Source organism: Arthrobacter sp. D5-1 (assembly GCF_017357425.1).
In the GTDB taxonomy this organism is placed as follows: Bacteria; Actinomycetota; Actinomycetes; order Actinomycetales; family Micrococcaceae; genus Arthrobacter.
The window spans coordinates 4,058,212-4,170,487 of the sequence record NZ_CP014571.1; the positions used below are offsets into that span (position 1 = coordinate 4,058,212).

At 63.0% G+C, this 112,276-nt stretch carries 111 protein-coding genes and 1 riboswitch (2 of these 112 running past the window's edge); of the genes, 56 read left to right on the forward strand and 55 right to left on the reverse strand.

Going from position 1 to position 112,276, the window contains the following annotated elements:
* A protein-coding gene (locus AYX22_RS18675; protein ID WP_207594891.1) for a hypothetical protein crosses the window boundary here: on the forward strand, positions 1-215 show its 3' portion. 184 nt of this gene lie to the left of the window's left edge; the window shows 215 of its 399 coding nt (coding positions 185-399); the start codon falls outside the window, past its left edge; its stop codon occupies positions 213-215.
* 128 nt (positions 216-343) lie between these two features.
* Positions 344-2,179: a gamma-glutamyltransferase gene (ggt, locus tag AYX22_RS18680; protein ID WP_207594893.1), complete on the forward strand. Its 1,836-nt coding sequence runs from the start codon at positions 344-346 to the stop codon at positions 2,177-2,179.
* A 105-nt stretch (positions 2,180-2,284) separates the two neighbouring features.
* Here ggt and AYX22_RS18685 read toward each other — a convergent pair whose 3' ends face one another.
* From AYX22_RS18685 to AYX22_RS18745, 14 genes are all read right to left on the reverse strand, one after another.
* A complete protein-coding gene (locus AYX22_RS18685; protein WP_207594894.1) occupies positions 2,285-2,470 on the reverse strand; it encodes a hypothetical protein in 186 nt (61 codons plus the stop codon).
* Positions 2,471-2,500: 30 nt separating this feature from the next.
* Positions 2,501-3,184, reverse strand: coding sequence for a hypothetical protein (locus AYX22_RS18690; RefSeq protein ID WP_207594897.1), 684 nt, complete (start codon positions 3,182-3,184; stop codon positions 2,501-2,503).
* 1 nt (position 3,185) lies between these two features.
* Complete coding sequence (locus AYX22_RS18695) at positions 3,186-3,935, reverse strand: hypothetical protein (RefSeq protein ID WP_207594899.1); 750 nt, start codon at positions 3,933-3,935, stop codon at positions 3,186-3,188.
* On the reverse strand, positions 3,935-4,642 hold the full coding sequence (locus AYX22_RS18700) for an ATP-binding cassette domain-containing protein (protein ID WP_207594901.1): 708 nt from the start codon (positions 4,640-4,642) through the stop codon (positions 3,935-3,937). Before AYX22_RS18700 ends, AYX22_RS18695 begins: the two co-directional genes overlap by 1 nt.
* Positions 4,639-6,312 carry a daptide biosynthesis intramembrane metalloprotease gene (gene mpaP / locus AYX22_RS18705; RefSeq protein WP_207594903.1) on the reverse strand — a complete coding sequence of 558 codons (1,674 nt, stop codon included), beginning with the start codon at positions 6,310-6,312 and terminating at the stop codon, positions 4,639-4,641. Before mpaP ends, AYX22_RS18700 begins: the two co-directional genes overlap by 4 nt.
* Entirely contained in the window at positions 6,309-7,499 is a 1,191-nt protein-coding gene (locus tag AYX22_RS18710; RefSeq protein ID WP_207594905.1) for a YcaO-like family protein, read from the reverse strand. The genes mpaP and AYX22_RS18710 overlap by 4 nt, the downstream gene beginning before the upstream one ends.
* Complete coding sequence (mpaM, locus tag AYX22_RS18715) at positions 7,496-8,314, reverse strand: daptide-type RiPP biosynthesis methyltransferase (protein ID WP_207594907.1); 819 nt, start codon at positions 8,312-8,314, stop codon at positions 7,496-7,498. The genes AYX22_RS18710 and mpaM overlap by 4 nt, the downstream gene beginning before the upstream one ends.
* An 83-nt stretch (positions 8,315-8,397) precedes the next feature.
* Positions 8,398-8,535 carry a daptide-type RiPP gene (locus AYX22_RS18720; protein ID WP_157731903.1) on the reverse strand — a complete coding sequence of 46 codons (138 nt, stop codon included), beginning with the start codon at positions 8,533-8,535 and terminating at the stop codon, positions 8,398-8,400.
* Positions 8,536-8,577: 42 nt separating this feature from the next.
* Positions 8,578-8,703, reverse strand: coding sequence for a daptide-type RiPP (locus AYX22_RS24345; RefSeq protein ID WP_278251939.1), 126 nt, complete (start codon positions 8,701-8,703; stop codon positions 8,578-8,580).
* A gap of 49 nt (positions 8,704-8,752) precedes the next feature.
* Entirely contained in the window at positions 8,753-8,896 is a 144-nt protein-coding gene (locus AYX22_RS18725) for a daptide-type RiPP (RefSeq protein ID WP_207594909.1), read from the reverse strand.
* 4 nt (positions 8,897-8,900) lie between these two features.
* Positions 8,901-10,115, reverse strand: a complete 1,215-nt coding sequence (gene mpaC / locus AYX22_RS18730; RefSeq protein ID WP_242703403.1) for a daptide-type RiPP biosynthesis dehydogenase — start codon at positions 10,113-10,115, stop codon at positions 8,901-8,903.
* Positions 10,112-11,401: a daptide-type RiPP biosynthesis aminotransferase gene (gene mpaD, locus AYX22_RS18735; protein WP_207594911.1), complete on the reverse strand. Its 1,290-nt coding sequence runs from the start codon at positions 11,399-11,401 to the stop codon at positions 10,112-10,114. The genes mpaC and mpaD overlap by 4 nt, the downstream gene beginning before the upstream one ends.
* Positions 11,401-12,423 (reverse strand): daptide biosynthesis RiPP recognition protein, encoded by a 1,023-nt coding sequence (mpaB, locus tag AYX22_RS18740; protein WP_207594913.1) that lies wholly within the window; start codon positions 12,421-12,423, stop codon positions 11,401-11,403. The genes mpaD and mpaB overlap by 1 nt, the downstream gene beginning before the upstream one ends.
* Positions 12,424-12,651: 228 nt before the next feature.
* On the reverse strand, positions 12,652-13,032 hold the full coding sequence (locus AYX22_RS18745) for a hypothetical protein (protein ID WP_207594915.1): 381 nt from the start codon (positions 13,030-13,032) through the stop codon (positions 12,652-12,654).
* A gap of 239 nt (positions 13,033-13,271) precedes the next feature.
* Between AYX22_RS18745 and AYX22_RS18750 the strand changes: the two genes are divergently transcribed.
* Complete coding sequence (locus AYX22_RS18750; protein ID WP_242703404.1) at positions 13,272-13,847, forward strand: hypothetical protein; 576 nt, start codon at positions 13,272-13,274, stop codon at positions 13,845-13,847.
* 83 nt (positions 13,848-13,930) lie between these two features.
* Here the strand turns inward: AYX22_RS18750 and AYX22_RS18755 are convergent, their stop codons facing one another.
* Genes AYX22_RS18755 through AYX22_RS18765 form a run of 3 tightly spaced genes read right to left on the reverse strand, consistent with a single transcriptional unit; the run spans position 13,931 to position 17,624 of the window.
* Positions 13,931-15,253: an MFS transporter gene (locus tag AYX22_RS18755; protein ID WP_207594916.1), complete on the reverse strand. Its 1,323-nt coding sequence runs from the start codon at positions 15,251-15,253 to the stop codon at positions 13,931-13,933.
* A complete protein-coding gene (locus AYX22_RS18760; protein WP_207594918.1) occupies positions 15,250-16,842 on the reverse strand; it encodes an AMP-binding protein in 1,593 nt (530 codons plus the stop codon). The genes AYX22_RS18755 and AYX22_RS18760 overlap by 4 nt, the downstream gene beginning before the upstream one ends.
* 17 nt (positions 16,843-16,859) lie before the next feature.
* A complete protein-coding gene (locus tag AYX22_RS18765) occupies positions 16,860-17,624 on the reverse strand; it encodes an enoyl-CoA hydratase/isomerase family protein (protein WP_207594920.1) in 765 nt (254 codons plus the stop codon).
* A gap of 116 nt (positions 17,625-17,740) precedes the next feature.
* Here AYX22_RS18765 and AYX22_RS18770 point away from each other — a divergent pair, with 116 nt between their 5' ends.
* The 3 genes from AYX22_RS18770 to AYX22_RS18780 all read left to right on the forward strand — a co-directional run bounded on the left by AYX22_RS18770 (position 17,741) and on the right by AYX22_RS18780 (position 20,117).
* Positions 17,741-18,634 carry a LysR substrate-binding domain-containing protein gene (locus tag AYX22_RS18770; RefSeq protein ID WP_207594922.1) on the forward strand — a complete coding sequence of 298 codons (894 nt, stop codon included), beginning with the start codon at positions 17,741-17,743 and terminating at the stop codon, positions 18,632-18,634.
* 211 nt (positions 18,635-18,845) lie between these two features.
* Positions 18,846-19,229, forward strand: a complete 384-nt coding sequence (locus AYX22_RS18775; RefSeq protein ID WP_207594924.1) for a DUF1304 family protein — start codon at positions 18,846-18,848, stop codon at positions 19,227-19,229.
* 195 nt (positions 19,230-19,424) lie between these two features.
* Complete coding sequence (locus AYX22_RS18780; protein ID WP_207594926.1) at positions 19,425-20,117, forward strand: HAD family hydrolase; 693 nt, start codon at positions 19,425-19,427, stop codon at positions 20,115-20,117.
* 725 nt (positions 20,118-20,842) lie between these two features.
* Here the strand turns inward: AYX22_RS18780 and AYX22_RS18785 are convergent.
* The 8 genes from AYX22_RS18785 to AYX22_RS18820 form a co-directional block, all read right to left on the reverse strand.
* The gene (locus AYX22_RS18785; protein ID WP_242703405.1) at positions 20,843-21,259 is read right to left on the reverse strand and encodes a hypothetical protein; all 417 of its coding nucleotides are present in this window, start codon (positions 21,257-21,259) and stop codon (positions 20,843-20,845) included.
* Between the two features lie 95 nt (positions 21,260-21,354).
* Entirely contained in the window at positions 21,355-21,768 is a 414-nt protein-coding gene (locus AYX22_RS18790; RefSeq protein WP_207594928.1) for a hypothetical protein, read from the reverse strand.
* 723 nt (positions 21,769-22,491) lie between these two features.
* Entirely contained in the window at positions 22,492-23,241 is a 750-nt protein-coding gene (locus tag AYX22_RS18795; RefSeq protein WP_207594930.1) for a ThuA domain-containing protein, read from the reverse strand.
* A gap of 1 nt (position 23,242) precedes the next feature.
* Positions 23,243-24,346 (reverse strand): Gfo/Idh/MocA family oxidoreductase, encoded by a 1,104-nt coding sequence (locus AYX22_RS18800; RefSeq protein WP_039242955.1) that lies wholly within the window; start codon positions 24,344-24,346, stop codon positions 23,243-23,245.
* Positions 24,347-24,411: 65 nt separating this feature from the next.
* Positions 24,412-25,311, reverse strand: coding sequence for a carbohydrate ABC transporter permease (locus AYX22_RS18805; protein ID WP_207594932.1), 900 nt, complete (start codon positions 25,309-25,311; stop codon positions 24,412-24,414).
* Complete coding sequence (locus tag AYX22_RS18810; protein WP_207594934.1) at positions 25,308-26,249, reverse strand: sugar ABC transporter permease; 942 nt, start codon at positions 26,247-26,249, stop codon at positions 25,308-25,310. Before AYX22_RS18810 ends, AYX22_RS18805 begins: the two co-directional genes overlap by 4 nt.
* 2 nt (positions 26,250-26,251) lie before the next feature.
* Positions 26,252-27,559, reverse strand: coding sequence for an ABC transporter substrate-binding protein (locus tag AYX22_RS18815; RefSeq protein WP_207594936.1), 1,308 nt, complete (start codon positions 27,557-27,559; stop codon positions 26,252-26,254).
* A 199-nt stretch (positions 27,560-27,758) separates the two neighbouring features.
* Positions 27,759-28,754, reverse strand: coding sequence for a LacI family DNA-binding transcriptional regulator (locus AYX22_RS18820; RefSeq protein WP_207594938.1), 996 nt, complete (start codon positions 28,752-28,754; stop codon positions 27,759-27,761).
* A gap of 820 nt (positions 28,755-29,574) precedes the next feature.
* On the opposite strand from AYX22_RS18820, the gene AYX22_RS18825 reads away from it, so the two are divergent.
* The 4 genes from AYX22_RS18825 (at position 29,575) to AYX22_RS18840 (ending at position 32,791) form a co-directional block, all read left to right on the forward strand.
* Positions 29,575-29,898, forward strand: a complete 324-nt coding sequence (locus AYX22_RS18825) for a hypothetical protein (protein WP_207594940.1) — start codon at positions 29,575-29,577, stop codon at positions 29,896-29,898.
* Positions 29,898-30,275 carry a hypothetical protein gene (locus tag AYX22_RS18830; RefSeq protein WP_207594942.1) on the forward strand — a complete coding sequence of 126 codons (378 nt, stop codon included), beginning with the start codon at positions 29,898-29,900 and terminating at the stop codon, positions 30,273-30,275. Before AYX22_RS18825 ends, AYX22_RS18830 begins: the two co-directional genes overlap by 1 nt.
* 586 nt (positions 30,276-30,861) lie before the next feature.
* A complete protein-coding gene (locus AYX22_RS18835; protein ID WP_207594944.1) occupies positions 30,862-31,848 on the forward strand; it encodes a thymidylate synthase in 987 nt (328 codons plus the stop codon).
* Complete coding sequence (locus AYX22_RS18840) at positions 31,838-32,791, forward strand: hypothetical protein (RefSeq protein WP_207594946.1); 954 nt, start codon at positions 31,838-31,840, stop codon at positions 32,789-32,791. Before AYX22_RS18835 ends, AYX22_RS18840 begins: the two co-directional genes overlap by 11 nt.
* Positions 32,792-32,796: 5 nt before the next feature.
* Here the strand turns inward: AYX22_RS18840 and AYX22_RS18845 are convergent, their stop codons facing one another.
* Positions 32,797-33,897, reverse strand: a complete 1,101-nt coding sequence (locus AYX22_RS18845; protein ID WP_207594948.1) for an ImmA/IrrE family metallo-endopeptidase — start codon at positions 33,895-33,897, stop codon at positions 32,797-32,799.
* On the reverse strand, positions 33,894-34,277 hold the full coding sequence (locus tag AYX22_RS18850; protein WP_207594950.1) for a hypothetical protein: 384 nt from the start codon (positions 34,275-34,277) through the stop codon (positions 33,894-33,896). The genes AYX22_RS18845 and AYX22_RS18850 overlap by 4 nt, the downstream gene beginning before the upstream one ends.
* Before the next feature lie 408 nt (positions 34,278-34,685).
* Here AYX22_RS18850 and AYX22_RS18855 point away from each other — a divergent pair, with 408 nt between their 5' ends.
* The 14 genes from AYX22_RS18855 (at position 34,686) to AYX22_RS18920 (ending at position 48,419) form a co-directional block, all read left to right on the forward strand.
* Positions 34,686-35,489, forward strand: coding sequence for a TIM barrel protein (locus tag AYX22_RS18855; protein ID WP_089596273.1), 804 nt, complete (start codon positions 34,686-34,688; stop codon positions 35,487-35,489).
* 127 nt (positions 35,490-35,616) lie between these two features.
* Positions 35,617-36,495, forward strand: a complete 879-nt coding sequence (locus AYX22_RS18860; RefSeq protein WP_207594952.1) for a 2-hydroxy-3-oxopropionate reductase — start codon at positions 35,617-35,619, stop codon at positions 36,493-36,495.
* A gap of 132 nt (positions 36,496-36,627) precedes the next feature.
* Positions 36,628-38,403: a glyoxylate carboligase gene (gene gcl / locus AYX22_RS18865; protein WP_207594954.1), complete on the forward strand. Its 1,776-nt coding sequence runs from the start codon at positions 36,628-36,630 to the stop codon at positions 38,401-38,403.
* 28 nt (positions 38,404-38,431) lie between these two features.
* Positions 38,432-39,598 carry a glycerate kinase gene (locus tag AYX22_RS18870; RefSeq protein ID WP_207594956.1) on the forward strand — a complete coding sequence of 389 codons (1,167 nt, stop codon included), beginning with the start codon at positions 38,432-38,434 and terminating at the stop codon, positions 39,596-39,598.
* Positions 39,591-40,940: an allantoinase AllB gene (allB, locus tag AYX22_RS18875; RefSeq protein ID WP_144649355.1), complete on the forward strand. Its 1,350-nt coding sequence runs from the start codon at positions 39,591-39,593 to the stop codon at positions 40,938-40,940. The genes AYX22_RS18870 and allB overlap by 8 nt, the downstream gene beginning before the upstream one ends.
* Before the next feature lie 10 nt (positions 40,941-40,950).
* The gene (locus AYX22_RS18880) at positions 40,951-41,688 is read left to right on the forward strand and encodes a winged helix-turn-helix domain-containing protein (RefSeq protein ID WP_207594958.1); all 738 of its coding nucleotides are present in this window, start codon (positions 40,951-40,953) and stop codon (positions 41,686-41,688) included.
* Positions 41,689-41,782: 94 nt separating this feature from the next.
* Positions 41,783-42,250, forward strand: coding sequence for a thioredoxin-dependent thiol peroxidase (gene bcp, locus AYX22_RS18885; protein WP_089596279.1), 468 nt, complete (start codon positions 41,783-41,785; stop codon positions 42,248-42,250).
* Positions 42,251-42,428: 178 nt separating this feature from the next.
* Positions 42,429-43,547 carry a SpoIIE family protein phosphatase gene (locus tag AYX22_RS18890; protein ID WP_207594960.1) on the forward strand — a complete coding sequence of 373 codons (1,119 nt, stop codon included), beginning with the start codon at positions 42,429-42,431 and terminating at the stop codon, positions 43,545-43,547.
* Between the two features lie 23 nt (positions 43,548-43,570).
* Positions 43,571-45,553, forward strand: a complete 1,983-nt coding sequence (locus tag AYX22_RS18895; RefSeq protein WP_207594961.1) for a glycosyltransferase family 2 protein — start codon at positions 43,571-43,573, stop codon at positions 45,551-45,553.
* Positions 45,537-45,869, forward strand: coding sequence for an STAS domain-containing protein (locus AYX22_RS18900; protein WP_089596282.1), 333 nt, complete (start codon positions 45,537-45,539; stop codon positions 45,867-45,869). Before AYX22_RS18895 ends, AYX22_RS18900 begins: the two co-directional genes overlap by 17 nt.
* Positions 45,862-46,281 (forward strand): ATP-binding protein, encoded by a 420-nt coding sequence (locus AYX22_RS18905; RefSeq protein ID WP_207594964.1) that lies wholly within the window; start codon positions 45,862-45,864, stop codon positions 46,279-46,281. The genes AYX22_RS18900 and AYX22_RS18905 overlap by 8 nt, the downstream gene beginning before the upstream one ends.
* Positions 46,282-46,483: 202 nt before the next feature.
* Complete coding sequence (locus tag AYX22_RS18910; RefSeq protein ID WP_207594966.1) at positions 46,484-47,044, forward strand: hypothetical protein; 561 nt, start codon at positions 46,484-46,486, stop codon at positions 47,042-47,044.
* Positions 47,044-48,138: a C2 family cysteine protease gene (locus tag AYX22_RS18915; RefSeq protein ID WP_207594968.1), complete on the forward strand. Its 1,095-nt coding sequence runs from the start codon at positions 47,044-47,046 to the stop codon at positions 48,136-48,138. Before AYX22_RS18910 ends, AYX22_RS18915 begins: the two co-directional genes overlap by 1 nt.
* A gap of 8 nt (positions 48,139-48,146) precedes the next feature.
* The gene (locus AYX22_RS18920) at positions 48,147-48,419 is read left to right on the forward strand and encodes a hypothetical protein (protein WP_207594970.1); all 273 of its coding nucleotides are present in this window, start codon (positions 48,147-48,149) and stop codon (positions 48,417-48,419) included.
* Positions 48,420-48,517: 98 nt separating this feature from the next.
* Here the strand turns inward: AYX22_RS18920 and AYX22_RS18925 are convergent, their stop codons facing one another.
* On the reverse strand, positions 48,518-49,612 hold the full coding sequence (locus tag AYX22_RS18925; RefSeq protein WP_207594972.1) for an alanine--glyoxylate aminotransferase family protein: 1,095 nt from the start codon (positions 49,610-49,612) through the stop codon (positions 48,518-48,520).
* A gap of 26 nt (positions 49,613-49,638) precedes the next feature.
* Positions 49,639-50,883 (reverse strand): MFS transporter, encoded by a 1,245-nt coding sequence (locus tag AYX22_RS18930; RefSeq protein ID WP_242703406.1) that lies wholly within the window; start codon positions 50,881-50,883, stop codon positions 49,639-49,641.
* Positions 50,884-50,941: 58 nt separating this feature from the next.
* On the opposite strand from AYX22_RS18930, the gene AYX22_RS18935 reads away from it, so the two are divergent.
* The 7 genes from AYX22_RS18935 (at position 50,942) to purM (ending at position 56,711) form a co-directional block, all read left to right on the forward strand.
* Positions 50,942-51,415 carry a helix-turn-helix domain-containing protein gene (locus AYX22_RS18935; RefSeq protein ID WP_207594976.1) on the forward strand — a complete coding sequence of 158 codons (474 nt, stop codon included), beginning with the start codon at positions 50,942-50,944 and terminating at the stop codon, positions 51,413-51,415.
* Between the two features lie 106 nt (positions 51,416-51,521).
* Positions 51,522-52,352 (forward strand): phosphatase PAP2 family protein, encoded by an 831-nt coding sequence (locus tag AYX22_RS18940; protein WP_207594978.1) that lies wholly within the window; start codon positions 51,522-51,524, stop codon positions 52,350-52,352.
* Positions 52,353-52,506: 154 nt separating this feature from the next.
* A complete protein-coding gene (uraD, locus tag AYX22_RS18945; RefSeq protein WP_207594980.1) occupies positions 52,507-53,016 on the forward strand; it encodes a 2-oxo-4-hydroxy-4-carboxy-5-ureidoimidazoline decarboxylase in 510 nt (169 codons plus the stop codon).
* Positions 53,013-53,354 carry a hydroxyisourate hydrolase gene (gene uraH / locus AYX22_RS18950; protein WP_207594982.1) on the forward strand — a complete coding sequence of 114 codons (342 nt, stop codon included), beginning with the start codon at positions 53,013-53,015 and terminating at the stop codon, positions 53,352-53,354. The genes uraD and uraH overlap by 4 nt, the downstream gene beginning before the upstream one ends.
* Before the next feature lie 91 nt (positions 53,355-53,445).
* Positions 53,446-53,778 (forward strand): hypothetical protein, encoded by a 333-nt coding sequence (locus tag AYX22_RS18955; RefSeq protein WP_207594984.1) that lies wholly within the window; start codon positions 53,446-53,448, stop codon positions 53,776-53,778.
* A 147-nt stretch (positions 53,779-53,925) separates the two neighbouring features.
* Complete coding sequence (gene purF, locus AYX22_RS18960; protein WP_207594986.1) at positions 53,926-55,557, forward strand: amidophosphoribosyltransferase; 1,632 nt, start codon at positions 53,926-53,928, stop codon at positions 55,555-55,557.
* Complete coding sequence (gene purM, locus AYX22_RS18965) at positions 55,554-56,711, forward strand: phosphoribosylformylglycinamidine cyclo-ligase (RefSeq protein ID WP_207594988.1); 1,158 nt, start codon at positions 55,554-55,556, stop codon at positions 56,709-56,711. The genes purF and purM overlap by 4 nt, the downstream gene beginning before the upstream one ends.
* Positions 56,712-56,778: 67 nt before the next feature.
* On the opposite strand, the gene AYX22_RS18970 is transcribed toward purM, so the two are convergent.
* From AYX22_RS18970 to AYX22_RS18980, 3 genes are all read right to left on the reverse strand, one after another.
* Complete coding sequence (locus AYX22_RS18970) at positions 56,779-57,549, reverse strand: VOC family protein (RefSeq protein WP_207594990.1); 771 nt, start codon at positions 57,547-57,549, stop codon at positions 56,779-56,781.
* A complete protein-coding gene (locus AYX22_RS18975) occupies positions 57,546-58,328 on the reverse strand; it encodes a VOC family protein (protein ID WP_207594992.1) in 783 nt (260 codons plus the stop codon). Before AYX22_RS18975 ends, AYX22_RS18970 begins: the two co-directional genes overlap by 4 nt.
* Positions 58,329-58,512: 184 nt before the next feature.
* Positions 58,513-58,737 (reverse strand): DUF3073 domain-containing protein, encoded by a 225-nt coding sequence (locus AYX22_RS18980; RefSeq protein WP_011776148.1) that lies wholly within the window; start codon positions 58,735-58,737, stop codon positions 58,513-58,515.
* A gap of 671 nt (positions 58,738-59,408) precedes the next feature.
* Here AYX22_RS18980 and AYX22_RS24165 point away from each other — a divergent pair.
* The gene (locus tag AYX22_RS24165) at positions 59,409-59,879 is read left to right on the forward strand and encodes a septum formation family protein (protein WP_242703407.1); all 471 of its coding nucleotides are present in this window, start codon (positions 59,409-59,411) and stop codon (positions 59,877-59,879) included.
* A 44-nt stretch (positions 59,880-59,923) separates the two neighbouring features.
* On the opposite strand, the gene clpB is transcribed toward AYX22_RS24165, so the two are convergent.
* Positions 59,924-62,581, reverse strand: a complete 2,658-nt coding sequence (gene clpB, locus AYX22_RS18990) for an ATP-dependent chaperone ClpB (protein WP_207594994.1) — start codon at positions 62,579-62,581, stop codon at positions 59,924-59,926.
* Positions 62,582-62,751: 170 nt separating this feature from the next.
* Between clpB and AYX22_RS18995 the strand changes: the two genes are divergently transcribed.
* Positions 62,752-63,369, forward strand: coding sequence for a pyridoxamine 5'-phosphate oxidase family protein (locus AYX22_RS18995; RefSeq protein WP_207594996.1), 618 nt, complete (start codon positions 62,752-62,754; stop codon positions 63,367-63,369).
* 3 nt (positions 63,370-63,372) lie between these two features.
* On the opposite strand, the gene AYX22_RS19000 is transcribed toward AYX22_RS18995, so the two are convergent.
* The 4 genes from AYX22_RS19000 to AYX22_RS19015 are packed head-to-tail and all read right to left on the reverse strand — an operon-like array spanning position 63,373 to position 66,497.
* Positions 63,373-64,461: an ATP-binding cassette domain-containing protein gene (locus tag AYX22_RS19000; protein ID WP_207594998.1), complete on the reverse strand. Its 1,089-nt coding sequence runs from the start codon at positions 64,459-64,461 to the stop codon at positions 63,373-63,375.
* Positions 64,458-65,276, reverse strand: coding sequence for an ABC transporter permease (locus AYX22_RS19005; RefSeq protein WP_207597653.1), 819 nt, complete (start codon positions 65,274-65,276; stop codon positions 64,458-64,460). Before AYX22_RS19005 ends, AYX22_RS19000 begins: the two co-directional genes overlap by 4 nt.
* A gap of 13 nt (positions 65,277-65,289) precedes the next feature.
* Positions 65,290-66,090: a molybdate ABC transporter substrate-binding protein gene (gene modA, locus AYX22_RS19010; RefSeq protein ID WP_207595000.1), complete on the reverse strand. Its 801-nt coding sequence runs from the start codon at positions 66,088-66,090 to the stop codon at positions 65,290-65,292.
* Entirely contained in the window at positions 66,087-66,497 is a 411-nt protein-coding gene (locus tag AYX22_RS19015; RefSeq protein WP_207595002.1) for a TOBE domain-containing protein, read from the reverse strand. The genes modA and AYX22_RS19015 overlap by 4 nt, the downstream gene beginning before the upstream one ends.
* 208 nt (positions 66,498-66,705) lie before the next feature.
* Here AYX22_RS19015 and AYX22_RS19020 point away from each other — a divergent pair, with 208 nt between their 5' ends.
* The 7 genes from AYX22_RS19020 to AYX22_RS19050 all read left to right on the forward strand — a co-directional run bounded on the left by AYX22_RS19020 (position 66,706) and on the right by AYX22_RS19050 (position 74,391).
* Entirely contained in the window at positions 66,706-67,881 is a 1,176-nt protein-coding gene (locus AYX22_RS19020; RefSeq protein ID WP_207595004.1) for a histidine kinase, read from the forward strand.
* Entirely contained in the window at positions 67,878-68,528 is a 651-nt protein-coding gene (locus AYX22_RS19025) for a response regulator transcription factor (RefSeq protein ID WP_207595006.1), read from the forward strand. The genes AYX22_RS19020 and AYX22_RS19025 overlap by 4 nt, the downstream gene beginning before the upstream one ends.
* A 90-nt stretch (positions 68,529-68,618) precedes the next feature.
* Positions 68,619-69,497 (forward strand): hypothetical protein, encoded by an 879-nt coding sequence (locus AYX22_RS19030; RefSeq protein ID WP_207595008.1) that lies wholly within the window; start codon positions 68,619-68,621, stop codon positions 69,495-69,497.
* A 64-nt stretch (positions 69,498-69,561) separates the two neighbouring features.
* Positions 69,562-70,896, forward strand: coding sequence for an FAD-binding oxidoreductase (locus AYX22_RS19035; protein ID WP_207595010.1), 1,335 nt, complete (start codon positions 69,562-69,564; stop codon positions 70,894-70,896).
* Between the two features lie 134 nt (positions 70,897-71,030).
* On the forward strand, positions 71,031-71,900 hold the full coding sequence (locus AYX22_RS19040; protein WP_207595012.1) for a DUF4031 domain-containing protein: 870 nt from the start codon (positions 71,031-71,033) through the stop codon (positions 71,898-71,900).
* Positions 71,897-72,661, forward strand: a complete 765-nt coding sequence (locus AYX22_RS19045; protein ID WP_207595013.1) for a 2-phosphosulfolactate phosphatase — start codon at positions 71,897-71,899, stop codon at positions 72,659-72,661. Before AYX22_RS19040 ends, AYX22_RS19045 begins: the two co-directional genes overlap by 4 nt.
* A gap of 59 nt (positions 72,662-72,720) precedes the next feature.
* Positions 72,721-74,391 (forward strand): sialidase family protein, encoded by a 1,671-nt coding sequence (locus AYX22_RS19050; RefSeq protein WP_207595015.1) that lies wholly within the window; start codon positions 72,721-72,723, stop codon positions 74,389-74,391.
* A gap of 12 nt (positions 74,392-74,403) precedes the next feature.
* On the opposite strand, the gene AYX22_RS19055 is transcribed toward AYX22_RS19050, so the two are convergent.
* The 3 genes from AYX22_RS19055 to AYX22_RS19065 all read right to left on the reverse strand — a co-directional run bounded on the left by AYX22_RS19055 (position 74,404) and on the right by AYX22_RS19065 (position 76,059).
* The gene (locus AYX22_RS19055; RefSeq protein ID WP_011776159.1) at positions 74,404-74,805 is read right to left on the reverse strand and encodes a YccF domain-containing protein; all 402 of its coding nucleotides are present in this window, start codon (positions 74,803-74,805) and stop codon (positions 74,404-74,406) included.
* A gap of 87 nt (positions 74,806-74,892) precedes the next feature.
* The gene (locus AYX22_RS19060; protein ID WP_207595017.1) at positions 74,893-75,342 is read right to left on the reverse strand and encodes an SRPBCC domain-containing protein; all 450 of its coding nucleotides are present in this window, start codon (positions 75,340-75,342) and stop codon (positions 74,893-74,895) included.
* 120 nt (positions 75,343-75,462) lie between these two features.
* Positions 75,463-76,059: a phosphoribosylanthranilate isomerase gene (locus AYX22_RS19065; RefSeq protein WP_207595019.1), complete on the reverse strand. Its 597-nt coding sequence runs from the start codon at positions 76,057-76,059 to the stop codon at positions 75,463-75,465.
* Positions 76,060-76,156: 97 nt separating this feature from the next.
* Here AYX22_RS19065 and AYX22_RS19070 point away from each other — a divergent pair, with 97 nt between their 5' ends.
* The 5 genes from AYX22_RS19070 (at position 76,157) to AYX22_RS19090 (ending at position 79,503) form a co-directional block, all read left to right on the forward strand.
* A complete protein-coding gene (locus AYX22_RS19070) occupies positions 76,157-76,798 on the forward strand; it encodes a HutD family protein (protein WP_207595021.1) in 642 nt (213 codons plus the stop codon).
* 57 nt (positions 76,799-76,855) lie between these two features.
* A riboswitch (guanidine-III (ykkC-III) riboswitch) is annotated at positions 76,856-76,921 on the forward strand.
* A gap of 9 nt (positions 76,922-76,930) precedes the next feature.
* Positions 76,931-77,245 carry a multidrug efflux SMR transporter gene (locus AYX22_RS19075; protein ID WP_207595023.1) on the forward strand — a complete coding sequence of 105 codons (315 nt, stop codon included), beginning with the start codon at positions 76,931-76,933 and terminating at the stop codon, positions 77,243-77,245.
* A 2-nt stretch (positions 77,246-77,247) separates the two neighbouring features.
* A complete protein-coding gene (locus tag AYX22_RS19080; RefSeq protein WP_278251940.1) occupies positions 77,248-77,622 on the forward strand; it encodes a multidrug efflux SMR transporter in 375 nt (124 codons plus the stop codon).
* Positions 77,623-77,835: 213 nt separating this feature from the next.
* On the forward strand, positions 77,836-78,843 hold the full coding sequence (locus AYX22_RS19085; RefSeq protein ID WP_207595025.1) for an aldo/keto reductase: 1,008 nt from the start codon (positions 77,836-77,838) through the stop codon (positions 78,841-78,843).
* 9 nt (positions 78,844-78,852) lie between these two features.
* Positions 78,853-79,503 (forward strand): MBL fold metallo-hydrolase, encoded by a 651-nt coding sequence (locus AYX22_RS19090; RefSeq protein WP_207595027.1) that lies wholly within the window; start codon positions 78,853-78,855, stop codon positions 79,501-79,503.
* Positions 79,504-79,644: 141 nt separating this feature from the next.
* Here the strand turns inward: AYX22_RS19090 and AYX22_RS19095 are convergent, their stop codons facing one another.
* Together AYX22_RS19095 and AYX22_RS19100 are read right to left on the reverse strand one after the other, a co-directional pair.
* Complete coding sequence (locus AYX22_RS19095) at positions 79,645-81,366, reverse strand: DEAD/DEAH box helicase (RefSeq protein ID WP_207595029.1); 1,722 nt, start codon at positions 81,364-81,366, stop codon at positions 79,645-79,647.
* 424 nt (positions 81,367-81,790) lie between these two features.
* On the reverse strand, positions 81,791-83,197 hold the full coding sequence (locus AYX22_RS19100) for an MFS transporter (RefSeq protein WP_207595031.1): 1,407 nt from the start codon (positions 83,195-83,197) through the stop codon (positions 81,791-81,793).
* Positions 83,198-83,263: 66 nt separating this feature from the next.
* On the opposite strand from AYX22_RS19100, the gene soxR reads away from it, so the two are divergent.
* Both soxR and AYX22_RS19110 read left to right on the forward strand, forming a co-directional pair.
* Entirely contained in the window at positions 83,264-83,749 is a 486-nt protein-coding gene (gene soxR / locus AYX22_RS19105) for a redox-sensitive transcriptional activator SoxR (protein WP_207595033.1), read from the forward strand.
* A gap of 24 nt (positions 83,750-83,773) precedes the next feature.
* Positions 83,774-84,508, forward strand: a complete 735-nt coding sequence (locus AYX22_RS19110; protein WP_242703648.1) for a class I SAM-dependent methyltransferase — start codon at positions 83,774-83,776, stop codon at positions 84,506-84,508.
* Here the strand turns inward: AYX22_RS19110 and AYX22_RS19115 are convergent.
* Entirely contained in the window at positions 84,505-85,542 is a 1,038-nt protein-coding gene (locus AYX22_RS19115) for an AsnC family transcriptional regulator (protein ID WP_207595036.1), read from the reverse strand. The two genes, AYX22_RS19110 and AYX22_RS19115, sit on opposite strands and share 4 nt — an antisense overlap.
* 140 nt (positions 85,543-85,682) lie before the next feature.
* Here AYX22_RS19115 and AYX22_RS19120 point away from each other — a divergent pair, with 140 nt between their 5' ends.
* Both AYX22_RS19120 and AYX22_RS19125 read left to right on the forward strand, forming a co-directional pair.
* Entirely contained in the window at positions 85,683-86,900 is a 1,218-nt protein-coding gene (locus AYX22_RS19120; protein ID WP_207595038.1) for a M20 family metallopeptidase, read from the forward strand.
* A 37-nt stretch (positions 86,901-86,937) separates the two neighbouring features.
* Positions 86,938-88,230 (forward strand): MFS transporter, encoded by a 1,293-nt coding sequence (locus AYX22_RS19125; RefSeq protein WP_207595040.1) that lies wholly within the window; start codon positions 86,938-86,940, stop codon positions 88,228-88,230.
* Between the two features lie 71 nt (positions 88,231-88,301).
* Here AYX22_RS19125 and AYX22_RS19130 read toward each other — a convergent pair whose 3' ends face one another.
* Both AYX22_RS19130 and AYX22_RS19135 read right to left on the reverse strand, forming a co-directional pair.
* Positions 88,302-89,579 carry a CynX/NimT family MFS transporter gene (locus tag AYX22_RS19130; protein ID WP_207595042.1) on the reverse strand — a complete coding sequence of 426 codons (1,278 nt, stop codon included), beginning with the start codon at positions 89,577-89,579 and terminating at the stop codon, positions 88,302-88,304.
* Between the two features lie 81 nt (positions 89,580-89,660).
* A complete protein-coding gene (locus AYX22_RS19135; RefSeq protein ID WP_207595044.1) occupies positions 89,661-90,227 on the reverse strand; it encodes a pyridoxamine 5'-phosphate oxidase family protein in 567 nt (188 codons plus the stop codon).
* A 154-nt stretch (positions 90,228-90,381) separates the two neighbouring features.
* On the opposite strand from AYX22_RS19135, the gene trmB reads away from it, so the two are divergent.
* From trmB to AYX22_RS19150, 3 genes are read left to right on the forward strand one after another with little or no spacing between them, the layout of a single operon-like run.
* Positions 90,382-91,287: a tRNA (guanosine(46)-N7)-methyltransferase TrmB gene (gene trmB / locus AYX22_RS19140; RefSeq protein WP_207595046.1), complete on the forward strand. Its 906-nt coding sequence runs from the start codon at positions 90,382-90,384 to the stop codon at positions 91,285-91,287.
* A 22-nt stretch (positions 91,288-91,309) separates the two neighbouring features.
* A complete protein-coding gene (locus tag AYX22_RS19145; protein WP_207595048.1) occupies positions 91,310-91,702 on the forward strand; it encodes a hypothetical protein in 393 nt (130 codons plus the stop codon).
* Positions 91,702-92,196, forward strand: coding sequence for an SRPBCC family protein (locus AYX22_RS19150; protein ID WP_207595050.1), 495 nt, complete (start codon positions 91,702-91,704; stop codon positions 92,194-92,196). The genes AYX22_RS19145 and AYX22_RS19150 overlap by 1 nt, the downstream gene beginning before the upstream one ends.
* 3 nt (positions 92,197-92,199) lie before the next feature.
* On the opposite strand, the gene AYX22_RS19155 is transcribed toward AYX22_RS19150, so the two are convergent.
* From AYX22_RS19155 to AYX22_RS19165, 3 genes are all read right to left on the reverse strand, one after another.
* Positions 92,200-92,868, reverse strand: coding sequence for a zf-HC2 domain-containing protein (locus AYX22_RS19155; RefSeq protein ID WP_207595052.1), 669 nt, complete (start codon positions 92,866-92,868; stop codon positions 92,200-92,202).
* Complete coding sequence (locus AYX22_RS19160) at positions 92,865-93,362, reverse strand: sigma-70 family RNA polymerase sigma factor (protein ID WP_207595054.1); 498 nt, start codon at positions 93,360-93,362, stop codon at positions 92,865-92,867. The genes AYX22_RS19155 and AYX22_RS19160 overlap by 4 nt, the downstream gene beginning before the upstream one ends.
* Positions 93,363-93,554: 192 nt before the next feature.
* Positions 93,555-94,439 carry a type IV toxin-antitoxin system AbiEi family antitoxin domain-containing protein gene (locus AYX22_RS19165; protein ID WP_242703408.1) on the reverse strand — a complete coding sequence of 295 codons (885 nt, stop codon included), beginning with the start codon at positions 94,437-94,439 and terminating at the stop codon, positions 93,555-93,557.
* 271 nt (positions 94,440-94,710) lie between these two features.
* Between AYX22_RS19165 and AYX22_RS19170 the strand changes: the two genes are divergently transcribed.
* Complete coding sequence (locus AYX22_RS19170; protein ID WP_207595058.1) at positions 94,711-94,914, forward strand: hypothetical protein; 204 nt, start codon at positions 94,711-94,713, stop codon at positions 94,912-94,914.
* Between the two features lie 86 nt (positions 94,915-95,000).
* On the opposite strand, the gene AYX22_RS19175 is transcribed toward AYX22_RS19170, so the two are convergent.
* Positions 95,001-95,849: a hypothetical protein gene (locus tag AYX22_RS19175; protein ID WP_207595059.1), complete on the reverse strand. Its 849-nt coding sequence runs from the start codon at positions 95,847-95,849 to the stop codon at positions 95,001-95,003.
* A gap of 165 nt (positions 95,850-96,014) precedes the next feature.
* On the opposite strand from AYX22_RS19175, the gene AYX22_RS19180 reads away from it, so the two are divergent.
* Positions 96,015-99,467 (forward strand): DEAD/DEAH box helicase, encoded by a 3,453-nt coding sequence (locus tag AYX22_RS19180; protein ID WP_207595061.1) that lies wholly within the window; start codon positions 96,015-96,017, stop codon positions 99,465-99,467.
* Positions 99,468-99,475: 8 nt separating this feature from the next.
* Here the strand turns inward: AYX22_RS19180 and AYX22_RS19185 are convergent, their stop codons facing one another.
* Positions 99,476-100,651, reverse strand: a complete 1,176-nt coding sequence (locus AYX22_RS19185; protein WP_207595064.1) for an MFS transporter — start codon at positions 100,649-100,651, stop codon at positions 99,476-99,478.
* The gene (locus AYX22_RS19190; RefSeq protein ID WP_207595066.1) at positions 100,648-101,310 is read right to left on the reverse strand and encodes a GntR family transcriptional regulator; all 663 of its coding nucleotides are present in this window, start codon (positions 101,308-101,310) and stop codon (positions 100,648-100,650) included. The genes AYX22_RS19185 and AYX22_RS19190 overlap by 4 nt, the downstream gene beginning before the upstream one ends.
* A 215-nt stretch (positions 101,311-101,525) precedes the next feature.
* On the opposite strand from AYX22_RS19190, the gene AYX22_RS19195 reads away from it, so the two are divergent.
* Positions 101,526-105,044: an Ig-like domain-containing protein gene (locus tag AYX22_RS19195; protein WP_207595068.1), complete on the forward strand. Its 3,519-nt coding sequence runs from the start codon at positions 101,526-101,528 to the stop codon at positions 105,042-105,044.
* Positions 105,045-105,188: 144 nt separating this feature from the next.
* Here the strand turns inward: AYX22_RS19195 and AYX22_RS19200 are convergent, their stop codons facing one another.
* The 4 genes from AYX22_RS19200 to AYX22_RS19215 all read right to left on the reverse strand — a co-directional run bounded on the left by AYX22_RS19200 (position 105,189) and on the right by AYX22_RS19215 (position 111,114).
* Positions 105,189-105,989, reverse strand: coding sequence for a GNAT family N-acetyltransferase (locus AYX22_RS19200; RefSeq protein WP_207595070.1), 801 nt, complete (start codon positions 105,987-105,989; stop codon positions 105,189-105,191).
* Positions 105,990-106,070: 81 nt separating this feature from the next.
* Complete coding sequence (locus AYX22_RS19205; RefSeq protein ID WP_207595072.1) at positions 106,071-107,990, reverse strand: DUF2264 domain-containing protein; 1,920 nt, start codon at positions 107,988-107,990, stop codon at positions 106,071-106,073.
* Entirely contained in the window at positions 107,990-109,141 is a 1,152-nt protein-coding gene (locus AYX22_RS19210) for a LacI family DNA-binding transcriptional regulator (protein ID WP_207595074.1), read from the reverse strand. The genes AYX22_RS19205 and AYX22_RS19210 overlap by 1 nt, the downstream gene beginning before the upstream one ends.
* Complete coding sequence (locus AYX22_RS19215) at positions 109,138-111,114, reverse strand: heparinase II/III family protein (protein WP_242703409.1); 1,977 nt, start codon at positions 111,112-111,114, stop codon at positions 109,138-109,140. Before AYX22_RS19215 ends, AYX22_RS19210 begins: the two co-directional genes overlap by 4 nt.
* 163 nt (positions 111,115-111,277) lie before the next feature.
* Here AYX22_RS19215 and AYX22_RS19220 point away from each other — a divergent pair, with 163 nt between their 5' ends.
* On the forward strand, positions 111,278-112,276 hold the 5' portion of the coding sequence (locus AYX22_RS19220; RefSeq protein WP_207595076.1) for a hydroxyacid dehydrogenase. The gene runs 15 nt beyond the window's last position; only the first 999 of its 1,014 coding nucleotides appear in the window; it begins with the start codon at positions 111,278-111,280; its stop codon lies off the right edge, out of view.

Here is a 112,276-nt window from a genome sequence, read left to right on the forward strand (position 1 = left end):
CCGAGCAGTTGGTATCACTAGCGGACCAGGTCCAGGAATGGGTTATCGAAGAAAACGGCCCCACCAACAGCAATTGGCCCCAGTGTCCTTGGCATCCCAACAATCACCCCATGGCCGCTCAACTGGTGGGCGACCAAGGCGTTTGGGCCTGCCCCGTTCTCCGAACCCCCGCAGCCATCATCGGTGATCTCCGTGTAAAGGGAGCCGACGAATAGGTTCCCTCGAGCCCCGCCTTACCCCCAAACCCACCCGAATGACAACCGTTGTCCCCTGGCAGAGCCACGGGGTAGGGTGACCGGACCGTCCACCCACATCACCGTCTGGAACAACTCTGGGAGGAACCATGACACATGTGAGACGTCAACTGGCTGCTGTGACGGCAGCCTTGGCCCTAACGGCGACGAGCGGGGCGATGGCCAGTCCCGCCTTCGCCGATCCCCGCGCAACCGATAAGAACGCAACGGCCACCGGCTACGGAGGTGCCGTGAGCACCGTGGATCCCGAGGCATCCGCGGCCGCCATTGAAGTACTGAAGAGGGGCGGCAACGCAGCAGATGCCGCGGTTGCAGCTGCAGCCACCCTCGGCGTTACCGAGCCCTACAGCGCCGGCATTGGAGGCGGCGGCTACTTCGTGTTCTACGACGCAAAGACCAAACAAGTGGGCACCATCGACGGCCGTGAAACCGCTCCGGCCGGCATGCCCAACGACGCTTTCATTGACCCTGCCACCAAGCAGCCCTACAAGTTCACGCCCGATCTGGTCACCAGCGGCGTCTCCGTCGGCGTCCCCGGCACTCCTGCCACCTGGGAGCGCGCGCTGGAACGCTGGGGAACCCTGGACTTGGGTGAAGCCTTGAAGCCCGCCATCAAGGTAGCCAACCGCGGTTTTGTCGTGGATGAGACGTTCCGCCAGCAGACCCTGGACAACAAGGTCCGCTTCGATGCGTTCACTCCAACCCGGGACCTGTTCCTGCCCGGCGGTGACGCTCCCGCCGTCGGAAGTGTCTTCCAGAACCACGACCTCGCCGCGACCTACCGGCTGCTCGCCAAGGAGGGCACCGACGCCTTCTACGGAGGTCCGCTCGCAGAGGAGATCGCCAAGACCGTGCAGGCGCCGCCGAAGACCGCGGAAACCAAGCTTCCCGTCCCGGTGGGGTTCATGACCACCCAGGATCTTGCCAACTACAAGGCGCTGGACCAGGACGCCACCAAAGTGGAGTACCGCGGCTATGACGTCTACGGCATGGCTCCCTCCAGCAGCGGCGGCACCACGGTGGGCGAGGCGCTGAACATCCTGGAAAACTACGACCTCAAGGGCATGAAACCGGCCGATGCCCTGCACCACTACTTCGAGGCCAGCTCCTTGGCCTTCGCGGACCGCGGCGCCTATGTGGGTGATCCCGCCTTCGTGAATGTCCCCACCGGTACTTTGCTGAACGATGTGTTCGCCAAGGAACGCTCCTGCGAAATCGATCCGACGGCGGCCGCTCCCAAGCCTGTCGCCCCCGGCAATATAGAAACGTACGACGGCGCGTGCCCGGCTGCCGTGGCGCCCCTCGCCAAGGAGACGGATACGGAGAACATCTCCACGACGAACCTGACGGTCGCCGACAAGTGGGGCAACGTGGTGGAGTACACGCTGACGATCGAGCAGACCGGCGGTTCGGGAATTGTTGTTCCTGGCCGGGGTTTCCTCCTGAACAATGAGCTGACTGACTTCAGCACGGTCTACGATCCGAAGGATCCCAATCGGATTGAACCGAACAAGAGGCCGCGTTCCTCAATGTCGCCCACCATCATTTTGAAGGACCAGAAGCCGTTCCTGGCACTGGGATCCCCCGGTGGATCGACCATTATCACCACGGTGCTGCAGACCATCCTGAACCGCGTCGATCTGGGGATGACAGTCTCCGAGGCCCTTGCTGCGCCACGGGCTGCACCTCGAAATGGAGCGACTGTCAGTTCCGAGCCCGCCTTCATTGACGCCTATGGTCCTGCACTGGAGTCGTTGGGCCATGACCTGGTTCCGGCGGGTGATGCCTTTACGTCGGCGGCGGAGATCGGGGCAGCGACGGCCATCGAATTTGGCAAGGACGGACAGATGACCGCAGCTGCCGAGCCGACCAGGCGCGGTGGTGGTTCGGCGCTAGTGGTAAAACCGGTCAAACCCGCCAGATAACTCCTTCGTCTGAAGCCAGTTGGAAGGCCTCCAACCGTCGCCTGCAAGCCCGCCTCCGAGACGCCCCGCTTGGGCCGCCGACGAGGCGGGCTTCATCCGGCTCGGTCACGACGGGCGGTTGTTCCTGATCTCCCAGCTGTATCTCCACACCATGACTACCGATGCGGCCGACATGATGATTCCGGTGATCATGGACCACGGCGATTGCCCTGGGTTGGAGACGAAGATCGAGACAGCATAGGCGGCGAGCACCAAGGCCAGCAGCAGCCATAACAAGGGTTTGCGATTCATCGTTGTACTCCTTAGGAAGGGGTTGAACAGTCAGGCGAGGTCGCGCTTCAGGAAAACTCCGAAGGCTAGTGCTGTGACAACTACAAGCCAGCCCGCTGCTCCCATAAAAGAGCCCCAAGCCGGTATGTTGACAGCTGATTGGTGTGCCCAGTCGGCGGCGAGGACCGGGAAGAAAGTGGTATCCGGGCCTATCAGCATCTCCGGGAGCAGAAGGGAAAGGGGTACGGCGAACAGGCTCACCAGGTGGTTGCGGATGAGGGAACCTGCAGCGAACCCCCACACCGATCCCATGGCGGCAAGCCCCGCGAAGGCCGGTACAACGGTCAAGCTCACGTGCCACGATTCATCCACCAGTTTCCCGGATAGGACAAAGGTCAGGCCAACTACTGCGCCGCTGATCAGCGCGCCCAATGATGTAGTGGCTGCCCGGCCCAGAAACGCCGGGATCCGCCGAAACAGCAGGACCCGGCGGCTGAAACAACCAGTGCGGTAATCGGCGGTGAAAGCGAAGGAGCCCACCACCGCGGCCGCAGTGAGCGTGAGCGTCAGGCCTGCATCCACCAAAGACTCGTCGAAGCCCTCCATGGACGGACCGGGTCCAAGCGCTGCGGCAACAGAAACCAAGGCCATGAAGCCCAGCACCAACGCGGCGCCAACACCCGAGCCCTTCCACAGCCAGGGACGGCGCAGGTCCGAGAGAAAAGCGGACACCACGTCAAAGCTCCTTCCGGCGAAGGGACCACACGGCGCCAAAGCCTGCGAACAGCAGCCATCCCAGAGATACGCAAAACGCCGCACTGGGTTCGAGCAGGCCCTCAAAGGGAACAGAAGCGAGCCCCGCCAAAGCGCCGGACGGAAGCCAACGGGCCACATCCGGGGCGTTCGCGAGCAGCGGCAGTTCGACGGCGAGTGGGATCACCAACGTGAGGATCGTCGTCGCGTAGTAGTGCTGAAAGATCCACCCAAGCGAGCATCCCCAGACAGCAGCGAGAGCCGAGGCCACCAGCACCCCCGGCAACAGTCCCAGCGATTCCGGGGCCACGAGCTGCGAGGCAACATCCTGTGGCAGCGAGAAGACTACGGTTCCGCCCCACACCACGATGCCTGTGACGACGGAGCCGAGTCCCACCATCACCGCGGCAACGTATTTACTCACCAGCACATTCGTCATTCCGGCTGCCACCACAGAGCGGCGGAGCGTCCCGTAATAGGCTTCGCGGGTGACCAGATAGCTTCCTGCGAACGTGGCTACCGGCGCAATACTTGCGGCCACTGACCAGAAGATCCTGATGTTGTCCGAAACCGACAGACCACCCGAGCTGTCCGGCCATCCAAGGAAGTTGGCCACGAACCACGGCACCAGCGCACTGAACGCCACGATACCCAGGCTGGAATATCCGCTGACGTACCTGAGGAGCTCCGATCGGATCCCGCTTGTCACTGCCGCCACAGCGCCACCGGTCATTAGGCACCTGCCAGGATCTTGAAGTACGCAGCTTCAAGGCTGCCCCCGCCAAGAGCTTTGGCTTCCCCGAGGGTTCCGCTGAAAAGGACCTTCTGTTTGAGGATGACAACCTGGTCCGCCACTTGCTCCAATTCCATCAGTTGGTGGCTCGAAACCAGCGCACTGCCACCAGCGGCGGCGAATTCGCGCAAGAAGCGTCGCAGCCATTGAATGCCCTCGGGGTCCAGTCCGTTGGCGGGCTCGTCGAGGACAAGTAACTGGGGATTACCAACCAACGCGGAGGCAATCCCCAGGCGTTGCTTCATGCCCAACGAGTAGTCCCGGACCTTTTTGTTGGCTTCGACCGCCAGATCCACCTGCTCCAGTGCCCGCTCCACGTTGTCGCTGTCTGCTCCGGCGGCGAGCTGGCAGATCTGCAGGTGCCGACGCCCCGTCAGCCCAGGCTCAACGTCCATCCCGTCCAAGTTCACACCCACCCTGCCGGCGGGCCTGCGCAGGGATCGGTAGTCCACACCGAACACAGTTGCGCGGCCGGACGTCGCCTCCACCAGACCTGTGAGGCCGGCGAGCGCGGTACTTTTCCCTGCTCCGTTAGGGCCGATCAGTCCCACCACCTTCCCCGCGGGAACATCGAATGTCAGCCCCTCGACGGCGAAACGTCCGCCCCTCTTCTTGCTGAACTGCTCAAAACTGGCGTGAATTGTCATGGCTGCCCTTTCGTGGAGTCTGCAGTTGGTCCTGCTTGCCATGGCCACAGGGGCGAACTGGTGATGGACTCCCAGAGCCATTCCCCCAAGCTCGTCTCGTGGTGGCTGGCTACTTCGGCCCGCCCGGAGGACGAAAGGTTCGTTCCTGATTCCAAGCGGCCGGAGAAGGCAATCACCGGCAGGGTGTCGCCTGCGAGGGCTACGGGGACCAAGGTGTCCAGCGGTGCCATGGAGTTCGACGGCGGTTGGTCACCGATGGTTGCCCGTCCCAGGTTTTCGTGAAGGATCATTCCCTGCGATTGCAGCGTGACTGCGTCTCCCGGGGATAGTGCCTGGGACGGGCCTTGGACCGGCATTACGATCTTCAGCTGACCACCTTGGTAGGTGTAGCCAGCAATGGTTACCGCCCTGACAGGGATGATCGCCAGGAGCACGCCGATGGTCGCCAGCCCCAGCGTCACCACCAAGAGCCGACGCCAACTCGGACTCCCCTTGGCGGCCGCAGCCTGGAAGAACCGGATTACACCCCTGAGTGCCAAGACAAGCAGCAGGCACAGGACCGCGAGGACCACCAAGTGGCCCACAAAGCCCAGCTGAAGGAAAATCGGCACCAAGCGTTGGTAACCGATCAGCATGAAGGCTATTCCGGCAACAAAACTGGCGAGCCCAAACCATGGAAGCAGGCCGCCGGGGCCCAGTGCGCGTCGGGATCCGAGGACCCGGAAGCTGACGACATCGGCCAAGGAATCCAAGGACTTTTTCCGGAGGTGTGGAATGTCCACCGCAGACATCAGGGCCACATAGCCGTCCAGCTTGATGAAGGGGAACAAGTTGAGCACGGCCACGGCGTAGCAAATGACGCCATAAAGGACAGCGGCATCCTTCACCGATGACTCAGGAAGCAGCGCTTGGCCGGCCAGAACCATGCTGCCCAGAGCAACGTGGACCAAAGGCCCTGCCAAGGCAACCAGGACGCGTTGCTTTCTGGAGCTCAGCCGCCACCCATCCGTCACATCGCAGAAGAACGCAGGCGAAAGATAGAACAGCATGATCCCAAGGCGACGCGGTGTCCCGCCAAAGTACGTGAGTGCCATGCCGTGGCCCAGTTCGTGCAGAAGCGTGGACACGAACATCGCCGCCACGACGTACAGGTAGGCCTCCACCGGCAGTGGTGTAGCCAGGACCCGCCACATGCTGGGCCCCGCAATGAAAGCGCCCACCAATCCGCCGAGAAGAAGAAGCAGGGCCACCCCAGCCATGCCGGGCCGCGCCATGGCCGCCACCATGGGTCGGAAGAACTGCAGCAAGGGCGCGGGATTGAACAGGGTGAACTGCACTGTCAGTGGCGGCCTGAACTGGACCCGTCGTACCGCAACGGGCGCCGCACCGCCGTCGAATATTCCTGTGTGCGCCAACTGGCCGACGATCCCCGCGACATCCTGGGCTGTCCACGGAGATCCGAGAAGATGCGCCACTTGGGCCGCGTCCTTCTTCCCGTCCACAGCTTTGAGGACGTTCGCGACGTCGGCGGAGACTCTGGCTTTCGGCACACCGTTAATGGCCACGATCCAGGGCCCGGCAGCCGCAAGCGGGGCATCGATGGACCCCGACGGGGAAAGCTGCACGGGCCACTCGACCGCCCGGTCTGCGCGCACTTTGAGCCTGCTCATATCAGCGGGTGCGGGGTTGAGATATGGCCGGGCAGAAACAGTCGTTTGGTTTCGTCCATGGTGAGGGGGACTGTGCCGGGGCAGATCGCTTTTCCGGCCACCCAACCCATGTCCTGGATCGCTTCGGGCAGCCTGTGGGTGAGGCTCACCCAGTGTGTTTGGATGTCCCTTTCCGCGAGGTATCGCACCAAGGTTTCAACGTCCGGCGTGGGTTGGATGTCGGGGAGACCCACCGGCTGGAAGGACTGGACCCACCGGAGCAACCCGCCAATGGGGGCCGGCGTCGTCCAGAAGTCGGCCCGGGAATCGTCATCCGTCACCGCCTCGGGAGACCGCGGACGGGAACGGGTTTGAAACAGCTCCCGGATTTGGAGGCCTTCCTGAAGTGCTCCACGCAACGCGGACACAGGATGGGCGGCCGCTTTGAGCCCTACCGCACCAAAGTGCGCCTCGTCGGCAATCACGCACACCGCCGTAACCAGCGGGCTGCCCTGCTGCGGGATGAAAGCCAACAACGGTTCGACGCCGGCAGACCTCGCCGCGTCAAGGAGCAACAGGAAGCTCCGCACCTCCTGGGTGGACCGCACAGCGTCGGGCAGGGACGCCACATCGAAGCTGAACAAGGGTGTCCGCTGGTGCCATGCGGCCAGGAACGCATCCCGTTCCAGCACTTCCCCGATGCCCGCAATCTGCGCAAAGACCTCCGATGGACCCGATGCTGCACCATTGGGAGACGGATCGAAGAAGCGGTCCCACGGATTCGCCTCCATGTGTCCGGGGCAGTAATCCACTACCGGCGCCGGAACATGCGAGGCCTTTCCGGTGAGCAGGTTGGTGGCCCGGTACCAAGGAAATTCGTAGGCGAGCGCTGATGGTCTCCCAAGCGCCGCCGAGATGAAGTCGATCCGCGGGTCCGCACCCCCTGTCCGGACAAGAAGGTGCTCGGAATCCGCGGGCGCGGGAGCCAGCGCAAACCGTTCCACAGCTTCTCCCGCACCCCGGGTGATTGAGTCGCGTTTCCTCACATCAAAAGCGCCGACGGCGGAGGCGAACCCTGCTTGCGATGCCCGCCCATGTGCCAACACACCGGCGGTTCGCCACAGCCCAACCTCGTTGGGCACGTACACCCCCGATTCCGACACCAGGCCCAGCGACGGATCGAGGGTCCGTACAGGATCGATGCTCATACGCCGCACACCCACAACTCAATGTCGTCCAGGCCAGGGGTGCGTGTGGCGATGCGGACCGGCCTGCGTTCCAGGATGGTCAAGCCCTCAGCAGTGATTTCCTCTTCGATGAGGCTGTTGCTGACGAACGCGATGTCGCTGGCGTACGCCGAAGACCGGTACGTGCCGCCCTCACCGAAACTGACGTGGATCATGGTGACGTGGCGGGCACCGTTGGCTGGGTCGCGGCTTTCCGTGGTGATGAGGAATGAGTCCTTGCCCAACGGCGAAACTGTTGTGCCGCCGTCGTTGTCTTCTGACGCATGGTGGCTGTCCGCGTTCAGGACCGTGAGAAGGAAACGACCCTCCGGCGCCAGACAGCCGCGGACCCTGCGGAACAACGCACGCCTGCCAACCGGGTCAAGGAGGGTGATGGAACTGGCACCGAGAACCACGCAGCCGTATCCGTCGCCGAGCTCAAAGCCGGACATGTCAGCCTCCACCATGTCCACCGCCACACTGCGCGGGTTGAAGGCCTGCATTTCCACCTTGGTCTTGAGCAAGGCCAGCATTTCCCGGGAAGAGTCGACCGCGGTCAGCGGACGTCCCAAAGTGAGGAGGGGACGGGTAATCCGTCCGGAACCGGCAGCCAACTCAAGGATGGGCCCCGCGGTTTTGCGCGCCGCGGTGAGGATCTCGGGCAGTTCCGTCAGGTCGTTGGCGGTGACAAGGTCATAGAGGCGGGAACCTGAAACGCTGTACAGATCCTCCGGCGGATCCACATGGCCCAGGATCCGCAGAACGGCGTCGGCGGTCTTATCTTTTGCGGTGTTCATCAGCTCGTGTTCTCCGGGAGGTTGAGAGTGGTCCGGGGATGCACGCGGGTGGGACGGAACGTGGCACCACCCGCGTGCACCGGCTATGTGGCGGCGATTCCGACGACGATGCCGGCGATGATGATGACGTCACCAACCCGGATGTACCACGGCGTATCGTCCGGGGTGTCGAGGTTCTCCAGCTCTTCGATGGACAGCTGGAGCGTCGAGTTTGCGATCATTGGTTCCTCCTTCCTTGTTGTTGTGAATGCTGCAGACGGGCACTACGTGATGCTGACGGCGATGATGCCGATGGCGACTCCCTGGGAGACCCCGATGAACCAGTTCTGGAAGTCGGGGGTGTCCAGCGACTCGATCTCCTGGATGTAGATGTTGAGCTGTTTTTGCATTCGCGTTCACCTCCCTTCGCTGCTGCTGTGGTGGCGGACAGGCGGGAGATCAGGTGATGGCGACGGCAATTCCTACCAATGCCAGTCCCGCTGAAATGCCCTTGATTCGTTCGTCCCAGTCATCCGGAACGTCCATGGGCTCCAGCTCCTGGATGTGGAGGTCCAGGCTCTCGAGCGTGTTGGTGCTGTTCATGTGTTCACCCCCTCTCCCCTGCCTCTGGTAGATTGCCCGTGGGGCCTGGCAAGATGTGGGATCCTCCCGCAGCGGCGCTGAGGATGTGCTGGATCTGTGCGGCGTCGATGCCTCGAAGCATCGGAAGCCCGCCGCCCCAGTTGCGGATGCAGGCGTCTGTGGTGCGGACCAGGATTTCCTCGGTGATGGATGGGAGCCCCGTGACGCCCCACTGCCACATCAACTCGTCAATACCCCGCCCAGGATCGGGATCCAGTGAAGGTTCCGTTGCCGTCACCATGTTCCAGAGGTGCTTGAGCCGTGTGGAATCGCCCCACCCTGCGGCGCCCTCACCGATTTCCCTCCAGATGGGGCCAATCACCGAGGCCGTTGCCGTCATTTTCCGCGCGCCCGTGACGTAGGAGAGCTCGTTCGCCACGTACCAGTGCTTGGCGCCGTAAGGGTTGCGCCCCATCAGTGCCCAGCCGGTGTGCGTTTCCATGCTCAGGCGGGCGGCGGCCAGCCTCAGCTCCGGAGCATCCTGGCAGGACAGTTGCTGCCCCAGCTGCACTATCCGTTGGATGAGTGCATGGCCGTCGTCGTCGAAGATGCTGTGGTGGCTGCCAATCATGGTCCCGGCCACGCGCAGGAACGCTTCAAGCAGCCCCTCGTAAACCAGCCGTTTGGACAGGGTGGCGAGGTGTCCGGCGTCGAGCAGTGCAGCGTCACCTGTCAGGTGCCGCGAGACAATCAAACGGCGTCCGACGGCGGTGTCCAGGCACGCTACGGCGCTGACTTCGGCGCCGGTCCCCACGGTGGACGGCATCAGAATGGTCTTGGGACGTTCCTTGGGGTTGGTCACCGGCGGGAGGACCAGGAGGCCTGAGCGTTTGGCATGGCGTTCGGCGAAGATGGCCAGGCTCGGATCCGCAGTGAACAGCGCGGCGAGCTTGACCGCGTCCAGGACTGAGCCTCCGCCGAGCCCCGCAACGGTCTGAAGTCCGTTTTCGCGGATGAAGCTACCCACCGTCCGGACGGTTTCCACGGTCACTGGCGTCGCGTGCAGGTCCAGGACCGGTGCACCGTTGAGGTGGCCGGCCAACAGCTTGTCCCGGTGTCCTCCCAGGTGGCTGTCCACCACCAATCCCGTCCGTCCGCGGGTCAGGCCGCCGATGTACTTGGAGGCCGTGCCGTCGTCGAGGATGACACAGCGGGTCCGCCACATGTGGTCCGCGATCATGCGAAGACCCCATCTTTTTCGGCAGCGGCCAGGCCAGTGCGGATGGCCTGGCGCAGTTCCTCGAAGTTCTCCTCCGTATAGATGAGTGCGGGCAGGAGTTGGATTCGTCCCGGCCCGGCTTGCACGATTGCCCCGGCGTCGTGGATGCGCCGTACTACGGCAAGGACGCCGTTTGATGAAAGGGGTGTTCCGTTGCGGGACAGCATTTTGATGGCCCTTATGCAGCCGCGGCCCGTGGAATTGCCTATGCCTCGAGTGTTTTGCAGGTCCTCGATGAGGTCGCTGAGGCCAGAGGCCACCTGCTTGGTCAGGGTGTTGTGGTCCAGTCTTTTCATCTCGGCGATGGTGCTGATGATCGCCGCGCACGTTGCCGGGGTGCCTGCCTGTGTTTCCCCGTGAACGAAGACGGATTCGTTCTTATCGAAAGCTTCTGTCACCCGCTGTGCGATCAGGAGGGCGGCGCAGGCGCTGGTGCCGTTGGTCAGTCCCTTGGACGTAACGATGACGTCTGGTTGCTGAGGCCACGCGTCGGAGGCGAACCAGCCATTTACCCTCCCGAAGCCGGTGGCTACCTCGTCGGCCACCACGAGAAAGCCGTGCCGGTCCCGGTATTTGATGACCGCTTCGATGAAAGCGTCAGGGACCGCTTCCGCGCCTGATCCAAGGACGGGCTCCATGATGACCGCTGCAATCCTGGGGCCTTCTCTGCGCATGAGCTGCGCCAGTTCCGCACCGTCGTCGTCAAAGCTGATGTGCCGGATACTCCGCCGGTCTACTCCGTACACGACTTGTCCCAGTTCATCGCCGCTCAGGGCCTGGCTTCCATACGTCAGCCCGTGATAACTGCCCTTCAGCCCGACGACAAGTTTCCGTTCAGGCTGCCCGTCCAGGACGAAGTACTGGCGTGCCAGCTTCATCACGGCATCGTTGGCAGCGCCTCCGGAGGTAGAGAAGAGGACGCGGTGGAAGCTGTGGGACGGCAGGTTCAACAAGGCTTTGGAAGCTTCAATGGCCGCGCGGTGAGCCGTGCGAAAGAGCGGAAGGTAGGACGCCTTGTGGAGTTCCTTGGCTACGGCCCCAGCGATGTTCCCGTTTCCGTAGCCCAGGTTGGTGTTCCAGAGCCCGCTCTTGGCGCAGAGGCGTTGCCGTCCGTCGTCGAAGGTGACATGGACTCCGTTGGCACTGACGGCTGTATGGCTTTCCCCTGCGAAGTCGTGCTGGGAGACGAGTGGGACCCACAGCGGGAGTTGTGTCCTGGGGGTGGGAAGGATCGGCACAACGGTCATCAGCGTGCACCAACAATGTCGATACCGAGTTGCCCAAACCGGTCCAGGACAGCATGGGCGGCTTCCTCGGCGAGCGCAGCTGAAACTTTGATGGCCGGCGCCGCTGCGATGGCAGCCACCCTGACGTCGCGAAGGTTGGAAACGGCTTCGATAATGGCGGCGGCGTCCGGACCGATCTTGAAGAGACGCCCGGTCTGGGCGTCCAGAAGGGTATGGTCATTCCCCCGCTTCAGGATGAAGGGAGCATGCGCTGACGGCAAACCGTCCCTCAGCGCTGCGCCGTAGAGGCTGGCTCCGAATCCCACCAGCCTGGTGGCGGCACGGTCCTCGCGGGCTACGAACTTCCAGGCGTCCAACGCGGCCAGGTAGCGGGCAATCCACGGTTTGGCGGCCAGCGACTCGTAGATGTCCCAGGGGTAGTAGGCCGCGGCAACGGCGGACTCCGGCCGGAGGGCGATGGACCTGATCCGCAGGTCAGCGAGAGCGTCCCCAACCGTGCCGATCTTGGTTCCGTAGGGTCCGCTGAGAACGGATCCACCCCACGTGATGTGGAGCCTGGCCAGAAGGAGATTGTCCTTTGGCGCCCCGCTCAGCAGTCCCCGCTCAGCCAGCACCGCATTGACCTCGGTAAGTTGCTGGACGAAGTGGCCTGTTCGGCAGGCTTCCTCGGCGTCGTCGAAGAAGGCCTGCCAGTCCTCTTTGGTGGTGATCCTGACTACCGTCACACCCACAAGATTCACGAACGGGATTGCCACATAGTCCTGGATTTCCAGACTCAGCCTGCCGTCCACCAGGAGTTCTTCTCCTGCGACGTCGAAGGATCCCGTGACGGGCACGATGCCCGGGTCCGTGTTGTCCCCGTTGAGGACCAGGATGGTGGAGTCCTCGCCGGCCAGCGTCTTCGCGTAGCCGGTGTGGTCAGGATTCTCGACAAAAATGACGTGGCCCGGGATACGCCCCGGAATGCCGGTGATCCACTGATCCACAGCGGCGGCAATGCTCTGTTGCTGACTCAGCTTCAATGACCCAACCCCCAATAGTTGTGCACTCTTCTCCGGAGCAGTCCCGGCATCATTTCCGGGTGCTCGTTATGAGAAGGACACTATGGGCGGGCCGAAGGGCCACAGGGCGGAAAGCGGAAACTAGGTGGTGAATCGGCCGAAATTAGGGGTTATTTGGGAGCGTCTAGGTGGTGGTTGGGGGTGGCCTAGGTGGTGGAAGAAACAGGGCCGGATCCCAAGAGATGGGGCTCAGTGCCCGGGCATCTCCAGGCAGCCGCCGTCCATAATGCTGCCGCCGGTAGAAATGTCAACCTTGCCGTCGAAAGCCACATATCCGAAGAGGCATCCGCCTTGCGGCGACGCTGCCCCAAACCGCACACCATTTCCGTTGTCATCCGTCTGCACCGCGTCCGTAAGTCCAACGGAGCCGAACGCTTCCACTACTGCAGTTGCGGTGGTGGGCTCGCTGAGTGATTCAAGTGCCTTTCGAGCGGGTTCAAGATAGGAATTGAGATGTTCCCGCATGTCCGGCGTCAGGACTCTTCGCTGGCGGTACAGCTCGTTCGCCGCCATGGCCGCTTCAGGATCCACGACCACACAGTCCTCCGTCACCACCGGGATTCCCTCCACAGAGCGACACACTTGCGGGGGCGTGCTTGGGGTCGGAGCATCAGTCGGCGCCGTGCTCACCCCTCCCGGAATCGCACAGCTGGTGGTCCCCAGGATGGCTGCCGGGATCAAACAAGACAGAAGTGTTTTGGATAATTTTTTCCCCATCCAAGGACCCTACGGGACTGCCACTGTTCGGACCAGTTAATTCATCCATCGATTTTAGGTTGTCACCAACCAGTCGCGCAGTACCATGCCTTATGGAATCTTTCACCTGGGCAAAAGCCTCCACTGATCACCCCGAGAAAACCAAGGTCGCCGTTCTGCTTCCCGGTTCCGGATATCCAGTGGAGGGCCCGGTCCTCTTCTGGATTGGTGAAATGCTGGGAGCCCTGGGCTGGCATGTTCAGGCTGCCCGGTGGACTCCTGATGATTCGCCCAGTGCTGCCCCTCACGAATTTGCGGCCGCTGCTGCCACGCAGGCTTTTGCTGCCGCCCCCGACGCCGATCAGCGATTGATTGTCGCCAAATCATTTAGCACTTTGTGTATCCCGTGGGCCGAGGAAGCTCGCATCCCCGGCATCTGGCTGACACCACTGCTCACCGATGAGCGGGTCAGAAGCACCATCGGTGCATCGTCAAAGGACGACCTGTTCATCGGAGGTTCGCAGGACAAACTGTGGGACGGCGGTCGTAAATCAGAGAGTGCAGGAACGTTCTTTGAGGTGCCCGGAGCCGACCACTCTTTGCAGATCCCTGGAGATTGGCGCGCCTCCCAACAAGCCCAAGCTGAAGTGTTCACACGGGTTGAGGAGTTTGCCCTCGGGCTGGCCTAAACGCCAATATTCAGCGGGAATAAAAGAGGTTGGGCTGGGCGCTGACGAGCGCCCAGCCCAACCCAGTTTCAAGCTGAACGCCTCTACAGAACCGTGGTCCGAGTCAGCGACAGGTCCTTCGTCTCGCGGAAGAACAAGACCACCACCACGCCGGATGCCAGTGCCATGCCCATCAGGTAGAAGGCCGGAGCCAGCGGGGTTCCGAAGCCGGCCACCAGGCCGGTGGCCACGAAGGGCGCAGTTCCACCGAACAGCACGTAGGCCAGGGTGTAGCCAATAGCTGAGCCGGAGGCCCGGACCGAGGAAGGGAACATCTCCACCAGCGCCGGAACGTTGGAGGTTCCGATCACGGCTACCAACGCACCCAGGACGCTCGTTCCAAGGATCGCGAAGCCGAGACCCAGCGGCATGATGGAGAACGCGGGGATGGTCATCACCACGAAGCCAACGCACGCCACCAGCAGCATCTTCTTACGACCAAAGCGGTCGCTCCCACGCGCAGCCAGAGGACAAACTGCCGTGTACACCAGCATGGTGATCACGCTGGTGATCATCGATTCGGCAGAGGAGTAGCCAAGGCTTGAGGTCATGTACGCGATCATGTAGCTGCTCATCAGGTAGTAAGCGATGGCGTTGGTGATGCTGTATCCGAAGAGCGTGAAGATCTGGCGGGAGCACATTCGGATGGCATCACCCAGGGGCCGCTTTGCCACTTCGCCAGTCTTTTCCAAACCGCGGAACACGGGAGTGTCGTCCACCTTGGACCGGATATACAGGCCAATCAAACCAAGAGGTGCCGCGAGCAGGAACGGAATCCGCCAGCCCCAGGCTTGAAGGTCTTCCGTGCTCAAGGTGGCAGTAATGGCGGCACCCAGCAACGCGCCGGCAACCGAGGCCAGCCCAACGGTGGCCGGGATGATGCTGGCGTACGTTGCCCGCTTTCCTTCCGGGGCGTACTCAACAATGAAGGCCGAGGAACCCGTGTATTCGCCGCCCGTTGTGAAGCCCTGCACCGCACGGAACAGGAACAGCAGGATCGGAGCCCACACGCCGATCACCGCGAACGTCGGCAGGATACCGATGCAGAACGTCGCCGCACTCATGATCAGCACACACAGGCCGAGCATCTTGTTACGGCCAATCCGGTCGCCGTAGCGTCCAAAGAAAGCCGCCCCCAGCGGCCTGGCGATGAAGCCGCCGGCGAAGATCGCCCACACGGCCAGAAGTGACGCCGTCGTGGAGTAATCAGGGAAGAAGAGCTTCGCGATGGTGACGGACATGACCGCATAGGCCGCGGAGTCGAACCATTCGACGAAATTTCCGACGGCGGCCGCTGCGGCGACGCGCTTCAGGCTGCGCCGGGGGGAGGACTCGGTGTCAGCGACTTTCTGGGTCATCGTATTCATGATTGTTGTCCTTCGGGGCGGGGAGAGGCTACAACGTGTGGGAGTTCGCGGAGCTGGGCGCGCTGGACTTTGCCGGTGGCAGACTTCGGGAGCGCGGTGACGTATTCAATGAATCGTGGGTAGGCGAAGCGGGAGAAGTTCTCCTTCACATGCGCCACGATGGTTTCTCTCAGTTCCGCTCCCCCAGCGTGACCGGGCATTAGTTCGATCCATGCCTTGATGGACTGGCCGCGTAGCTCGTCAGGCACACCTGTCACAGACACGTCCCTGACGGGATCGAGCTCGCGAATGACTGCCTCCAGCTCATAGGGTCCAACGCGGTATCCGGACGTTTTGATGACGTCGTCGGTCCTCCCCAGGAACCAGAAATAGCCGTCATCGTCCGTGTAGGCCTGGTCCTTGGTGTGGTACCAACCGCCCCCGAATGCAGTGGCGGACGCCTCCGGCATGTTCCAGTATCCCAAGGGAAATTGCGGGTTGGAGCGCGCACGGAGGCAGATCTCGCCGGTCTCGCCGACCGGGACTTCCTGCTCGTTTTCGTCCAGCAACCGGACGTCCCATCCAGGAAGTGGACGGCCCATGGACCCCGGCTTCACTGGCACATCGGGGTAGTTGCCCAGCAGCGGGTAGGACTCGGTGGAACCGTAATAGTCCAGCAGCGTCACCCCGTACTGCGACTCGAACCAGGTGATCAGGTCCGGCGTCAGCGGCTCGTTGGACGAGCAAACCGTCCGCAGGGACAGCGGGAAACGAGTACCGGCGTCGGGCACCTCTTCGCGCATCTTGCGCAGGAACGTCGGATTGACGAGGGCACTGGTGACGCGGTGGCGGCTCATGCTGTCCAGGAGGGCTGCGGGGTTGAAGCCGCCGCTGGGCCGGAAGACCAAATGCGTGGCACCGAGTCGCAGCGGGCCCATGAGCTTGGCGAGCGACCACGCCCAGTCCCCCGCGCCGTAAAACACGTCGCCGTCGCCGATCTGGTGGCAGTATTCGAACTCGTTGTGGCCCAACAGGGTCCGGTGTGCGTGCACGATTCCCTTCGCGCGGCCGGTAGTTCCCGAGGTGTAGAAGATGAGTGCGGGGTCGTCGGCTGCGGTTTCGACGTCCTGGAACTCTGTGGGTTCCTCTTTGATGGCCGGGCTGTCGATGTCGATGAAGGTGCCCTCGTAGTCCTGGAACAGGTGTTTCGCTGACTCCTCGGCGATGATCACCGACGCGCCGCTGTCTTCCAGCCGGAAGCGGATGGGCTCCGCGGCCCAGAGCAGGGACATGGTGACCAGGATGGCACCGGTCCGCAGCACACCGAGGTACGCGGCCGGGGTGTCGGAGCGCTGGGGCAACAAGACGGCGACGCGGTCACCTTTCTTGATGCCGGCCTTTTGCAGCGTGCTCGCGATCTGGCGGGAACGGTCCTGGATTTCGCCCCAGCTCACCTCTCGTTGACCTTCGACGGCGGACTCCAGGATGAGTGCCCGCTTGTCCCTTGGGTGGTGGTCGGCGACGTCGACGGCCATGTTGTAGAGCTCCGGAATCTCCCAGCGGTGGCTGTTCCGTAGTTCGATGTAGCGGTCTTGGGTGGCTGTTTTCACTTTGGTGTCCCGTCCCTTCAGCGGCGGCCGGCGAGGAAGCGGGCCATCTCGCGCTGCGGTTCGCCGGTGCCGTATGCCTCGCGGTGAACACGCTTGGCTTCTGCCATCGCGTCGCTGAGGTCGTCGTCTTCCAGGCTGCGCAGGCGGTTCTTGGTCAAGCGGACCGCGCCCGGAGGAAGCAGGCTCAAGCGGGCGGCGAGGTCCTTCGCGTAAGCCAGCACGCCGCCGTCGTCCGCCAAGTAGTTAAGGAGGCCGAGCCGCTGAGCCTCGGCAGCATCCACCAGCTCGCCGGTGAGGACGAATTGGGAGGTCTTGGACTTGCCGAGGATGCTCCACATGGCCCAGATGCCGGTGATGCTGGGGATGCCGGAGAGGACTTCGGGCTGGCCCATGCGGACTTTGGAGTCGCCGACGCGCAGGTCCGCGAGGAGCGAGTACTGGAAACCGGAGCCGGCGGCGACGCCGTTGACCGCGGCGATGGTGATCTGGTCGAGGTTGCGCACGGCGCGGTAGAGGCGGTCGAAGCCGTCGATCCAGGCCTCGGCGGACCCGTGGTCCTCGGGGTTCATGGATGCGGTCTCGGCGAGGTCCTGCCCCGCGCAGAAAGCACGGCCGCTGCCGGTGAGGATGACTGTGCGGACCTCGTCGTTGCCTTTGAGGCTTTCCAGATAGTCGATGAGTTCGTTGCGCATGGCCTCGGTCCAGGCGTTGAGCTTGTCCGGGCGGTTGAGGGTGATGATGGCGGTGGGGCCGGTCTGTTCGAAGAGGACATCCTGGGACATTAGGGAGTTTCCTTTGGTTCGTTGGGGCTTCTTGATTCCCATCTGACCATCGGCGAATGTGACCCGTCTAACATCAACATCTACTCGCCTTGATATCAAACTGATATGGTGCGGCGATGGACCTCCACCATCTCAAGTACTTTGTGGTGCTCTCCGAAGAGCTTCATTTCGGCCGTGCTGCGCAGCGTCTGCATATGGCCCAGCCGCCACTTTCGCAGCGGATCAAGGATCTGGAGAAGGAGCTCGGAGTGCTGCTGTTCCACCGCCGACGCACCGGTGTGGAGCTCTCCGAAGCAGGAGCCTTGCTGTTGGAGCACGCGCGTGGGGTGCTGGATCACGTGGCTATGGCGCAGGAGTCGATGCGTCGGATCCGGCCTGGCGCTTCGGGAATCCTGCAGGTGGCCGTGCCGCCTGACACGAACCCGGTTGCCCTGTCCACGATGGTTTCTACGTTTGCTGCGTCTGCGCCTGATGTTCTGTTGAACCTGCACGAGCTCACCACCGTTGAGCAGGTTGAGCGACTGCGCGACGGCGAACTGGACGTTGCCGTGGTGCGTCACCCTTTGAGCAGCGTGGGTTTCGAGTCGGGTGCTTTGTATTCGCGGGCTCTAGGTGTGGTGCTCAATGCTTCGCACCCGCTGGCCGCGCTTGAGTCTGTGCGGCTTGGCGATCTTGCCGGGAGCCCGTTGATCATCTTCCCGCGGCACATGGCGCCCACTCTGTACGACTCGTTTCTGCACACGTGCCGGGATTTTGGCTATCTTCCTGCGGCTATTGTTCATGCGCGGAATCAGCACTTCACGCACGGGCTGATCCTGGCCGGCCGCGGGGTGCACTTCAACGAGGAGCCGTGGACGCCTCTTCCTTCGGGGATAGTGTGGCGTCCTTTGGTTGGTGATCCGTTGGCATGGCGGACCTCGGCGCTGTGGCTGAAGAGTCGACGGTCAGCGGAGACGGATGCGTTCGCTGCGGCAGTTGGGGCCGGGCTGGAAGCGGGTGGGCACGGTTGATTGAGAGCGTTTGCAGAACCCCTTGAAGGTCTTGGCGCCTGAAGCGTAACCTGCACGCAAGAATGCGTTCGCTGCGGCAGTTGGGGCCGGGCTGGAAGCGGGTGGGCACGGTTGATTGAGAGCGTTTGCAGAACCCCTTGAAGGTCTTGGCGCCTGAAGCGTAACCTGCACGCAAGAAGCGGAGATTGCAAGATCGGCCTAGGAGCGCGGCATGAATGTGCTGAGCCAGATACTCGCCGGATCCACCAGCCTGGCGCTGATAAGCGTTGGCATCCTGGAGATCTTCTTCCATGGCGATCAACGGTTCCACCGGATCTTCCTCATTAGGCCGGAAGACGTGCGCGCAGTGCGGATGTGGGCGATGAATGTTGGCGCCTACAACATCACCTTCGGCCTGGGCATCGCAGTGGGCCTGTGGCTGGTGAACTTCTCAAGCAGTCCCGCCAGCGGGTCGGCGATAATCATCTTCTGCTGCTCGTGCCACGTCTTCCTTGGTTTCTGGCTCTGGGTCACAGAGAAGCGCCTTCTGGTCAGCGCCATCGGTCAGTCTCTCTTTCCCGCGCTGGTGATTGTTTTCTACGTTCTTCTTCACTAGTGGGGCAGCAGTGAATGACCGACAGGACTTCGATTGAGTTGCTCGACTACGCCGCGGCGATCTGGTCGGCAACACCGTATCCGGCTGCCACCGCCGCTCCGGCTGGACGTGATGACTGGGGGCCCTTGGTGCCGGCCATCGCGCGGCAGAACAGGTCCGTCGGCAATATGAGGAACAGCGGGCTACGCTTGGCGGGTGCAAATTCGAGCCGTCCTGTTCGATCTAGACAACACTCTGTTCGATCATCCGTCATCCGCCCGTGCCGGTGTGGATGCTTTTCTTCAACATCTTGGAACGGAGGGTTCCAACGAACTTACACGTTGCTGGTTTCAAATCGAGGAAGTCATTTACAACCGGTTCCTCGCGAACGAACTCACATTCCAGGAACAGCGCCGTGAGCGACTCCGCCAGTTCCTCCCGTTAGCCGGGCTTTCAGTTCCCCAAACGAGCGCCCGAATCGATGAGCTATTCAACAAATACCTCGAGAACTACGAGGACGCCTGGATGGCCTTTCCAGACGCGGCGCCGGCATTGAAGAACCTCCGGGCCATCGGCATGCCGGTGGGCATCATCACCAACGGGAACCACGACCAGCAAACGTCCAAGGTCAACAGAATCGGGCTCGAACCCCTCCTCGACCGGGTATTCAGCTCCGAACACATAAACCACGCCAAACCGGCACAAGAGGCGTTCTTACAGCCCTGCAGAAGCATGAATGTGTCGCCGGCGGCGACCCTTTATATCGGAGACAACTACCGAGTCGATGTCGAAGGAGCCCGGAACGCGGGGCTACAAGCCTTACATCTCAACCGCGAAGGCTCGATGCGGGAGGGAACCATCCAAAGCCTTGCGGAATTGCCTCTTCGCCTCGTCGAAGGATCCCTTTAGGTTCGTCGGTTGTACGCGAAAAACCCCACGGAGCACTATTTTGGACTCTCCTTTGTCGACCGAATGTCTCCCCTCGGAACGCGCCCGTTAACCGATCCCTACCGGGTACTCGGCCGAGCATGCGAAATGCTCAAGCGTCGCTCGCTTCGACGAGTAACGGGACATCCCGGGCTGCGCTGGGACGAGGATTCTAGGAGTCGAGTCCAGGCACCGACGCCTTCAAAAGTGTGATCACTTCAGGATCGATTTGGGGCTCCCGGACGAGGCTCACTATCGGTTCGTACCACCGCAATACACAATCGGAATTAAGCCTCCCGAATGCAATCAGGTCTTCGTCCGAAAGGTTATCCCCGTCGATGAGCCGGCGAAGGGAAGCAAGTGACTCTGACGCAAGAATGATCAATTCTGCGTCAACCGGAGCGATCGGCTCGCCGCTAGTCCACGATCGGAGAGGCTCGCCGGGCCTGTAGTTGGAAGATTCCCGGGGCACTTCTGGTGTGCTACTCATTGTGTGCAGCCTACCGGCAGTCGTGCAGGGCAGAACTGAGCTGGAGGCCTATACGCTATCCGCAGCCATGGACCAAGCGGAGCACCGCCCGCAAGCCGGTCCCCACCGCTCGCTATGAGAGATCCAGCTGCACGCCCTAACAAGCCCGCCGTTCCAGCTACTGGCAATTCCCGTCAGACCCGCCCGCAAGACTGCGGTGTAGGCGCCCTATACCGCTTCATGGTTTTCGCTCCTCTTCCCCGGAATCACGACCTTTTGATTCGCTGTCCACTTCGTACGGGACGACGACGACTTGAACGTCGTCTTCATAAATGACGGTGCCGGGATCGGTTGAGTAGAACACGCGGCAGGGGACGTCATGCCGGCGCAGAAGATCGATGTAGAAATCCGTTTTCTCCAACAAGTGAGTGGCCGACACTTTGAACCAAGCCTGTGCGCCCGGGGCTGCGTAGATCGACGCCTCAGGCGTTACGTAAGCCGCGTCGTAAAATTCGTTGGTACTGCGCCAACGGCCCCAATCTTCGGTGCTGAGGCTGCCCTCCTTCGCCAATCGGTTCGCCAGGGCGAAGATCCCAAGGTGTCGCCCTTTTGCATCAGGTGTACTCGATTGGTAGCGCACAAAGCGTTGTTCCATAACGCCTAGCCAACCAGCTGGGTTATCGGATCACAGGGATTGACGACGCGGCGTCCGTATCAGCCCTTCGTGCTGACGGACGGGTCGAGTCTCGACTAGCCGCCAGCCAGCCGCCCCTCCGAACGTCGTCGCAGTGACATTAAAGCGAGCGCGTACAACAGGCCGCGGGCCACGCCGAACAACCAAGGGAATGGCAGGTCGAAGCCTATCCAGAACACTGCTTCCACAGGCAGGAGGACTAGCCCAAGAACCAGCCCGGACTTGCGCCCCCTCCACGCCAGCCAAGCCGCCCACGACGCAACCAGCACTACACCAAGGAAAGCAATGAGCAGCGCCACGAAGGTCCAGCTTTGCAGGCCGTCCCATGGACCCGCGTACATCGGGAACAGGTCCATGAACATCGGCAGGTACCCGTTCTTTAGGAGGTAGATGCCGACTGGAATAGCCGGGATCCCGAATGCTGCAGCGTAGATCCACGTCAGCACGGCCGCTACACGCGCTTTCCGCATCGTCTTCCTCGTTTCGGCCCGCCCCAAGCATTTCCGGCTGCCAGAGGAGCCGGTTACAACCAGTGTGGAGCAGGGCGTTCCTCGACGGAAGCGGCCAGCGATTTCGATCTTAGGAACACTCCTGGCTCCAAAGGATTCCTACAGATATCAAGTTCTGACCGGTGCACCAGGGCAAAGTCCTGTATGTCCACTGATTGATGTCGGATTATGGGTTTCAGGGCGCCCAAACTGGCTCGGAGTCGAGGGATAGGAAAAGTGTTCGCATGAGAGAAAGCCGGTCCAGCCGAGCCACGGAGGATATCGCTTTCGCCCAATTTGCCGGCTCATTCACTGCCTATGCTCTTATGCTGTTGGCGTTCCTTGTCCTCCTCATATTCCGACCCAGTGCCTACGACCCGAGTACCTACTGGGCCATGGCACTCATGGCGTTCCTCTTCGTTACCGCATTATTCATCGTTATAGTACGAGGCGTCCGAGGCCTGAAACGCCTCAACGCATCGGTGAAGGAGGACCGCAGACGCAGCGCCGCGGGTCTCATACAAGAGCGGGAAGACCCTCAACTACCAGAAACACCGTCCGGCCCCGGGACGGAATAGTTATACCGACGCTCGATCCCCCGGGGTCTGGGCACGTCCATCGAAAGACGGAACCGCCGTCACGATGCTCCTGTTCCTTGCTGGCTCTTCGACGGCAGCCAGCGAGATGAATGGAAGCCCTCGCGTCCTACGCTTCCTCGAACCACCCCCGCGCTGGATTGGAGACCTCCGGCGTCTCCCGGAACACGCCAGGCTGCGCAACCCAGCCGACACCGTTGGCGATCACCTTCTGGATCTGCGGCTGGTGGTACACCGGGTATTCCTGGTCGCCGGGGCTGAAGTAGAAGATCCGGCCCTTGCCACGGGAGAAGGTCACGCCGGAGCGGAACACCTCGCCACCTTCAAAGGAGCTGATGAAGATGAGGTCATCGGGCTCTGGGATGTCGAACAGTTCGCCGTACATTTCCTGCTGCGGAATCACGATCGGGCTCTCGATACCTGCCGCGATGGGGTGAGACGGCTTGACCGTCCACACGAGCTCACGTTCGCCCTCGTTGCGCCACTTCAGCGAGCAGGTGGTCCCCAGCAACCGGGTAAAGATCTTAGCGAAATGCCCCGAGTGCAGCACCACCAAGCCCATGCCGCCGAGCACGTGGCGCTGCACGCGCTCCACTACCTCATTAGCAACCTCCCCATGCGCAATGTGCCCCCACCACAGCAGCACGTCGGTCTGCTCCAGCACCTCTTCAGAAAGTCCGTGCTCGGGATCGGCGAGTGTCGCCGTCGAGATTTCGGAGTCCGGGTAGAAGCCGCGGAGCCCGGCGGCGATGGCGCCATGGATCCCTTCGGGGTACATCTCGCCGATCGTGGCGGGCTCGTTGCGGGCCTCGTGGACGGCCTCGTTCCAGACGACAATCTTCAATTTCGAATCAGACATTTCAGAGCACCACTTCACGTTGTTCAAGGGCGGATTTGTAGCAAGCGTCGAGCACCAGGGCGCGGCTCAAGGCAAGGGACCCGTCATGGCTTCCCCACACAGTCTCGCCGCCGCGCACAGCGGCGATGAAGTCGTCGACGACGGCCTGGTGGGCCCGTCCGGGCTCGGCCACCACCTCGAAGTCGGCGTTTTCGCCGTCCTTCTCGGTGAAGACATGAACGTCCGCCACCGGGTTCTCGGAGGCGCCGACCGAGCGCAAGTCCGCGCCGCCGTCGGTCCCGTAAACGGTGAAGTCCATCAGGTCCCGCTCGTCGCGGTAGGTGGCCCAGCCCGCTTCCAAGATCAAAGTACCGCCCCCTTCCAGCCGGATGAACGCCGAAGCGAAGTCTTCCACTTCAAACTTATGACTCGAGTTCGAAGCTGTGTAGCGGGCGTTGCCGCCGAGGCCGCGCGGGCCAAGTTCGGAGTGGGTCGACGCGGAAACGGCCAGCACCTTGGGCTCGCCGAGGAGGTGCAGCGAGTAGTCCAGGACGTGCACGCCGATGTCAGCAAGCGGTCCGCCGCCGGCGAGTTCCGGGTTGGTGAACCAGCTGCCCAGCATCGGAATGCCCTGCCTGCGCAGCCAGGATGCCTTGGCGTAGTACGGGCGACCCAGCGTCCCGGCGTCGATCACTTCCTTGAGCGCCTGGATGTCGCCGCGGCGGCGGTGGTTGAACGCGACGTCCAGCACGCGGCCGGCCTTGCGGGCGGCGTCCACCATCTGTTGACCTTCGACGGCGTTACGCGCCAACGGCTTTTCGCTCAGCACATGCAGTCCGCGCTCGAGCGACGCAATGGCGATCGGTGCGTGCAGGAACGTCGGCACGGCGACGCTGACGGCGTCGAGGCCTTCGAGCTCGATCATGTCCTCCCACCGGGCGAACGCGTGGGGAATGCTGTACTCCTCCTTCAGCTGGGCAAGGAGGTCGGCTTCCATGCCCGCGACGGCGACAATTTCGACGCCGTCGATGTTGCTGTACGCCTTGAGGTGCTGCTGGCCGGCCCAACCGATGCCCACAACTCCTACTTTGAGGGTTGCGGACGGGGCCTGCTGCTGAATGCTCACGTTGTTCCTGTTCTTTCTGGGGTTTCTTAGAGTCTGTGAGGGGTTTGGGGACTTCGTGACGGGGCCTAGCCCTTGACCGCTCCGGCCGTCATGCCGGAAACGATGCGCTTCTGGCACACGAGCACCAGGATCACGAGTGGGACGGTGATGATCACCGAGGCGGCGCTGATGGTGCCGAGGGGTTGGTCGAACTCGCTGGTGCCGCTGAAGAACGCAATCGCGACAGGTACCGGCCGGGCTTCGGGCGAGGTGGTCAGCGTGACGGCCAGGAGGAATTCATTCCAGACCGAGATGAATACCAGGATCGCCGTCGTCGCCAGGCCGGGGACCGCGAGCGGCAGGATCACCTTCCGGAAGGCCACAAACGGCGTGGCGCCATCCATGTACGCGGATTCCTCCAGCTCACGCGGGATCTCCTTGAAGAAGGACGTCAGCGTGTAGATCGCCAGCGGCAACGCGAACGTCAGCTTCGGAATGATGAGGCCCAGCAGAGTGTCATACAACCCGATCTCGCGCCAGATGGAGAACATTGGGGCCGCGATGGCGATGGCCGGGAACGTGGTGACCGAGAGGATCAGCGTCAGGATCATCGCCTTGCGGCGCATCTTCAGCCGGGCCAGCGCATACGCGGCGAAGGACGCGAACACCAGCGCCACGGTTGTAGTCACGACGGCGATAATCACCGAATTGCGCAAAGCCAGGAGGAACTCGGGGTTATGGAAGACCACCAGATAGTTCTCGAGGGTCGGTTGGCTCGGGAAGAGCTCGCCTTGGGACAGGCTCGCGCCCTTCTTGAGCGAGGTGTTGACCAGCCAGTAGAACGGGATGAGCGAGAAAGCCATGACAGCCACCACGAACACCCAGACCAGGGGATGCAGTTTCGATTCCCCACGCAACCGACGCTTTGGCGCCTTGGGGCGCGTGGCGAGTTCCGCCGTCGGGCGTTCTGCAGTCAGCGTGCTCATTGTTCCTCCTTCGCGACGTCGCGGATGTTGCCGCCGGCGAAGCGGACGTAGATGACCGAGACCACCATGACGGTGAGGAAGGTCAGGATGGAAAGCGCCGAGCCTTCGCCCACCAGCCGGTTTTCGCGCAACTGGGTGTAGGCGAGCATGGACATGGATTCGGTACCGTTGGCGCCGCGGGTGAGGACGAACGGCAGGTCGAAGACGCGGAGGGCATCCATGGTGCGGAAGATCGCGGCGAGGACGATTGCCGGGCGCAGGAGCGGCAGGGTGATGTTGACGAAGGTCTGCCATTTGCTGGCGCCGTCGAGTTCCGCGGCCTCGTACGTTTCGGCGGAGATGACCTGCAGGCCGGCCAGGATGATGAGCGCCGCGAACGGGGTGGTCTTCCAGACGTCGGCCATGACGATCACGGCCATCGCGTAGCCGTGTTCACCGAGCCACACGACGTCGCCGCCCGGCAGCCCCAGCGTGGAAAGGACGTTGGTGACCAGGCCCATGTTGGGCTGGAACATCGTTTGCCAGGTGATGGCGCTGACCACGGTGATGATCGCGTACGGCAGCAGAACCACGGTGCGCAGGACGGCGCGGCCCTTGAACGCGAGGTTGAGCAGGAGCGCCATGGCCGTACCGAGGACGAGTTCCAGGCTGACCGAGAGGCCTGCGAAGAGGAAGGTTTGGCCGAACGCAGCCCACCACTCTTGGCTTGCCAGGGCGTTGATGTAGTTTTCCAGGCCCACGAAGCGGGACAGGCCTGCGGTGCGGACGCTGTACTGGTTCAGCGAGAGCCAGATTGCGTAGCCGATGGGGACCGCCGCAACCAGCGCCATGATGACCAGCGACGGCGCGGTCATGCGGAACGCGAGCTTGCGCTCGGCGCGGTCGCGGCCGCTTGTCTTCGCTGGGCCGCGGCTTGGCGAGATCGTTTTGGTGACCATGATCAGAAGCTCGCCTTGGCGGCAGTGATTTCCTCGGCCATCTTCTGCACGGCGTCCTCGGTGGAGGCGGTGCCGGAAAGGACGGCGTAGACGTTCTTGTAGATCGCCTGCGAGATCTGCGGGTAGACCGGCGAGATGGGGCGCGGCTTGGCACCCTTCACCGAGGCGAGGAGTTCGGTGGCGAACGGCATCTTCTGGAGAACCGCCGGGTCAGAGTAGGCAGCTTCGTTTACGGGTGCCTGGGAGTAGTCCATGGCCACGTGCTTCTGCCAGTCCGGGGTGGTGGCGAAGTCGATGAATGCGACAGCCCCGGCCTGGTTGGTGGAGTGCGCCGAGATGGCGAGGTTCCAGCCGCCCAGCACGCCGGAGGCCTTGCCGCCTTCCCATGCGGGCAGCGGCGCGACCGCGAAGCTGGACGCCAGCGGTGTCGCGTTGAGCAGGCGGTAAACGTGCGGCCAGTTGCGCTGGTATCCAAAGTCGCCGGACTCGTAGGCGAGGCGGGCCGGGTCTTCGTTGTAGGTGAGGACTGCGCGGTCGGCTGAGCCGTTCTTGAGTCCGTCGCTCATGAAGTTGAGGACGTCGCGGGTTTCCTTGGAGTCGATTTTTACGTCGCCCTGGTCGTTGAGGACTTCGCCGCCTGCGCTGTAGAGCATTTCGAGGAAGTTCACTGTGAGGCCTTCGTACTGCTTGCCCTGGTAGACGTAGCCGTTGCCGGGAGCCTTGGCGGCTTCTGCGTAGAGCTGCTGCCAGGACTCGGGCTTGGCTACCTTGTCCTTCTGGTAGTAGATCAGCCCGGCGTTGGTGAAGAACGGCGAGCCCCAGTACTTGTCCTGGTACTTGGTGGTTTCCACAGTGGAGGGGATGAGTCGGTCCTTGTTGGCCTCCACCAGTTTGGTCTGGTCCAGCAGCCAACCCTGGGAGGCGAACTCGGAGGTCCAGATGACGTCCGTGACGAAGAGGTCGCACTCAGTGGACTTGCCTTCGAGCCGCTGCACGATTTGCGTGCGCGCCTCATCCGTGGTGGCACCGATCTCGGTGTACTTGGCCGTGACCTTGCCGTTCGCCATGGTGAACGCCTCTGCCGTGCCCTTGTAGATGCCGCTTGCGTCCTTGACGCCGCAGATGTTCACGGCACCGCTGGCATTAGCGCCCGACGCCGGATCGGCAGCTGCCGCTTGCTCGGCACCTTGGGGTGCCGCTCCCCCGCCGCACGCGCTGAGCAGGAGGGCCGCTGCTATTGCGGTCGCGGCTAGGGCTGTGCGTTTTGCGGCTTTGTTCTGGAGCGGAGAGGCAGGTCGGTTCAAGTCCACAAGTGGCTCCTTTGGTGGCTGTGGGCGGTGGCGTTCAGTGCGCGTTTTGGCTGTCCCGCGTCCTGATGGTGGCTTCTTTGCCGGTGGTTCTGTTGTTTCGTGGAATCGATTCTAAATGTGTTCAAAAGAATCGGCCTTACGGCCGTGGAATCGATTCCAAAGTAGTGTGACAGGGACCACTGAAGGCTGTCAACCCTCTTTATTTCGTGGAGTCTCGGATGACGAGTTCGTGCGGGAGGAAAGTTCTCCCCTTGCGATGTGAACCCTCGACTGTCATTCGTTCGAGGAGTTCAGCGAAGGCTACACGGCCCATTTGATAGGCCGGCTGGCGGACCGTGGTTAGCTCCGGGACGCACATTTCTGCCTGGGCAGAGTCATCGAAACCTGCCACGGCGATGTCTTGTGGAACGCGGACTCCGGCATCCGTGAGTTCCCGAACGCACCCGGCAGCGACTACGTCGGTGCCGCAGAAGACGGCGTCCGGGAGGTCTTTGGATTCCAGGAGCTTCTTTGTGAGGTTGCGACCGGCGTGGAACCCGAAGTTGCCCTCTCCGAGCAGAATCTGGTCCGATGCCAAGCCCGACTCAGTGAGCGCCTGACGGAAGCCTTCCTCGCGCAGCCGGCCCGAGCGGGCGCCCCTATGCGCGAGCATAGCCAGCCTCTTGGCACCCGTGTCGATCAGATGTTTCGTGATGTCGTAGGCGGCCCGACGGTCATCGATGGACACTCCGAAGGCTGCCTCGGCGTCGACGATTTCACAGACCTGAACGACGCTCATTTGCGCGGCAACGGTGTTTACGTCGTCGTCCGGCATCGTTGGGGAAAAGATGACCAGCCCGTCCACGGAGCCATTCCGCAGCATGTCCACGAGCTGCTGTTCGCGGTCGAGGTCTCCGTCGGTAGCTGCGATGAGGCTGACGTAGCCGGAGTCTGCGGCTGCATCGCCGACACCACGGAAGACTTCGCTGATCACGAGGGAATCCAGATTCTTGGCCAAGGCGAGGACGCGCATTGTGCGGTCTCTTCGAAGGTCTCTTGCTGAAGCGAGAGGACGATAGCTGAGCTGGCGGATGGCGGTGTTGACCTTCTCCTTGGCCGCCTCACTGACAGCCAAGCTTCCGTTCAAGACGCGCGACACCGTTCCTACGGACACACCTGCCGTTTTGGCGACGTCCTGAACTGTCGGCCGAGCCATTCATTGTCCTTCCGCGAGCAGTGACAGTGATCCTTGCCGCCATGCCCCTGCGGTGCCCACTCTAGCGAGATTCTTATGGCAAAGGCTCTTGGCAGGTGGCCATACACTTCATGGCTGTCGACATGATCAATCATTTGGCCCTTTGAACCGACCTATTGGGTGGTGCCTGAAGTGCCCAGACCACAGTCTCCCATCAGCGCGATGCAGCTCACGCTTCTGTTAGATGACGACGCGTGGAACACCTAGTCACTCTTTCTGGACACTCATTTTCGCCCAAATCACCACCTAATTTCCCCAAATCCACACCTAGATTCGGCTTTTCGGCACTAGGGGGTGAAATTCTCGGGCTAGGTTCGCCGTGTACTAGCGCAGTCCAGGGTTACCACAGAACAAAGAGCGCGCGTCGTTCTTTCCTTTCTGCGCCCAGCCCTGCGCAGATAGCGCAGAACCGTCGGACAAACTGTCCGAGGAAAATCTATTTGGGGATCGCATGCATATTTTTAGAAGTTCTAGGAAAAGCATATTTCGCATAACCACAATGATCGTGGCCGTCCTGGCAATACTCTCAGCATCGGTGGGCCCTGCAAACGCTGCCGCTTCGCGCACTGTCTCACTCGACGGGACGGGTGTTACGTTGTTGGAACCGACTCAGGCCCAGCGGAAGGAGGCGCTGATCCGTCTGGAGCAAGCGCGTCTGCAGGACCCAACGGGCTTCCGCCAGCGCGTAAAACTGATCCAGAGTTCGAAAGCGCTAAAGAAGTACTTGTCGGCAGACCGTCGTTTCGACGCTCGTCAGCAACAAGAGTTCTTGGCAGCTTCAATGCCCACGGACGCTCTCAAGTCGCTCGTATCGCTGACAGATTCCGGGTATCTGACTCTTGAACTGACGGATGGCCCGAACAACACGAAGGTCGCCAAGCTCGTCAAAGCTAAGCCTGTGATGGTTGGTGGCGGCAAAGGGTCCACGGCAATGATGCCCATGTTTCCTCAGTGCCCGTCCGCTTGGGCAGCTCTCTGGGCTTGGTGGGGAACGAACATGGCGTTCTGTGGCGCTATGGGATTCTTCGGGCCCATGGCCATGATCGGCTGCTCAGCAGTAATGACCGCAGCAGGAAGCCTCATCGACTTCAACAGAGGCTGCTGATGAACGCCACGACTGACAGCCTTGAACGGAACTACTGGCTGGGCTTGTCCGGGATGTACGGACTGACCTTGAGCGTCGTAGCCATGGCGGCCTGGCCATGGCCACTGATCATGGTGGCCTCATTTCTTCTGTTCGCCGTCATGCAAGCAGTCCGCTACCGGCAGCTCGGTCGCCAAATTCAAGGCAAGCTCGCAACGGCAAACCCAGGGGGCGCCGCCTTGGCTGGCACTTTTGGGCTAGGCGCCATCCTCCTGCAGGGCACTCCGATGGCACTGTGGGCGGGCCCTGTCCTGGGGCTTGGAACATTTGTGGGAATGTACCTGTATCTGCGCAAGTTCGGGCGCTTCCATGGGGAATCGCCCACGGCCGCTACCTGATCAGTTACAGCGATAACCTGCGAGGCCGCGCAGTCTGGTGCGATTACGCCGAACTGCGCGGCCCTGCCACGGCCGCCTCGGTTCTGCCCCGCACGCGCTACTGCGGGTCGGGTTGCAGCGTCGCCGCCCGTAGGAAGACTAAACTGACCACGAAAGAGTCCAAATTCTTGGCGAGCGTTAGAACGCGCATCTTTCGATGATGGCCAAAGTCCCGGCCTGAGGCAAGCGGCCCGAAACCGGGTTGGCGGATGGCGGCGCTGAGCTTTTCCTTGCTCGCTTTGCTGGCCGCCAGACTTCTGCTCAAAGTCGCGGGACACCGACTCTACAGACACTCCCGCCGATTTGACGTCGTCCTGACCTATCGGCCGAGCCAGCCGTTGTCCTTCAGAGGCCAATGAGGCGGGCCCTTGCAGCCACGACACTGCCCCGTTAGTGGCGCTTCTCAGCAAAGCCGCAGGTGAAATGGCATAGCCCCTCAGGAAAAGGGCGGAACATCTAGGGGGGCCTCGACACATAGCAAGGAATTTCCCGATCAAGCACGTAACAGAGCAACAGAGACCATACACTGTCTGGAAACACTTGGGGGGTGAGGGAACTGCGGAATCATTTGTTGGCCGAGACGATTGACGACCTCATGCAGGAGGCCTACGAACTCGTACTGAACGATGGCCTGGAAATAAGACCCTCTAAGGGGCCGGCCAAAGAACTATTTGGTGTACTACTCGAGCTTGAGAATCCGCGGGCCAGGGTAAGCCGAAGCCAACGCCGCGAAAAAATCTTCAGTGCCCTAGGAGAATTGCTCTGGTACCTGTCGGGATCCGACGACTCCACCCAGATTAGCCACTACGTTCGGTACTACGAAGACCCAGGTCTTTCCATTGACGGCCACGTTACAGGGGCTTATGGCCCTAGGCTCATGAGTTTCGATGGTGTGAACCAAATCGATCGAGTTATTCAAACACTACGCCAGAAGCCTGATTCGCGGAATGCTCTGATTCAACTCTTCGACCATGAGGACACCGACAACGCGCCGTGTACTTTGGCAATACAGTTTGTGGTACGTGAGGGTCACCTCACCGTAATGACAAGCATGCGGTCCAACGATCTTTATCTGGGCCTTCCTCACGATATTTTCGCTTTCACTATGATCCAGGAAATAGTTGCCCGCTCCTTGAGCGTCAAAGTTGGAAGATATTTCCACTCAGTAGGCAGCCTTCATCTATACGAGAAGCACTACCGTGCTGCTCGTGAGTATCAGGATGAAGGTTGGCACCTGAATGTTGACATGCCCTCAATGCCCGCTGGAGACCCCTGGCCAGCGATACGGCACCTTATTCGAACCGAGGAAGAGATTCGCACAGCATCCCATGTTGAGATTGATAGCATCGATCTCCCACCCGAACCCTATTGGCGTGATCTATCCCTGCTCTTGTATGCGCATAAACTCATCCTTGAGAAACGCCTTGGCGATTTGGTACCTATCAAGGAAGCCCTCGACAGTCCCTACTTCCGCACAATCATCCAAGATCGAATAGACATGCGCACCAACGGAATGAGTCACAATGTCAACTAGCGGCAAGGCTGAGCGCCCATATTACCAACCACGGTTTGATAAGATCAGTGAACGCATACGACTATTCGAAAAAAATATTGCACAACTACCAGGTATCGAGGATGATCAGGAGCGCGAGGTACTTGTCAATCAACTGATAGATAGCGAACGGAGAAATGAGCATTTTGACCGCTTGCTTAACCGAAAATTCTCGCAATCAGTCACAGATCCTCATGACGAACTTTTCGATCCACTCAAAGCAGCCATATATCATTGGGGACAGGGCAATGAGGATGAAGCTTGCTGGCTCGTCTTCCAATTTGTACACTTTGGCAAGCATCCGATCGCAGGATGGCGCTTCGTAAGAGAAGTCTATGGCCGCCTAGGCGGTAACCCACTTTGGTCTTGGGATGAGATCACGGGCGCGACGCCCGAGTTTAGAATTTGGCTTGGCGAAAATCAGAAGGAGCTTCTGCGCAAGGACCAAAGGCGCGGTTTTGGAAACCATAGAAAATATTCGAGTCTCAGTCATGAGAGTGCACGTGGTACTGCATCCGTCTTTGAGAGCTATGTAGAATGGATAATGACTCACGGAAGTCACCGCGCACTTATAGAAAACCATTCAGTTGGCCACTCGCCAACGGAAACCTTCGAATCTTTGTATCGGGCCATGTCGGTGGTCATGGACTTTGGCCGGATTGCGAAGTTTGATTACCTCATGACGATGTCTAGGCTGAGATTCTTCGATCTTCGACCAGGTCATTCATACCTCAAGGGTGCCACAGGACCCCTGCGTGGAGCGCGCCTACTCACAGGCGGCCCGGGAGCATCAACTCGGGCCCAGGAATTGGAAGATCTCCTTGCACAATTCTCGTCCGTGGTAGGCGTTACTCCAGATGTAGTCGAAGACGCCGTGTGTAACTGGCAGAAGAGTCCTGCAAAGTTCAGGAAATTCGTATTATAAGTGGTTTATCTCTTCAACAGGAGGCAAGAACCATCGCGAACATACCGCCGTTTGAGATTGTTAAATTCGGAGTAATGCAGGACGCCACTACTCTGAAGCTGACCAAGAACCACACCAGGGCTGGTTCCAAGGCGTGACGCTAAACGCACTATGTCGCGCCTCGACGGCCTGTCGCCAAGTTCGGCATCAGAGCGCTCAGCGAAGGGCCAAAGTACGTTCGCAGCAAAAGAATTAGCTTCCCTCTCCATTTCGTCTTGTTCAAAGTCCCCTGGATCACCATCTATATGCAGCGGTGCTTCATTATGCAGCAAAAGATGGCCAATTTCGTGGAATAGTGAAAACCAAAACTGATCATCGGACAGAAATCTTCCGCTGAGTTGGATTAGAGCCGAACCGTCTTGCAGGACACGGCTGGCACCACTAGCCGCGCATCCTTCAGGTGTGGGTACAACGATGCAGGAAACACCACTGCGATGAAGTATTGCTTGGATTGCCGGCAAAAAAATCTCAGGATCGGGGCATCGAGTCAATTCTCGCAGATCAGGAATTGAGTTCGATAGGCTGACCCTATCCAAAGGGCCACCGTTGAATCCGACGTTTGCGAGCTCTCCCGCCCGAAGCCATGTCGATACAGAAGGGACCTGGTTCTGGAAGCTCGTAGAAGTTCTGAACTTAACTGTTTGGAGTTGATCAGAGTACGATTGGCGCCAAGCATCCAGTGTATCAGTACCAAAAAACTTCAGGCATGCTTCTATACGTTCCTGCCAATCTCGGGGAACTTCCAGCCAGGATAGGCGATTCATTGACTTTAGCGGCAGCGTCTCCACCCACCGGTCTGCTTCGACCAGTGCTTCCTGCTCTCTGAATCTCTGTTCGCGCCTGATCCAAAACGTTGTGCTCCCACCAAGACAGTTGGATAGAGACTCTGCCAGAGGCTGATCGATGTGTACTGTCCCCTGGAGTAGTCCTTCAAGCTCGCCCTCTTTGAGCCCGCATGAGGATTCGACCTGCGCCGGGCTTACTCCCTGACTATCAATGATATTCCGGATTGTGTCACCCGGAGCACTTGCCCACCGGGGGATAAATGTTTGCTCGGTTGCCATCATTTAATCTCCTGAATAGCAGTTAGCTGCAGTCGACTCACTTTTTCCCATGGAGAATCCGCTGAACCTGGATCGGGCATCTCGACATGATCCGCTCGCGCAATCAAGTAGTGCTGCTGGAGAACGTGAATTGGTATTCGGCTCAGAACGGAGCTGCTTAAATCGAGTCCTAAAGGAATATCCGTAAGGTACTCAGCGGCATCCAGGTCAGACAGCCTGGCTTGCAGCGAAGTCGCCAACTCAACTCCCAGTTGCCCGACGGCGAACTGCGAATCTGTACATGTCCGTCGGAGTCCTTGGGTCTTGAAGGTGAGTCTCAATCCGCGACTTTCTCTGATTCCATCAAACTCCTGCGCCACAACATACGTCAACGCATGAATCATATCGAAAACGGTAGCGTAGCGGCGGAGGCTCGCCTTGCCTTGCGGCCCAAGACTGGGCTCGAGGATGCCTAAGGCGCGCACTCCTACGCTACGCGACTTGAGCCCGTCGACCGATTGCGCTCTATCGAGCAGTCCCTTCCCTGATGAGGTCTGCGGCCGTGCGCAAGTTGGAAGCCAGTGATTCGGAATCTCCGTAAGGCGACCCGACTGTCCTCATCCGGACCGGAGTACTGCCTAGCGACCTTGGTATCCCAAACCCCCAACTCCCCCTTGACTCCCACCCCCACCTTGCCTAAACTTTTCATAAAGCAGAATCTAAATTCCACAAAGCGGAAACTGAAGCCAAGCACCAAGGCAGCAGCCAAGCAACGGAAGATAGATCAAAGCCCCTCCTCGGAAGGACCTACGATGACGTACACAGTGAACTGCTCCATCCTCCTGACGGAGCTGCCCTTGCTCGAGCGCCCCGCCGCCGCGAAGGCAGCCGGTTTTGACGCCGTCGAGTTCTGGTGGCCCTTCGAAACCTCCGTCCCCACCGACGCGCAAGTAACCGAGTTTGAAACTGCCATCAAGGACGCCGGCGTTCAGCTCACGGGCCTGAACTTTAACGCCGGCAACATGCCCGGCGGCGACCGTGGCCTGGTTTCCTGGAAGGGACGTTGCTCCGAGTTCAAGGACAACATCGACGTCGTAGCAGGCATCGGTGAGCGCCTCGGTTGCAAGGCCTTCAACGCCCTCTACGGCAACCGCCAGGACGAGTTCACCCCTGAAGAGCAGGACGAACTCGCGGCCAAGAACCTCGCCGCAGCAGCTGAAGGCGTCGCCCGCATCGGCGGCACCGTCCTCCTCGAGCCGGTCAGCGGCGCACCCAAGTACCCGCTCCTCACCGCCGAAGACGCACTCAAGGTCATTGCCCGCGTCAAGGCAGAATCCGGCGCACAGAACATCAAGCTCCTCGCCGACTTCTACCACCTGGCAGTCAACGGCGACGACGTCGAATCCGTCATCGAGAACCACGCCAAGGACTTCGGCCACATCCAGATCGCCGACAACCCCGGCCGTGGCGCTCCCGGAACCGGCACGCTCCCCCTCGGCGAATGGATCGCCCGCAGCCGCGAACTCGGCTACGACGGCTACATCGGCCTCGAGTACAAGGAACCGCAGGAATCGGCCTTCAGCTGGGCCATCCGTCAGCGCGCCAACGCCAACTAGGCCACGTAGACCCAACTAGGTAACAGCAAACGCTCCACTGAGCACTCAATACGACACTTACTGTCACCTAGTTGGGTAACACACCCGGGTTAAAACACACACAGACTTCCCCAGAAAGAGAACCACAATGAGCAACGTTGCAGTCATCGGACTCGGAATCATGGGCCTCCCCATGGCCATCAACCTCGTCAAGGCCGGCCACACGGTCACCGGCTTCAACCGCAGCCAGGACAAGATCGACAAGCTCGTCTCCGAAGGCGGCCAGGGTGCCACCAGCATCGCGGACGCAGTCAAGGACGCCGACGTCGTCATCACCATGGTCCCGGACTCCCCCGATGTTGAGGGTGTTGTCAGCGGCAAGGACGGCGTCTTCGCCAACGCGAAGAAGGGCACCCTCTGGATCGACGCATCCAGTATCCGCCCGGACGTCGCCAAGCGCCTCTCCGAAGACGCAGTCGCAGCAGGCATCCGCCCGCTCGACGCTCCCGTATCCGGTGGCGAACAGGGCGCCATCGACGCCGTTCTGTCCATCATGGTCGGCGGCGAAGCTGCCGACTTCGAGGCAGCACAGGATGTCCTCAACGCAGTGGGCAAGACCATCGTCCACGTCGGCCCGTCCGGTTCCGGCCAGACCGTCAAGGCAGCCAACCAGCTGATCGTAGCCGTCAACATCCAGGTTCTCGGCGAGGCCATCGCCTTCCTCGAGGCCTACGGCGTAGACACCGACGCAGCACTGAAGGTCCTGGGCGGCGGCTTGGCCGGCTCCAAGGTCCTCGACCAGAAGGGTCAGAAGATGCTCGACCGCAACTTCGACCCCGGCTTCCGCCTGGCCCTCCACCACAAGGACCTCGGCATCGTCACCTCCGCAGCCCGCGAAGCCAACGTCGCTGTCCCGCTCGGCGCACTCGTCGCCCAGCTCGTCGCCGCAACCGTCAACCAGGGCGACGGCGGCCTCGACCACTCGGGCCTCTTCAAGCAGGTCCTCCAGCTCAGCGGCCGGAAGTAAGCACCCCGGCAAAAGCCGGACCGAAACGAAAAGCAGGGAACCCGCCGTCGTACTTAAACGACGGCGGCTCCCTCACCACACCCAAAAACACCACAGACTTCGCCCGAAAGGGCAAAAAACAAGGAGTACACCATGGCAAAGATGCGCACCGTTGATGCGGCCGTAGCCATCCTGGAAAAGGAAGGCGCAACCGAAGCTTTCGGTCTGCCCGGCGCAGCGATCAACCCCTTCTACTCAGCAATGCGTGCCCACGGCGGCATCCGCCACACGCTGGCCCGCCACGTTGAAGGCGCCAGCCACATGGCTGACGGCTACAGCCGCGCAGCTGATGGCAACATCGGCATCTGCATCGGCACGTCGGGCCCCGCGGGCACGGACATGATCACCGGACTGTACGCAGCCCAGGCTGATTCCATCCCCATGCTCTGCATCACCGGCCAGGCACCCGTTGCCAAGCTGCACAAGGAAGACTTCCAGGCTGTGGACATCGAGTCCATCGCCAAGCCGTTGACCAAGTTCGCCATGACCATCCTGGAGCCGGGCCAGGTTCCGGGCGCCTTCCAGAAGGCGTTCCAGCTGATGCGCTCGGGTCGTCCGGGCCCGGTCCTGCTGGATCTGCCCATCGACGTTCAGATGGCCGAGATCGAGTTCGACATCGACGCCTACGAGCCCCTGCCCATCGAGAAGCCCAAGGCTTCCCGCAAGCAGCTCGAAAAGGCCTTGGACCTGCTGACCGCAGCCAAGCACCCTCTGATCGTTGCCGGTGGCGGCGTCATCAACGCCGGCGCTTCGGCCCAGCTGGTTGAGCTGGCCGAGATCCTGAACGTTCCGGTCATCCCCACCCTGATGGGCTGGGGCGCCATCCCGGACGACCACCAGTTGATGGCCGGAATGGTTGGCCTGCAGACCTCGCACCGCTACGGCAACGAGACGTTCCTGCAGAGCGACTTCGTGATCGGTATCGGCAACCGTTGGGCCAATCGTCACACCGGCGGCCTGGACACCTACACGGCTGGCCGTAAGTTCGTGCACATCGACATCGAGCCGACGCAGATCGGTCGCGTTTTCTCGCCGGACTTGGGCATCGCGTCCGACGCCGGTGCGGCGCTGGACGGTCTGTTGGAGCTGGCCCGCGAACGCCAGGCAGCCAAGACCCTGCCGGACTACTCGGGTTGGGTTGCCGAGTGCCAGGAGCGCAAGGGCTCCCTGCACCGCAAGACCAACTTCGACAACGTGCCCATCAAGCCGCAGCGCGTGTACCAGGAGATGAACAAGGCCTTCGGCCGCGACACCACCTACGTGTCCACCATTGGACTGTCGCAGATCGCCGGCGCGCAGATGCTGCACGTGTTCGGTGCCCGCAAGTGGATCAACGCAGGCCAGGCCGGCCCGCTGGGTTGGACCGCTCCGGCAGCACTCGGTGTAGTCAGGGGCACCCCGGACGCCACCGTTGTGGCCCTGTCCGGTGACTACGACTTCCAGTTCATGATCGAGGAACTGGCCGTGGGCGCACAGTTCAACCTGCCGTACATCCACGTTGTGGTGAACAACAGCTACCTGGGCCTGATCCGTCAGAGCCAGCGCGGCTTCAACATGGAGCAGAACGTTTCCCTGGCCTTCGAGAACATCAACAGCCCGGAAACCAACGGCTACGGCGTTGACCACATCAAGGTTGCCGAGGGCTTGGGCGTCAAGGCCATCCGCGTTGAGGACCCCAACGACCTGCCTGCCGCCTTCGACAAGGCCAAGGCACTGATGGGCGAGTTCAAGGTTCCCGTGGTTGTTGAAGTGATCCTGGAAAAGATCACCAACATCTCCATGGGCGTTGAGATCAACGGCGTGAACGAGTTCGAAGAGCTGGCAGAAACCGCGGCGGACGCACCCACCGCGATCCTGACCAAAGCGTAAGTAACAGTAAAAGAAGGGAGGCACCGGAATGCGTGTTGTCATCGCCCCGGACAAATTCAAGGGCTCGCTGTCCGCGCCCGACGTCGCCAAGCACCTGGCAACAGGCCTGCAGGCGGGGTTCGGCCAAGGCATTGAAGCAACACGCATTCCGGTGGCCGACGGCGGCGAAGGAACCATCGACGCCGCCATCGGCTCCGGCTTCACCCGCCGGACCACCACCGTCACCGGCCCGCTCGGCGAGCCAGTGAAGGCCGACTTCGCAGTGCGGGACCAGGAAGCTGTCATCGAAATGGCGGCAGCTTCCGGTCTCGCCCTCCTCCCGGACGGCCCCACGTCCCAGACGGCCAAGCAAGCAACCAGCATCGGCACGGGCGAACTGATCCGCGCCGCGCTGGACCTCGGCTGCCGCAAGATCATCCTGGGTGTTGGCGGCAGCGCCAACACTGATGCCGGCGCAGGAGTCCTCCAGGGCCTCGGGGCCGTCTTCCTGGACAAGAACGGCAACGAGCTCCCCGGCGGCGGTGCGGCACTCGCCGAAATCGACAGCATCGACTTCTCCAACTTCGACGTCCGCGTTGAGGCCACGGAGTTCGTATTGGCGTCCGACGTCGACAATCCCCTTTTGGGGGCCAGCGGAGCCCCAGCCATCTTCGGTCCCCAGAAAGGCGCGACGCCGGACGACGTCACCGAACTGGACGCCGCAGCAAGCCACTTCGTCAACGTCCTCGCGGCAACCACCGGGCAGCATGCCAAGTTCGCGGCCAAGGCAGAAGGCGCTGGAGCAGCAGGCGGCGTTGGCTACATTGCCATCGCGGCACTGAAGGCTGAGCGGCGGCCGGGTATCGACGTCGTGCTTGAATTCACTGAACTCGAGCGCAGGCTCAAAGGCGCCGACCTGGTGATCACTGGAGAAGGCAGCCTGGACGAGCAAAGTCTGCTCGGCAAGACCCCCATGGGCGTCTCACGGGCGGCACAAAGGAACGGGGTTCCCGTGATCGCAGTCTGCGGCCGGAGTACCCTGAGCCGGGAACAACTCACGGATGCCGGCTTCCATACGGTCCATGCACTGACCGATCTGGAAAAAGATGTCCAAAAATGTATCGCTGAAGCAGGTCCGTTGCTTGAACAATTAGGTAAGCACATAGGCGTGTACCTGGCGGAACGGACCGAAAACAAGGAGTACCTCAATGTCTGAAGCAATCGGCGCCTATGACCTCGTTATCCGGGGCCAGCGCATCCTGACCACCGCCGGCCTCGCAGCCCGCGAAGTTGGCATCCGCGACGGCGTCATCGTCGCCATCGAACCCCTGGGCAACGGCCTGACGGGCAACGAGGTCATCGAACTCGCAGACGACGAAACCCTCATCCCCGGCCTGGTGGACACCCACGTCCACGTCAACGAACCCGGCCGCACAGAATGGGAAGGCTTCGCCTCCGCCACCCGCGCCGCAGCAGCCGGTGGCGTGACCACCATCATCGACATGCCACTGAACAGCATCCCGCCCACCACCACCGTGGACGGCCTGGAGCAGAAGCGCGTGGTCGCCAAGGACCAGGCATTCGTGGACGTCGGATTCTGGGGAGGTGCCATCCCGGGCAACAAGGGCGACCTCCGCCCGCTGCACGACGAAGGCGTTTTCGGCTTCAAGTGCTTCCTCCTGCACTCCGGCGTGGACGAGTTCCCGCACCTGGACGCGGACGAGATGGAAGAGGACATGAAGGAACTCAAGTCCTTCGACTCCCTCATGATCGTCCACGCCGAGGACTCCCACGCGATCGACCGCGCACCTCACCCCGGCGGCGACCACTACGAGACCTTCCTGGCATCCCGCCCCCGCGGCGCCGAGAACAAGGCAATCGCCGAGGTCATCGAACGCGCCCGCTGGACCGGCGCCCGCGCCCACATCCTGCACCTCTCCTCCTCCGACGCGCTTCCCATGATCGCTTCGGCAAAGCGCGACGGCGTCAACCTCACCGTTGAGACCTGCCCGCACTACCTGACGCTCATGGCCGAAGAAATCCCCGACGGCGCCACGGCCTACAAGTGCTGCCCGCCGATCCGTGAGGCCTCCAACCGCGAGCTCCTCTGGAAGGGCCTGCAGGACGGCACCATCGACTGCATCGTCTCGGACCATTCCCCCTCCACACTGGACCTCAAGGACCTGGAAAACGGCGACTTCGCAGTGGCATGGGGCGGCGTTTCCTCGCTTCAGCTGGGCCTGTCCCTGATCTGGACCGAAGCCCGCCACCGTGGCATCCCGCTGGAACAGGTCGTCTCCTGGATGGCCGAGAAGCCCGCCGCCCTGGCCCGCCTGCACAACAAGGGCCAGCTCGCCCTGGGCTACGACGCCGACTTCTCCATCTTCGCCCCGGACGAGGCCTTCGTTGTGGACGTCACCAAGCTCAAGCACAAGAACCCGATCACGCCGTACGACGGCCGTCCCTTGGCCGGCGTCGTCCGCAAGACCTACCTGCGCGGCACACCGATCGACGGCCAGAACCCCGGCGGCAAGCTGCTCCGCCGCGGCAACGTTTAGGTCTACCGCCATGGCAGTCAATGCCTACGGGCCGCCGCCGTCGCGGGGAACTGCCGCGCGCCGGAACGGCATGACCGCACACGGCCTGGCGCTCTGGGTCAACCCGGCCGAGGGCGACGAGATCGATCCTGAAGTCTGGGAGCGGGCAGCACGTCTTGTGCTGGCCCGCGCCATGAAACTTGCCCCGGAGGCGGAAGTCCGCATCTGGCCCGCCACCGGGGCACAGCACTCCGGCGTCGGCGACACTTCCTGGGGCGGCACTCCGCAGGAAGCCGCCGACGCCGGTACCAACGGTTCTCTCTCGCTCGCCGATGCCCTCGCGGAGGCGCGTTCGGTGACCCGTTCGGATGCCGCTTCCGACGGCGGCGACCGCACCGAAGCGGGCGGCGGCACCGCCGTCGAGCCCGTAACGTTGGCGAGCCGCCGCAGCCAACTTGCGGTGGACCTCGCCGCTGAAGTAGTGCTGCTGGACGGCGAGCCCGTGGCCTTTACTGGCATGGAATACAAGCTGCTCCGCTACCTCGTGGTGAACTGCTCACGGGCCATCAGTCGTGAAGAATTGCAACGCTTCCTGGAGTCATTTGACCTCCCCGGCGCGGCATTTCGGTCGATCGACGTTTATGTTGGAAGGGTGCGGCGGAAGCTAGGCTCCGCCCGACACACCGTCGCCACCGTCCGTGGTGGCGGCTACCAGTTCGTGCCAGGCCCTTATGCCACAGTGCGCGGACCCGCGGAATACAGCATCTGATTTCGCTGTTCTACTTCATTGACTTCGTTCTTTGAATGATCGCTGTTGTTTGAAATGACCGCCGGTGCACACCGGTTGAATGTAAAGGATCGCCATGACCCAGAAACTCCTCGTCGGAACGCAAGCACCTGATTTCGCGCTTCTCGACGCCGACGGCACCAAGGTCTCGCTGTCCGACTACCGCGGACGCAACGTCATTGTGTACTTCTACCCGAAGGCAGCCACCCCCGGCTGCACCACCGAGGCTTGCGACTTCCGAGACAACCTCGCCAGCCTGCAGGGCAAGGGCTACGACGTCATCGGGATCTCCCCGGACGGCCCAGAGGACCTCGCGAAGTTCACCGGTGAATTCGCCCTGACCTTCCCGCTGCTCTCCGACGAAGACCACAAAGTGGCCCTCGCTTACGGCGCTTGGGGCGAGAAGCTGGTTGACGGCGAAATCGTCGAAGGCCTGGTCCGCTCCACCGTTGTCCTCGACGGCGAAGGCACCGTGAAGCTCACCCAGTACCAGGTCAGCGCCCAGGGCCACGTCCAGGCGCTCAAGGAAGAGCTGGGCGTCTAACCCTCTCTCACCTCCCGCGTGCTTGAGGGCAACCCTCTCTCACCTCCCGCGTGTTTGAGGGCAACCCTCTCTCATATAACTGAACAAAAGATGTAACGCCCGCCCACTTTTGTGAGCGGGCGTTTCATGTGTCGTGACTAAACGTGACAAATACCCAGCAGCATTAGTTAATGGAGCCATGGTCTCTTCCCCACCCGTGCGCCACGCTGTAGTCGTCGAAGATGATGCCGACATCCGCGGACTCCTCGTCCTGGTCCTCGAGCAGCTCGACTTTGTGGTGACCGAAGCACCTGACGGTCTGTCCGGCGTCGAGGCTGTCCGCAATACCAACGCGGAACTTGTGACCCTCGATGTGAATCTCCCGGACATTGACGGCATGGAAGTCTGCCGCCGGCTCCGCGAATTCTCGGACGCCTACATCCTCATGCTCACGGCACGCGCAGACGAGATTGACAGGCTCAACGGCCTGGACATCGGCGCCGACGACTACATCAACAAGCCCTTCAGTCCCAAGGAACTTCAAGCCCGTATCCGCGCGCTGTTCCGCCGGGCCCGCACGCCCGCCGCGCCGGCCGAGGACAGCGGCCAAACGGACGAACTCGAGCGCGCAGCAGTGGTGCAGAAGAGCCTCCTCCCCCGCGAAACAGTCCGCCTCGAAGGATACGACGTCGCAGGCGCCTTCCGCCCCACCCGCAGCGTAGGTGGGGACTTCTACGACTGGTACCAGACCCGCGACGGCATGCACCTGACGTTCGCGGACGCCATGGGCAAGGGCATGGGCGCGGCCTTGATCGCAGCCACCGTCCGTGCGGTGATGCGTTCAGTGGCCGACACTCCGGCCATCGACGCCGCTTTCGCCTCAGCCAGCGCCACCATCGCCTCGGACCTGGACCAGTCCGGCTCCTTCGCCACGATGTTCCACGCGCGGCTGGACGCTCCCTCCGGAAGGTTCAGCTACATCGACGCTGGCCACGGACTTGCCCTGCACATCCCGGCGGAGGGGGCAGCGCAGAGGCTTGTATCCGCCGGGCCCCCGGTGGGCATCCTCGACGGTCAGCACTGGCCCGCCGCTGAGCTCCTGCTGGAACCAGGCGACACGCTGGTAATCGTCAGCGACGGCGTACTGGACGCCCACGCTTCCCTCGAAGACTTCATCCGGAACGTCGAGAAGGCAGCGCGGAGCGAGGAAACGTCGGACGATGTGTGCGCGGCCTTGCTGGGGTTGGCCCCGGTCGAAACAGCCGAAGACGACGTGACCGCCGTCGTCGTTCGTAGAAAACCTGACGTCCAGCACTAAAGACCACAAAAAAGGGGGGGATTGTGACACGTTTCTGGACCCGGCTGTTGGTTGTTCTGACAGTCATCTTGGGCGTCAACTATGTGGCCTGGCGTTGGATGGCGTCGCTGAACTGGGACGCATGGTGGATCGCCGTTCCGTTGGTGATCGCTGAGACGTACAGCCTCATCGACGTGATGCTCTTCGGACTGACGGTGTGGAACCTGAAGATCCGCAAGCCCCCACCCCCTGCCCCGGCCGACGCCACCGTGGACGTTTTCATCACCACCTACAACGAGCCGCTGGACCTGGTGATGACCACGGCACTGGCCGCCAAGGACATCCGCTGGCCGCACAGCACCTGGATACTCGACGACGGCGATCGCCCCGAGATGCGCCAACTCGCCGAATCGAACGGGATTGGCTATGTGACGCGAGGCGCGGACTGGACACCGGACATGCCGCGGCACGCCAAAGCCGGCAACCTGAACAACGCACTGATGGTCACCTCGGGCGAATACCTGCTGATTCTCGACGCCGACCAGATCCCCGAGCCTGACATCCTGGACAAGACGCTGGGCTACTTCAACGATGACCGCGTGGCGTTGGTCCAGACCCCCCAATACTTCATCAACGTCCCCGCCGACGATCCCCTGGGCAGCCAGGCGCCGCTGTTCTACGGTCCCATCCAGCAGGGCAAGGACGGCTGGAACGCGGCGTTCTTCTGCGGCTCAAACGCGATCCTCCGCCGTGAAGCCCTCATGCAGCTCGGCCTGGTGGGCTACGTCAAAGCCACGGAGAAGAGTGTCCGTCGCGCCCTTGCTGCCTCCCGTTCGGCCATCAAAAAGGCACGGCGCTCCGAAGAGGCCCGCAACCCCTTGGTGGAGCAGATGCTCAACGAGGTGGAGGCAGCAACCAATACAGCCCAGCAGGAACTCGAAGCTCGCGTGTCCCTCAGCGAGATCACGTACCGGGTGCGGCGCAAAGTGGACGAGGCCGTGCGCACCCTCGTGGCTGCCGACTTCTCCGCGCTGCAGGCCGACCTTGAAGAGATCGCCGCGATGGAACTCGCCCACGTCGGCGAGTCCGGTGTGACCACTGTGGCGAGTGACGCCGTCGACCGTATGTCCGGCCGCGACTGGTCACCGTTGGGTGCGCTCGAGTCGGTCCACGCTGTCCTGGACGCCATCTCCGTGGAACGCACCGACGAAGCGCAGCCGATCATGCCACTGGCCACCATCTCAGTCACCGAGGACATGGCCACGGCAATGCGCATCCACTCGCTGGGCTGGAAGAGCGTCTACCACCACGAAATCCTCGCCAACGGATTGGCGCCCGAGGATCTCAAGACCATGCTCACTCAACGGCTCCGCTGGGCACAGGGCACCATGCAGGTCCTCCTTCGCGAGAACCCGTTGGTCCAGCCCAGGCTCTCGTGGGGCCAGCGGCTTATGTACTTCTCCACCATGTGGAGCTACCTCAGCGGCTTCGCGGCCGTGGTGTACTTCGCGGCGCCCATCATCTACCTGACGCTCGGCATCCTCCCGGTGAGCAGCCTCAGCTTCGACTTCTTCATCCGGTTCATCCCGTTCATGGTGGTCAACCAGCTGCTGTTTGTGGTGGCCGGGCACGGCATCCCCACCTGGCGCGGACAGCAGTACAGCCTTGCGTTGTTCCCCACCTGGATCAAGGCATGTACGACGGCGGCCCGGAACGTTTGGTTCGGTCGCCCCCTTGGGTTTGCCGTCACCCCCAAGGCGCGCCAGAGCGGCGGCCCGAGCTGGAGCCTGATCCGTCCGCAGATCATCGTGGCGGTGTTGTTGGCTATTGCGCTGGTGGTCGGGATCGCCCGCCTTTTGACTGGTCTTTCGGAGCCCCTCGGCACGCTGGTGAATGTCGCCTGGGTGGCATTCGACCTGGTGGTCCTGAGCGTGCTGGTCAAGGCAGTTTTGTACAAGGGTTTTGTCCCTGAAGATGTTGGGCCGGAGAGCCCCGAGGAAAGGAATGCAGATGCAGTTCAGCTATGAGGTCAAGGACTCCTACGCGGAAGTGAAGAGCGTGGGTCGCTTGAACATGGTGGCGGCACCCAAGCTCCGCGAAGTAGTGAACGAGGTTGTTGCCAGCGGCTCGAGCCGGGTAGTGGTCAACCTGGCAGAGACGGACTTCATGGACTCATCAGGCCTCGGAGCGCTCATCGGTTGCCTCAAAGCCGCGCGCCAGGCAGGTGGCGACCTCCGCATTGCCGGTGTGCAGCCGCAGGTGAAGATGGTCCTGGAACTGACCAACATGGACCGGGTGCTCACGGCGTACCCCTCAGCCGAGGAGGCGTTCGGCGATGACTGAGGTGATCGCCCACCGAGGGTTCCATGGGCCATCCAATGAGGACGCGATCGAGGCGATCCACAATGAGCTGGACGCTCTCTGGGACGATGCCTCCTTTGTACCCGATATGGATCGGATGACCTTTGCCACCGCAGTCATCGAGGCGGCCGCCAACATCGTTCAGCACGCGGTTCCTGTCGCAGAGAAGCCCGTGGAGATCGACGTGGACATCAGCGTCCGGCCCGCCCGGCTGGTCGCGAGGGTCAGCGCGTACAACGCCCGTGAGCCCTTCGCGAGCGACATGCAGGCGTCCATGCCAGACTCCGAAGCCGAATCCGGCCGCGGGTTGGCACTCATCGAAGCCCTGGTAACCACGGTGACGTTCGAACGCCAGGACGGCACCAACACCTGGGTCCTCACCCGCAACACCTGACCCTCTCTCACCTCCCGCGTGCTTGAGCCGAACCCTCTCTCACCTCCCGCGTGCTTCCCACCGGCCCTCTCTCACCTCCCGCGTGCTTGAGCCGAACCCTCTCTCACCTGTACGGGTTGTTCTGCCCATCGCCCAGAGCAACGCAACGTGAAAACATTCGGTGAGATCCGCCGTCGAACGCTAACTGGAACTGGGGACGAAAATGAACCGCCGCGTGCACCGCAAGCCTTGGGCGCTGGCTGCTGCCCTTACGGTGGCGGCGACTCTTGCTGCGGGGTGCAGCGGCACCCCCGACGGACCCACCCGCGAACCCAGCAGCGCGCCGCCAGTTACCGCCGAACCGGCTCCCGTGGCAGAAAGCGTCGCTAAGTACAATGCCCTGACCGCCGACCTTGTTGCGGCCTTGGAGGCAAAGATGCCGGACATCACGTGGTCCGTGGATGACCCTGCACGCCTGAGCCGCATCGACGACGGCAGGTGCATGCTCGCCCCACGGAGCATGAAGAGCAGCGCGGACATCGTGGAACCATCAAGGAGTTTCGAGGACGTCTTTGCGGTGGCGGATCCGGTCCTGAAAGAGCACGGATTCCCTTCCTTCGACGGCATTGACCCCGTGCCGGGCGGCTGGGTGGTCACGCGCAGCACTGACGCTGCGGGTGCCACGGTGACCATCCGATCGAAGTTCCCGGCTTACCTGGACGTCACTGTTCCGGTGAAATCCGAGAAGTGCGATACCAGCGAAATTCCTGAGGGGGGCAAGTAATGCCGGGATTTTACGGTGCTGACATTGAACAATTGCGGGCACTGGCAAAGACGATGTCGCGGCACTCGGAACGGATGACCTCCCTGTCCACGGAGCTGGGTCACCTCATCAGCAATGCGCGGTGGGATGGCCGGGACGCTGCGATGTTCCGGTCTTCGTGGGACTCCGAACACCGCCCCATGCTGAAGAAGATCTCCAGTGAACTGCAGTCCCAGGCCAAGGAGCTGATCCGCAACGCGGATGAGCAGGACAAGTCCAGCTCGGGAGCGTCGGGATCCTCCGGCTCCGATCATTCCGGGCGGGGAGATTCGAACCCGCCCGGCGACCCCGGTCCACTGGACCCGGACATGCCCGACGTCGATGTGCCCGGCGACGTCCGCAACGACCCCGACGCCGGCGACCCCAGCGACATCAACCAGGGACAGATCGGCGACTGCTGGCTGTTGGCAGGCATTGGCTCCGTGGCTCAGGTGCTGGAGCGCGAAGGCAAGCTGGACGAGTTCCTTGAGGAGCACATGCGCCCCGTCGGTGATCCCCCGACGCACTGGGTGGTCACCCTCTACGAAGACGGCGAGCCCGTGGAAGTCACTGTGGAGGCCAAGTCAACCGAAGGCGGTGTCCGCGGCGCTGACGGCGAACCCAACTGGCTATCCATCTACGAGCGCGCGGCAGCTGAGCACCGCGGCGGATCATACGACGACATCGACGGCGGATTCAGCAACGAAGCCATGGAACTGATGACCGGGCAGTCCGCCGATAAGGACGGCGAACTGAACTTTGATGACATCGAGGACAAGCTCGCCGACGGCCAGGCCATTTCCGTGGGCACCGAAGACGTCAAGGACGACGACTTCGACTGGGTCTGGGAGTCTGACGAAGTCAACCGCACCGACGTCGTGCCCAACCATGCCTACGTTGTGGTTGATGTGAAAACCAACGACGACGGCGAGAAAGTCATCGTCCTGGCGAACCCGTGGGGTCCGTCCGGCGGCTACTTGGAGGACGACGACGACCACAAGTCCGGCACGCTGGAACTGACCGAAGATGAGTACAAGGAAAACTTCGACTCCGTGTACTCCGTGGACGTGAAGTAAGGATGGCCGTGGAACAGCTCGTAACAGTCAAGCAAGGCATGCAGCCAACCTTCGACGGCGTCAAAGTGGGCGTGGTCAAAATCGGAATCGCCGACGGCGCCCCCGCTATCCAGTTCTGGATCCGCACCGCCGAACAACAGCGCAAGCAGGCCTTCCGCGAAGGGCAATCGGTCACGCTGCCGGGCGCGGGCTTGTTGACCATCACCTCGATTCAGCCCGCCGACGGCAGCACCGCCGCCTCCGCGACCTTAACGTACGACGCCGGTCACGTCACCGATTGACGGGTCGGGCGCCGGAAGGTGAGAGAGCGTCCCACCGAACCACGCGGGACGTGAGAGAGCGTCCCACCCAACCACGCGGGACGTGAGAGAGCGTCGGGCTAGGCTTTCGCGATCGCTTCCTTCAGCGCCCCCAGCACCAGGGTGACCGAGGCGCTGTTCGCGTTCGGTCCCATCATGCCGATGCGCCACACCGTGTCCGCGAATTCCCCCACACCCGAGCCGATTTCCATACTGAAGTTCTCCAGAAGGTAAGCGCGGACGGCAGCCGAGTTGACGCCGTCGGGCACTTTGACCGTGGTCAGGCTCGGCAACCGGGACCCCTCGGCGGCGAACAGTTCGAGTCCCATCTCCTGCAGCCCGTTCTGAAGAGCGGCGCCGGCAGCACGGTGCCGGGCCTGCACCACGTCCAACCCCTCGGCGAGGATCCGGTCCAGAGCAGCTTCGAGCCCGGCGATCATGGTGACGGGCGCTGTGTGGTGATACGTCCGGGCTCCACTGGCCGCTCCGACGTAACCACCAAGCAACCCGATGTCGAGGTACCAGGAGCGCGGATCTTTGACCCGGCGTTCGAAAGCGCGGTCGGACAGAGTGAACGGCGACAGTCCCGGCGGAACGCCCAGGCATTTCTGGGTTCCGGCGTATCCGACGTCGATCCCCCAGTCGTCCGCCAACAGTTCCAATCCGCCGATGGAGGTGACGGCGTCGGTGATCAGCAGGGCATCGCCCTTTCCGGCGCCCAGCGCGGCGATGTCGGAAAGTACACCGACGGATGTCTCAGCATGGACGGCGGCGATGACTTTCGGATGAGGATGCGCTGCGAGGACACGGTCGGCATCTACGGGCTGGCCCCATTCGTGGTCGACCCGGACCACCGTGGCCCCGCACCGCCGTGCGACCTCGCACATCCGCGCCCCAAACAGTCCGTTCACAGCGATAACTGCCACGTCGCCGTCGGACACGGTGTTCACGAAAGCCGCTTCCATCCCGCCGGAACCTGTGGCACTCAACGGGAGTGTCCGCGCATTGGAGGTTCCCCAAACAGTCCGGAGGCCCTCACAAGTGTGGTCAAGCCGTTCGATGAACACCGGATCAAGGTGCCCCAGCACCGGATAGGCCAGGGCGGCCATTGCTTCGGGGTAGCAATTGCCCGGGCCGGGACCGAACAGGAACCTGGACGTCAGAATGTCGGGCATGTGCGAACTCCTTCAGCTGGTTGAGGTCATTCTGCCCCAGCGTGCTGTGCGGAGCGAGCCAACCGCGCCTGACCGCTCGATTTGTACGGAATGAGCCGGTCCGTGCCCCAGAGCGCCAACGCGAGCGCAGCAAAAACCGCGCCCAGGACGCTGGCCCCGGCCCAACCCCAGGCATCGTAGACCGGCGCAACAGCTGCCGCACCCGCTGCGCTTCCCACGGAATAGAACACCATGTAGCTGCCGATAATGCTGCTGGCCGACTCCTCAGCTCCTGCCACGATCAAGGTCTGGCTGCTGACATGAACGGCCTGCACCGCAGCGTCGAGAACGATGATGCCGGCAACGAACCACAACAGCGACCAACCGCCGAGGGACAAAGCCACCCAGGAACCCAGGAGCGCAACGAGGCTCCACGCCGTGACCCGCTGCGCCCACCCACGGTCAGCCGCGGCGCCTGCCCTGGATGCGGCCACCACGCCGATCAGGCCGGCCAACCCAAACAGTCCGATCACGCTCGGCGGCAGATGCCACGCGGGACTGCTGAGCAGCAGGGACATACCGCTCCACAGCACCCCGAAGGACGCGAACAGCAGCATGGTGATCAGCGCCCGCGTACGGAATATGCGATCACGCCGCGTCAGGACCACCACCGATGAGACAGCCCGCCAGTACCCCACTTCTCCCCTCTCGGCCCGGTCTTGGGGCAGAGCGCGAAAAACCGCGACGGCGAGGACCGCACCTGCCACCGCAGCGAGAACGTAGACCGACCGCCATCCCCACAGGTCCGTCAGGCCTCCCGCCAGCGTCCGGGCAAGGATGATGCCACTCACGACGCCGGCCGTGACGGTGCCGATGTTTCCGCCCCTTTGGTCGGGGGTGCTGGAGGCTGCGGTGTACGCCACGATGGTCTGAACCACCGACGAGGCCAATCCAAGGAGCAGGAAGCCGCCCAGGAGGGCCGCCTGTGAATCTGCCAGGGCCACCACGGATCCGCCAAGTGCCGTCGCCGCGATGTGAAGGGTAATGAGCACCCGGCGGTTCATGACATCTCCCAAAGGCACCAAGAGAACCAGCCCCAGAAGGTATCCGGCCTGGGATGCGGCCACAATCCAGCCCACCGCGGACGTTGGAATCCCCAGGTCCGTCCCGATGCGCTCGAGCAGGGGCTGCCCGTAATAGATGTTGGACACCATGAATCCGGCCGCCACAGCGAGCAGGAACAACAAGCGACGGCCAAGTCCTCGGTTGGAATCCTTCAGGTGTGTGCTCACAGCGCCTCCGCAGTTGGTTTCATAATGCAACCATGTGACCTTATGGCAGAATGGTTTCATGTTGCAACCAAGTGAAGGTGGATGGACGGATCCTGAATGCCCCATCGCCAGAGCCGTGGACCTGGTGGGCGACAAATGGACCCTGCTCATCATTCGTGACTCGCTGGACGGAAAACGGCGCTTCACCGAATTCGAGAGATCACTGGGCGTGGCTAAGAACATCCTTTCGGACCGGCTCCGCCTCTTGGTGGAGAGAGGCATCCTGACCAGGATTCCCAACGAACGAGGCACCCGAAGCGAATACGAGCTGACCGATGCGGGGCGCGATCTGTTCACCCTGGTCCTCAGCCTCCGGCAATGGGGCGAGCGCAACGCCTTCACCCAGGGAGAGGAACATTCCGTCCTCATCGATCCCGTCTCGGGTCAGCCCGTCCCGGAGCTGCGGCCAACCAGTGAGGGCGGCAAAATGCTTGGCCCGGAGCAGACGCTGCTGGTCAAAGTGGGCCAACCGCTTCCTCACAACGCGACGTAAACGCGACGTAGCGCAACCTTGTCCGCATGGCACTCCCAGGAACCTCCGGGCAGCAACTGCTAAGGTTGCTCACCAATACTGAGGCCGCCACGGATAGGGGACATGAGTGACGACTGAAGGAAAAGAGGCGCCGGGGCAAGGCGTCCGCGGCGAAGTAAGCCAGGACAGGTTCATCGCCGGGCAGGACCTGACCAACTGGAAATCCCCCGCGGGCCGGACACTTGCCCGGGGCGCCGAAAAGGCCACGTCACTGCTGGGGCCCTACACCGCGCTCATCATCACCTTGATAGTAGGGCTCGCTGCAGCCCTCTCGCTGGCCCTGGTTTTCGGCGAAGTCTACGAGTCCGTGACGGAAGCCGACGGCGTTGCAGGTTTGGACGATCCCGTCCTGGCCGCAGCAAAGAGCGTCCGCTCTCCCGCCCTGGACTCAGCCACCACCGCCTATACGAATATTGGCGGCACCGTGGGCATGCCCATTCTTGCCGTTGGCATCATGATCTTCCTGGCCACCAAGCGGCGATCATGGACACCGGTCATCCTGATGCTTGCTGCCGGGCTGGGCTCACTGGTCATCACCATCTTGGGCAAGCCGATCTTCGGCCGCGCCCGCCCCGACATCGCGGACGCCATTCCTCCCTACGAGCATTCCGCATCCTTCCCCAGCGGCCATTCACTGAACTCCATCGTGATTGCCGGCATCGTGGCCTACCTGATCATCCTGCGGCTCAAGACCTTGCGGGCACGGGTCGTCACCATACTTGTGGCCGGGGTCTTTGCCTTCACCATGGGCCTTAGCCGCGTCTACCTTGGCCACCACTGGCTGACGGATGTGCTGGCAGCCTGGGCTATCGGCGTGGCATGGTTGGCCTTGGTAATCACCGCCCATCGCCTGTACCTGACAGTGCGGACACGGCGCCACAGGACGGTAGTCTCTTGACACCGGGCCGATCACTCGGCTTAACTGAATTACGTATGCTGAAATAACAGTTCCATGATGCGGAAGCTTGAAGCAAAGGCTTCCTCTTGCACCAGCAGGAGTTCCGCATAGCCCACACCATGGATGCCAGCATTTGCACGAGGATGTCACAAGCATGGAGCTTGCAGAATTCAACAGTGTTGACCGGGACGAGGCCATCAGGATCCTGACCCCCTGCCTGGATATCAGCCGCTGGGTGGAGGCCATCGCTGACGCGCGGCCCTTCGCCACCGTCGACGAACTGCTGGGCCACGCCCAGCGCGCCGCCGAACCGTTCACCACCGCCGAGGTGGAGTCAGCCATGGCACACCACCCCCGCATCGGCGAACGCCCCAAGGCCCAGACCACCGAGGCCGCAATGTCGCGTTCGGAGCAGGCCGGAGTGGATCCTGGAGACAGCCACACCACCACCGCCCTGGCTGAGTGCAACCGCGCCTACGAGGAAGAGTTCGGCAGGGTCTTCCTGATCCGTGCCGCCGGCCGCAGCGCCCAGGAGATCCTCAGCACCCTTCAGGAACGCATCACCCACACCCCCGAAGAAGAAGACACAATTGTGGCTGGACAGCTGCGGGAGATCGCATTGTTGCGCCTCTCCGGCTTGGTCAGCGAAGGAGTCAACGCATGAGCGCTTCACAAGTAACCACCCACATCCTGGACACAGGTTCCGGCCGCCCGGCGGCGGGTGTCGCCGTCGTACTTTATGTCCGTGAAGGTGACAACTGGACCCTGGTGGCGAAGGGTGAAACCGACGCCGACGGGCGCATCAAGACCCTCGGACCGGAGCGGATTCCGGGCGGCGCTTACCGGCTGAATTTCGCCACCGGCGCCTACTACGAGGGCCTCGGCACTGAGACGTTCTTCCCTGAAGTGGACCTGAACTTCACAGTTTCCGACGCCGGCGAGCACTATCACGTGCCGCTCCTGCTGAGCCCGTTCGCATTCTCGACGTACCGCGGCAGCTGACCCATTCCCGCCGAGTTCCAGTTAATGCCAATGTTCTTCAAGGACATTGGCATTAACTGTCGAATCGGCGGGGAACGGTACGCTTGAAGGCATGGCTTCAGAGGACACTACCCCCAACTCCGCCCGCCGCGAGATCACGGTCCGCCGGGCACCCAAGTTTGTACCCTTCATGATTTTGGGAGCAGTGGTTGGTGCAATCGTGGCCGCCATCATCGCGTACGGCCGCCAAGCCGACCCCGCTTTCGACGCCGGAACAGTGTTCGGCTTCTTCCTCATCGTTTGTGCGGGCGGCGGCGTCATCCTCTTCTCCATCCTTGCCCTGATCCTGGACCGCATCAGCGTCAAGCGCTCACAGCGCGCCGTGGTTGAGCCCGTTCCGGATTCGGTTCCGGACGAAGGACCAGAGAACGACGACGTCCGCTAAGTCGGGCGCCCGGCCCGCCTCTTCGGAGGGGAGCCAAATGTGAGACACACCGCATTTTCGACGGAACACCCCTGTTCTGCGCCCAATCAAAGGGTCACATAGGCTGCGGGGGAACGTACCACGGCCACAACATGAGACAATCGACCAGTGGCACGTGGCGACGGAAAACTTTCTCATGATCTTCTCCCCGGCGAAAAAGGCCCTCAGGACGCTTGTGGCGTCTTTGGGGTTTGGGCTCCCGGTGAAGAAGTAGCAAAACTCACCTATTACGGGCTGTATGCGCTGCAGCACCGCGGACAAGAATCGGCTGGTATAGCTACCAGTGACGGCAAGCGCATTAATGTCTATAAGGACATGGGCCTTGTGTCCCAGGTCTTCGATGAGACAACCCTGAACACCCTTACCGGGCACTTGGCTGTTGGCCACTGCCGGTACTCCACCACCGGTGCAAGCCACTGGGCCAACGCGCAGCCAACCCTGGGTGCGACAGCAACCGGCACTGTTGCCTTGGCCCACAATGGCAACCTGACCAACACCGCTGAGCTCCGGGAAATGATCCTTGAGCGCAACGACGGCCAGCTGACCGGTGAAATGAAGCAGGGCAACACCTCGGACACCGCGCTGGTGACCGCGCTCCTTGAGGGCGAAGAGGGCAAGACCCTGGAGCAGACTGCACTGGAGCTGCTGCCCAAGATCAAAGGTGGCTTCTGCTTCGTCTTCATGGACGAAGGAACCCTCTACGCAGCCCGCGATACCTACGGCATCCGTCCGCTGTGTCTTGGCCGCCTGGACCGCGGCTGGGTTGTCGCTTCCGAGCAGGCAGGCCTGGCCACTGTTGGTGCGAGCTTCATCCGCGAGATCGAGCCGGGCGAGTTCATTGCCATCGACGAGGACGGCGTCCGTTCGCAGCGCTTTGCCGAGGCAACCCCTGCCGGCTGCGTCTTCGAGTACGTGTACCTCGCCCGTCCGGACGCTGCCATCGCCGGCCGCTCCGTGTACGAGGCACGCGTTGAGATGGGCCGCCAGTTGGCCCGCGAAAACACGCACGAGGCCGACCTCGTCATTCCCGTTCCCGAGTCCGGTACCCCCGCAGCTGTTGGGTACGCCGAACAATCCGGAATCCCCTTTGCCCATGGCTTCGTCAAGAACGCCTACGTGGGCCGCACGTTCATCCAGCCGTCGCAGACCCTGCGCCAGCTGGGTATCCGGCTCAAGCTCAATGCCCTGGAATCCGTGATCCGCGGAAAGCGCATTGTGGTGGTGGACGATTCCATCGTTCGCGGCAACACCCAGCGCGCCATCGTCCGGATGCTCCGGGAAGCCGGTGCCGCCGCGGTGCACGTCAAGATTTCTTCCCCTCCTGTCCAGTGGCCCTGCTTCTACGGCATCGACTTCGCGTCCCGCGCGGAACTGATCGCCAACGGCGCCACCATCGAGGAGATCTCCCAGGCCATCGGCGCTGACTCGCTGGCCTACATCTCCGAGGACGGCATGATCGGCGCTACCCAGCAGCCGCGCGAACGCCTCTGCACGGCCTGCTTCACCGGCAAGTACCCCATCGAGCTGCCGCACGCGGACAAGCTGGGCAAGAACCTGCTGGAACGCACGGACCTGGGCGGCCTGGAACCAGCTGCCCAGTCCGAGTCTGTGGACGATTCCGAGGATCCGGCCGACAAGCCGGGCGCCACGGGTTGCGATCCCGGACCCGACGCCGAATTCGAGAACCTGCTGACCGACGCTGATCGTTTGACCGACGCCGACAAGAAAGAGTCTGTATGAGCTCCGCAACCCCCGCCGCTGGAAGCACCCCGAACAAAACAGGCATCACCTACGCTTCTGCTGGTGTCGACGTTGAAGCGGGCGACCGCGCAGTCGAACTCATGAAGGGCGCCATCAAGGCGACACACAACTCTTCGGTGATTGGCGGCGTCGGCGGTTTCGCTGGCCTGTACGACGTCTCCAAACTGCTCACCTACAAGAAGCCGCTGCTGGCCACGTCCACTGACGGTGTTGGCACCAAGGTAGCCATCGCGCAGGCCATGGACATCCACGACACCATCGGTTTCGACCTGGTGGGCATGGTGGTGGACGACATCGTCGTTGTAGGTGCTGAGCCGCTCTACATGACCGACTACATCGCGTGCGGCAAGGTTGTTCCGGAGCGGATCGCAGACATCGTCCGCGGTATCGCTGCTGCCTGCTCCGTTGCCGGCACCGCCCTGGTGGGTGGCGAAACCGCTGAGCACCCGGGCCTCCTGGGTGAGCACGAGTACGACGTCGCAGGTGCCGCAACCGGCATCGTCGAGGCCGACGCCCTCCTCGGCCCGGACCGTGTCCGCGCCGGTGACGTCGTGATCGGTATGGCCTCCTCGGGCCTGCACTCCAACGGCTACTCACTGGTCCGCCGCGTCATCAACCACGCCGGTTGGGCCCTGGACCGCCAGGTTTCCGAGCTCGGGCGCACCTTGGGCGAAGAACTCCTGGAGCCGACCCGCGTTTACGCAGCTGACTGCCTCGACCTTGCCCGCACCTTCCCCGTTACGGGCGGCGCGGCAGTCCACGGCTTCAGCCACGTCACCGGTGGTGGCCTGGCCGCCAACCTGGCCCGCGTCCTCCCGCAGGGCCTCGTGGCCACGGTTGACCGCAACACCTGGGAACTCCCGGCCATCTTCAAGCTGGTCTCCGAGCTCGGCAACGTGCCGTTGGCCGACCTGGAGCGCACGCTGAACCTCGGCGTGGGCATGGTTGCCATTGTTTCCGCCGAAGCAGCAGACGCTGCAGTGGCCCGCCTCAATGACCGCGGCCTTCCGTCCTGGGTCATGGGCACCGTCTCGGCTGACAGCGACTCGATCGACAAGACCGGCCCGGACTACGTCCAGGGCGCCAAGGGCGTCGACGGCGGCGCCGTCCGTTTGGTGAACGCGTACGCCTAAGAGATATATCGCCTCTTAGAAAGAGCGGCCGGGCAGTCTTGGACTACCGGCCGCTCTTTTGCTCTTCCTAGACCTGGATCAGGCTCAGGATTCCGCCCTGCGGGTCCTGGATGGTGGCCAGCGATCCCATCTCGGGCTTGTCCTCCGGCTCCACGAGGAGCTCTCCCCCGGCTGCGACTGCCGCTTCCACGGCTTTGCGCAGGTCCGCTACACCGAAGTAGATCTGCCAACCAGCCTCGTCGCCTTCATCGGCAGGAACGATACCGGCTACTTCGTCGCCCTTGACCATCAGCGTGCTGTAGCTGCCGCCGTCGTCCTGGGGGTATTCGGTGACCTCATGACCGAAAAGCTGCTGGAAAAACGCGACGGCGGACTGTGGCTCGGGCGTCAACAGTTCAGCCCACGCCAATGCGCCGGGCTCATTGAACAGATGACTTCCCACGTGCGTTCCAGCCTGCCAAACGCCAGTGGTTCCGCCGCCGGGGGGTTCGATGAACGCCAGGACCCCCGTGTCCGCGACAGCCTCGGGACCAAACTGGAGCTTGCCGCCTGCGTGAACGGCGTCGTCGGCAATTTCTTCAGTGTCCGTGGCAGCGAAATAGATGTTCCACTGGCCATGCGTTCCGGCCGCCTCCTGCATGGGGTTCTGCGGCGCGATCACGGCCACCAGTTGATCCTTGACGAAGGCTTGCGCGTAGCTTCGGCCATCAGGAGTGGGAAGGTCCTTGAAACTCCACCCGAAGACCTGGTGATAGAAATCCTTGGCCGCGGCCACGTCCCTGGTCTGAAGGTCAGCCCAGCACGGCTCACCGCTGGCGTAACGTTTCCGTGCCGTCATGCTTCAAGCCCCGTCATGATGCTGAATGCTGCCCCGGCAGGATCCATGAGGACGGCCATGCGACCTACTCCCGGCACGTCGAAGGCCGGGGCTATGACGTGGCTGCCCAACTCAACGGCCTGCCCCAAGGTGGCATCAATGTCCACCACGTTGAAGTAGGTCATCCAGAACGGCGACAACCCCTCAATAGGCAGCTTCAGGGCACCTGCAACCCGTCGTCCCTCCACCAGCAGGCTGGTGTACTCCTGCAGGTCACCGGCAGGTTCAGTTTCGCTGGCGCACCCTGTCACAGCCTCGTAGAACGCTACAGCTTTGGGGACGTCATGTGTTTGCAGCTCATTCCAAATCATGGTGCCCGGTTCATTGACCAGGCCGGATCCCGGGTGATTGCCTGCTTCCCAGAACCCGATCTGGGCTCCGGTGGGATCTGTGGCGAAGAACATACGCCCTGAGCCGTTCGGGACGGAGTCGGGAGGGGAAAGCAGGGTTCCTCCAGCCGCTTCCACGCGCTGCGCCGCTTCATCTGCCGAGTCCACCGCCAGGTAATTTGCCCAGTAGGACGGCATCCCTTCCGGAGCATCGGGCATCTGCTGCATCATGCCCGCGACGTAGCGGCCTTTGAGCTTTGCCATGTAATAGGTCATACCGTTCCCGGCGTCCATGGCATCCAGCTCCCATCCGAAGAGGTCGCTGTAGAACTTCCTGGAAACGTCAATATCGTTGGAGGAAAGGTCCACCCAACATGGTGTCCCCTGCTTGTAGCTGTCAGCCTCCGGCATGGCGTTCCTTTCGATGCACTCGAACCTCCAGCCTACGCAAAAAAGGGCCCTCAGGGTACGCCAATGATTGGCGTGCCCTGAGGGCCCTTTTCAAAAGATATACGGCATCCGAAAATGCGCGTTGACCTTGAAGTACGACGGCGGTGCGCTACTCAGTGCCTACGGCACCTGTTGGTTGCGACAGCTATCCGATCCGGCGGGTGTCAACCTCGTCGTCGTCGTCTTCCGCGTACTTATCCTCATAAGCCGAATAGTCCGGCTCCGGGGGATCGTCGGGGAAGTGGCTCTTGACACGACTGGACGGACCCGTGAGCTCCCGCTCAAGTGCCGAATAGTCAGTGTTCGGGGAGTAGTACTTAATATCCCGAGCCTGCTTGGTAGCTTTTGCCTTTTGACGGCCGCGCCCCATGGCGTGACCCCCTTTTGTACTTGGACCGGAGGTGGTCACCTTGGCTATCGGTGAGGCCCCGGAATGTTTGGTCAATTTGTCGTATGTCTAGATTACATGCTTTCAGGAGTGCCTGCGCGCCACCACAGGCCCGCGCGCCTGCCGACTCAGGCCAAAACCACGGCCAAACACCTCCCCGGAGGCCAAAAATTGGGTAGAGTCTGCCTCAATGCGGCGTCACAGCAGGAAGGCACACTCCGGAAATGAGCCAGGACAACACTCCACCGCGCGATGGTTCACCACGCGAAGGGGACAAGGATGGGGTGCCGCCCGCGCCCAAAAACCCACCGCATGCAGCTGGTGAGCAGCCACCCCGGGTCCCTGGCGATCAGCCACCCGCGGCGGGTGAGCAGCCACCCACAACCCCGTTGACGCCGCCGTCGGGACTTCAGCCGGATCCTGCACCCGAGCTCGACCCTGATTTCGTGCCCGACCCAGGTTCACAGCCGGATCCCGCCCTGCCCCCCAGCGACGGGCAAGCACCTTCTTACGAAATGCCGTATCCGGGGCAGCAGCCTTATCCCGGGCAACAGCCCGATCCGGGTCAACAACCCTATCCAGGTCAAGAGTCGCCTCCAGAACCCCACGGTGATCCAGTCAAGAGGCAAAGATTGGTCATCGGCGGGATCGTAGTGGGCGTACTCGTACTCATTGGTGTGGTGATCTGGGTACTGCTGAATCTGTTGGGAACCCGGCCCGAAGCCGCTGTCACCACCCCGAGCGCCACTGCTACCCCGGGTCCACTCCCCCGTGACGCCAACTCCAAGGACTTCCAGGTGGGCGACTGCTTCGCCGACTTTGATCCCAACGCCAGCGAGGCACGCGCCGTGGCCTGCGATACCGAACACTCGGCCCAGCTCATTGGGGTGCACGTGTACCCGGGCGACGATTCCTTCCCCGGAACCAACGCCCTCCGGGACAAGGGTCGGGAGGTGTGCAAGACCGCGGTGGCCAAGCTCACCGAGGCCGCCGATAACTACGTCTTGCTTCAGCAAAACGTCTACCCGAGCCCCACCAGTTGGGATCGGGGCGACCGCCGCGTCGATTGCTTCATCGTGGTGGACTCGGGCAACACCATCAAGGAAGACCTCCTGCAGAAGTAGCCCGCCGGGTGCGCTTGCATCCGGCGGGCTGCTTCAAGCGGACTTTACTTCCTGCGGACCGTAAGGCCCGTTCCTACGGGAGCGCCGCCGTCGGGGCCGGTCAGTGCCTCGAGGCCCTCAACGGTGAGCTCGTCCAGGTCGGCTGCGGTGTCCACCAGCACGGTGTCTCCGTCGCTGATTTCGCCGGCAAGGATCTCCTTGGCCAGACGGTCGCCGATCTCCCGCTGGACGAGCCGGCGAAGGGGTCGGGCACCGTAAGCGGGATCGAACCCGGACATGGCCAGCCATGCACGCGCCCCGTCCGAAACTTCCAGGCTCAAGCGGCGATCCCGGAGTCGGTTGCTGAGCTCGGCCACGTGGAGTTCCACGATCCGGGCCAGTTCCTCCACGGACAGCGGATCGAAGAGCACGATCTCGTCCAGGCGGTTCAGGAACTCCGGCTTGAAGGATGCCTGCACCACAGCCATGACGGCCTCGCGCTTGGCCTTGGCGTCCATGGTGGGGTCCACCAGGAACTGGCTTCCGGAGTTGGACGTCAGCACCAGGATGGTGTTGCGGAAGTCCACGGTGCGGCCCTGACCGTCGGTGAGCCGGCCGTCGTCGAGGACCTGCAGGAGGATGTCGAAGACCTCCGGGTGGGCCTTCTCCACCTCGTCCAGCAGCACCACGGAATACGGCCTGCGCCGCACAGCCTCAGTCAGCTGGCCGCCCTCCTCATAGCCCACGTATCCGGGAGGGGCACCCACCAGGCGGGCCACCGAATGCTTCTCGCTGTACTCGGACATGTCGATCCGGATCATGGCGCGTTCGTCGTCAAAGAGGAAGTCTGCCAAAGCCTTGGCCAGCTCCGTCTTACCTACGCCGGTGGGGCCAAGGAACAGGAACGAACCCGTGGGGCGATTGGGATCGCTGATGCCTGCGCGCGCACGGCGCACAGCATCGGACACAGCCTGTACAGCCTTGCTCTGCCCGATCAGGCGCTTGCCAAGCTCCTCTTCCATGTGGAGCAGCTTCTGCGACTCACCTTGCAGCATGCGGCCGGCAGGGATCCCCGTCCAGGCAGAGATCACCTCGGCGATGTCGTCAGCAGTCACGTCTTCGGCGACCATCAACTCGGGCTTTGACTCGCTCCGGGCCGATTCTTCCTCTGCAGCGGCGCTCAACTCCCGTTCCAGTGCGGGCAGCTCGCCGTAAAGGATCCGCGACGCCGATTCGAGGTCGCCCTCGCGCTGGGACTTGTCCGCGGCGGAACGCAGTTCGTCAATCCTTGCCTTGAGCTCGCCCACCCGGTTGAGCCCGGCCTTCTCGGCTTCCCAGCGCGCATTCAGGGCACTGAGTTCCTCGTTCTTGTCGGCTTTGTCCGCGCGGAGGGCAGCCAGTCGTTCCACCGATGCCGGATCGGTCTCGCCTTGCAAGGCCAGCTCTTCCATAGTCAAGCGGTCAACGGCGCGGCGCAGCTGGTCGATCTCTTCCGGCGCGGAATCGATCTCCATGCGGAGCCGGGACGCGGCCTCATCCACGAGGTCGATGGCCTTATCAGGGAGCTGCCGGCCCGAGATGTAGCGGTTGGACAGCGTTGCCGCGGCCACCAACGCGGAGTCGGCGATGGCCACTTTGTGGTGCGCCTCGTAACGCTCCTTCAGGCCGCGGAGGATACCAATGGTGTCCTCCACGCTGGGCTCGCCCACGTAGACCTGTTGGAAGCGGCGCTCCAGGGCCGGGTCCTTTTCAATGTTCTCGCGGTACTCATCCAAGGTGGTGGCGCCGATGAGGCGGAGCTCGCCCCGGGCCAGCATGGGCTTGAGCATGTTGCCTGCATCCATGGCGCTTTCACCCGTTGCACCTGCACCTACCACTGTGTGGATTTCGTCGATGAACGTGACGATCTGGCCGTTGGAGTTCTTGATCTCCTCAAGCACGGCCTTCAGTCGTTCTTCGAACTCGCCGCGGTACTTTGCGCCGGCAACCATGGAGGCCAGGTCCAGCGCGATGAGCGTCTTGCCGCGCAGGCTCTCCGGGACGTCACCGGCCACCATACGCTGGGCGAGTCCTTCAACCACGGCGGTCTTGCCGACGCCGGGCTCGCCAATCAGCACGGGGTTGTTCTTGGTGCGGCGGCTCAGGACCTGAACGACACGACGGATCTCGCTGTCGCGCCCGATCACGGGGTCCAGCTTGCCCGAACGGGCAACTGCAGTGAGGTCTGTGCCGAACTTCTCCAGCGCTTGGAAGGTGTTTTCCGGGTCCGGTGAGTTGACGTTCCTGTCCCCTCGGACACCCGGCAGGGCGGCGAGCAGCGCCTCATGGGAGGCACCGGCGTCGCGCATCAGCTTTCCGACGGCGTCACTTCCTGCCGAGAGGCCCAACAGAAGATGTTCAGTGGAGACGAAGGAGTCGCCAAGTTTGTCAGCCTCATTCTGGGCAGCCTGGATGGCCTGCATGGATTGGCGCGACAATTGTGCCTGCTGGACAGAACTGCCTGAGGACGACGGCAGCGCTTTGATAGCCGAGCTGGCCTGCACGCTCACGGCATCAGGGTCGGCACCGGTGGCTCGCAGCAGGGCCACTGCAACGCCTTCACGCTGGTCCATCAGCGCCTTCAACAGATGCGCGGGCTCAAGCTGCGGGTTGCCGGCAGTCGAGGCATTCATGGCGGCCGCAGAAAGGGCCTCCTGGCTTTTGGTGGTGAATTTGACGTCCAAAGAGTGCTCCCTTTCTGGAGTGGATCCGATGCTTTCAAAGTTGAGTCTACTACGCTCAACTTTAATTTTCAGACCACTGGGTTCCATGTTTGCCCACGGCGAAACCCGTGTCCAGACAAAACCGTGACTATGTGAATAACAGGCAGCTTCCGCACCCGTAGGCTGGGGCCATGGACACCATTTCAAGCGCGGATGAACTCGAAGAACTCATAGGCCTGCCCCTTGAACGCACGCGAAAAAAAGTGCGTACGTCGCTCAGCGATTTTGACCGCCAATGGTTGGCCGCGAGCCCCTTTTGCGTGGTGTCCACCACGGACGCCCAGGGTCGCGTTGACGCTTCTCCCAAGGGGGATCCCGCAGGATTCATCCACGTCCTGGATCACCAGACCATTGCCATCCCCGAGCGGCCCGGCAACAAGCTGGCCTTCGGTTTCCACAACATCCTGGAGAACCCCAACGTCGGCATTCTGTCCGTAGTCCCCGGCCGGACGGACACCTTGCGGATCAACGGTACGGCGCAGATTGTCCGGGATGCCGATTTCTTCGATCACATGGTGGTCAAGGGACATCGACCCCGAGCTGCCATTGTGGTCACCGTTGACGAAGTCTTCACGCATTGCGGCAAGGCCTTCATGCGCAGCGGCTTGTGGCAGCCTGAAACCTGGGAACCGGAAGGGCTGCCCAGCATCGCGGTCCTGTCCAAGGCCTACACCCAACCGGAGACACCGCTGGAAGAGTTGGAGTCCTACTACGGACCCTCCTACGCCGAGCGGATGTACCGGGACTGAATTTCACGCCGGGTACAGCGAGACCAACGCGGACTTGACCACGAACCTCACCTCCATGCCAGGCACCAGGCCCAGATCGGCAGAAGCAGCCGGGGTGATGTCGGCGGAAAGGACCTGCGCAGATTGCCCCAGACTTGCGCGCACCCTGATCTGGTCGCCGTGTGGTTCAAGGTCCGTGATGACCACGGGAAAGGAATTGCGCGGGCTGCCGTGCACCTCACCGGGAAAAACGGAAACGCTCGACGGCGGGAACGCTGCCACGCCTGCCTGGCCGGACTGGGGTGACCAGTCGGGGTCGTGCTGGCCGGCGAAAACCCGGCCATCCGGCGTCGTAATCCCGTCCTCGCTGAGGGTGCCGGCAACGAGGTTAAGCCCTGCCAAGCCGGCTGCGAAATGGCTTCTGGGCCTTTCAAGGACCTGGCGTGTAGGGCCTTGCTCGGCGATCCTTCCGTTTTCCACCACGATGACGCGATCGGCAAGCATGTAGGCATCCAGGACGTCGTGCGTAACAATGATGGCTTTGCGGCCCTCAAGAACCCGCTTGAGCACGCGGCGCAGCAAGGGGGCAGCATGGATATCAAGTGCGGCCATGGGCTCGTCAAGGAGGAGGAGTTCCGGTTCGGCTGCCAAAGCGCGCGCCACCGCAACCCGTTGGGCCTGCCCGCCGGACATTTGGGAGGGCTTCCTGTCGGCCAGCGGCGAGGCATCAACCTCCGCCAGCCAGTGCCGGGCAGTTTCCCGCGCGTCCGCCTTCGAAGCCCCCGCACTGCGCGGCCCGAACGCCACGTTGTCCAACGCGTTCAGGTGGGGAAACAGGAGGGCTTCCTGGGCCAGTAGGGCGGTCCCCCTGAGGTGCGGTGGGCTCCACAAGCGAGTGTCGCCGTCGAGGTTGAACAACGCCCGTTCGCCGTTTTTCGTTGTGCCCATCGTGGCCGCGCCGGAATCCGGCCGCAGCAGTCCGGCGATCACACCCAACAGCGTCGATTTCCCGGCCCCGTTGGGACCAAGAATGGCAACGGTCTCGCCGTCGTTGAGCCTGAGGGACATGTCGAAATTCCTGGCGCCGAGGCTGGCCTGCATTTGAAAACTCACGATTGGACCTCCACGCGCTTACTGCCCTGCCTGCGGCCGTAGCTGAGCCCCACCACGGCAACCGCCACCGCCACCAGCACCAAGGACAGTGCGACGGCGGCATCGGCGTCGGTCTCCCGCTGCAGATAGATCTCCAACGGCAACGTGCGGGTGACCCCTTCCAGGCTTCCCGCGAAGGTCAGGGTGGCTCCGAATTCGCCCAAGCTGCGTGCGAAGGACAACACCGCACCGGACGCGAGCCCCGGCAGGACCAACGGGAGCGTGACCCGGCGGAGAACCGTGGTTGGCCGGGCGCCGAGTGTCGCAGCGACGGCTTCGTACTTCTTTCCGGCTGATCGCAGAGCCCCCTCCAGGCTGACCACCAGGAACGGCAGGGCCACAAAAGTCTGGGCCAGGACCACCGCGGTAGTGGAAAATGCAATCTGGATTCCCGCCACCTCCAAGGACTTCCCCAGCAGGCCCTGGCGCCCAAACGTGTACAGCAGCGCGATGCCCCCGACGACGGGCGGCAGCACCAGCGGTAAGAGGACAAACGCCCTCAGCAGGCGCTGACCTGGAAAGTCGCCACGCGCCAGCACCAACGCCAAAGGAACACCCAGCCCGATGCAGAGCACCGTGCTTGCGGCCGAGGTTCGCAGGCTAAGGCTCAGTGCTGCGAGCGAGGACTCGGACGTGATGAGTGGGATGAACTGCGGCCAGTTGACCTTGGCCAGCATTGCCACCAATGGCAGGACCACCAGTAATCCTCCGAGAGCGGCCACGGCATAGATCCACCGCGGGATGCCGTTGTACCCGGAGGCGTCTCGTTTCATCAGCGCTCCCGGACCACTACGGCGTGCCGAAGCCGGCGTCGCCCAGGATCTTCTTGCCGGCGTCGCCGGTGACCATGGCAATGAATGCCGCTGCCAACGCCTTGTTCTTGCTGGTGCCCACTGTGGCTATGGGGTAAGTGTTGACGGCTTGGTCTGATTCCGGGAAGGGGATGCCCTTGACCTTGCCCCCGGCCCCCTTGACGTCCGTGACGTAGACCAGGCCTGCATCGGCTTCGCCCGAGGTGACCTTGCCGAGGACATCCGTGACGGACGATTCCTCGCTGACCGGACGCAACATGGTTCGGCTCGCCTTCTCAACGGCGTCCGTGGCTGCCCCGCATGGCACCTGGCTCGCGCAGGTGACCACCTTGACTCCGGGTTTGGCCAAGTCGGCAAAGGAAGAGATCGACGCCGGATTGCTGGGTGGGACGGCAATCTCCAGGACGTTGGTGGCGAAGTCGGTCGCCGTACCATCCACGAGTTTGGCCTCGGCAAGCTTGGTCATGTTCTTGGTATCGGCTGAAGCGAACACGTCGGCGGGGGCGCCTTGGGTGATCTGCGTGACCAGGTCGGAGGAGCCGGCGAAACTCAGATTCACCCTGGTGCCCGGGTTCTTGGCTTCGAAGTCATCGGCCAATTGGGTGAAGGTCATTTTCAGTGATGCTGCGGCGAAGACGGTGATCTCCCCGGAGGGCTGCCCCGAGGTTGCAGCGCCGCCGGAGGCCGGACCCGCGGTCCCTGAAGCGCAGCCCGACAGACTGGCAGAAAGGACTCCTGCAAGCAGCAGCGCGCTGAGCGGCTTATGGGTGAGACTCATACGATGCTCTTTCCCTGGGGAGTTTCGATGATGACAGTGGTGGCCTTGACCACGGCGGTGGCCACCGAACCAAGTTCCAGGCCGAGCTCAGTGACGGCTTCACTGCTCATGAGTGACACCACGCGGAAAGGCCCGCATTGAAGCTCCACTTGAGCCATGACCTTGTCCGCGGTGATGCCCGTGACCAGGCCAACGAACCGGTTCCGGGCCGAGCTTCCTGTCCGCGAGGGATCGTTGGGAAGGTGTGATTGCCCGCGGGCAAGCGTTGCGAGTTCAAGTCCGTCCACTGCGAGGCGTCCGGCCGAGTCTTTCTGGGCGGTCAGCGTTCCGTTTTCCGTCCAGCGCCTTACGGTGTCGTCGCTGACACCCAGGAAGCGAGCGGCCTCCGAGATTCGTATTTGCGGCATGGAATGAGTCTAGTTCCGTATTTGCGGATTCTGCATCAGCATTTCACCGCAAACGAAATGTGATCAATGGTTCTTGCCAAGCGCGATTCGGTGCGCGGCCGCCGTCGTGCAGGGAACCTCAGCACCTCGGACGAACTTGCTCCACCTTCCGGGTGAAACCGACCGAAACGGCGCCGACGCCGGGTCCGCGCACCCTAGTGTTGAGGACATGTCCACGAGCATCCAAGCCCTTCGCCCCGCAGCCGCGCCGATCGTTGCCGCTGCCATGCTCGTGGCGCTGATGATCCTCGACGAGCACGGCTTCGATGCTGCGAGCGCTGTCCTGTTTGCGCTGACGGCAGCGGTGGCCGCAGCGGAGCTGATTCCGGTTCCGGCCTTCATCTTCGCGTTCGCAGCATTGGGGCTCCAGGCATTCGGCGTCTTCCCGAGCGTGATGGTGACCGGCGCAACCCAGTTCGTCATGCTTCCCGTTCTTGTCTTCTTCGCAACCCTGGGCTGGAGAGAACCGCAACGGTGGCCGCTTCCCGTCGCCGCTGTTGCCGCCGCCGGGATGGTGGCTGTGAACTGGTTCGCCGACACCAGCTGGATCAATTTCGTGTTCGGCAAGCAACTCGCCGAAGCGGGTACTTTCCGGATCGCCCTGTATGCCTTCCTGGTTTTTGCATCCTTTACAGCCCTCAACCTTGCGGGGTGGGCGGCGGCAACTACTGTGCGGCAGGCTGCCGCCAACCGGCAGGCCAAGGAACAGGCAGAATCGCGCCTCGAATCGACGTCCGTCGCTTTGATAGTTGAGCAGGAGCGCAACAGGATTGCCCGGGAACTGCACGATGTCCTTGCACACTCGCTCGCGGTGATCACGGCGCAGGCCGAGGGGATCCGCTACGTCCACAGGACCGAGCCGGAGTCAGTGGAGGAAGCGGCCGGCATCATCGCGTCGTCAGCCAGGAGTGCATTGCAGGAGACGCGGCGGCTGGTGCAGAGCTTCGGCTCCGAGCTTGACGGCCCTGCCCCCGGAGCAGCAGACCTGCCGGCCCTCGCGCAACGGCTTCACAGCAGCGGCATGCCCGTGGAACTTCACACCGGCGGCCTGGAAGGGCTCTCGCCCGTGGAGGACCTCACCGTGTACAGGATTGTGCAGGAGAGCCTGACAAATGCCTTCAAACACGGAGACCGCAGCGCGGGCGCCACCGTGATGGCGGATCGTGACGCCACCGGCCTGCGGCTGACGATCCGCTCAAAACTGGCCGACGGCGGTACGGACGTACCGCCGTCGGGAACCGGCCGCGGCATCCCCGGCATGCGTGAACGCGCGACGGCGGCAGGCGGCTACCTGACAACGGTCACCGACGGCCAACTCTTCGAAGTGGAGGCGACCCTGCCGTGAGTGAGGCAAAGATCCGTGTAGCGCTGGTGGACGACCAGCCCCTGTTCAGCGCAGGCCTGAAGATGATCCTTCGCAGCCAACCGGACCTGGATCTGGTGGGAGAGGCGACGGACGGCGAGCAGGCCGTTGCCCTCGCGTCGGACGTCGGACCGGACGTGATGCTGATGGATATCCGGATGCCGGTGATGGACGGGATCACGGCCACCCGGCGAATCACGGACGGCCCGGGTAGGACAAAGGTCATTGTGCTCACCACCATCCAGCACGATGAGGCAGTGGTCCGGGCCATTCAGGCCGGTGCCGGCGGGTTCCTGACCAAGGACGCAACCCCGGAATTCCTGCTGGCAGCCATCCGGACCGTCCACTCGGGCCACGCAGTCATGGCACCGTCGGCCACCAATGAACTGCTCCGCGACTACACCACCCCTTCGGCCGCCGATTCGTCAGTCCTGGAACCGCTGTCCGCGCGCGAGCGCGATGTATTCATGCTGGCTGCCAAGGGCCTCGCCAACGGGGAGATCGCGGCGTCGCTGGTGCTCAGTGATGCCACCGTCAAGACCCATATCGGCAGCATTCTCTCCAAGCTCACGCTCAAGAACCGCATCCAACTGGTGGCATTTGCCTACCAGAACAGGCTGCTCGGCTAGCTCCAACTGCCTTACCGAATGCCCCGGGACTACCGGGGCAGGCCACCGCATTGCCAAAAACGGACGATAATTCGTCACGAAGGAGAAACAGTGAAGAAGAAGACTATTGGGGCACTGATTCTTGCCGCCGGTGCAGCCGCTACGTTGGCCGCAGCTGCCACACCTGGAGTTTCCTCCATGCTGACCAAGCCTGCCGAGCGTCCGGTCTCCGGCATCACCTTGGCCGCTGAGCAGTTCGCGTCCGAGGATGCGATTGCACAGAGGGGCGTGGCGGAGGCTGTTCGGAGGTGCATGTCCAAAGCGGGCTATGACTACACCCCTGCAGCATCAGGACAGCAGTCAGTAGATCTCAAACACCACATCGGCTTCACCACACTCACCGTTGAAACTGCCCGCGCTTCCGGCTACGCCACCTTCAAGCCCCAGGGGCCGGGGGAGCCTGCCACGAACTCCGAAGTGGGAAAGCTCCTTGCCGATCCTGCCTTCCAGGCGGCATTGAATGGCGGCGGACCCTCGGAGCAAAATGTGGTCGAGTCTTCTGAGGGGTTGGGCATGCAGTGGGGAGGATGCACGGCCGAGGGCATCACAGCCATCTACGGCAATGCCAATGACTACATGCGGGCCACCGGCTTGGCGTTCAACTCTTTATTGGTTGCCACAAACGCTGCGGCTGCGGATGCCGACATCCAGAGTGCCGTGGACGCTTGGAAAAACTGCATGTCCATGACGGCCTTCCCTTACAGCCTCCCGGGTGAGGCCGCTTCGGCCGGCTTGGATGCCGGAGGCCAGAAGGAACTCAAGATCGCCGTCACCGATGCCACCTGCCGCGCGGACACCAACTTCGATGCCAAGCTCACCACCGTTCTGGATAAATACCTGACCACGCGGATGAAGGAGTTGGAGACCGAAGTGGCCGCGGTCAAACAAATCCGAAGCGATGCCTCGGCCCGGGCAAAGGCTTTGCTCTAGCACCAAAGGACCCACAGCCGTACCCTGTTCTAGGGAGAGAGTCTTAGGCGCGAAGGAGCCTCCCATGGAATGGATTCGTCCGGACAGCCCCACCTATGACGAGGCCCGGAAACTCTTCAACGCGATGATCGACCGCAGGCCGGCGGTGATCGCCAAATGTTCTGATCCCGGCGAGGTTGCTGAGGCTCTCAGATACGCGCACAACCACAATCTGGATGTCGCGGTTCGTTCAGGCGGCCATTCGGTGGCGGGCATGTCCACCAATGATGGCGGGCTGGTGGTCGATGTACGTCCGATGAAGTCCATCAGCGTCAACACAGAGGCGAAGACCGCTACAGCGGGTGCCGGGCTCACGTGGGGCGAGTTCGACCGCGCAACCCAGCAGTACGGCTTGGCAGTGACCGGCGGGCGAGCGTCCACCACGGGTGTCTCCGGCTTCACCTTGGGTGGGGGTTCGGGGTGGCTGGAGCGGTCCTACGGCTTTGCGTGCGACAACCTGCTTTCGGTGGACCTGGTCACAGCGTCCGGAGATCGGGTGACTGCCAGCCCGGGCGAAAATCCCGAGTTGTTTTGGGCACTCCACGGCGGAGGCGGGAACTTCGGAGTGGCGACGTCCCTGACCTTCAAACTGCACGACGTCGGCCCCACCGTGATGGCCGGCCTGATGCTGTTTCCTGGTGAGGATGCCACGGATTTGTCCCGCGCCTACCGCCAACTCGCCCTTGACGCGCCCGACGCTGTAGGGACTGCACTCGTGTACCTCACTGCTCCACCGGAAGAGTTCGTCCCGGAGGACATGGTGGGCAAGCTCGCCGTCGGCATGGCCTACATCCATGCCGGTGATGTTGAGGCGGGCGAGGAACACGCCAAACCGTTCAAGGAACTCGGTCCGAGTGTTGATCTGGTGTCACCCATGGGTTACGCCGACTTCCAGTGCATGATCGATGACCCCCCGGACCACTACAACTACTGGAGCGCGGACTATCACAACGAACTCTCTGACGATGCCCTGGACGTGCTGGTGGACTCTGCCCAACGCCTTCCAGGACCGAATTCCCAGCAGTTGGTGGCACGTTGGGGCGGAGCAGTGGCTGGGCCCGCTGCGGCGAACACACCGCTGCAACACCGCGGCGCAGCATGGGTCAGCCATCCGTTCGGCCTGTCCGAAACAAGGGAGGGCGGTCAAGAGGCCAAAGCGTGGGTGAAGCAATTCAGGCAAGACATCGCTCCCCACACCACGGGAGGAGTGTGGCTGAACTTCATCGGCGACGAAGGCCAGGACCGCATCATGGCTGCTTACGGCGAACAGAACTACCGGCGGCTGTCCAAGGTGAAAGCTCAGTTCGATCCGGACAACGTGTTCCGCGGCAACCAGAACATCCTGCCCGCCGAGCGCTGACATTTCCCTAGGCTCCTTCCCAGTTGCCGTGAACAGTACGGGCAGTGAAGCCCGAATTTCCGGGGCGGCAGCACGGCGGTAGACGTCCCGACGGCCGGCAACTGGGAAGGATCGCTTGGGACTACACTTTGGCAATGGCCGTCTACATCGATCCGCCCTTGTGGCCAGCGCACGGGACCTTTTTTTCGCATCTGGTATCGGATTCATCGCTGGATGAGCTTCATGCTTTCGCAACCGCTGCCGGGGTTCCGGAGAGGGCCTTCGACGGAGACCATTACGACGTTCCCGAACGGCGGTACGACGACCTGGTCCTTGCTGGCGCCATCCCCGTTGAGGCTCGGATCCTGGTCCGTAAACTCATCGCCAGCGGGCTGCGGATTCCTGCGCGGGAACGGAGCAAAGCCTTGACGGTCCCTCTGATGGAGCGATGGAACAGCATCTTTCCCGGCTACGAGGAGTTGGGCCTGGAACTCTTGGAACGGTGGGGCGAGGACGGCCGGAAGTATCACAGCCGCACCCACCTCCTGGCTGTTCTTGAGGCCTTGGACGTTCTCACCGAACCAGCCTTGCCTGCACGGACCGTTTCCTTGGCGGCGTGGTTTCACGACGCCGTTTATGAAGGCGTGGACGGCCAGGATGAGGAAGAATCAGCTCTGTTGGCCGAGGACCGGCTGACCGCCGCCGGGCTCTCCGCCGTCGACGTGGCCGAAGTGGCGCGGCTGGTCCGGCTCACGTCCTCGCACTCCCCCGAGCCCGGTGACCATGCCGGCGCCCTGCTCTGCGACGCCGATCTCTCCGTCCTCGGTGGCGACGAGCAAGCCTACGCCCGGTATCTGGCGGCCGTCCGCGAAGACTACGCGCACGTCAGCGACGCCGACTTCGCGAAGGGCCGCGCCGCCGTCGTGCGTCATCTTCTGGGACTTGATCCGTTGTTCCATGGCGAACGCGCCAAGGCGCTCTGGCTCGACGCCGCGCGCCGCAACCTCGCCGGCGAACTCGCGTGAGTGGTTCCATCAGCGAACCTGGCGCACCGCAGCGGCAGCTTCCGTACGCAGTCCGGTTTGAGTGGGGGCTCGACGGCGCCCGCGCGGTAGTGCCCGGAGCCGACCTTGCGGTGGTGGTTGACGTCCTGTCGTTCACCACGTGCGTGAGTGTCGCGGTGGACCGCGGGGCCATAGTGTTTCCCTACCCGTTGCGGGATGCGGCGGCGAGCGAGTTCGCGGTCCGTCATGATGCCCTGCTCGCGGGACCCCGGGGTTCTGAAGGCCTGAGCTTGTCGCCGTCCAGCCTCCGCCGGGCCCGCGTGCTGGATCGCGTGGTTCTCCCCTCTCCCAACGGGTCGACCATCAGCCACGAACTTGCTTCATCGGCTCGCCAAGTGGTGGCGGTCTCGCTCAGGAATGCCGCAGCGACGGCCGACTGGGTCCACGCCACCTTGCCCCCAGAGGCCGTGATCGCCGTGATAGCAGCGGGCGAAAAGTGGACGGACGGGGCGTTGCGGCCGGCGTTGGAGGATCAGCTCGGAGCCGGTGCGTTCATCGCCGGGTTGGCAGCGACCGGGCGACGAAGTCTCTCCCCGGAGGCGGCTGCTGCTGCGGCGGCCTTCGACGCCGCCGAGCCCCGGCTGGCCGCCATTCTTCGGGGCTGTTCCAGTGGACGCGAACTGATCGACGCCGGTTTTGCGGACGATGTCAGCATCGCGGCGGAGTTGGACGGCAGTTCCGTGGTGGCCCTGCTTCGGGACGGGGCTTTTCAGGCTGGGTAGGCGTTGATGGTCACTCGCCAGGGTATCGGCGCGCACATGGCCCGAGCTAGCATAGAGGTGTGACCTCCTACCTCCTGAGTTCCGCCCGTGCCGAAATGCCTCTGGCCCGTCCCGATGTTGAACATGTCCTGGCCGTCCGCGGCGCGGGTGGCTACCGTCAGTACCGCATCCCGGCGCTTGCCATCAGCGCGCGGGGCACGGTGTTGGCCGCCTACGACGGCCGCCCTAATCTGGACGACCTGCCCAATCCCATCGATCTACTCCTGCGTCGCAGCTATGACAACGGGGTCACGTGGGAGCCGCAGCAGCTTGTCCGCACGGGTTCCGGGTTGCACGGTTTTGGTGATCCGAGCCTGCTGGTGGACGCCGAAACCGGCCGCATCTTCATGTTCCACGCCGCCGGGACGCACGCGGGCTTCTTCGAGGCCGTGGCGGGTTTGGAGCCGGATGACGACGTGCAGCATGCGGACGTCAGCTTCTCAGACGACGACGGCGACACCTGGCAGCACCGTCGGCTTACGGCGCAGCTCAAGAGGCGCGGAGTGACAGGCCTTTTCGCTGCGGCAGGACAAGGAATTCAGATGCACGCCGGGCCTTTTGCGGGCAGGTTGGTGCAGCAGTACGTGGTGTTGGTGGACGGTTCCATCATGGCCGCATCTGCGTTCAGCGACGACCACGGCGAAACGTGGGCCTTGGGTGGGCTGATTGGTCCGGGTCCCTCCGGGATCGGGCCCAATGAAAACAAAGTTGTGTGCCTGGACGATGGCCGGCTGCTCCTGCATTCACGGGCAACGCCGTGCCGATTGTCCGCTGTATCCGAGGACGGCGGGCTTTCGTGGAGTCCGTTGCGGGCTGTTCCAGAGTTGCCGGACCCCAGCGACAACGGTTCCTTGGCGCGCTTCGACGGTCTGCCCTGTGTGGCTGCTTTTGCCACGCCGGAGACCTCATCCTGGCTGCTCGCGAGCAACAACCACGACCCCCATCTGCGTCGCAACACTGTCCTGAGCCTCTCCCCCGACAACGGCGCCACCTGGCCCGCCAAGCTGTTGCTCTGCGGAGGCAGTTCGGCGTATTCGACGGTGACGCGGCTCCCTGACGGGAACATCGGGGTTCTCTATGAACGGCAGGGGTACCGGGAGATCGTGTTCGCGTCGATCCCTGCCGAGCAGCTGACGGAGCAGCTGTCCGCTACTCCGCACCCAGTTTCGGATGCCTCGGAGTCTAGTGGCTTGGCATTCGACATGGAGCTCCGGTCCATCACCCCAGGCAGGCCCGCCGTGTGGCAGAACGCCGGCGACTTCCACCTGATCCCCTCCAACAGCGACGGCGAATGGGATGTGCAGACCTGGAAGGAAATCGGCCAAGGCTACGCCGGGGACCAGGTTCTTGGCACGCGGGAGGCGCAGGACCTCAACTACGGCCCCATCATCCCAGGCTACAAAGCCGGGGACATCCTCGCCTTCACTGGACGCGTCCGCAACGGAGGCACTAAACCAGCTGCCGGCGTCGTACTTCTCGGACCGCACCACAACGCCGGTGGGTTCCCGCCTGCGGACCTGCTGCCCGGCGAAAACGCTCTCTATTTCACGCCCACGTACACCGTCACTGAGGCGGACCTGGAGCGCAGCACCTTGGAACTCGTGTTCACAGCAGAAGCCGACGGCGGAACGGTGCGTTTGGAGCGGGCGTTCCGTTTCGACCTGCGCACCGGCGCCGTGGTGGCTTCCTAGCGGCGGCGCACCTTAGCGGTAGGTGCTGACGAACGGCTGGTTGGTGGGCACAATCTGCTTGCCCAGCGGCATCAGGGACACCGGGATGAGCTTCAGGTTGGCGATGGCCAGCGGGATGCCAATGATGGTGATGGCCATGGCAAACGCGGTGACCACGTGGCCGATCGCGATCCAGATGCCCGCGACGAGCAGCCAGATCACGTTGCCCAGGAGCGCGAACACCCCGGCTCCTCCCGGCTTCTCCACCACCATTTGGCCAAAGGGCCACAGGCAGTAGGCACCGATCCGGAACGAAGCGATGCCCCACGGGATGGTCACGATGAGTACGCAGCAAATGATGCCCGCCGCGAAGTAACCCAAGGCCAGCCAGAACCCACCAAAGACGAGCCAGATGATGTTAAGGAGCGTTTTCATAGTTCCCATTCTCCCCTGTGGGCCTGACAAAAAGCCTAGGGGTCTGCCCTGATTCTTCCCTGACCTGTGGATGTGTTCCTGTGCGGCTCAGGCCAGCAGTTCGTCCAGCTTGTCGAACGAGGTGCTCCAGCCATCGCGGGTCATGTCCACCCACTCCTGGGATTCGAAGGGTCCCTGGGTGACGTTCATGCGGGTACGGCCGTTGAGGTCCTCGAATTCCAGTCGCATCTCCTCGAATTCGTGATCGGCATCCGGAGCAGCTTTGGCTTTCGCGACCAGAAGAGCCGGGGTTTCCAACTCCGTAATCACGGCTTCGATGGGGGCTTCCTGCTCGCCGTCCTCGTCCGACCACACCATGACCACCTGCCAGATGCCTCCCACCCGCGGCTCAACGATGATTTTCTCCCGGGGAGCCTCCACTTCCGCGGGACCGAACCACTGCGCAAGCTTGTCCGGCTCCATCCAGGCGTCGAAAACCTTCTCACGAGGGGAATCAAACTCGCGGCTCATGGTCAGGGTGAAGTGTTCCGTGCTCATTGCTTGACTCCTGGTATCCGTGTGATTCGTTCTCTTGGGAGCGAGTCTAGAGGGTGCCACCGGAAACGTCGCGGGATGTGAGAGAGCGATCCGTTCAAGCACGCGGGATGTGAGAGAGGGTCAGGCTTTCGCGGCTTCGACGAACGCGCGGATCTTGGCCAGGTCCTTCACACCGCGGGATGACTCGACACCGGAGGACACGTCCACACCCCACGCGCCGGCCGCAGTTGCTGCGAAGGCTACGTTGCCCGGTTCGAGGCCACCGGCGAGCAGCCACTTGCGGCCGTCGAGCCCCTTGGCACGGACCGATGCGTAGTCCCAAGCCTCCCCCGACCCCGGAACCGCGGCGTCAACCAGGAACACATCCTCGCCCAGGTTTGCGAACTCGTCCTGGGCGGCACCCATGGTTACGGCGCGAATGAGCCGCATCCCGGCGTCGTGCACTGTTTTTACGTCGTCCGCAGTCCGGTGACCGTGGAGCTGAACCCACTCGAGCCCAGCCGCACGGGCCGTGGCAACTGCATCAGCCGCGGATTCGTGCCGGAACACGCCCGCTGCACGAACACCCTCCGGAACCAACGGGAGCAAAATGCGCACTTGATCCGGGCTGACTTCTCGCGGGCTGGCCGTGAGCACGAACCCCACGGCGTCAGCGCCGGCGTCGACTGCTTCACGGACGGATTCAGGCGTGCTCAATCCGCACACTTTGACGAACATTCCCGTGCCTCCAGCCAAACTCGCAACGTTTTCCACATATGACGTTAGCAAGCCGCATTGCCAACGCAGAAGCGGTGTCCACCACTAGGCTGGTTGGATGGAGATCATCCGCTTTGCCGACATCCATCCTGAACCGTGGCGCAACGGGGGCGGGGTGACGCGTGAACTCGCCAGCCATCCGAAAGCGGCCTCAGCCCAGGACGGCGCATGGGATTGGCGCGTCAGCATCGCCGACGTCTCCAAAGCCGGCGATTTCTCCGTCTTCCCGGGCATGGAGCGCGTGATCACCATCATCGAGGGCGAACTGCTGCTGCTCACGGTGGACGGATCCGAACACCCGCTCGAGAAGTACCGTCCGTTCCGTTTCTCGGGCGAGGCTGCGTCGGGGGCCACCCTTCCGACCGGGAACATCCGGGATCTGAATGTCATTGCCCGGGTGGGAGCTTTCAAGGGCTACACGTCCATCGTGGAGATCTCCAAGAAGCGTGCGCACCCGGTCTTCGAGGGCCAGCTTGCCGTCCTGTTGGAGGGTAAAGCGACCGTTGCGCCCGGCGCGGCTGTGGAGGAACCCGCTGTGGAGGAAGAGTCCGACGGCGACTCCCCGGCAACCAGTGCGGTCGAACCTGTTGAGCTGTCACGGTACGACGCCGTGGTCGGCTCCGATACCCGCAGCCCGGAAATCTCGGGCCGCGGCTTCATCGCCGTCATCTCGATCGATCACGTGGAGGCCCACGCCTGAGGTGGTGACGTTAACCACCAGAAGTGGCCACCCCGCACGGGAGTTGCTAGCCTGAAATGAAGGTTCCGCTCTGGAACCTCCGGACGACGGTTCAGTACCCGGAATGCGACAAGACTGGCCAAAGGAAATGTCATGTCGTGGATAATTCTCATTCTTTCCGGAGCACTCGAGGCCGTCTGGGCCGCAGCGCTCCACCGCTCCAAGGGCTTCCGTAAACCCGTTCCGACCGTCGTCTTCCTGGTGTCCGTCATCGCCAGCATGGCCGGACTCGCCATCGCGATGCAGTCCATCCCCACAGGCACGGCTTATGCGGTGTGGGTTGGCGTCGGCGTCGTATTGACCGCAACGTACGCAATGGCCACCAAGGTTGAACGTGCGACGACGGCCCGGCTGCTCCTGCTTGCCGGCATCAGCGCATGTGTGGTCGGCCTGAAGGTGGTGGCATAGCCATGACTGCGAACACCAAGAACACCGGCAACGGAATCTTCTGGATCATCCTCCTGGCTTCAGCGCTGCTCGAAGCCGTCTGGGCCACCGCTTTGGGCCTGTCCAACGGCTTCACGCAGCTCACGCCAACCGTGGTCTTCATCATTACTGCGGTGTTGAGCATGCTGGGACTGGGCATCGCGGTGAAGCGAATCCCCCTGGGCACTGCCTACGCGGTATGGGTGGGCATCGGCGCAGCACTCACTGTCGGCTGGGCCATGATCACGGGCGTGGAGTCTGCGAGCCCGCTGAAGCTGCTCTTCATCGCGGGAATCGTGGGCTGTGCTGCCGGCCTGAAGGCCTTGCCTGCCGATAAGCCTGCAGCCAAAGCCGAGTAGCCAACACTCCGCGGTGGGCGCTGGCCCATTTCGATGGCTTGCTGCGCATTAGACGTCTCCTACCATCGAATGCACAGCAAGCCCCCGAATCGGGCTTCACCGCGGACACGGCCAAGGTCCATGTCAGGGAACCCAGCAGGAATACCCACCGCGTCCACGGAGTTCACGCCAACAAAGGGCCCTCTGGAACACCTACGCGCATTGGAGAAATTCATGACTGCAGTTCAACTCGGCGACGGCCTCAAGGTCAGCCCCCTCGGCTTCGGCGGGATGGCCCTGACCCCGGTCTACGGCGGAATCGATCCTGAAGACGGCCTGCAAACACTGAGGCATGCGGTGGACGCAGGTATCACGTTTATCGACACCGCAGATGTTTACGGTGCCGGCAGCAACGAGGAACTCGTGGGCAGGCTCCTGAAGGAGCGGCGCGACGAAATCCAGGTGGCCACGAAGTTTGGAATTGAGGGCAACCCCGCGGACGGGTACACGGGAGTCCGCGGGGATGCGCCCTACATCAGGCAAGCGGCGGAAGCGAGCCTCCGCCGCCTGGACACTGACGTGATTGACCTCTATTACCTGCACCGCCGAGACCTCCGCGTTCCGATAGTGGAAACCGTGGAGGCTATGGCGGAGCTGGTCCGTGAGGGCAAGGTCCGGCACCTCGGGCTGTCGGAAGTGACAGCCGAGGAACTCAGGCAAGCCAACGCCGTCCATCCCATTGCCGCGGTCCAGAGTGAGTGGTCAATCTGGAGCAGGGATGTTGAACTCAACGTTGTTCCTGCAGCCAAGGAACTTGGCGTGGGGTTCGTGCCGTATTCGCCACTGGGCCGTGGTTTCCTTACAGGAACCGTCAGCGCGGGCGATCTGGGCGAGAACGATTTCCGCCACAAGATCCCCCGTTTTGGTGGCGAGGCACTTGATGCGAACCAGGCCGTGGTGGCCGCGGTTCGCGAGGTAGCCAGCGGGCTGGATGCAACTCCGGCCCAGGTAGCCCTGGCTTGGCTGTTCGCCCAAGGTCAGCGCCTTGGGATTTCCGTGGTTCCCATCCCCGGCACGCGCAAAACGCACCGGATCGACGAGAACCTGGGGGCACTGTCCCTGCAACTGGGGACAGCACAACTTGAGGTGCTCGACCAGGCCGCGGCCGCCGTCGTGGGTTCACGATCGGCCGACCCCAACTGGGTGTCACAGGGCCGCGAAGCCAACCCGGCAACTGCATAGACTGACACGATGGATTCGCTTATTCACTCATTGCGTGACGTCACCATTCGCAGCATCTCCGTCAGCGAGATGAACAACAACGTGTACCTGTTGACCTCGAAGTCCACGGGTGCGCAGTTGTTGATCGACGCCGCCGACGACCTTCCGGCCATTCAGCAACTGCTCGAGGACAGTGCCACGGACACGGCCACGAAGCCGAAACTGATCCGGATTGCCACCACCCACCAGCACTGGGACCACGTCCGGGCGCTGCCGGAGTTGGTCGCCTTTACCGGTGCCAGCACTTCCGCAGGAGCGGACGACGCCGATGCGTTGCCTGTTCCGGTGGATGTCCGGCTGGGTCACGGCGACGTTGAGCGGTTTGACGACATCGAGATCACGGCAATCCACCTGCGTGGACACACCCCTGGCTCGATCGCCTTCGTGTACCAGGATCCGGACGGGCCGGCCCACATTTTCAGTGGGGACTCGTTGTTTCCGGGAGGCGTCGGCAACACACAGAAAGATCCTGCACGCTTCACTTCACTGTTGAACGACGTGTCGGAACGACTGTTCGACGCCTATCCGGACGATACCCTGGTGCACCCGGGCCATGGATTACCCACGACCCTCGGAGCCGAGCGGCCACACCTTGCGGAGTGGCGCGCCCGAGGCTGGTAACTTGCGGGGCCTGCTCTGCGCACTATTCCTCGTGGAAAGCGTGTAGAGCGGGCCTCACAACGTTGAGCCCTGGAGTTGCGAGGCCTGCTCTGCGCTCCATTCCTTTCGGAAAGCGTGTAGAGCGGGCCTCACAACGGGAGGTTAGCGGCCGCGACGCTCGTTGGACGCGGGAGCCGAAGCACGACGCGGGCCGCTGCGTGCCGGACGACCTGCGCCGGAGCCACCGCGGCCGGAGTTGCCGGAGGCACCCGAACCGTAGGATCCACCGGACGCAGCGCCCGTAGCAGAGGACCATACGGCCTTGTTTCCGCCGGTGCGGGTGCTCGTGGTGGACGCCGTGCGCGGAGCCGAAGCTGAGCGCTGACCCGTAGCCGGACGACCGCTCCTGCCGCTCTGGCCCTGTGAGCCGGGAACGTCGTTGCGGTGAGTGGAAGCTGCCTTGCCGCGACCGCGTGAGCTGCGGGCGACGTCGTCGTTCATTGCTGCCCGACGCTCAGCGCGGTTGACGTCCGTACGAACCGGCTCAGCCGCGACCTTGCCGCGTCCGTTGCGGCCGCCACGGCCACCAGCGGTGGGAGCAGCCTGCGTGGAACGGCGTGCGCGCTTGCGCTGGGCGTTGGCGCCGGTGGACGTGCCGCCACCCTGCGGGGCTTTCGCCGCGAGGAGGGCTGCACGGGTGCGGGGATCAACCTTGTCAGCGATGTCGCCCACGAGCTCGGCAACCAACGGGGAGTTGGCCGTGACGCGCTCGAAATTGACGTCAACGCCGGCAGCCTTCATGAGCTTCTTGACGTCGCTCTGCTGCTCGGGGAGGGTCAGCGTAACCACAGTGCCATCGGAACCTGCGCGTGCCGTACGGCCGGAGCGGTGCAGGTAAGCCTTGTGCTCTGTGGGCGGGTCCACGTGGATGACGAGTTCGACGTCGTCAACGTGCACGCCGCGGGCTGCGACGTCGGTGGCCACCAGGACGCGGACGTCACCGTTGGAGAACTCGGCAAGGTTGCGGTCGCGGGCGTTCTGCGACAGGTTGCCGTGAAGGTCGACGGCGGGGATGCCGGCGTCGGTGAGGGTCTTGGCAAGCTTACGGGCGTGGTGCTTGGTCCGCATGAAGAGGACGCGGCGACCGGCACCGGAGGCCAGTTCAACGATGAGCTGCTTCTTGACGGTCTGGTCGTTGACCACCAGGACGTGGTGTTCCATGGTGGTGACAGCGGCCTGGGGATCGTCCACGGAGTGCGTCAGCGGGTTGGAAAGGTAACGGTTGACCAGTTTGTCAACACCGTTATCCAACGTCGCGGAGAAGAGCAGGCGCTGACCCTGGGTGGGGGTCATGTCCATGAGCTTCTTGACGACCGGGAGGAAGCCGAGGTCGGCCATGTGGTCAGCCTCGTCCAGCACGGTGACCTCAACGGCTTCGAGGGTCAGGATGCGCTGGCGGATCAGGTCTTCGAGGCGGCCCGGGCAGGCGATGACGATGTCGACGCCGGCGCGCAGTGCCTTTTCCTGGCGTGCCTGGGAGATGCCGCCGTAGATCACCGTGGTGTTCAGGCCCATGGCCTTGGCCAGCGGCTCAATGGTGGCGTTGATCTGGGTTGCCAGTTCACGCGTCGGTGCAAGGACGAGGCCCATGGGGCGGCCCGGCTTGCGGAAGTGCTTTGCTTCGCGCTCGGCCAAGCGGGCCACGAGCGGGATGGCGAAAGCGATGGTCTTGCCGGAACCGGTGCGGCCCCGGCCCAGAACGTCGCGGCCTGCGAGCGTATCCGGGAGGGTCTTCACCTGGATGGGGAATGCCTCTTCGATGCCATCTGCGGCAAGAGACTCAGCAATGGGCTTGGGCGTGCCAAGGGCAGCAAAAGTAGTCATAAACTTCATGTCTTTCGGGCGGTGTCCAGTTGCGGACATCGGCCCCCGACGCCGGTTGGGCCAGGGGTTCGCCGAGGAAAAGTCAGGTGGTCTACCGATTCGCTTCAACAGCGGTGACCGGGACCAAATAGAACGCGTTCATCGACGCAGGATGTGCCTCTCACATGAAAAATGCCCCGCCGCGCAGCCTTTCAGGCCACCTGCTTTAGGGCGTCACCGCACATCAAGTGTTCCCAGCTTAGCAGTGATCGGCGCGAAGCCTTGCATCGGGGCAGGTCAGGCTCCCGTTGCGAGGCCCGCTTTACACGCATCCGGGCTCGAATAACGTGCAGAGCGGGCCTCACAACTCACCCACCCCGCGTTGCGAGGCCCGCTTTGCACGCATCCCGGCTCGAATAACGTGCAGAGCGGGCCTCGCAACGAGTCAGGCGTGGCGCGAGAGCTCGGGTTTCGCGCCCGTGGCACCCATTCCGCTAGCCGCAGAAGCCGCACGGACTGCGACGCGCGGCGCGATCAGGACCCCGACGACGGCGATCACCGCCGTCAGCGCGAAGACCCCCGCAAACGGGTTCGTCGTCGTAAAGGCGGTAAAGACGAGTCCCGTGAGAGCCAGGGAGAGCGCGCCGCCGAGGGAATCGGAGATGGACATGGCCGCGCTGTTGAAACCTTGGTTTTCCGGGGTGGACAGTGCCAACGTGATGACGGACAACCGCGGGTACATCAGGCCCATCCCAGCGCCCGCGAGGATCCAGCCGCCGATCGCCACGGCCGCGGGCAGGGCAAACGCGGCCGTCACCAGCGTGGAGATCACGGCAACCAGCACCAGCGCGGCCCCGATTTTCACGGCCAGATCATCGGCCAGCCGAGCACCAAGACGCCCCTGAACGGCAGAAGCCCCAGCCCAGGCCAGGGCAGCGCCGGTCAGGGTGAGCCCGGCAAATGTCGGCGTGAACGCGTAACGCTCAGTCAACAGGTACGGCAGGTACACCTCGGCCCCAAAGAACGCCGCAGATGCGAGCCCGCGCACCAGAATCACGCTGGGCAACCCTCTGCGTGCGGTCAACGTTCCGCGGGGCACCAGTGGGCGGACCGCCATCAGTGCAAGGACAAGCGCGACGACGGCAATCGCCCCGCCCACGCCCGGAACCTCCGCGGACAGGTTCAGCCCCAGGACAGCGACGGCGGCGAGCGCCGCCCAGCCCATCCGTCCGAACGCCCACGGGACGGGTTCGGCAGCGGGTTCGGAGTTCATCCCCCGGACAGCCGGAACCACCATCAGCAGTGCCGGCACCACCAGGCCAACCACCCCGAGGAACACCCAGTGCCAGCTGCTCAATTGGGCCACGACACCTGCGGCGAAGGGGCCCACCAAGGACGGAACCACCCAGGATGCCGCGAAGGCAGCAAAGATCTTGGGGTGCAGTGCGGGCGGGTAGACGCGGGCCACCAACACGTAGAGGGCAACAGTCATTGCCCCTCCACCGAGCCCCTGCACCAGCCGTCCCAGGACCAGGATTTCCATGGCGCCTGCCATGCCGGCGATCAGCAGACCCGCCACGAACAACGCCACCGAGGAATACAGGGGCGCCGCCGGACCACGGCGATCGGACCAGTTACCCGCAGCCACCATGCCCATCACGCCTGTTGCCAGCGGCCCGGCAAAGGCCAGTGCGTACAGGCTGGCTCCGTCGAGGTCGCGGCTCACCAGCGGCATGATGGTGGTGACTGCGAGGGACTCGAACGCGCTGAGGAATACCAGCGCGCAGGCACCCACGGTGGCCAGCAAGTAGGGGCGGCTCAGAATCCCGGCCGTTGAGGTGTCAGAGGTCATGGTGGTTACCCTAGAACCTCAACTAATGTTGAGGTCAATCCACCACCCTCCACCGGAAGCAATCCCATGTCGCAAGCCCCAACCCACCGGCCACTCACCATTGGCGAGCTGTCCGAGCGCAGTGGAGTGTCGCCGTCGGCCCTTCATTTCTACGAACGCAACGGGCTCATCGAAGCCGAACGCACTGCCGGCAACCAGCGGCGGTACCGGCGCGACATGCTGCGGCGGGTCGCGTTCATCAAGACCTCCCAGCGGGTGGGCCTGCCGTTGAAGGACATCCGCGAGGCGTTGGCTTCCCTGCCGGACGGCCGGACCCCCACCAAGCGCGATTGGGCCAAACTGTCGCTGCGGTGGCGCGAGGAGTTGGACCAGCGGATCGCCGCACTGGAGCATCTGCGTAACGACCTTGACGGGTGCATCGGCTGTGGCTGCTTGAGCCTGAAATCGTGCACGCTGCAGAACCCGTCGGACGAGCTCGGTGCCTCCGGCGCCGGTGCCCAACGCTGGACTTTGCCGAACCAGCAACAGGCATTGCCTTCTGTCCGCCCGTAGCGGCACGCTTGGCATATGACTGAAATGACGCACGACGGCGGTACTCCCCTGAGCGAACACCCCACCAGTGCAGGCGCTCACCAGCACGGGCACCAGCATGAAGGAGCGCAGCAGCGCGGCCTGAACCTCCATGAGGACGCGGACAATGCAGTGGACATGTGGGACGGGATGTACCGGGAGCGGACCAAGGTCTGGAGCGGGAATCCCAACCCGCAACTGGTCGCTGAGGTCACTGGGCTGGAGCCGGGAAGGGCACTGGACCTGGGCTCCGGGGAAGGCGGTGACGCTATTTGGTTGGCCCAGCAAGGCTGGACCGTCACCGCGTTGGACGTATCCGCCGTCGCGCTTGAACGGGCAGCTGCGCATGCAGCGGAAGCCGGCCAGGGTGAACGCATCACCTGGCAGCAACAGGACCTTACCGAATGGGAGCCGGAGCCGGTCTTCGATCTGGTCTCGGCGCAATTCCTGCACTCGCCCCTCCTGCCGTGGCGGGATTCCGTGGCATTGGCGGCAGCGGCAGTCGCGCCGGGTGGCACGTTGTTAATCGTGGGTCATCACCCGCACGGCCTCCCGTCGTGGAGCCACCACCACGACTCCGGCATGTTCTTCACTCCTGAACAGCTGGCGGGCGCCCTGAGGCTGGACCGCGAGCCGTGGTTCGTGAATGTCCTGACGGACCGCGAGCGCAAGGTCTCCGGCCCCAACGGCGAGTCCGGCAGCACCTTGGACACCGTCTTGAGGGCTACCAAGCACGCTTAGATACCGTCAGGCAGCAGCTCCCCATAGGGCGGAACCACCTTGCCCGTGGCAGTCGAGTCCGGGTTCAGCATCCACCCGACCCGCTTCGCCGTGTTCAGCATGACCACGCTCTCCACCAGTTCAATGCCGGGAATCCGCTGCTGGATGGTGAGTTCCATTTCCATGACCTCGGCGAGCGAGCGCAGCCACATGATCATGGTGAAGTTGGTGCGGCCAGTGGTGGATGCGGAGAAGCGGATGTTCCGGATGGCCCGGAGTTCTGTGGCGGCGGCTTCGTGCTCGCCTGCCGGAACGTTCGCGAACCATTGGACAGTGATAGGGAAGCCTGAGAACTGCTGGGCTATTTCGCAACGGAAGGACAGCATACGGCTGTTCAGGACCCGCCCCAGTTGGCGTTGGACCGTGGCGGGATTGCGGCCCAGAGCGCGGGCGATGTCTGCTGCCGTTGCCCGACCGTCGCGCGCGAGGAACGGGATGAGCGCCAAATGGCTCTCAGGGAGCGGGACCACGATGGCGTCCGGCGCTGACGGGTTGGCTGATTCCGGCCCCGCGAGCGCCCGGAGCGCCTGTTGTTCTGCCTTGGTAAGGACGTTGAGCCGCCAGGCGTAGCCGCTGGTGTGGATCCGGGTGCAGAGGGCCGTGTGGTATTTGGTGAGTCCGCGGATCTCTTTCAGCCGGGGTAACAACTGGGTGCTGAACTGCTCCAGGTCCTGCGTGATGACCGTCAGGGTGAGGTCGCGGTTGCTGGCGGCCTCTTCAACGGTGATGACTTCGGGGAGCTGAGCCACGGCCGACGTAACATCCGGCCTCAGATGCATTTCGCAGTCGGTATCCACCATGGCCAGGCACATGTCCTTGGGATCGCCCATCAGGTGCGCCGTGGTCCAGGCTGCCCCTGCGGACTTCAACCGCTCCCATCGTGACGCCAGCGTGGTGGCGTGGACGCCCAGGACTTCACCGGCGTCGGACCAGCTGATCCGGGGCGAAATCTGCAGGGCGTTGATCAGTCGCAGATCTTCTTCACTGAGCTCCATGAGCCAATTCTCCCAAAAGCCTGCATTTTTTCCGCCAAATCCATGGCTTATGTGCATATTTCCAGATGTTTCCCGACATGTGAATCACATCACCCCAGAATGGCATGAGGAACCCATTCCCGGAAAGACCAGGAGAACCCATGACCATCGCTGCCGACGCCCGCGAGTTGAAGGACGACATCGTCCGCCTCCGGCACGACCTCCACCGTGAACCCGAAATCGGACTGCAGCTCCCCCGGACCCAGGAAAAGGTTCTCAAGGCGCTGGACGGGCTCCCGTACGAGATCACCCTTGGCAAGGAAACGACGTCGGTCACAGCGGTTCTGCGCGGCGGTGCGGCTCACGCTTCGGCCGGGAAGCCCGTGGTGTTGCTGCGGGCCGACATGGATGGACTCCCTGTCCAGGAGACCACCGGCGTGGACTACACCTCCCGTATCGATGGCGCGATGCACGCCTGCGGCCACGACCTCCACACCTCCATGCTGGCCGGCGCTGCCACCCTGCTTGCCGAACGCCGCGACCAGCTGGCCGGTGACGTCATCCTCATGTTCCAGCCGGGCGAGGAAGGCTTCGACGGTGCCAGCTACATGATCAAGGAAGGCGTCCTGGATGCCGCTGGCCGCCGAGCCGACACCGCCTATGGGATGCACGTGTTCTCCTCGCTGGAACCCCACGGCCAATTCGTCACCAAGCCCGGCGTCATGCTCAGTTCCTCCGATGGCCTTGTTGTCACTGTGCTGGGCGCCGGTGGCCACGGCTCTGCACCCTATTCGGCAAAGGATCCCGTCACGGCCGCCGCCGAAATGGTCACCGCCCTGCAGGTCATGGTGACCCGGCAGTTCAACATGTTCGATCCCGTAGTCCTGACCGTCGGTGTGCTCCACGCAGGAACCAAGCGCAACGTGATCCCCGAGACCGCCCGCATCGAAGCCACCATCCGGACCTTCTCAGAGGAGTCCCGGCGGAAGATGATGGAAGCAGTACCCAGGCTTCTGCATGGCATCGCTGCAGCCCACGGTTTGGAGGCGGACGTGCACTACCAGGAGGAGTACCCCCTCACCATCAACGATGAGGATGAGACCACCACGGCGGAGAAGGTCATCGCCGGAATGTTCGGTGAGTCCCGGCATACCCGCATGGCCACGCCGCTGAGCGGTTCCGAGGACTTCTCCCGCGTCCTCGCCGAAGTCCCCGGCACCTTCGTGGGACTCAGTGCTGTTGCCCCCGGCGCCGACCACACGACGTCGCCGTTCAACCACTCGCCTTACGCAATGTTCGACGACGGCGTCCTCACCGATGGTGCAGCGCTGTATGCCGAACTCGCGGTATCCCGCATCGCCGCCCTCGCCGGCAACTAAGCCCTACCTCCCAGCCCGCCCCACCTTGGAGAATCTCATGACCACCACCGCAGGAACGTCCCCCGACGTCACGGTCCACAAATCCCACGCGCGGACGCTCATTGGAACCGGCATCGGCAACGCCGTTGAATGGTACGACTGGGCAATCTACGCGACGTTCTCACCATTCATCGCCAGCGCCTTGTTCAGCCAGGCCGACCCCACGTCAGCCGTGCTGTCCACCCTGGCGATCTTCGCCGTCGGGTTTGTCGCGCGGCCGTTTGGCGGCTTCGTGTTCGGCTGGATTGGCGACCGGATCGGCCGGAAGACATCCATGACCGTTGCCGTCGCGCTGGGCGCGGTGGGGAGCCTCCTCATCGGCATCGCGCCGACGTTCGCCGCCGTCGGCGCCTTCGCTTCGGTGATGCTGCTGGTGGCCCGGCTCATCCAGGGCCTTGCGCACGGTGGTGAGTTGCCGTCGTCGCAAACGTACTTGTCCGAGATGGCACCCAAGGAACATCGCGGCTTTTGGGCAACCCTCATCTACACCTCGGGCACCGCCGGAATCCTGGCCGGAACGCTGCTGGGGGCCATCCTGACCAACGTCCTGAGCAAGGAAGACATGAGCGCTTGGGGTTGGCGGATCCCCTTCCTGATCGGTGGAGTCCTGGGCATCTACGCCTTGTTCATGCGGGCCAAGATGAAGGAAACCGAAGCGTTCGAGGCAGAGGCTCCGACCGAGAAGCGCCTGCCGATCCTGCCGCAGATCATTAAGTACCGCAAGCAGGCGTTCCAGGTCATTGGCCTGACCGTGGGCCTGACGGTTGTCTACTACATCTGGGGAGTCGTGGCGCCGAGCTATGCAGCCACCTCCTTGAAGATGGACCGCGGTGAAGCCTTGTGGGCAGGTGTTATTGCCAATGTGGTGTTCATCGCCGCCCTGCCGTTCTGGGGCAAACTCTCGGACCGCATCGGCCGTAAGCCTGTCATCATCGTTTCAGCCGCCGGCGCCGCCCTCCTGCACTTCCCCATGACGTGGCTACTCAAGGATTCGCCGTGGCAGCTGGCCGTGTCCATGTCCGTGATGCTGTTCTTCATCGCCGGCAGCGCTGCAATCGTCCCGGCCGTCTACGCCGAACTGTTCCCGACGCACATCCGCACCATCGGAGTCGGCGTTCCGTATTCCATCTGTGTCGCGGCCTTCGGTGGCACGGCCCCGTACCTGCAGACCTGGCTCGGCAGCATCGGGCAGGGCTACCTGTTCAATGTGTACGCGGTGATCCTGCTGCTGGTCGGCATCGCGTTCGCCTTCTCCATCCCGGAGACGAAGGGCAAGGACCTGACCGTCTAAGTCTTCCCAACTGGGTGACAGCACGTGTTCCAATGAGCCCTCATTGCGACGTGTGCTGTCACCTACTTGGGTTAAACGAAGCGGTCCCTGCCTGCCCGGTAACCGAAGAACGCGGCCAAGGACCCGACCACCAGGAACAGGATTCCGGCTGCTGCGAAGCCACCCGTGGCTTGGTGCAGCTGTCCGACCAAGAGGGTGCCGACCGAGCCCACGCCATAGCCAACTCCCTGCATCATCCCGGACAGGTGCGCGGCCGTATGGGCGTCACGGGTGCGGACCATGATCATGGTGAGGGCCACCGCGGTGAGCGATCCTTGGCCCAGCCCGTTCAACCCCGTCCAGACCCAGATGAGTTCGGTGGGGCCGAAGATCGTGAGCGCGAACCCACCGCCCGTCATCAAAGCCACCACCATGTTGATGATCCGCTGGTCCTTGAAACGTGTGGCCAACGCCGGGGCAAACAGTGAGCCCAGCATCTGCAGCACGATCGACACCGAGACGATCAGACCCGCCGTGCTGCCGTCTATCCCCCGATCGCGCAGGATGGGCGCCATCCATGCGAACACACTGAACGACATCATCGCCTGCAGCACCATAAACATCGTGACCTGCCAGGCTACGGCTGAGCGCCACACGTTCACGCCACCGTGGACTGCCTGGTGCTTTATCGCCGGCTGGCGGATTGCCACCGGCAGGAACAGCAGAAGTACGACGGCGGCAGGCACCGCCCAGAACCACAGCGCCGAGGTCCAGTGGCCGGTTGCCGCAAAGACCGGATACGTGAAGCCCGCGCCAAGGGCCGCCGATGCGCATATTGCTGTGGTGTAGAGGCCGCCCATCAGGCCCATGCGGTGCGGGAAGTCCCTTTTGACGACGCCGGGAAGGAGGACGTTGCACAGGGCAATGGCCGCTCCGCAGGCCGCGGTGCCAGCGAGAAGCGTGGGAAGGTGTCCTGCTCCGGGGATCTCCAGGGGCCGCAGCAGCAGACCTGCGGTGAGGACGGCCATGGCGCCCAGGAGCACCCGTTCTGCTCCGAACCTGCGGGCAAGGATGGGGGCAAGCGGCGCGAACACGCCCAGCAAAGTGACCGGCACCGTGGTGAGGACCACGAGCGACCAGCCGGGCAAACCGGCGTCGGACGTTATTTCCGGCAGGACCGCGGAGAAGCTGGAGAAGACCGTGCGTAGGTTGAGGCCAATCAGCACCAGGCAGATGGCCAGGTACACGAGGCCCCGCTTGCCACGCAGTTGCGTGGGATCCGCTGGTGGTTCCTCGCCGATCTCGGCGTCCACTGCGAGGTCGGACAGGAATGATTTCTCTGGGTAGCCGGGCGTCGTCGAGGAGGTCACACGTCCTATTCTGTCAGCCGGGTTGAACCAGGTGCTTGGTGGGCGGGATGTGACCGGCTTTGACCGAGGTTTCCCTTGCCGTCAGGGAACGATCTCCTGACCGCTCCACACGCCGGCTTTGGGGGTGAACTTCCAGCGCCTGTGCGTAGTCCCTGAAAGGTCGAGCCAATCCACGTCTGCCATCTCAATTGCCATCCAGGCAAAACGGTCAAATGCCTTTTCACCCACAACCGGCTCCCCATCGGACTCCGGGGAACCCGGGAGGGGCGTGCCCGGAACACGGCCCGAGGCATAGAGATGACGGCCGCCCGGGCTTACCCGGTCCCAGGCACGGCTTCGCTCGTCAGCGTCATCAATAAAGGACGCAGTGCCCCTGATGCGCAATTGCACCCCACGGTTGCCGTCGTACATCGTCAGGGCAACAGAGGGTACCCGTTCAATCTCAGCGACCTTCTCGGAGAAAGCGTTGGTGGCAACCATGATCTGTCCCGTCGCGCGGTCGAAGGCACGGAGAATGACGGCACGGATCCTCGGTCCTCCGTCCAGCCCAAGGCTCCCAAGGAAACCCAGAGTGAACGGGGTGCGCCCTGCGGTGGCATCTGCCAAGGACGTAAAGACCTCTTCAAGTGTGTCCTCGCTTGCAACCATTCCCCTATTCTCCCGTTGCCGGCCAATTGCATCAACGAAACGTCTCCCCTCCTGAGAAGGAGCAAAGGCACGTCACGTTCAGGCAAGCGGGCCACCCTGACCCCTGGCTCTCGGCGGGAGAACCCACAGCCCCAACCAAAGTATTCTGGAAGCGATGAGTGAAACCCCAGATTCCCCGCGACCCGTCACGCCCGGCAGCCAAGCCTCCTTCGGAACCTACGGTGGCCGTCCGGTCAGCTTCGTGCGCCGCGGAACCCGCCTGCAGGGTCGCAGGCAGGCCGCCTGGGAAGAGCACGCCGAGCGCTGGGCTATCCAGGTCCCACGCCACGTCGCCAACACCTCCGTGCACCCTGATTACACGTTCGATGCCGAGGCCGTTTTCGGGCGTAAGGCACCGCTGATTGTGGAGATCGGTTCAGGCCTGGGTGACGCCGTCGTACATGCCGCTGAGCAGAACCCGGACAAGGACTTCCTGGCCGTCGAGGTCTACACGCCCGGTTTGGCGAACACCATCATCAAGATCAACAGCCGCGGCCTGACCAATGTGCGCGTGGTGGAAGCCAACGCCCCCGAGGTCCTCGAGTCGATGCTTCCCGAGGGTTCGGTCAGCGAGCTTTGGGTCTTCTTCCCGGACCCGTGGCATAAAGCCCGGCACCACAAACGCCGGCTCATCCAGCCCGCGTTCGCTTCGGTCGCCGCCAAAGCCCTCGAAAAGGGTGGCTACTGGCGCATCGCTACGGACTGGTCCAACTACGCAGTACACGTCCGCGAAGTGCTGGCAGATTCCACGGAATTCGAGAACATGCACGAAGGCGAGCGCAGCGGCGAGGAGAGCCCACTGACGCAAGTGTGGCAGTCCGGCGTCGAATCCGTTGTGGGCGGCGCACCGGTGAGGGAAGGCCGCGCGCCGGTCAGCACCGAACACACTGGTCCGAACGAGGGCGTGGATGAAGAAGGGGGTTGGGCTCCCCGGTTCGACGGCCGCATCAGGACCAGCTTTGAGAACAAAGCCCACGAGGCCGGACGCATGATCTTCGACCTCACTTACCGCAAGATCTAGCCGAAGGACCTTTGGGGGAACCATGAGCTATCAGCCACCGGTGGACTACTACCAACAACCCCAACGGACAGGTAACCGTGGCTTGGGTGCCGGAATCACCAGCATCATCGCGGCCGTGCTCTCGCCCGTCGCAGCCGTGGTCAGCATCCCCTTGGGCATCGCAGCCGTCGCATCCGCCATGAGCCGTTACAACGAGGGCAACGATGCTTGGTGGTTTGGTGCGCTCGTCCTGGCGGGGACTGCGGTGGTGCTGGCGATCGTTGCAGTGGTGAGCGGGCTGATCGCCGTCTTCCGGGCCGGCCGGATGAACGCCGGACGCATCACGGGCATCATCGGCTTGGCCATTACGGCGATCAACATCTTTGGCATTGTTTTCATGGTGTTCCTGGTGCTCGGTTCAGGGCAGGGGTTCTAATGCCGCAGGTGCGCGCCGAACGATTCATCCGGTTGGATCCGGAGACCGCTTTCGCCCTCTCCCAGACCACTGGTGCATTCCGGCTCACATGGGACCCGTTCATTTCCGCCCAGGCTTTCCTGGACGGAGCCACGGCCGCAGGCAAAGGTGTCAGGACACGGACCGTTTCCCGCATGGGCCTGAAGATGGTCAGCGAATACGTCTCTTACACCCCACCCCGAAACGTGGGCATGACCATGGTGTCCGGGCCGTGGTTCTTTGAAAACTTCGGCGGTGGTTGGCGGTTCACCCCGGACGACGGCGGCACCCGGGCAGTCTGGAAATACACCTTTTCGTGCCGGCCGGCTCTGGTGAAGCCGTTGGCCGAGAAAATTGGCGGCTGGCTCCTTGGCCGGGAGATCGAACGCCGGATCGAGGCATTCGCCAAGGCCTGCGAGAACCCTGCGCTGGTGGCCGAACTACGCGCCAAGGGCACAGGGGTCGGGGACACCTAAGGTTTACGGCACCGAAATCGAGGCCACCGTTTTCTCGGCTTCGTCGCGAAGCTCAACTCCAGCAATGCCAGCCAACTGCACCGGAGTGGCCCCGGTGATCTTGATCCGGCCGCTCTGAGTGGCCGTCCATCCGCAGGTGCGTTCTTCGGCGCCGTCCCGGCCCTTTACCCACAGATACAGGGTGCCTTCCAGCGGCATCGAGCGCCCTTCCACAGCGAGCTCAGTGCCCCAGTTCTTCTTCACCATGCCCACTGTTAATTGCAAACCGTTGTCCGACTGCACCGAGTAGCTTGCGTCCGGTTTCGGAGGCTGGTTCAGCAGGGGCCCGGCGAGGAAGCCAACAGCCAGGCAAGCAGCGGCAACCGCACCCACCAAAGCCGCCCACCGCCGTCGTGATGTCCGCCTGCGGACCGACAAGTCCACCAGGACTTTTTCAGGAAGCGCCTCGGGTTCCAACGGTGAGAGCGTGTCCGTACCGCCAGTGACCGTGAGCGCGACAGCATCAGCCCGGGGAACGGCGTCGAGCAATGCCGGCAGGCTTACAAGTTCCTCCAGCTCATGACGACACTCAGCGCAGGTGGCGAGGTGGTCCTCAAACGTACGGGCTTCGTCGGGCTCCAGCCCACCCAAAAGGTAGGCGCCCAATAACTGGTGGACGGAGTTGCCGTTCATCGTTCCACCCCCATTTCATCAAGGATTGTTCGGAGGGCTTTCACAGCGTAGAAAGCCCTGGACTTCACGGTTCCCGCCGGAATGTTCAGCTGCAATGCGGCCTCGCTGACGGTGAACCTTTGGTAGTGGAGTGCCACCAATACCTGCCGGTGTTCGTGGCTGAGCCGGAGCAACGCTTCCTCCATGAGCACCCTGTTCAGGAGCTCGTCCACGCGTTCGGTGGCCGCGTGGTCCGGGAGGTCCTGTTCACCGGCTTCAGCAGGGCGACGCTGTGCCTTCCGGTAGTTGTCGATAATGACGTTGCGGGCCGTCCGGAAGAGGTAGCTGCGCAGGCTTCCTGTGATCTGGGGGGCATGTTGCCACACCTTGAGGATGGTTTCCTGCACGACGTCGTCTGCTTGGTGGGCGTCGGAGGTGCAGCTCAGCACGAAACGCTTCAGAGCCGTGCCGTGATCGCGGTAGATCGCCGCCACCACGTCTTCGTCCAACGGCATAGCCACCTCCCTCACTGTTGTCCTCCGCCCCTTCGCCTATACGACGACGCGCACAGGTAAATGGTTCAGCCTCGTGAACCATTCTTCCTCCAGCTACTGGGGTGTTGCACCGAGATCGCGGGAAGCCTGCGATCTCGCCGAAAGGTTGCGTGCGAACAGGCAGGGTTCCCGCGAACTCGCGAGCCGGTCGCATCACCCGAGCGCACGAAGGACGCGCTCCTTGAAGGCACGCTCCTGAAAAAGGTCCTTCCATTCGATCCGGATAAACCGCCAGCCCTCCTCGACGAGTGCCTTTTCCCGCCTTCGTTCTTGAAAGATGACCTCGTCCGTCGGACTGAAGTCGAAATATTTGGTTCTCCCATCGAACTCCAGCGCCAGTTTTTCCTCTTCCCAAGCGAAGTCCATGCGATGACGACCCATACGGGACTGCACCTCGAATTGTGGCTGCGGAGGCTTGATGCGCAACCTCTGCATCAGCTCACGGGTCAGTGTCTCGCCAGCAGACTCGGACCGCGGATCCGCGTTGGCCAGGGCCTTGCGGAGCGTGCGGACACCCCGTTTTCCGGAAGAGGCTGCTGCCAGGTCTTCAAGTGCGTTGATGTCGGCGCCTACGCGTAATCCGTGGTCCATGATCACCAGCGCTTTCGGATAGCTCAGCATTCTGGCGCAGTCGAATATGGTGCGGTCCAGCGTAGTCGCACGCAAACCCTGAACCGGCTCAACATCATCCTCAGTGAAGCTTTCCGAGTGTCCCCGAACATCCTTGCCCCAGCGGTCCGAGGATGGCCTGGCACAGTGCAGGACATGAACCTTGTCGTCCACGCCCCATACGAACAGGCCGTGGAGCCGTGCCGCAGACAAATGGCTGTAAATGAAACCGCCCGTCGACGTGGTCAGTGTTCCGTGGGCATGGGCCATGATCCGTTCCCTGGCCTGCCCGCCGAGGCTAAGTGACTGCCACTTACTGGCCCTGATGTAGCACCCGTACCTTATGCGGAGCAGTTCACCGGAGTCCACCAGAGCTTTGACCCGCCGACTGTTGAAACCCAACCGGAGCAACTCATCGGTCCTCCACATGTACCCATGCAAAGGGAGTGCTGGTGCCGCTGTGTTGTCTTTATGCGTTGATGGTGTGTTCACCGGTTCAGCTTGGCCGCCATGGACCACGGGCCGGAACGGGCACATCCGGCTATGTGGACAGTGCAGTGCCGGGAACCGGGGAATGCTGCGAATTCGCCGGAGTTTTGCACACGACGCCGCAGCTTTGGGGCGAATTCGGGGGCCCAAACCCCAAGCCAGGCCGATGCATGGGTCCGCTAGACTGCAGGCTACTCACTGGGGAGAGAACATGACACAGGACATCAGCAGCAAGAAGACGCCGACCTTGACGTTCCTGGGGGTGCAGGAACTCGCGTGGACTTTAGGGCTCGTAGCCATGATCATCAATGCCACTGAGCGTGGCCTGGACTGGATCTGGGTGGGCCTGTTGGCCTGCTGGCAGGCATCCATCGTGTGGGGCTTCCTCAAGTTCCGGCAGGCGAGAGCAAGCTAGAGCACCGAAGTCGCCGGAAGCACTGCGAGGTCGCCCGAGCTAACCGGCGAACCCACAGCGTTCCAGCGACCTCGGCGGAAAAGGACTTACGCGTCGGCGAATTCCTCGGACTCTTCGAACTCCACGGCAGCGATGATTTCCTTGGTCTCCGGGTGGATCATGAAGGCCTCGTCGTCGTCCTCGATCATGAGGTAGTCGCCGTGGTCGGTGGAGAAGTGCCAGGCGAGGGTCTTGACGCCGTCGTGCTCGTAGTTGGGATCGCCCATGGTGATCTTTTCCAGGGCGTAACCGGCCACATCGCAGAGTTCGCGGATGATGACCTCGAACTCCGGGGCGTTGGCGAGGGCTTCTTCGTCAGCTTCAGCCTGGCGCTCGGCGAGGTCCGGAATCTGTGCGACACGCTCGGCGATGTGAGCTTCGATTTCTTCGTCGGTCAGGACCAGCAGTTCGGACTGGTCGCGGAGGTAAGCCGCGTTGAGGTCGATGATGTCCTCTTCCTCAAGCAGGGCTTCGAACTCGCCGTCGAGCTCGTCCAAGGTCACAACGGAAGCCGGCGGCGTTTCGGACTCGTCCAGTTCGCCGTCGAGGTAGGCCTCTGCTTCGTCCTCGGTGAGTGCATCGAACGTGGCCGCCGTGCGGTTGAAGAGGTCCAGGTGGCGGGTGGCGCCCATGCCTTCGAGGCCCGCGCGGACGTAAGCATCCACTTCCTCACGTTCCGGTGCGGTGAAGACGTACTGGGCGAAGCCGCCGGAGAGTGCCTGGGTCAGGTAAAAGTCCACAAAGAAGCTGTTGAGCGCAGCGGGTGCGATTTCGTCGCTGTTGAGGAGCTCCTGGTACATCTGGTTCACGACGTTGACGTTGGAATCCACTACATCCGCATTGCCGGCTTCGAAGCTGGTCTTGTTCAGGACGACGGGGTACTCGTTGGTAGTCATGGGAAATCCTCACTGCTGAAAGCTGATGGTGCTCCGGACACTTTCAACGTACGCGTGGGAGCGGCGCGGCAATCGAGTAAGAGGTTAACGGAGGGCGAAGTTTGGGAGCCGTTTTCTGCTGACTAAGATTGAGCAGATAACCTCCTGCCGAAAGTAGCCCGACGCATGCCGTCCCACACAGACGAAACCTGGGAACTGGCCATACAGACTCCTGCCATTAACGACCGCTCCCTGGCGGCCGGACTGGCCTATGCCATGGGCAGCCGCGTCAGCGGGATTACTTTCGACGCAGCCACGGGCCTTCTGATGGGCAAAGTCCGCGGGGCCGGTCCGCAGCCTTATTCGACGTCCGCAAAACTGGTTCGGAAGCCCAGCGGCTGGAGCTGCACGGTAGGAATCTGCAGTTGCCCGGTCCGCAAGGACTGCAAGCACGTTGCCGCGCTGCTCTTCACTGCGGAGGACCACCCCACCATCCGGGCGCAGCTCCTTTCCCAGGCTCCTGGAATTCAAACCTCCAGGGATGGCTCGGGCCAGCAGGGCGGCGCCGCCCGTCCGGCGTGGGAACAAGCGCTCAACAGGCTGATCACGAAGCCAGGCACTGCTCCGAGCGCGGCAGGCATCCAACTCGCGCTCCAGTTCGAGGTGGAAGAGCCGGCCGCGCACTTCTCCTACACAGGCCGCCGGGACCCCATGCGCAGCGTCCGCCAACTCAAGGCGCGTCCCGTCATGATGGGCGCCAAGGGCAAGTGGATCCGCGGCGACGTCTCCTGGAACAACCTCAGCTATGTCAGCTTCCGGCGGGAATTCAACGAGGTCCACGTCGAATGGCTTCAGACTTTCCTCGCCGCCCACGGTTCAAGTAATGGCCGACAGCAACCGTCGGGGGCCATGTGGCTGAGCCTGAACGACTTCGCTGCCAAGAACCTCTGGACCCTCCTCGCCGACGCCACCAAAGCCGGCATCCCCCTCATCCACTCCGCCGGGAGCGAGCCCGTCCACGTGGAGGCGCAACCCGCCGTCGTCGGACTGAGTTTGGCGCGAATGGACGCAGCCCCGGCCGCCACAACGGAAGCGCACGACGGCGGCCTGCAGCTCGCGCCGTCAGTCACCGTGGCCGGGGAGCCGGTTGACGCCGCCTCGGTGGGCTTCCTGGGCAAGCCGGCCAACGGAATCTTCTTCACGCATTCCGGGGACGTCCTGCCCGGAGTGCCGCAGCAGAAGAACCTGATCACCCTTGCCCCGATCGAGGGCGGCATCACGGACGAGCTCCTTGAATTCGTCATGGACGGCCAAACGCTTCAGATTCCGGCCGAGGATGAGAGCCGGTTCCTGACTTCGTTCTACCCCAAATTGCGACAATCCACGCCGGTGCAGGCCGCGGACGAATCGGTGGAGCTGCCCACCCTGGCTGTTCCCACACTGTCCCTGCTGGCCAATTACGGTAACGATCACAAGGTCCGGTTGCACTGGGAGTGGCATTACAAGTCCGGCACCCTGGTCACCGCCCAACCCTTGTGGCGGCATCCAGAGGACCGTGGTTACAGGGACGACCCCGAAGAAGCCCGCATCCTTGAGTCGCTTGGCCGGCCGTGGGATGTGGTTTCGGCGTTGGCCGAGTCCGCCACCGGTGGCTGGGGCGCTCCGCGTCTCGCAGCAAGCGTTGAATTGGGTGGCCTGGACACCCTGGCGTTCACCGAAGAGGTACTGCCGGCGCTGCGGGAACTGCCCGACGTCGTAGTGGAAACGTCCGGTGACATCGCGGATTACCGTGAAGCTGCCGAAGCTCCCGTGGTGTCCATCTCCACCAAGGAAACGGCCAGCGGCGACTGGTTCGACCTCGGCATCGTGATCACGCTTGAGGGCGAACCCGTCTCCTTTGCCGCAGTGTTCTCGGCCCTCGCGGCCGGGATGAGCCGCATGCTGCTGCCCAGCGGAGCCTACTTCTCGCTGGACCTGCCCGAGTTGCACCAGCTGCGCGCGCTCATCGACGAGGCCCGATCCCTGCAGGACAACCCGGACAACAAGGATGGCACCCTGCAGATCAGCCGCTTCCAGGCCGGGCTCTGGGACGAGCTCGCGCAGCTGGGGATTGTGGACGAGCAAGCCGCCGCGTGGCGGGAGGCTGTGGGCGGATTGCTCGACGACGGCGTGACCGGGCTGCCGCTGCCGGCCGGCCTTAACGCTGAGCTGCGTCCGTATCAGCTCGAAGGGTTCAACTGGCTCAGCTTCCTGTACAAGCACAGCCTCGGCGGTGTGCTTGCGGACGACATGGGCCTGGGTAAGACCGTGCAGGCCATTGCGCTGATCTGCGCGGCGAAGGACCTGGCTGCGGAGACTGCTGCGGCCGCACAGGGTGACTCTGCTGAGGTGACTCCGCGAGCTCCCTTCCTGGTGGTCGCCCCTACGAGTGTCGTGAGCAACTGGGCCCTGGAAGCGCAGCGGTTCGCTCCCGGGCTCGTGGTGCGCACCGTCGGTGAAACTTTCGCCAAGAGCGGCCTGTCCCCTGTCGAAGCGTTGGCGGGTGCCGACGTCGTTATTACCTCGTATGCCCTCTTCCGTATTGATTACGACGCCTATGCATCGTTCCAGTGGGCCGGACTGATGCTGGACGAGGCGCAGTTCGTGAAGAACCACCAGTCCAAGGCGTACCAGTGCGCGCGGAAGCTGCCGGCCAGATTCAAGCTGGCCATCACCGGCACGCCGCTGGAGAACAACCTGATGGAGTTCTGGGCGCTGACGTCGATTGTTGCGCCGGGCCTGTTCCCGAGCCCCAAGCGGTTCGCGGAGAACTATCAAAAGCCGGTGGAAAAGAACGGCGACTCGGCGCAGCTGGGCAAGCTCCGGCGTCGTGTGCGTCCGCTGATGATGCGCCGCACCAAAGAGCAGGTCATCAAGGATCTGCCACCCAAGCAGGAGCAGATCCTGGAGGTCGTGCTGAACCCGCGGCACCAGAAGGTTTACCAGACGCACCTGCAGCGTGAGCGACAGAAGATCCTGGGTCTGATTGATGACGTGAACAAGAACCGCTTCACCATCTTCCAGTCGTTGACGTTGCTGCGGCAGCTGAGTTTGGATGCGTCGTTGGTGGATTCGTCATTGTCCGGGGTTCGGTCCTCCAAGCTGGATGTGTTGTTCGAGCAGCTGGAGGACGTCATTTCAGAGGGCCACCGGACGCTGATCTTCAGCCAGTTCACCGGGTTCCTGGGGAAGGTCCGCGAGCGCCTGGACGAAGAGGGCGTGGAGTACTGCTACCTCGACGGCAGCACCCGGAACCGCGGCGACGTGGTCAGCGAGTTCAAGAACGGTGCCGCCCCGGTGTTCCTGATCTCGCTGAAGGCTGGTGGCTTTGGGCTCAACCTGACGGAAGCCGACTACGTGTTCCTGCTGGATCCGTGGTGGAACCCGGCGTCCGAAGCCCAGGCGGTTGACCGCACGCACCGTATTGGGCAGGCCCGGAACGTGATGGTCTACCGACTGGTTGCGAAGGACACCATCGAAGAGAAGGTCATGGCACTCAAGGCCAAGAAATCGCAGCTGTTCGCAGATGTGATGGAAGGTGACGCCTTGGCCGGTGGCTCGTTGACGGCGGACGACCTGGCGGCGCTGTTCGCGGAGTGATCTCCCGGTCAGTCGTCCAGCCGCACACCGCGCAGTAACAGCATTGTTCCGCCGACGGCTACCGCGGACGCCAGGAACACGCCCGCCGCCCCAAGGCCTACCGCCACCACGCCGATGACGCTGGGCAGGACCACTTGGCCCACCCTGTTACCGGCAAGCCTCAAGGCCAGCGCCCGCCCGCGTTGGCCTTCCGGCGCTTGGGCCGAGAGCCAGGACATTGTCAGTGGTTGGCCAATTCCCAGCCCGAGGCCGAGGAACGCCATGACGACAAACAGCAGCCACTCGGGCATCGGGACGGCGGCCACAGCCAGGGCCCCTGTGGAGATGGCCAGGCTCAGGATCAGCAACTTCATGCGCCCCAGCTTGCGGGACACGCTGCCGAGTCCCAGCCGGGAAACCATGGAGAACACCGCCCGGACGGTCAGCATCAGCCCCACCGTGGCCGCCGTGAGGCCGCGTTCGGCGCCGAGTGCCGGAAGGTAGACCACTGTCAGGTCCACTACTGCCAGGACGGTGGCGCTGGTTGCCAACGCGCGGATCACGCCGGGCGTCCTTAGAAGTGCCAACGAATTGCCCTTGGTGCCAGTGCCCTTCGGCGTGCGCCGGCCTCGACTGACCTTCGCAGAGATCACGAACGTGGTCAGGAACATCACCAAGCTCATGGCAGTCGCGAGAAGGAAGATCGCCTGCGTGTTCGGGCGAACGGAAGCACCGCCAACCACGGAAATGGCCAACGGTCCCAAGGCCTGGCCCAGGGACGCGGCGAAGGTCAGGTACCCGAAAGCAGAGTCCAAGCGCGACGACGCCGCGTTGTTCGCGACCACCGCTTGCTGCCCCACAACACAGGCCAGCTGACCGGCACCAAGAAGTGCCGTCCCGGCTACAAGCGCAGGAACTGACGTTCCCCAGAACAGCAGAAAAGCAGAACAGCCCAGTACGACGGCGGCCCCGATCGCCATGAGCCGACGCTCACCGAGGCGGTCCACCAGTCCGCCGATGGGCAGGGCGAGCAGCAGGGGAAAGACAGCGTAGCTGGCGGCCAGAAGGCCAAGGGCGAACCCGGGAACATCCAATTCGAGTGCGCGGTACGTGGTGGCCGGGCGGACCAGGAACGTGACGGCTTGGATGAGCGTCGAGTGGATCAGGAGGGCCGTGGACGAACGCCTTCCAAGTTCGCCGATCATTCGACCACGAGGCCGGAACTGGAGATGACCCGCAAGGTCTCGTCCCTTGCGCCGATGACATGATCGAAGGCGACCTTGGCTGCCTTCTCCGCATCCTTTGAAGCTATCGCTTCGACCAAGAGCCTGTGATTGGAGAGTGCTTCATCGCGGCGTTCGGGGGCATTGTTGGTGAAGTATCGGTAGCGCTCAACCTGGCTGGCGATCTGCTCATGGAACCGCTGGGCCCAGGAGTTCCCGGCGATCCTGGCGATCGCAGCATGCAGGGCAACCCCGTACTTCATGGCCTCGTCGGCGAACTCCACCATGGCAGCATTGCGCGCCAGTATCCCGCGGAGTTCTTCAAGGTCCGCGGCGGTGGCGTTGGCGCAGGCCTCCCGTGCCATCAGGGACTCCAACGCTGCGCGAACATCGTACAGCTCGGAAATGACCTTCTCATCGAGCGCGGGAACCAGCACTCCCCCGGTGGGCTGCTGCTCCAGCAAGCTCTCTGAAACCAACCGGCGGATGGCTTCCCGAAGGGGCGTGCGGCTGACTTGCAGGGCAGTGGCCATGGCGGGTTCGTAGATACGCTCACCCGGTTTCAGCTCGAGGCTAAGGATCCGGCGCTTCAACTCGCAGTAGACAAGGTGCGCCCCCGTGTTTCGTGGTTGTTCTGCCATGCGTGCCGCCTCAAGAGAAGTGTACTTGTATACATCTATACAACCATGATCCAGAGGAGGCCAAAGTTGTTACACCTGTGACCACTTCTGACTGACCACGATCGAGCCTGTTCGAGTGCCTTGTTGCGCCCCCAAGAGCCTCATAGTCTCGGCTTTGCCCGGCCTTCCCGGAAACCGGGCAGCACCCGATGAAACCCCGACGATGAGGTCCACCCATGGCGTTTTCCGCGCGAAGAATCCGACGGCCAGTGGCAGTCCTGGCGGCAGCCGTTACAGCAGCCGCGAGCCTGGCACTTTTGCCCGCAACCACACCACAAGCACAAGCCAACGACGCAACAGCTGTCACCATCACCCCGAACCCCGCCACCCGCGGCGAAGCGTTCGAAGGGTGGGGAACCAGCCTGGTGTGGTTCGCGAATGCGACGGCGGGCTACTCCCCCGAGCTGCGGGAGGAGCTGTACCAGAAGGTTTTCGGGGAGGACGGACTCAACCTCAACATCGCCCGCTACAACGTGGGCGGCGGAAATGCTTCAGACGTAGCCAACTACCTCAACGACGGCAGCGCTGTGGAGGGATGGTGGAAGCCGGTGGCTGAAGCGCAACCCGGCCAGCCGGCGTCGAACCTTTACAACCCGGACGGAACCGTGGACAAAACGCAGGCCAACAAGCTCGCGTTCCTGAACGCCTGGAACCCGGACGACCCCGCGTCCTACAACCCCGACGCCGACAAGAACCAGCGGTGGTGGGTGGAACGCCTCGCCGCAGACCAGCAGATCACCCACTGGGAAGCGTTCAGCAATTCCCCGCCGTGGTTCATGACCAAGAGCGGGTACGTATCCGGCCAAGTGAACACCGCCAAGGGTGAAAACCTCCTGCCCGAAGCGGAAGCCAAGTTCGCGGCCTACATGAGGAACGCCGTCGAGCTCCTCGAAAAGGGCAGCGGCATCACAGTGGACACCATAGATCCGTTCAACGAGCCGAACTCGGGCTACTGGGGCACGGACATCAACGCCGCCACCGGCAAGCCGCCCACCACGTACACCCAAAAGCAGGAGGGTGCGCTGATCTATCCCGCCGCCCAGGACCGCGTGACCAAGCTGCTGGCCGCCGAGCTCAAAAAGGGCACCACGGACGCCGTCATCTCCGCGATGGACGAGACGGATCCCAGCAAGTTCATGACCAACTGGAACGGCTACAGCCAGGAAGCCAAAGACGCTGTAGCGCAGCTCAACGTCCACACCTACGGAACCAACGACCGCCGTCGGGTCCGCGACCTCGCCGGTTCCACCGACAAGCCGCTGTGGATGAGCGAAGTGGGCGGCTTCTGGACGGGCAACCCAGCGCTCGGCGACTCGACCAGCGGCTGGGACCGTTCCAACATCACCAACGGCCTGGGCATCGCCGGCCGCATGGTCAACGATCTCCGTGAGCTCGACCCCAATGCGTGGGTCTTCTGGCAGCCTGTGGAGGACACGTACAAGCAGGAAAAGGCAGACAAGGGCTGGGGCTCCATCTACATCGACTTCGACTGCAATTACGAAGGCCGCGAAGGCTTCTCCAACCGCCGCATCAACGATGGCGCATCCCTGGAACAGGCCAAGTGCAAAGTCCTGACCAACCAGAAATACAACACCACCAGGAACTTCACGCACTACATCCGGCCCGGCGACTTCCTCATCCAGAACGACAACGCCAAGACGGCCAGCGCCCTCCGCGCCGACGGCAACGGCGCAACGCTGGTCCACTTCAATGACACCCCGACGGCGGAAAAGGTCACCATCGATTTCAGCCGCTTCGGCAGCATCGCGCCCGGCGCCAAGGTCACGCCTGTGGTCACCACCAAGTCGCCGCTGGATGACATTGAGAAGAATGCACTCGTCAAGGGCGCGCCAGTCGCCGTCGACACAGCGGCCAAGTCCGTGACGCTTGACGTTCCCGCCGCATCCGTGGTGACGTTCGTCGTCGACGGCGTCAGTGGAGTTTCGGACGATGCCGCGCCTGTGCAGGACGGCCACAGCTATCACCTCAGCGGTGAGGCGAGCGGCAAATACCTGACGGGCCGCTCCAATGGTTCTGCCTCAATTGAAGAAATGGGCACGGATGCTGCCGGTGTGGCTCCTCAGATATGGACGTTCAACGCCGTGTCTACGGAAGATGAGTTTGCGAACGATCGTCGCTGGGTTCTTACGAACAAGGACGGCCGAGTGCTCACAGGCAACGGTGGAGTGCTGAACGGCAGCCAGAGCGGTGCCGCTTCACTGTCTACATTGACGTTGGAACAGGCCAAGGCCGCTCCTTCTGCACAGTGGATAGTGACCACGGAGAACGGCAAACAGTGGTCCCTGGTGAACGCAGGTGCCGCGATTGCCCTGCAGGTTTCGGGCAACCAGACAGCGGCGGGTACGTCCGTGGCCTTGGCATCCTCAACCGGAACCACAGCAACAGCCCTGGCCAACCCACACCAGGCGTGGGCCTTCACCGACATTGCAGACCTCAAGCTCTTGGGAGTTTCCCCTGTTGAGCTGAGCACGCCCGTCGGGACGGCGCCGGTCCTGCCAGCCACGGTCACGCCCGTTTACGAGGCAGGCCCCGGCAAGCAGTTGGCCGTCACCTGGGCCCCGGTGGATCCTTCCTCGTGGCAGAAGGCCGGCAAAGTAACGGTCTACGGTTCAGGGGTTGACCCGTACGGTCAAACCTTCGAAGCCGTTCTCACGGTCACGGTGGGCTCCTACATCGCCACGGACCCTGTTTCCGTGACCGTTGGAACCGGATCATCGGTGGCCTCCATACAGGCCTTGGCCCCGGCCAGCGTTCCTGGACAGATCGCCGATGGTCCCGCCCGGAACCCACTGGCCGTCACGTGGGACTGGTCCGCAGTGGCAGAGTCAGCTCTGCAAAACCCGGGAACCGTCACGGTGCCCGGAACCGCCAACGGCCTCCCGGCCACGGTGACCATTATTGTGGTGGACCGCGTTCCAGTAGCCAATATCTGCAAGGACGACCCCACCACCACGGCCACCGCAAGCTACACCGAGGGCTCCTACATCGCGAAGAACACCTGCGATGCCAACGCCTCCACGCGCTGGTCCAACTGGGTGAGCGGCGGCCGTGCCGGTGACAGCCTGAGCTACGCCTTCAGCCGCGACTACACCGTTTCCTCCGTGACCGTCACGTCTGCGGAAAAGGCTGCGGCGAGCCTTAAAGTCCAGTACCAGGACGCCTCCGGAACATGGAAGGACACCTCCGCGGGAACCATTACGGGACTCTCCATCTCTTCACCGACCACCGTCCGTTTCGACCCCGTCACCACCCGTGGGATCAGGGTTTCGTTCGTGACCACGGCGTCGTACACCAAGGTGGCGGAGGTTGCCATCACGGGCTCGCGCCTGGCGGAAGCCAGCAACGCCGACCTCGGCCGGCTCCTGGTCAACCAGGCCTCCGTGGTGGGCTTCGACCCGGCGACCACCGACTACCGGGTGTTATCGACGTCGGCGACTCCCGCCGTCGTCGGCTACCCGCTGGACACCAACGCAAAGGTGACCGTCCAGCAGGCAACGGCGGAAAGCCCGACGGCGGTCATCACCGTCACAGCGCCGGATGGCACCACCAAGGTGTACCGCGTGAGCGTGTCCACCGGCAAAGACGCGTGCAAGGACGGTGGGTGGACCACCAGCCCACACCCCGTGTTCAAGAACCAGGGGCAGTGCGTGAGCAGCTTCGCGGCCGGAAAGTAGTCCTGGCACTTTGAGCTAGTGAGGCCCCTCGGGATTCTGATCCTGAGGGGCCTTGCTGTGTCTTCACCGAAGTGGAACGAGGGTGCGGAAATGAACAGCGCATGGAATAAGGTAATTCCTTGGCCCTCAAAGCCGTCTGAGCTTTCAGCCGCGCACCCAGCGGTACGGGGTGGTGGTGGAGACCTTGAGCAGCCCGGAGCGCTCCAGGATTGGCCTCGAGAATTCGGTGGAATCACTGTGGATGAGGGTCTTTCCCAGCTCGAGTGCGGCCTGCGCACGGCGGGCCGTCAATGCCCGGTAAATCCCCCGACCGCGCCACTCTTCCCTGGTGGCGCCGCCCCAGATACCGGCGAAGGTTGTGCCTGGAACCGGTTCCAAACGTCCGGCGCTGACGATCTGCCCTTCAGCTTCGGCCACCCACAACTGCATCCCGTCATCGAGGGAGAGACGGCGCAGCAGGGCATCAGCCATCTCATCTGACACGGGTTCGCCGAACACTTCGTCCTGCATGGCGCTCATGGCCCGCACGTCCGGTTCCTCCGTGACCTGCCGCAGGGTCACGCCGTCGGGAAGTGGCACAGCTGTGCTTAATGCCTGGGCTTCACCGATCATGATCGACTCGGGATCATCCTGGGTGAAGCCGTTTTCGATCAACGCTTCGTGCAACCCCGGTGCGTGGTCATGCCCGCGGGATTTCCATTCGACCCTGGTGATGTCAGGTTCAGCGCGGAAATAAGCGATGGCCTCGGCTACGAGCCGTTTGATGGTCTGCGAATCCGCGTCACCGAGATCCTGGTACGTGACGAAGCCCCGGCCCTTCATGAAGGTCACCAAACGCACAGGGCCGTGCTGGGTCACTTTGAGGGCACTCGGGGTCTCGGCGTCGGTGCGGAGGTCCTGGTCATATGCCGCGAGGAAGCGTGCTCGATCATCGGTTTGGCTCATCCCGCGAGCCTACTGCAGGGTGGGCTCGCCCGATTCGATGGCCCGCTGCACACTAGACGGTAGGAGTCGTCTAACCCGCAGCTAGGCGTCGAATTGGGCACGCTGCAGCCGGGCGAGGTCCACGGAGGCGCCATCCGAGAACACGAACCGACCATCCCCCTCGACCTCCCCTTCCCCGGCAACATACGTGACACCCGCATCCGTCGAAGCACCTCCGTCACCGGCGAGGACAACGACGGCGGCGTAGTCACCGTCGTGCGCGGTACCCGAGGTTCCCACCCACGGAATGGTGAGCTCCGAACCCATGGGGTGGGCACCAGAGCGGACGAACGTCCCGGACGAATCCAACGACATGCCGAATCCTGGAACTGGCATCACAGAGCCCACCACCGACGACGCAGCATCCACCGGCCAGCCGCCGATCCGCAAGGCACTCCCCGTGGAAGAGCCGGAAGCCCCGGAAACACGCACCAGCCGGAGCTCTACTGCCCCACGCGTCGCCGAAACCACGGTGACCGAGGGCCCGGGAGTCGCAACGCCGGCCACCCCGCTGCCGTGATCGGGACCGGCGTCGGGGTCAGGTTCAATCCAGTGGGCCGTGAACCGGGACGCTCCCAGCTGAACACCGCCCTCGGAGAACGAACCGAGATACTCAAACCCCGTCCGATGCGTGAGCCGGCCATCGGAATCAACGAACGCCACCGCATTGTCCACGGACTCGGGTGTCAGGTCCGGGAACGTGTGGGTGGAGTACCCGATCCGCGCGTACAGCGGCGAGTCCGCCACCACAGCACCCACAACGGCGTGGTCCGTGGCGTGGTTCCGGATCCGGACCACGCCGTCGGTTCGGGTCCCATCCACCTGCCAGCCCGGCGCCGCGATCAGCCGCTGCGTGTCGGCAACCTCAACGGGCAAAGGTGCCTCCACCGCAGTCCACACCCGGTTGTCCGCGGGCAACGCGAGCCCGAGCATGCCTTTCGCGGCCCAATACGGGGACCCAAATCCGGAGTAGGCCTGCTTCATGCCCGCGAACTCGCCGTGCCACCCGATGGACAGCAACCCGTCCTCCGTGATGGAGCCGTGCCGGGCAAAGTAGTCCAGCATCCCGGAGGAAGCACGCCGGGAAAGACCTGGGGCCAAGCGCGTGTGCCCGGACAACTCCCCCACCCAGAACGGCGCGGCGGCCGCGAACCGGTAGATCAGACTCCGGCCTTGAATGAGCGGGGCACCGTTCGCGCCCACCAAATACGCGGCGTCGTCCAGGAAATCAGCCAGCCGGTCGCCGTCGAGCGTTTTGCGAGCAGTAACCCGGGGGTCAGAAGGCGCCATCAACGCCCAAAGCTGCGGATACACCTGGAATGCCCAGCCCACGTAGTGGTCGTAGGCACGCTCGGGACCGTCCGCGAACCAGCCACCGCCCCGGTACAGGGAGTCATGGATGGCGAGTCCGGCGTCGATGTCCTCATCGGAGTACCGGCCGCCCACGGATGCCAGGAATGTCTCCACCACAATTTGGAACCAGACCCAGTTGATGGGCGGGTACTCCTCACCGATCACAGTCTCGAACCATGCGATGAGCTGCTCCTGCACGCGCTCCGGCAGCTTGTCCCACAGGACGTCGCGGGTCAGTGCCAGGCCAACAGCCAACGACGCCGCCTCCACCTTCGCCTGCCCCAGCTCACCAGGCGTCGGCCACCGGTCCGGGTTGGCGGGATTGGTTCCGGCGTCCAGTCCGGCGGCGTACCACTCGGCGATCCAGCCCGTGCTGGCAGGGTCGCCCGCCATCCGGAACGAGGCCAGCAGGAACGTCCGGGCGAAGGCTTCCAGAGAATCACTTCGCGGGCCGTAGCGGCTGTTGGCTCCGGGCAGGTGGATGTTGGCGTGATCGTCCGTGCCGAACTGATGCGCCGAACGCAGGAGGTGATCCGCGTACGCACACCAGTGCTCCCGGGTGAGGCCGGTGAAGGGTGAGAGCTGGTAATCCAGGGGCGGCAGAAGCATCAGAGCGAATCCTCCAGGACGACTCCAGCCAACCCTCGCGGTGCGCCTACGGAGGATTCCCGCACAATCAGCTCGGGGTTCAGGTCAATGCGATGCACAGGGCGCATCCTTCCTTCGGCCAGGCGCGCAGCCATGAGCTGCACCGCCACCTTGCCGACGTAGCTTTTGGGTGGCCTCACCGCGGAGATGGCGGGCTCGGCAAGGTAGGCCACTTCGTCGTCGTACCCCACAATCGCCATGCTGCCTGGGACATCCACGCCCCGGTCCACGCAGTGCTGCACGAACGCCACGGCCTGGGTGTCCGAGTGCACCAGCATTGCCGTAGTTCCGGTGGAACGGCACAGATCCAGGACGTGATCAAAGTGCTTGGCACGATCGCCGTTGTCCAGCTTGGCTGAGTCCTCGTGAATGGACTTTTCCATCGGAATCTTGAGCGCGGCAAGGGCCTGTTTCCAACCGCGGACCACATGCGGGCTGGTGGGGCTGGTGGAATCCGTGAGGCATCCGATCATCCGGTGCCCCTCCTGCCACAGATGGCGCACGGCCATCCCGGCGCCAAAGGAATGATCGGTGGCGACCCACTCCAGACGATGCGCGGGGATTTCCGACGGCGCCCGCCGTTCGGCCAGGATCACCGGAATGGGCAGGGCATTGAGCCACCTCAGCAATTCCTTCCCGTGCTCACCGCCCATATCGGGGGCCACGATCAGCCCGTCGATGTTCTGGGTATCCAGCAACGCCTGGACCTGGCGGCGGTTGTCGGCAGCGTCGTAGGCGGAGCCACGGACCAGGATGCGGAGGTTCTGCGCCTCGGCCTCGCCACGCGCACCGGAAATCACCTGCGGCCAGTAATAGTCCAGCGACGGAACCACCATGCCAATGGAGTAGCTGTGCGCCGACGGCCGCCCCACAGCCACCGAACGGTCCAATGGGCTGGGCAGCGTGGCGCCGCCATGGACGCGGGACACGAGTCCTTCGTCGGCGAGGGTGTTCACATCACGCCGGATAGTCAGTTCACTGACGCCCAACTTCGCGGCAATATCGCGCACGGTGATGGCTCCATGCGCCCGCAGCTCCTCCATGAGCCGTTCACGGCGCTGCAGGGAAAAGAGGGACTTGCCGCCCGCTTCCGGGGTCTGTTCAGAACTCAAGATGTTGCCTCCACTGTGAGGGTAAACGCGCCCGAAGCGCGGTTTTCGGTGGGCATACGGAAACGGATCCGGGTCAATTTTTCGCCCCAGATGTCGCTGAGGAGAGGATCGTCGAGGTGCCATTCGTCCACGAGTACGACGGCGGTGGCCGGCTTCCAGCGCAGGTGCAGGCCCCTGCCGGTTTCCGCAGCCGGAATCCCGTCGGGCGCGACGATCGCGGTCGCGTCTGTACCGACGCTGACGGTGCCGGCAACCAGATAGGTGATGTCGACGTCGGGCGTTCCCTCAGGCGGACGCGTGCCCTCAGGCGCGGGTTCGGGCAGGTTCCAGCGGTCGTCAATCACCACGGTCCCCAGCTCCCGGTTCATGAGCGAGGTGCGGATCCATTGCTCAGCGTGGTCCAAACCGTAGGCCGCTCCCAGTCCAAGCGCGAGGGTGGGTTCCTCAAGGGTCGGCTCCTGGAGTACGGTCGCCGCGAACGAAGACCCGGTCCCCTGCTCCAGTCCGAACGGTGCGGGGACGCTGTGCCACGCACTCTGCATGGCCCGAATCCGGTACCGATCTGGTCCGAACGTTTGCGCGGTGTACGTGGGCTGGCCGGCGTCGACCAACAGGGGCACACCATCCACGGCGACCACCACTGAACCGACGTCGCGGTGGTTGTGGTGCTCGCCGTTGTGTCCGCCCTTGGCCGCGAGGGTGAGCCCGACGAATGAGCCCGGAGTCTGCCGCGCCACCATGATCTGGACGGACGGAAGGTACGTCCCCCAACTAGGTAACAGCACATGTCCCAATGGACGCTCATTGCGACGTTTGCTGTCACTCAGTTGGGTGAGGACGCGGCCCAGGCCGGCGGCGGCGTTGGGTTCGGGTTCGACGGCGGCAAAGGCGGCCGCGTGCGCGGCGGCCTCAGAGTCCCCCAGCCGGACAGCCCAGCGTTGCAGCATGTCCCACGGGAGTCCGTGGTGGGCGCGGGCCGGGCCGTCGGCAACGTTGAGGAACCATCCATGCCCCAAGTGCATGCGGTGCGGGAATGCCACCAGTGCGCGGATGACGGGCAGGTCCGGATCGAGCTCGCCGCCGCTTGCCTCCTCCAGCAGGGCAAGGCCTTCGAGCGCGCGGCCGGCCCCGTTCCACCAATAGGCGAAGCCTTCGTCGATGGCACCGTCGGCGGGAATGGAGGCGAGGAAGCGGTCCAGGCCCTCGATGCAGCGTGCAATAACCGCCGCCTGCAACCCAGGGTCATCCACCAGCAGCAATGCCGCAGCGATGATGTTCGAGTGGATCCACGGATTCCAATTATGAACGTCGCCGTCCAACCCCAGCCAATGCCAGTCGAGCCTGTCCAGGAACGGCCGGATGACCCGTTCCTGTGTCTCCAGACGGATGCGTCGACGCAGACCGGGAGCACGTTCATCGAGCTGTGAACCGAGCACATGGTCCAGCCACGCGAGCTGCGCCACCACCTCCCCTGCGCCGAGATCGAGGTACGGCCGGGAACGCTCAGGGACCACATCGCCACTGCGGGTGAACACGTCGTCGTGCGCGGCCCAGCTCCACGAACTCTGCTCGCACAGGAGGAAGGCGCCGTCAATCACCTCGTCAAGCCAACCGTCGTCGGAGGCAGGACCAGCCACAGCAGCCATCACGACGGCGCGCGTCAGTCGCTGCTGCCGCCCCGCCACCAGCCCCTCGTATGCCGTGCGGTTGCCGTCGCGGAAGTAGCGCGCGTAATGGGACACGAGCGGTTGGGGCCAGTGACTCCCCTTTTCCTCCGCTGCTTGGGCGCGCAGTTCCGCGAGGGGGCTGCCAGCAGCGCGCTGCCATCCGGCGTCGGACGCTGGACGGACGGCGAGGCGGTCCCGGGCGCCGCGGAGCGACTCCATCAGAGCCGGTGCGCCTGCAGACGTACCCCAGGCCCTTAACAGGGGCCTCAGTGGTGGCGCGTCAACGGCGGGGATGCCGGTTGCCATATAAATTCTTCTCTCATTTGTTCGATCTTGAATGTTTTAGATCAAGTTCGATTGAGTTGAATGAACTGTCTTGTTTATGAGTATGTACTGATTATTAGATGTGATGCAACACATAAATCACGGTCGAACAGGCCGCCGAAAACTTCGAAGGGAGGATCCCTCAATGTCGCTCAAGCCCCAGGCACTGCTGGTCATGAATAGCGGAACCTTTACTGACCAGTTCGATTCCACGCGACTGGAGCGGCTGTCCAAAATGGTGGATCTCGGCGATCAGCCGTGGACGGATTCCCTGGACGAACCCGGATTGCTGGGCCGTTTGGAAGAGGTGGAAATCCTCCTTACCAGTTGGGGAGTGCCGCACCTCAACGCTGAGCGTTTGGAACGCATGCCCAAGCTCCGGGCAGTGTTCCACTGTGCAGGAACAGTGCGCAGCTTCGTCAGTGAAGAACTGTGGGATCGCGGCATCACCGTCACCAACGGCGCCGACGCCAACGCGATCCCGGTGGCCGAGTTCACCTTCGCTTCGATCGTCCTGGCGGGCAAGAAGGCGCATGTGCTGGCCAACGACGCCCGGACGCACCGGGAAGACTGGAGCTACATCGGTGATCGCGGCGAACTGGGCAACATCGGCCGGGTGGTAGGCGTCGTCGGGTTCTCCCGCATTGGCCGCAGGGTGGTCCAATTGGTCCAACAACTCCAGGACGTCACCTGCCTGGTCAGCGACCCGTACGCCGATCCCTTGGACGTGGCGGCGGCCGGCGGCAAACTGGTCACCCTCGAAGAACTCCTGCCCGTATCTGATGTGGTCACCATCCACGCACCCGCACTCCCCGAAACCCGCAACATGATCAGCACGGCCCAGCTCGGCGCCATGAAGGACCACGCGACGCTCATCAACACCGCCCGCGGTTCGCTCGTTGACACGGAAGCCCTCGAAAAGGAGTGCACCACCGGTCGAATCACGGCGCTGCTGGACGTCACGGAACCTGAACCGTTGCCGGCTGAGTCCACCCTGTACGACCTCCCCAACGTCATCATCACCCCACACATCGCAGGTTCGCTCGGGACTGAAACCCGGCGGATGTCCGATGCCGCACTCGATGACCTTGAACGATACCTCGCCGGCAAGGACCTCCTGGCACAGGTAGTCCATGAGGACCTC

What these genes read in the sequence shown, in the direction of transcription:
- ggt (WP_207594893.1), top strand. Translation starts at nt 344, where the DNA reads ATGACACATGTGAGACGTCAACTGGCTGCTGTGACGGCAGCCTTGGCC.
- AYX22_RS18685 (WP_207594894.1), bottom strand. Translation starts at nt 2,470, where the DNA reads ATGAATCGCAAACCCTTGTTATGGCTGCTGCTGGCCTTGGTGCTCGCC.
- AYX22_RS18695 (WP_207594899.1), bottom strand. Translation starts at nt 3,935, where the DNA reads ATGACCGGTGGCGCTGTGGCGGCAGTGACAAGCGGGATCCGATCGGAG.
- AYX22_RS18700 (WP_207594901.1), bottom strand. Translation starts at nt 4,642, where the DNA reads ATGACAATTCACGCCAGTTTTGAGCAGTTCAGCAAGAAGAGGGGCGGA.
- mpaP (WP_207594903.1), bottom strand. Translation starts at nt 6,312, where the DNA reads ATGAGCAGGCTCAAAGTGCGCGCAGACCGGGCGGTCGAGTGGCCCGTG.
- AYX22_RS18710 (WP_207594905.1), bottom strand. Translation starts at nt 7,499, where the DNA reads ATGAGCATCGATCCTGTACGGACCCTCGATCCGTCGCTGGGCCTGGTG.
- mpaM (WP_207594907.1), bottom strand. Translation starts at nt 8,314, where the DNA reads ATGAACACCGCAAAAGATAAGACCGCCGACGCCGTTCTGCGGATCCTG.
- AYX22_RS18720 (WP_157731903.1), bottom strand. Translation starts at nt 8,535, where the DNA reads ATGATCGCAAACTCGACGCTCCAGCTGTCCATCGAAGAGCTGGAGAAC.
- AYX22_RS24345 (WP_278251939.1), bottom strand. Translation starts at nt 8,703, where the DNA reads ATGCAAAAACAGCTCAACATCTACATCCAGGAGATCGAGTCGCTGGAC.
- AYX22_RS18725 (WP_207594909.1), bottom strand. Translation starts at nt 8,896, where the DNA reads ATGAACAGCACCAACACGCTCGAGAGCCTGGACCTCCACATCCAGGAG.
- mpaC (WP_242703403.1), bottom strand. Translation starts at nt 10,115, where the DNA reads ATGATCGCGGACCACATGTGGCGGACCCGCTGTGTCATCCTCGACGAC.
- mpaD (WP_207594911.1), bottom strand. Translation starts at nt 11,401, where the DNA reads ATGACCGTTGTGCCGATCCTTCCCACCCCCAGGACACAACTCCCGCTG.
- AYX22_RS18750 (WP_242703404.1), top strand. Translation starts at nt 13,272, where the DNA reads ATGGAATCTTTCACCTGGGCAAAAGCCTCCACTGATCACCCCGAGAAA.
- AYX22_RS18755 (WP_207594916.1), bottom strand. Translation starts at nt 15,253, where the DNA reads ATGAATACGATGACCCAGAAAGTCGCTGACACCGAGTCCTCCCCCCGG.
- AYX22_RS18765 (WP_207594920.1), bottom strand. Translation starts at nt 17,624, where the DNA reads ATGTCCCAGGATGTCCTCTTCGAACAGACCGGCCCCACCGCCATCATC.
- AYX22_RS18770 (WP_207594922.1), top strand. Translation starts at nt 17,741, where the DNA reads ATGGACCTCCACCATCTCAAGTACTTTGTGGTGCTCTCCGAAGAGCTT.
- AYX22_RS18775 (WP_207594924.1), top strand. Translation starts at nt 18,846, where the DNA reads ATGAATGTGCTGAGCCAGATACTCGCCGGATCCACCAGCCTGGCGCTG.
- AYX22_RS18785 (WP_242703405.1), bottom strand. Translation starts at nt 21,259, where the DNA reads ATGGAACAACGCTTTGTGCGCTACCAATCGAGTACACCTGATGCAAAA.
- AYX22_RS18790 (WP_207594928.1), bottom strand. Translation starts at nt 21,768, where the DNA reads ATGCGGAAAGCGCGTGTAGCGGCCGTGCTGACGTGGATCTACGCTGCA.
- AYX22_RS18795 (WP_207594930.1), bottom strand. Translation starts at nt 23,241, where the DNA reads ATGTCTGATTCGAAATTGAAGATTGTCGTCTGGAACGAGGCCGTCCAC.
- AYX22_RS18805 (WP_207594932.1), bottom strand. Translation starts at nt 25,311, where the DNA reads ATGAGCACGCTGACTGCAGAACGCCCGACGGCGGAACTCGCCACGCGC.
- AYX22_RS18810 (WP_207594934.1), bottom strand. Translation starts at nt 26,249, where the DNA reads ATGGTCACCAAAACGATCTCGCCAAGCCGCGGCCCAGCGAAGACAAGC.
- AYX22_RS18820 (WP_207594938.1), bottom strand. Translation starts at nt 28,754, where the DNA reads ATGGCTCGGCCGACAGTTCAGGACGTCGCCAAAACGGCAGGTGTGTCC.
- AYX22_RS18825 (WP_207594940.1), top strand. Translation starts at nt 29,575, where the DNA reads ATGCCCACGGACGCTCTCAAGTCGCTCGTATCGCTGACAGATTCCGGG.
- AYX22_RS18830 (WP_207594942.1), top strand. Translation starts at nt 29,898, where the DNA reads ATGAACGCCACGACTGACAGCCTTGAACGGAACTACTGGCTGGGCTTG.
- AYX22_RS18840 (WP_207594946.1), top strand. Translation starts at nt 31,838, where the DNA reads ATGTCAACTAGCGGCAAGGCTGAGCGCCCATATTACCAACCACGGTTT.
- AYX22_RS18845 (WP_207594948.1), bottom strand. Translation starts at nt 33,897, where the DNA reads ATGATGGCAACCGAGCAAACATTTATCCCCCGGTGGGCAAGTGCTCCG.
- AYX22_RS18850 (WP_207594950.1), bottom strand. Translation starts at nt 34,277, where the DNA reads ATGATTCATGCGTTGACGTATGTTGTGGCGCAGGAGTTTGATGGAATC.
- AYX22_RS18855 (WP_089596273.1), top strand. Translation starts at nt 34,686, where the DNA reads ATGACGTACACAGTGAACTGCTCCATCCTCCTGACGGAGCTGCCCTTG.
- AYX22_RS18860 (WP_207594952.1), top strand. Translation starts at nt 35,617, where the DNA reads ATGAGCAACGTTGCAGTCATCGGACTCGGAATCATGGGCCTCCCCATG.
- gcl (WP_207594954.1), top strand. Translation starts at nt 36,628, where the DNA reads ATGGCAAAGATGCGCACCGTTGATGCGGCCGTAGCCATCCTGGAAAAG.
- AYX22_RS18870 (WP_207594956.1), top strand. Translation starts at nt 38,432, where the DNA reads ATGCGTGTTGTCATCGCCCCGGACAAATTCAAGGGCTCGCTGTCCGCG.
- allB (WP_144649355.1), top strand. Translation starts at nt 39,591, where the DNA reads ATGTCTGAAGCAATCGGCGCCTATGACCTCGTTATCCGGGGCCAGCGC.
- AYX22_RS18880 (WP_207594958.1), top strand. Translation starts at nt 40,951, where the DNA reads ATGGCAGTCAATGCCTACGGGCCGCCGCCGTCGCGGGGAACTGCCGCG.
- bcp (WP_089596279.1), top strand. Translation starts at nt 41,783, where the DNA reads ATGACCCAGAAACTCCTCGTCGGAACGCAAGCACCTGATTTCGCGCTT.
- AYX22_RS18890 (WP_207594960.1), top strand. Translation starts at nt 42,429, where the DNA reads ATGGTCTCTTCCCCACCCGTGCGCCACGCTGTAGTCGTCGAAGATGAT.
- AYX22_RS18900 (WP_089596282.1), top strand. Translation starts at nt 45,537, where the DNA reads ATGCAGTTCAGCTATGAGGTCAAGGACTCCTACGCGGAAGTGAAGAGC.
- AYX22_RS18905 (WP_207594964.1), top strand. Translation starts at nt 45,862, where the DNA reads ATGACTGAGGTGATCGCCCACCGAGGGTTCCATGGGCCATCCAATGAG.
- AYX22_RS18910 (WP_207594966.1), top strand. Translation starts at nt 46,484, where the DNA reads ATGAACCGCCGCGTGCACCGCAAGCCTTGGGCGCTGGCTGCTGCCCTT.
- AYX22_RS18915 (WP_207594968.1), top strand. Translation starts at nt 47,044, where the DNA reads ATGCCGGGATTTTACGGTGCTGACATTGAACAATTGCGGGCACTGGCA.
- AYX22_RS18925 (WP_207594972.1), bottom strand. Translation starts at nt 49,612, where the DNA reads ATGCCCGACATTCTGACGTCCAGGTTCCTGTTCGGTCCCGGCCCGGGC.
- AYX22_RS18935 (WP_207594976.1), top strand. Translation starts at nt 50,942, where the DNA reads ATGTTGCAACCAAGTGAAGGTGGATGGACGGATCCTGAATGCCCCATC.
- uraD (WP_207594980.1), top strand. Translation starts at nt 52,507, where the DNA reads ATGGAGCTTGCAGAATTCAACAGTGTTGACCGGGACGAGGCCATCAGG.
- uraH (WP_207594982.1), top strand. Translation starts at nt 53,013, where the DNA reads ATGAGCGCTTCACAAGTAACCACCCACATCCTGGACACAGGTTCCGGC.
- AYX22_RS18955 (WP_207594984.1), top strand. Translation starts at nt 53,446, where the DNA reads ATGGCTTCAGAGGACACTACCCCCAACTCCGCCCGCCGCGAGATCACG.
- purM (WP_207594988.1), top strand. Translation starts at nt 55,554, where the DNA reads ATGAGCTCCGCAACCCCCGCCGCTGGAAGCACCCCGAACAAAACAGGC.
- AYX22_RS18970 (WP_207594990.1), bottom strand. Translation starts at nt 57,549, where the DNA reads ATGACGGCACGGAAACGTTACGCCAGCGGTGAGCCGTGCTGGGCTGAC.
- AYX22_RS18975 (WP_207594992.1), bottom strand. Translation starts at nt 58,328, where the DNA reads ATGCCGGAGGCTGACAGCTACAAGCAGGGGACACCATGTTGGGTGGAC.
- AYX22_RS18980 (WP_011776148.1), bottom strand. Translation starts at nt 58,737, where the DNA reads ATGGGGCGCGGCCGTCAAAAGGCAAAAGCTACCAAGCAGGCTCGGGAT.
- AYX22_RS18995 (WP_207594996.1), top strand. Translation starts at nt 62,752, where the DNA reads ATGGACACCATTTCAAGCGCGGATGAACTCGAAGAACTCATAGGCCTG.
- modA (WP_207595000.1), bottom strand. Translation starts at nt 66,090, where the DNA reads ATGAGTCTCACCCATAAGCCGCTCAGCGCGCTGCTGCTTGCAGGAGTC.
- AYX22_RS19015 (WP_207595002.1), bottom strand. Translation starts at nt 66,497, where the DNA reads ATGCCGCAAATACGAATCTCGGAGGCCGCTCGCTTCCTGGGTGTCAGC.
- AYX22_RS19020 (WP_207595004.1), top strand. Translation starts at nt 66,706, where the DNA reads ATGTCCACGAGCATCCAAGCCCTTCGCCCCGCAGCCGCGCCGATCGTT.
- AYX22_RS19035 (WP_207595010.1), top strand. Translation starts at nt 69,562, where the DNA reads ATGGAATGGATTCGTCCGGACAGCCCCACCTATGACGAGGCCCGGAAA.
- AYX22_RS19040 (WP_207595012.1), top strand. Translation starts at nt 71,031, where the DNA reads ATGGCCGTCTACATCGATCCGCCCTTGTGGCCAGCGCACGGGACCTTT.
- AYX22_RS19055 (WP_011776159.1), bottom strand. Translation starts at nt 74,805, where the DNA reads ATGAAAACGCTCCTTAACATCATCTGGCTCGTCTTTGGTGGGTTCTGG.
- AYX22_RS19060 (WP_207595017.1), bottom strand. Translation starts at nt 75,342, where the DNA reads ATGAGCACGGAACACTTCACCCTGACCATGAGCCGCGAGTTTGATTCC.
- AYX22_RS19065 (WP_207595019.1), bottom strand. Translation starts at nt 76,059, where the DNA reads ATGTTCGTCAAAGTGTGCGGATTGAGCACGCCTGAATCCGTCCGTGAA.
- AYX22_RS19070 (WP_207595021.1), top strand. Translation starts at nt 76,157, where the DNA reads ATGGAGATCATCCGCTTTGCCGACATCCATCCTGAACCGTGGCGCAAC.
- AYX22_RS19075 (WP_207595023.1), top strand. Translation starts at nt 76,931, where the DNA reads ATGTCGTGGATAATTCTCATTCTTTCCGGAGCACTCGAGGCCGTCTGG.
- AYX22_RS19080 (WP_278251940.1), top strand. Translation starts at nt 77,248, where the DNA reads ATGACTGCGAACACCAAGAACACCGGCAACGGAATCTTCTGGATCATC.
- AYX22_RS19085 (WP_207595025.1), top strand. Translation starts at nt 77,836, where the DNA reads ATGACTGCAGTTCAACTCGGCGACGGCCTCAAGGTCAGCCCCCTCGGC.
- AYX22_RS19090 (WP_207595027.1), top strand. Translation starts at nt 78,853, where the DNA reads ATGGATTCGCTTATTCACTCATTGCGTGACGTCACCATTCGCAGCATC.
- AYX22_RS19095 (WP_207595029.1), bottom strand. Translation starts at nt 81,366, where the DNA reads ATGACTACTTTTGCTGCCCTTGGCACGCCCAAGCCCATTGCTGAGTCT.
- AYX22_RS19100 (WP_207595031.1), bottom strand. Translation starts at nt 83,197, where the DNA reads ATGACCTCTGACACCTCAACGGCCGGGATTCTGAGCCGCCCCTACTTG.
- soxR (WP_207595033.1), top strand. Translation starts at nt 83,264, where the DNA reads ATGTCGCAAGCCCCAACCCACCGGCCACTCACCATTGGCGAGCTGTCC.
- AYX22_RS19110 (WP_242703648.1), top strand. Translation starts at nt 83,774, where the DNA reads ATGACGCACGACGGCGGTACTCCCCTGAGCGAACACCCCACCAGTGCA.
- AYX22_RS19115 (WP_207595036.1), bottom strand. Translation starts at nt 85,542, where the DNA reads ATGGAGCTCAGTGAAGAAGATCTGCGACTGATCAACGCCCTGCAGATT.
- AYX22_RS19120 (WP_207595038.1), top strand. Translation starts at nt 85,683, where the DNA reads ATGACCATCGCTGCCGACGCCCGCGAGTTGAAGGACGACATCGTCCGC.
- AYX22_RS19125 (WP_207595040.1), top strand. Translation starts at nt 86,938, where the DNA reads ATGACCACCACCGCAGGAACGTCCCCCGACGTCACGGTCCACAAATCC.
- AYX22_RS19135 (WP_207595044.1), bottom strand. Translation starts at nt 90,227, where the DNA reads ATGGTTGCAAGCGAGGACACACTTGAAGAGGTCTTTACGTCCTTGGCA.
- trmB (WP_207595046.1), top strand. Translation starts at nt 90,382, where the DNA reads ATGAGTGAAACCCCAGATTCCCCGCGACCCGTCACGCCCGGCAGCCAA.
- AYX22_RS19145 (WP_207595048.1), top strand. Translation starts at nt 91,310, where the DNA reads ATGAGCTATCAGCCACCGGTGGACTACTACCAACAACCCCAACGGACA.
- AYX22_RS19150 (WP_207595050.1), top strand. Translation starts at nt 91,702, where the DNA reads ATGCCGCAGGTGCGCGCCGAACGATTCATCCGGTTGGATCCGGAGACC.
- AYX22_RS19155 (WP_207595052.1), bottom strand. Translation starts at nt 92,868, where the DNA reads ATGAACGGCAACTCCGTCCACCAGTTATTGGGCGCCTACCTTTTGGGT.
- AYX22_RS19160 (WP_207595054.1), bottom strand. Translation starts at nt 93,362, where the DNA reads ATGCCGTTGGACGAAGACGTGGTGGCGGCGATCTACCGCGATCACGGC.
- AYX22_RS19165 (WP_242703408.1), bottom strand. Translation starts at nt 94,439, where the DNA reads ATGTGGAGGACCGATGAGTTGCTCCGGTTGGGTTTCAACAGTCGGCGG.
- AYX22_RS19170 (WP_207595058.1), top strand. Translation starts at nt 94,711, where the DNA reads ATGACACAGGACATCAGCAGCAAGAAGACGCCGACCTTGACGTTCCTG.
- AYX22_RS19175 (WP_207595059.1), bottom strand. Translation starts at nt 95,849, where the DNA reads ATGACTACCAACGAGTACCCCGTCGTCCTGAACAAGACCAGCTTCGAA.
- AYX22_RS19180 (WP_207595061.1), top strand. Translation starts at nt 96,015, where the DNA reads ATGCCGTCCCACACAGACGAAACCTGGGAACTGGCCATACAGACTCCT.
- AYX22_RS19185 (WP_207595064.1), bottom strand. Translation starts at nt 100,651, where the DNA reads ATGATCGGCGAACTTGGAAGGCGTTCGTCCACGGCCCTCCTGATCCAC.
- AYX22_RS19190 (WP_207595066.1), bottom strand. Translation starts at nt 101,310, where the DNA reads ATGGCAGAACAACCACGAAACACGGGGGCGCACCTTGTCTACTGCGAG.
- AYX22_RS19195 (WP_207595068.1), top strand. Translation starts at nt 101,526, where the DNA reads ATGGCGTTTTCCGCGCGAAGAATCCGACGGCCAGTGGCAGTCCTGGCG.
- AYX22_RS19200 (WP_207595070.1), bottom strand. Translation starts at nt 105,989, where the DNA reads ATGAGCCAAACCGATGATCGAGCACGCTTCCTCGCGGCATATGACCAG.
- AYX22_RS19205 (WP_207595072.1), bottom strand. Translation starts at nt 107,990, where the DNA reads ATGCTTCTGCCGCCCCTGGATTACCAGCTCTCACCCTTCACCGGCCTC.
- AYX22_RS19215 (WP_242703409.1), bottom strand. Translation starts at nt 111,114, where the DNA reads ATGGCAACCGGCATCCCCGCCGTTGACGCGCCACCACTGAGGCCCCTG.